We start from the raw sequence: 115,343 nt of genomic DNA, 5'->3' as shown, positions 1-115,343 counted from the left end.
GTTTTTTTATTTAATAACAACCCTCTATAAAAAAATAACGTAACTAAAAACTACTGGCTTATAAATTGCTTTAACTTAAGCAAGTCAATTTTTTGGAGAACGTTATGGCTATCAGTTTTGATAAAGCATTAGGTGTGCACCCGCATGCAATGTTGATCCGCTCACAGCGGGCAGAAGTACTTGCCACAAATATAGCGAATGCTGATACGCCTGGCTATAAAGCAAAAGATATCGACTTTGCCTCAGCATTAAAAGCGGCAAGGTCAACTCAGCAAAGCGGCAATAGCATGGTTACTACCAATGAAAAACACATTGCTGGTGGTACTCGAAGTGTAGGTGGTTCTGAATTATTTCGCAATCCAAATCAAGGAGATACAGGCGATGGTAACTCAGTTGATATACAGGTGGAACGAAACTTGTATACACAGAATGCGATGGAGTATCAGGCAAGCCTGCAATTTTTAAGTAGTAAATTTAAGGGCCTGAATAAAGCGCTCGGTAGTCAAGGATAATAATTATGAGTTTATATAACGTTTTTGATATTTCAGGCAGTGGTATGAGTGCGCAAAATGTTCGCTTAAATACCACCGCGAGTAATATTTCGAATGCTAATACAATTAGTTCATCCCAAGACAAAACTTACCGAGCACGCCAACCTGTATTTGCTGCCGAGTTGACGAAAGCGTCTGCTTCAGCCAGCAACCCTCAGGGCTCCGCTGTTGGTGTTAAAGTGCTGGGAATTGTTGAGAGTAACAAACCACTACAAATTGAATATAACCCTAATCACCCAAGTGCGGATGAAAATGGCTATATCTATAAACCCAACGTTAATGTTGTTGAGGAGATGGCAAATATGATCTCTGCTTCTCGCTCTTATCAAACAAACGTGCAAGTTGCCGATGCAGCTAAGCAAATGTTAAGCAAAACGCTGTTACTTGGGCAGCGATAACCGAGGGTAGGTTATGAGTAACGATATTAGTACTAGTTCATCTTTTTTGGACTCTATAACTTGGCAAGAGACCCAAGTAGCGACAACCACTGAAGAGAGCGATGCATTAACGCAGGAAGATTTTTTCTCGTTGCTAACTCAGCAGCTATCGTATCAAGATCCGAGTAATCCGGCTGATAACGATCAGATGATTGCGCAAATGACTAATTTTACCATGGCGCAAGGCATCACAGATTTAAACACAAATTTTGAGTCACTTGCCTCGTCAATGACCTCAAACTCTGCCTTACAAGCATCAACGCTGGTTGGTAAGCAAGCGCTTTTAGAATCTAATACGCTTGAGCTTGGCGAAAGCGGAGAGGCAAAAGGGTCTGCGGTTGCTGAAGAAGCCGTTGATAATTTAACAATTAAAGTCACAGATGCTTCTGGGCAACTGGTTAGAACTATCGATATGGGTTCGCAAGCAGCGGGTGCAGTGCGCTTTAGCTGGGATGGTAATAATGAATCCGGTGAGCGCCTACCAGAGGGCGAATACACTATTACTGCAGAGGGCAGTACCAACGGCGAGTTTTCAAGCTTACCGGTGGCAACATTCAAAAACATTGAAAGCGTTAATATCAATGGCTCTAGTGGCATTATTATTAACACTAAAGAGGGTGCGGTTAGGTTGACTGATGTCGCAGAGATCGCATAACCAATTAAAAAGTATTTCGCCTGCTAGCAGGCTATTAGATTAAAAGTTAGAGGTGAATTATGAGCTTTAATATCGCACTTACAGGCCTAGCTGCCGCTCAAAAAGACTTAGACGTAACAGCAAATAATATTGCTAACGTAAATACCACTGGTTTTAAAGAATCGCGGGCTGAATTTGCTGATGTATATGCTGCATCTGTGTTTAGTGCAGGTAAAACCAAAAATGGTGATGGTGTGCAAACAACCATGGTTGCACAGCAATTTCATCAAGGCTCACTGCAATTTACTAACAACTCGTTAGATTTAGCGATTACCGGCGAAGGGTATTTTGCAATGACTGATGATATTTCGTCGCAAGATTTAACCTATACTCGTGCAGGTGCATTTAAGCTTAACCAAGATAACTTTATGGTTGACGCCAAAGGTAATTACTTACAAGCTTTTCCGGTTGATGCATCAAGTGGGGACACCACATCGGTAAGTCTAAGTACAACTAACCCAATTCAAATTCCTGATTCATCTGGTTCGCCTCGCGCAACCGAAAACGTATTTTTATCGTTCAACTTAGATGCAACAGCTGATGCAACAGGCCTCGATTTTGATCCGACATCGAACGGTACCTATAATTCGTCGACGTCTACTACTGTTTACGACTCATTAGGTGAACCACATATTCTGCAATACTTTTTTGTAAAAGAAGAAGATGCAGCTGCAGGTGGTACAGACAATAGCTGGGAAGTATACGCTACGCTTGATGGTAAAGTGGTAAACGGTACATCTGGTGCAGAGCAAACAACTACACCATATACACCTATTACCACACTTGGTTTTGATTCTAGCGGTTTACCCGCCACAACAGATGGTGTAGCAAATACTAACGCCACCACGTTTGATGAAATTAATTTACCGGCAGGTGCAGGTACTGGTTTATCGTCAATGCTTGATAACGGCGCAACATTCCCAAGTACAGGTATTGAGCTAAACTGGCGTGATGAAAACAACACAGCTGGCCGTATTCCAACTCAGTACTCAAGTGGCTTTGAAGTAAAAGCACTTGACCAAGATGGTTCTACAGTGGGTCGTTTAGCGGGCATTGATATTGGCACAGACGGTAAAATTGTTGCCTCATACAGCAATGGCGATTCAACCTACTTAGGCCAAGTTGCTATGGTTCGCTTTCCAAACTCTCAAGGCCTTTCGCAAGTAGGCGATACCAGCTGGAAGCAAAGCATTGACTCTGGTGAGCCAGTGGCCGGTGAAGCAGGCTCGGGCACTTTTGGTAGTATTAATTCATCCGCGCTTGAGCAATCTAATACCAACTTAACAAACGAATTAGTTGATTTGATTACCGCTCAACGTAACTACCAAGCGAACTCAAGAGCGCTTGAAGTTAACTCAACAATTCAGCAAAGTATTTTGCAGATTAGATAAGTTAATCTTATTTTTGGTTAAGATTTTAAGGCTGCATTTTTGCAGCCTTTTTTGTAGCTATGTCGCTAAAATTAGCCTAGCTGAACCGTTCAATACCTTCCTTATACTGCGTCAAATTTAACCTGGCATCTATTTTGCATTTATCAGCTCAGAGATTTTTTATGTGAGTCGATGTTATGGACAAAATGGTCTACATTGCAGCCTCTGGCGCTAAGCAAAGCCTACAAGGGCTTGCACTTAAAGCCAATAATTTGGCAAACGCAAACACCACGGGTTTTAAAGCTGACTTTGCGCAAGCGCGCTCTATGCAAGCATTTGGCGAGGGCTTACCAACGCGTGTGTTTTCTATGCAAGAGCGACCAGGTTCTAACATGACCTCTGGCGGCATAATCGAAACAGGGCGAGATTTAGATATTGCCATGAGCGATAACGCCTGGCTTGCCGTTCAAGATGACTCAGGAAACGAAGCCTATACAAAAGTAGGCACGCTAAACATTACTGCGCAAGGTATGTTGGTAACAAGTCATGGTCGTCAAGTTATTGGCGAAGGTGGCCCCGTAATTTTACCGGTTCCTATTGAAAAAATAAGTTTTAGTGAAGATGGTGCCATACAGGTTCGCCCCCAAGGCGCACCAGCCAATTTTTTAGAAGAAGTAGACACGCTGCGCGTTGTTGAAGGAAACAGCAGAGAGCTTGAAAAAGGCAACGATGGTTTATTTAGACCTGTACCAGGGCAAACTGTCGACACCTCTGCAAATGTAAAAGTGTTAAGTGGTGCACTGGAAATGTCTAACGTTAATCCAGTTCACGAAATGGTCGATATGATCAACCACCAACGTCAATTTGAGTTACAAGTAAAACTAATGAAAACAGCTGAAGAGATTGACGAACGTCAAGATCAGTTGATGCGCATAGTTTAACTTTAAAATGAGGGCATACTTATGAATCCTGCATTGTGGATAAGTAAAACAGGGCTAGACGCTCAACAAACTGATATTTCAGTTATTTCAAATAATTTGGCGAATGCCAGTACCGTAGGTTACAAAAAAAGCCGCGCTATTTTTGAAGATTTATTGTATCAAAACATCAACCAACCTGGCGGGCGCTCATCACAAGATACCGAGCTGCCATCTGGCCTAATGCTAGGTGCGGGTGCAAAAGTGGTTGCTAACCAAAAAGAGTTTACGCAAGGTAATATGCTCACCACCGAAAACTCACTCGATTGGATGATCTCAGGCGAAGGCTTTTTTGAAGTGCTGCAACCCGATGGCAATATTGCGTATTCGCGAAATGGGCAATTTACTACCGATGAAGACGGCCGCATTGTTACCTCAGGTGCAGGTTTTGTTGTTCAGCCGGAAATGAATGTACCCGATGATGCGCAATCAATTACAGTCTCTCAAGATGGTGAAGTATCTGTACGCGTTGCAGGGCAAGCCGATAACGTGGTAATTGGCCAGCTAACAATTAGTGACTTTATTAATCCATCGGGTCTTGAGCCAATTGGTCAAAACCTTTACACCGAAACCGCTGTTAGTGGTGCGCCTGTTCAAGGTAATCCAGGCGTAGAAGGCTTAGGTACTATTATTCAAGGCTCGCTTGAAACATCAAACGTTAATGTAACGGAAGAATTGGTTAACCTTATCGAAACTCAACGTGTTTACGAAATGAACTCAAAAGTAATTTCGGCCGTTGACGAAATGATGAGCTACATCAATCAACAGTTATAACCGTGCACAAGGGGATAGTTATGCGTAATGTTATTTTATTTGCAGCAGGCACCTTATTTTTAAGTGGCTGTGTTTCTACGCAAAATAGTGAAGTGGTTCAAGATGACCCCTACTACGCACCCATGTACCCAGAGCCTGTAGCAGAGCCTGTTGTTGCAACGGGTTCGTTGTTTAACACCAATACATTTAATGATTTGTATTCAGACAAAAAAGCACTTAGAACCGGCGATATAATTACCGTTAAGCTTGAAGAGTCAACACAAGCTACAAAAGCCGCTAAAACCGAAACCGATAAAGAAACCGAAGCCAGCCTAGACCCCGTTATTGGGTTAGGTGGTTTACCTGTAAATATAGGTGGCGACAGTATTCAGTTTGGCATTGGTAGTGATTCATCATTTACCGGTGACTCTAAATCAAATCAGTCAAACAGCTTAGTGGGCGACATCTCGGTGAATGTTATGCGTGTTTTACCCAATGGTAATTTAGTTATTCGTGGTGAAAAATGGCTAACACTTAACACCGGCGAAGAGTTTATTAGGCTCGAAGGGCTTGTACGTCCGCAAGATGTAAGCGCCGATAACACGGTTGAGTCGAATAGAATAGCTAATGCCCGAATTCAATATTCAGGTAAAGGACAAACACAAGAAGCGCAAAGCCCAGGGTGGTTAACACGTTTCTTTAGTAGCTCGTTATTTCCGTTTTAGAGGATAGTAGTATGAATAGCATTAAAGCGTTTATTTTGATCATACTGCTAGGCTGGCAATTTTCTGCCAGCGCCGAGCGTATAAAAGATGTCTCTATGGTTGAAGGCGTACGTGCTAACCAATTGGTTGGCTATGGTTTAGTGGTGGGGCTACCTGGTACTGGGGAGCAAAACTCTTATACGCAACAAAGCTTTAGAGGCATGCTAAACAGTTTTGGAATTACGCTGCCTTCAACACAAAGTCCTAAAATTAAAAACGTAGCAGCAGTGGCTGTCCATGCTGAGCTTCCGCCGTTTAGAAAGCCGGGTCAAACAATTGATATTACGGTATCTTCTATTGGCAGTGCAGGCAGTTTACGTGGCGGCACCTTGTTACAAACTTTCTTAAAAGGGGTGGATGGAAACGTATATGCTATAGCACAAGGTAGCCTAATTGTGGGTGGTTTAGGAGCACAAGGGCTAGATGGCAGTAAAGTGGTCATTAACACCCCGACAGTTGGCCGCGTACCTAACGGAGCGACTGTTGAACGCGAAGTTAAAAGCCCTTTTATGCAAGGCGACTACATTACTTTTAACCTAAACCGCCCAGACTTTACAACGGCAAAACGTTTAGAAGCAACAATTAACAACTTGGTAGGCCCTAATAGTGCACAAGCTATTGACGCTGCCTCAGTACGCGTTATTGCGCCACGTGATGCATCGCAACGAGTGTCTTATTTATCAACGCTTGAAAACCTAGAGTTTAAGCCTGCTGACACTTCAGCCAAAATTATTGTTAATTCACGTACGGGAACGATTGTCATTGGCAAAAATGTGAAGCTACAGCCTGCGGCAATAACCCATGGCGGCCTAACAGTCACAATTGCTGAACAGCAAAATGTAACGCAGCCTAATCCATTAGCAGAAGGCGAAACCGTTGTTACACAGCAAAGTATTATTGACGTTAATCAAGATGATTCTCGTGCGTTTGTATTTAACCCCGGCGTTAGCTTAGATGACTTAGTGCGTGCTATAAATGAAGTAGGCGCAGCACCTGGAGACCTAATGGCTATTTTAGAAGCGCTTAAAGAAGCGGGTGCAATTAACGGACAGCTTGTTGTTATTTAATTATTTTTAAGAATGTTTACCCTTCCAAATAAAGCTTAAGTACTCAAAAGGTACTTAAGCTTTTTACTGTTTACCTTTCTTTGGCTCAATTTTTGCATTTCTTAAAGCATTATTCATTTTTGTGTCAAAAAGCTGATGGAAACAAATCACCTCGATAAGCAAAACTTTTTTGATTTAAGTAATCTTAATACTTTACGTCAAGACGCTTTAAACAGCGGTGATGCATCTACTGATGCCTCTAAAGCGGCGCTAAAAAAAGCAGCGGCACAATTTGAAGCTATTTTTACCCAAATGCTTCTAAAAGGGATGCGTAAAGCCAACGAAGCATTTGAAGATGAAGACAGTCCGTTTAACTCTAGCGGCGTAAAGTTTTTTGAAGAAATGCACGATCAGCAGCTCTCTTCTGAGCTTTCATCAAATGGGTCTTTAGGTTTGGCTGATTTAATTGTTCAGCAGCTCTCACCAGAGGCTGAGAACTTTATGCCTGGCTCCGTATTAAGAACTACTAACAACTTTATGAGTGATAAACGCGCAGGCTCTGAACTACCGCACGAAAAGGTACACAGTGAAAAGCAAGCAAATAAAGATGACTCAGTGGTTAGCAGTGCGGCAACACAAACTAAAACCACAACACAGCCTACACAACAGTCGTCATTTAATAATGCTGAAGAGTTTGTTAGTGCAGTGTGGGAGCATGCTAAAACAGCGGCCGAAAAAATTGGTTTAAACCCTGCAGTAATGGTGGCCCAAGCGGCACTTGAGACGGGTTGGGGTAAGCATATTATTAATAAAAGCGACGGGAATAGCTCAAATAACCTGTTCAATATTAAATCAGATAAAAGCTGGGAAGGCGATAAAGCAAGTAAAGTAACGCTTGAATTTGAGCAAGGTACCCCTGTTAAAAAGCAAGCAAGTTTTAGAGCTTACGAATCTATAAAAGAAAGCGTGAACGACTTTGTCGATTTTTTAACGCAAAACCCACGCTACGAAGAAGCATTACAAAAAACAGCACAGCCAAACGAATTTTTAGATTCGCTACAAAAAGCAGGCTATGCAACCGATCCTAATTACGCGAGTAAAATAAAAAAAGTGCTAAATAGCAGTGAGCTTAAAAATATTGCAACAAGCGCGTTTACCCAAGGAGTGAAGTAATATGTCGTTTAGTTTATTAAATATTGCCAGTGCTGGGGTGCGTTCAAGCTCTGAGCTGTTGCAAACGACCAGTAAAAACATCACCAATGTAAATACAGAAGGCTACGTACGTGAGCGCACTGAATTTACTACGATGGTAGATAACCAAGTAGGTCGCGGCGAAACATATAGGTTATTGAACGAGTTTGCCCAGTCGCAGTTAAACCGCGACACGTCAAATAAATCGTTTTTTGATCAATTTGTAACAGAGGCCAACCGTGTTGACACTATTTTTTCAGAAGAGTCTAATAACTTATCAACGGGCATAAATTCATTATTTAATAACGTGCAAGAGGCGCTAAATCAGCCATCTTCAACAGTTGCTCGCTCATTAGTAATGACCGATGCGCAAAGTTTAGTTGAGCAAATGGATAGGCTTTCGGGTATCGTGCTTGAGCAACAAGGTATAGTAAATGAGCAGCTTGAGATTTTTTCTGAAGAAGCCAACTCACTTATCCAAAATATAAATACGTTAAACCAAGAAATTGCAGTCGTAAATGGCACAAATAACGCATCAAGCGCAAGCTCTATTTATAACCAGCGCGACTTAGCGATTCGTGAATTATCAGAGCTTGTTGATATAGAAACACTTGATGGCCCTAATGGCGAAAAACTCGTCTTTATGGGCAGCGGTGAATCTTTAGTTATGGAAAACGGTACATTTAACTTGTTTTCACTGTCGGGTGACCCCGATCCTAATTTTAAAGAATTGACGCTTGACGTTAATGGCGGCAAAGCTGTGCCGCTAGAAATAGATGCAACTAAATTAAAAGGCAAAATTGGCGGCTTGTTGGCTTTTAGAGACGACATACTCGTGCCTGCACAAAACCAAATTGGCCAAATGGGATTGGCCATTGCAGATGCGTTCAACGAGCAAAATAAATTGGGTATGGATGCTAACGGCGAGCTAGGCGGTGATATTTTTACCATACCTACCGTGGGTGCTTATGCATACCAAGCTAATACCGGCGGCGCCAGTTTAACTGCCACGCTTGAGGCCGGTAAAGGCAGTGAACTGCCTGCCAGCGACTTTATTGTTACTTATACCGCTAATGCAAATGAAGTGAGCATCCAGCCTATAGATAATAAAGGGGAGCCGATAGGCAGCGCCTCTTTAGCGACGATACCGCCATCAGGTGTTATCGACTCAGATAATATTACGAGTGGGGAGTCGTTTGGTTTACAAATTGATGTAGCCGGTACTGGTAATACAGGTGATCAGTTTCAAATTAAACTTAACTCTGAGGCGGCAACCAGTATTTCCCTTGCGACAAGCCGCGGTGAAGACTTAGCACTTGCATCGCCAATTCGTACAGCTAACAGCATAGATAATGTAGGTACAGCGTCTATTTCAGCCGGAGAAGTAACAAGCGTTACCTCGGGTGGCTTTAACACTACCCCCGGTTTAGCCAATGGCGATATAACGTTAGTTAAAACAGGCACTGCAAACGAATATCAAATTACAGATGCAAATGGCACCACGACGTTTACAGTAACGCCTCCAGCAGAAGGCGTACTGGCTCAGGCTGGCGCACCTTATAGCAATTATGGCTTTGATTTTGACATTGAAGGCACGCCAGCCACTGGAGATACCTTTACCCTTGAATTTAACGAAGGCGGCTTTGACGATAACCGTAATGGTTTAAAACTCGCTGATTTACAAAATGGTGAGTTAGTACGTAAAAATGTAGTGACAACAGCCACTGCCGACAATCACGAAACGTTTAATCAAGCCTATTCAGGGTTAGTGAGTGATATTGGCGTAGTCACTGGCCAAGCCATTACCAGTGCCAGCGCATTTGATGCGTTAGCAGAGCAATCAGAAGCGTGGTATGAGTCGCTCTCAGGTGTAAACCTAGATGAAGAGGCTGCCAATTTACTGCGTTTTCAGCAATCATATTCAGCATCAGCTCAAGTGTTGGCTGCAGCTCAAGAAATTTTCGACACCTTATTAAGTGCAGCGAGGTAATTATGCGTTTATCAAATAACTTAATGTACCAAAACAACATTAATAAAATACTCGATAGCCAACAAAGTGTTGCTAATGCACAAGAGCAAGTAACGACAGGGCAGAAGTACTTAACTACCTCAGAAGCACCTGCTGCTATTTCGCAAGGGATGCTTTACTCAAATAAAATACAAACAAATGAGCAGCATGCTAAAAATATTGACCAGTTAACTGGCCGTCTTGAAACTGAAGAAACCATCTTACAAAGTATAAATACCAATATCCAACAAGCACAAGAGCTAGCGATTCAAGCAGGTAATGGTGTTTATACTCAAGATGATTTAGAGTCAATCGCGGCTGAGCTGAGTGAAATACAAAAAACACTCGTCAATTTAATGAATACCCGCTCAGAAGACGGTAAGTTTATTTTTTCAGGCTACCAAGACAGCACCCAACCATACCAGTTTGACTCTACTACGGGTGAATATACTTATAATGGAGATCAAGGCCAGCATGTTATAACCATTGCTGAAGGGGTAAGTATTAAATCAAGCGATAACGGTTTTGATACGTTTGAGAAAAGCGACGCACGACTTGATGTTACTGATAATCAAGCTGCGATCCCGGTAACTACGCCTGCAAATAATATTACAGCAGGCACGGTTTATGTAGATGGCCAAACAGAGTTCGACCGTTTCCACCAAGATAACTACAATGCTGATCCAACCGCAGCGGCAACAGCGAACACGTATAATGTGGTAATAACACCAGGCGCTTCCGCCAACGACCCTGATACTTATGAAATTTTGCGCGACGGTGTGTCGCTGAGCCCCGCACAAGTAGGTGAGGTAACGGATGAGCCAATCGATTTTGCAGGGATGAAAATCGAATTTGAAGGCGCAGCACCAGGCCAGCTTGATTTTACCCTCGAAAAGCCGCACAAAGAAAACGTGCTTAATACATTACAATCACTCATTACGGGGTTAAATGATGGCACACTTGAAGGCGATGATTTTCAGCAAGTATTAGCCGATGGTGTAGTACAGCTTCAAAATGCCAGCGAGCAAGTTGTGTATACGCAAGCGAGCTTAGGCGGGCGGATGAATGCGGTTGAAAGCGTGAGTGACTCAAATCTTGCGCAAGACATTCAAAACAAAAGCAACCTTTCTGATTTAGTAGAAGTAGATATGGCAGAAGCCATTAGTGAACTCACTAAACAAGAAACCGCACTGCAAGCGTCACAAGCCACGTTTGGCCGTTTAACAAACCTTTCTTTATTTGATTACTTATAAACAGATTATAAGCAGAAATACCTTGCCGCTTTAGTTAATACAAAGCGGCAAAAACCTCCCTCAAAATAGCGGCAATAAATTGTCGTCACTCCAGCTAACCAGATAACTTATTATTAACGTTTAATATTTCAATAGAAAATGCTTTAAAAACATGTTGTTATGTTTATTTTAAAGTTGGCACAGTAAATGCTTTTCTAATAATTAGAAATTATCGAATAGTGGTTCCTGTTAAAACGTGTTGAACCACACTCTGTTTAAACCTAGGAGATGGTCAAATGGCATTAACAGTAAATACTAATGTGTCGTCATTGAACGCACAACGAAACTTAACAAAATCTGGCGAAGGCCTAGCAACGTCAATGGAGCGTTTGTCATCAGGTATGCGTATTAATAGCGCAAAAGATGATGCGGCGGGCTTACAAATTTCAAACCGTTTAACCTCACAAATAAATGGTTTGTCAGTAGCTCAACGTAATGCCAATGACGGCATTTCAATGGCGCAAACCGCTGAAGGTGCAATGAGTGAGTCGACCAACATACTTCAGCGAATGCGTGAACTTGCGCTGCAAGCGGCTAATGGTTCAAACTCAGCAGAAGATAGAGAAGCACTGCAAAAAGAAGTATCAGCACTTCAGGTTGAGTTAACCCGTATTGCAGAAACCACCTCATTCGGTGGTCAGCAGTTACTAGACGGTAGTTACGGTAGTAAAGCTTTCCAAGTAGGCGCTAATGCTAACGAAACAATTAATGTATCACTCTCAAGCGTTGCTGCTGAAAAAATTGGCTCAAACCAAGTGAATTTACAAGCAGCTTCCGGTAGTGATGGCTTTGGTCAGGTTTCTGAAATTGGAACTGGTGCTCTTGCTGATAGTGCGACTGTTTACGGTAGTTTTACAATTTCAGGTAGGGTAGATTCGACGGTCAATATAGTCGATGGCTCAACAGCAGAAGAAGCTGCTGCAACTATAAATCAGGTAAGTGGTGCTACAGGTGTAACAGCACAGGCTAGAACCGAAGCTGTTATCGAAATGGGTGCAACATTAAGTGCAGAAGGTAGTTCAGTAAGTTTTGAATTAAATGGTGAAAAAGTGTCATTTGTTGCAACGGGTACTGTTGCAGGTGATGAACAAGCAATGGCTGAGGCTGTTAATAAGGCAACTGATGAACATGGAGTTACCGCTACAATAGAGAATGGAGAGCTTTCATTCTCAAACAATAATGGTAAGAGTATAGAGATTGTAGGGTTTGTGGGTGACACAGGTTCAGATATTACTATTACGCCGCAAGGCTATAACGAAGGTGCGGCCGGTGACGCCCAAACACTAGTTACAGGAGGCCCGGACTCTGCTAGGATTGCTGGCTCGATCCAGTTAAATTCATCAGAAACTTTTGCTACAACTGGTACGGTTTTTGTTGATGAAGTAAATACCAAGGTCACGAGCACATTAGAAAATGTAGCTGATATTGATGTTATTACTCAAAAAGCATCACAAGATGCGCTTTCAATCATTGATAATGCAATAGCCAATATTGATGAACAGCGTGCTCGGTTAGGTGCTGTTCAAAACCGCTTTAGCTTTACAATTAACAACCTTGCAAACATTGAAGAAAATGTAACCGCATCGCGTAGCCGTATTCAAGACACCGATTTTGCAACGGAAACAGCAGAGATGACTAAAAACCAAATACTACAGCAGGCAGGTACATCAATCCTCTCGCAAGCGAACCAGGTTCCACAGGCTGCTATTAGCTTGTTAGGTGGTTAGAAATAAACGCTATTAATAAAACTTATAAAAAAGCACATCTTGATAGGTGTGCTTTTTTGTTTTTGTCCATGTCTTGTCCTGAAATGTGTTTACACATTTAGGACTTATTTTATGAAAACCACTAAAACTAAAGACGTTAAGCGTACTCAGCGAGATTATACATTAGGCTTTAAATTATCTATTGTTGAGCAAGTAGAAAAAGGCGACTTCACCTATAAACAAGCGCAAAGTCATTACGGCATTCAAGGCCGCAGTACCGTTCTGGTATGGCTGCGAAAACATGGTAAATTAGATTGGTCTAAACCAACTTATATAGCCAACATGCCTAAATCGAAAGAAACCCCAGCACAAAAAATTAAACGCTTAGAGCGCGAGATAGAAGAGTTACGCCTAAAGGATTTAATCAAAGATGAAATGATTAATATTATGGATGAAGAATATGGAGCGGGCTTGCGAAAAAAGTACATATCCGAGCTATCACGCGCGCAAAAGAAAACCATCAAATAAAGCTTACTCCGTTATGCCGTGCATATGGCATAACGCGACAAGGTTACTATCAAGCTATGCGCAGAATAGATGCTCGGAATGAAGAATTGGAGCCAGTCAAAGAATTAGTGATGTACTGGCGGCAATTCATGCCTCGTATTGGTGGGAAGAAACTTTATCTGATGATAAAGCCAGACCTGCAAGAGCGTGGCATTAAACTAGGTCGTGATTGTTTTTTTGATTATTTGAGAGAGCATGACTTTCTTGTAAAACCAAAGAAAAATTACACTAAAACAACAAACAGTAACCATTGGATGCGCAAGCATCCCAATTTACTAAAGGAATACATGCCTACTGCGGCCGAGGAAGTCTTCGTTAGTGACATTACATACGTAAAGTCAGCGCAAGGCGTGCATTACCTATCGTTAGTCACTGATGCTTACAGTCGAAAAATAATGGGTTATGAGCTGAGTGATGAAATGAAAGCAACCGATGTAGTCAGAGCATTAGAAATGACAATTAAGCAACGCGTATATAAACGTGATGCCATTCATCATTCAGATAGAGGTTTACAATATTGCTCTGAAGTATATCAAAATGCGCTATTAAAAGAGGGCATTAGACCATCGATGACCGATGGGTATGACTGTTATCAAAACGCATTAGCAGAGCGTATTAACGGGATATTAAAGCAAGAGTTTTTACTGTATAAATGTCGCAATATGGCAGAGTTAAAACAGCTCGTTGAAGAATCGATATTTATATACAATGAAATGCGACCGCACTTAAGTTTGGATATGAAAACACCAAATCAAGTGCATAAAAAAGACCTGGCGCTTTCGCACCAAGTCTTTCATTAAAACCGTCAACCTATTTCAGGACGGGACACCATAAATAGCACGCAGTACGTGAATTAAAAACTTTTTAGGGAGAAGTGAATTTATTATTTCCTTTAAAATTAGTTGTTTATATTTATTTTATTAATAACTTTAAAAATAAATCAAAATAACGCTAAAGATAAATTTTCTCCTGCCGTTAACTTAACCAGTACAGAGCTTGAACATACAATTGTGACAGCTCTTGGTTAAATCTACACAGTCACATTACGAAAGTAATCAGGAGTTTTATTATGATTTCAGTAAATACAAATGTATCTTCACTAAACGCTCAGCGAAACCTTTCTACTTCAGGCTCTGACCTTGCAACGTCAATGGAGCGTTTATCATCAGGTATGCGCATTAACAGCGCAAAAGATGATGCGGCAGGCCTACAAATTTCAAACCGTTTAACATCACAAGTAAATGGTTTAGCAGTAGCACAACGTAACGCTAACGACGGTATCTCAATGGCACAAACCGCTGAAGGTGCAATGAGCGAGTCTACAAGCATTTTACAACGTATGCGTGAACTAGCACTACAATCTGCCAACGGTTCAAACTCAACAGAAGACCGTGAGTCACTACAAAAAGAAGTAAGTGCGCTCCAAACAGAGCTTACACGTATTGCAGAAACAACATCATTCGGTGGTCAGCAATTACTAGATGGCAGCTTTGGTTCTAAGTCTTTTCAAATTGGTGCTAACGCTAACGAGAATATTAATGTTTCATTATCGAGTGTTGCAGCGAATAAAATAGGCACTAACCAAATTAACTTACAAGGTGATACAGCAGGTTTTGCAGAAGCATTTGCAGGTACAGCGAGCCAAGTTACAGGTGGTAATTTAGTTATTGATGGCCGAGAATCTGCCACGGTTGCGATTGCGGCAGGTGCTAGTGCGGCGGATGCAGCAAGTGCTGTAAATAGCTACACAAGCTCTACCGGGGTTACTGCTCAGGCTCGTTCAGAAGCAAAGGTTGATATTACAACAGCTGGCGATGCAGATGAGATTATAAGTTTTGAACTAAACGGTAAAGACTTAGCTTCAGGGGATGAAATAAAAGTTTCATTTGTATCAACAGGCACAGTTGCTGGTGATAAGCAAGCTATGGCTGAAGCTATCAACGCGAAAACTGATGAACACGGTGTAACTGCAAAAATTGAAAACGGAGAACTAACAATTGGCAACGACACTGGTGAAGATATTGTTCTTTCTAAATTAGCAGAAAGTGATGGAACCACTAGCACTGTTGGGATGACGGTTACAGGTAAGTCTTATGACGGAGTCGATGCAACTACACCTGTGGCTATTGCAGCAGGTGATGATGTTCATGTTTCAGGTTCATTACAGTTAAACTCGTCTGAGGTTTTTACAGCTCAAACGACTGATACTACAATTGCTGCTACTGCTAATACAGAAGTAAGTTCTCTTAAAAGTGTAGATTCTATAGATATTACTGATCAACAGGGGTCACAAGACGCAATAGCTATTATCGATAATGCGATTGCGAATATTGACTCACAGCGTGCAAGTTTAGGTGCGGTTCAAAACCGTTTTGACCACACTATTAGTAACCTTGCGAACATAGAAGAAAACGTATCGGCATCACGTAGCCGTATTCAAGATACAGACTTTGCAACTGAAACAGCAGAGATGACTAAAAACCAAATCTTGCAACAAGCAGGTACGTCAATTTTATCGCAAGCGAATCAGTTACCACAAACAGCACTTAGCTTATTAGGTTAATAAGTTAAACGTTATAGCTTAATGGGTAGCTAGCTAGTACATAAAGTCAGTATTAGTTTTAAAACAAGGAGGTGGCTTTAGCTACCTCCTTTTGTGGTTTAAGGGTATAAATTAAGCTATTGTTAGTCTAATAATTATACAAGCTCGGCAGCTCTAGGAGGCGTTATGAACACTATTACTTCAAACGCAGAAGTTACGATAGCATCAACATCTTTATCTGGTGAAGATAAACAAGTAGGGCAGTCTGGAGCGACATTGACTCAGCGCGCTGTTGATGACGTAAATAAAACGGATGAACAAAGCCCACAAAACCAGTTAAATAATCAATATGCACAACAAGGAACTGAGACTAATAGTTCGCAAAACCAACAGCTTGCACGTGAGCAGCTTGAAAAAGTGGCGCAGCAATTGCAGGAGTTTATGGGTGAGATGAACCGTACTCTGCAATTTCAAGTTGATGAAGACTCTGGGCGCGATGTAATTAAGATACTTGATAAAACAAGTGGTGATGTAATTAAGCAATACCCTTCGGAAGAAGTATTAAGTTTAGTGTCTAAACTATCTGAATCTGCAGGTATTTTAATCGACCAAACGGTGTAGCCGCCGTACTGTTGATGTATTATTAGTTAAGTTTTTTGGGTTTAAAGAGGTGAAGTATGTCTATTTCGTTTAATGGTTTAGGCTCTGGTTTAGCGGTATCAGATATAGTTGATGCATTAGTTAATGCTGAGCAGGCTCCAGCTGAGGCTCGTTTAAACACTCAAGAAAGTACACTAACTACTGATATTTCTGCTGTAGGTGCTTTAAAGTCTGCGCTACAGCAAGTGCAAACAGCAATGGAAGCGCTAGGTGACGCTGATAACTATCAAAAACGTAGTACATCAGGAAGTGATACTTTCGTGCAGTTAAGTGCTGATGAAGACGCACAGCCAGGTGGTTACTTTGTAGAGGTTAATAACCTTGCTACAGAGCATAAAATACTATCAGAAGCATTTGACGCTGACGCTGCCGTGGGTGAAGGTACTATGACATTCAGCTCCGGCGAGAATAGTTTTAATATTGAAGTATCAGATACCGCTACCTTAAGTGAAATAAGAGATGCAATTAACGACAGCAGCGATAACGACAGCATAAACGCAACAATAATAACGGATGATACCGGTCAGCATTTAGTACTGGCAGCTAAAAATAGCGGACTTGAGAACGAGATTAAAGTCGAGGTAACCGATACTGATGGTAATAACACCGACACTAATGGATTGTCTCGTTTAGCATTTGATTCTGCTGGTGTTCAAAACGCCTCTGAAATTATTGCTGCAACCGATGCATCCATTACTATCGATGGCTCGCTCACAGTTAGTAGTTCTTCAAATACCTTTACCGATGTAATAGATGGCATAACAATTACGGCAAAAAAAGCACACGCTGAAGATGATGATGTAAGCAATATTACAATTACAGAGAATAATAGTAACATTGAAGCTGGTTTAGCTAGTTTTATTGAAAGCTATAATGAACTTCTGGAGCTGAGCAACAGTTTAGGCGCCTCAAGTGAAGACGGCGCTGGTGTAATGGCCGGTGACTCGTTACTTCGTGGAGTAATGGCTAAATTACGAGAGCAGATTACCGACTCTGTGGATTTAGGAAATGGCAATTCATTGTCACTTTCGCAATTAGGGGTAGAGTCGGATCGTTATGGAGTATTGACGCTTAATACCGAGACTTTAAATGAAAAAATTGATGAAGATGTCGACTTAGTGCAGCAATTTTTTGTAGGCGCTGATGAAGACGAAGGCGGCTTTGCCCAATCGTTTGATGAGTTAATGAACTTTTACACTGATACCGACGGTATTATCCAAAATCGTATAGACAGTAAAACAAATCAACTAGAAGATATCGATGATCAGCGTGAAAGCTTAACAAGTAAAATGGAGTCGTTATCTGACAGGTTATACGCTCAGTACAACGCCATGGATTTACTAGTCGCGAGCCTTAACTCTACAAGTAGTTATGTGCAAGCGCAGCTTGAAAATATGCCTGGTGTGGTGAGTAACAATTCATAACCAGTAAAATTTGTTAATGCCTATATAAAAAAACCGTTTTATAAACGGTTTTTTTATGCTCAATTAAGTTTAAATAGCGCCGTGCGATACTAGTTAAACTGATTTGTAGGCAGAGATAGCTTTACCTGTTTTTTTTTGCTTAATTATGGCTTTAGATGATTCATTTTTTACAGCATTTGCTTGTTTGCTAATGTTGTTTATGTTGGTTTGAACTGCCATAAGCTGTTTGGCGTTAGGCGGGTTATCGCTTTCGCACCAGCGCTTAAGCTCACTATTTAAAGTATCCATAATTGGCGTGGCGTCATCAGCTTTGTTGCTTTGCACTAATACTTCAATTTGGCTGAGTAATTGGTTAATGTACTCAGCTTTGCCTATTTGCTCTAAAGCCATTAGTTTATACCGCAGGAATACGCTGATCGACAGGAATACTATCCCAGCCTTCTTTTATTTCTTTAATGATGCTTGAAACTTCAACAACTGCTTCAATATCATTATTTATATTAGCTTGAGTTAACCTGCGCTGGCAGTATGCGTATAGCGCCAATAAATTATCAGAAATGCTAGGATCTTGCTCTACTTCTAAGTTAAGCGCATCTTGAAGTGCACCTAGTAGTAAAATACATGCTGAAAGGTTTTCGCCTTTTTTTTCTATTTCTTTGCGCTCAATAAAACCTTTAGTAGCGGCCAAACGACCAATTATGTTACTAAAAATAAGGTTAATTTGCTCATAGGGCGCCATTTCAGCGATGTTGCTGGCACGCACTTGAGAATATTTTTTTAATGAAACATGAGCCATGGGGAAATCCTAAATAAATATGTGAAATCGTCTATACGAAACAAAAGCAATATTAATGCCAAGCATCTTGCGTTTATTTAGTTATCGGCATCGTTGCTTTCAACTTAAGCTAATTATAGTTTATATTTTTGACCAAAGTAATTTTATGCACTAAGTAAAAGTAGTACAGAATATTAGCTTTAAGTATTAATTGATAAACCAGTACTTAAGTTTTAATTATTAAGTATTATTGTTTTATAACGATGTCTATTTTTTGGCGTTTATGTCAAAAAACCGCCGCTATTACTTGCATCCATTCAGATCTCGCTTACAATTTAGCTAATAAAATAAATTAGTGAAATTATGGCTCGCTAACTATGATCTTGATTTTAGATAATAATAATAACCGTGCAATAGGATTAAATGCATCGCTTACCTTTATTGGGGAAGCTGTGCAGTTACTTGACGAAAGTGATTTTGAGCAAGTATCTAGTAAGTATCAACAACAAGAATGCATTGTTATTTTAGGTGCATTGCAAGGCTTAGATCATGAAAGCTTAATTAAGCGTTTTCCAACCCTACCTTTTTTACTGGTTGGTGAAACACTCAAGCCCTTATTAAGTATTGCTAATGTGGTGGGCTTAATTTGTGAGCCGTTTAATCACGAAGTAACCACACAGTTATTACACGACTGCCAACAGTACCAACGTATGTTGCCTGGTAGCCACAAGCAGCATAAACCACACAAAACATTTGATGGTTTAGTTGGCGAAACCGATGCTGTTAAAAACGTACGCTTTTTAATTGAGCAAGTGGCTAAAACCGATGCAAATGTGCTTATTTTAGGCGAGTCGGGTACAGGTAAAGAGGTGGTTGCGCGTAACGTCCATTTATTATCTAAACGCAATACTGGGCCGTTTGTACCAGTAAACTGTGGCGCTATTCCTGGAGAGTTGCTAGAAAGCGAGTTATTCGGTCACGAAAAAGGGGCGTTTACCGGCGCTATTTCTGCACGTAAAGGGCGCTTTGAATTGGCTCAAGGCGGTACGCTATTTTTAGATGAAATTGGCGATATGCCGCTGCAAATGCAAGTAAAGTTATTGCGTGTATTACAAGAGCGCAGCTACGAGCGTGTAGGTGGCACAAAAGCTATTCAAGCAGATGTACGGGTGATTGCCGCTACTCATCGCAACCTTGAGGAAATGATTGAAAAGGGCAGCTTTAGGGAAGATTTATATTACCGTTTAAACGTGTTTCCTATTGAAAACCCGTCACTTAATGAACGTGCAGACGACATACCTTTATTACTTAAAGAGTTAATGCGTCGTGTGAATGAGCAAAGTGGTACGTCGGCTAAATTTACAGAGCGCGCGGTTGAGAGCCTCAAAGAACATGCTTGGCCTGGTAATATTCGAGAGCTTGCTAATTTAGTGGAGCGCATGGTGATTATGTTCCCTGAAAAAGTAGTGGATGTACCCGATTTACCCAATAAATATCGCTACATCGAGGTAGACGCATACGAGCCAGAATACCCTGAAGAGCTACTTGAAAAAGATGCCTTTAACGATATTTTTAGCTCAGGCTTTAGCGATGATGATAATGAACCAGAGCCTGAATTTAGCCAACCGGGATCTGGCGTATTACCCGAAGAGGGCATAGAGCTTAAAGATTATTTAGCAGAGCTTGAAATAAGCTTAATTACCCAAGCGTTAGAGCGTTTTGATTACGTTGTTGCGCGCGCCGCAGAAATATTAGGTGTAAGGCGTACAACGCTTGTTGAAAAAATGAAAAAGTACAATCTATCGCGAGATTAGCCAAACTTAGCAAGTGCCGAACCACTACAAATTACCGAGTTTGGCTCTTTTAATTTTCTTGCTTACAGCTTACAGCTAATAATTTTTAATAATCTCGGCTCTTCTAAAACAATCATTACTATGATCGTTAACCATGCCACAGGCCTGCATATGTGCGTATACCGTTGTAGGGCCCAAAAATTTAAAACCTCGTTTTTTTAAATCCTTTGCAAACGCTTTTGACTCCTCGGTAATTGCAGGGGTGTCTTCAACACTATTTAAATCACTAATAATTGGTTTATTGCCCACAAATCGCCATTGGTAATTACTAAAGCTGCCAAATTCTTTTTGAATCTCAATAAACCGTTGAGCATTATTAACGGTGGCGGCAATTTTTAAGCGGTTACGCACTATGCTCTCATCTTGCATTAGCCGTTCTATATCATCAGCTGTAAAGTTAGCCACTTTTTGCACATTAAAATTAGCAAATGCTTTTTTATAGCCTGCGCGCTTTTTTAAAATGGTGTACCAACTTAAGCCCGCTTGCGCCGACTCGAGGGTAATAAATTCAAATAATTTCGTATCGTCATAAAGGGGGACTCCCCATTCTTCATCATGGTATTTCACATAATCAGGCTTTGTGGCGTCGAGCCACTCACAACGGCATTTATTTTGCTCACTCATTATTATTCCTTTTAGTGTGCGTCATTTTTTTGTTACGCGTTATTGTAAGGTAACTAAATGAAAAATATATAAAATAATATTGGTATAAATTGTGCATTTAGCCCTGTATCTACATCATTAAGAGATTTGATTATGGCCCTTGCGAGTGTACTTAAACCACAGTTTATTACTGCAAAACAGTATAACCCATGTTTACTTCAAGAAGAGTACATTGGTGAATTAAGTGATTTAAGACAGCAAGCAAGTTGGCTGTCGCACTTAGTTGATACTATGCCTGCGGGTGTTGTTGTGCTTGATGGCAAAGGGCTTATTGCAAAAGCCAATCAAATAGCGATTGATATGTTAGGCGAGCCGCTCGAAGGAGAGAAGTGGTTTAACATTATTCAGCGCTCTTTTCGTCCCCACCAAGATGATGGACATGAAGTGTCACTCAAAGACGGCCGGCTTATAAAGCTTGATATTACTGCGCTAGCGCCAGAGCCTGGGCAATTAATATTAATGACAGATTTAACAGAAACGCGCCGCTTGCAAAAGCGCGTAGCCCATATGCAGCGCCTAAGCGCGTTAGGTAAAATGGTGGCATCGCTTGCGCACCAAGTGCGTACACCGCTTTCGGCGGCTATGTTGTACGCGGCCAATTTGGGCTCTAAAAAGCTACCAGAGTCATCACGGGATAACTTTCAAACTAAGTTAATGTCGCGTTTAAAAGATTTAGAAACCCAAGTTAACGATATGCTACTTTTTGCCAAAAGCGGCGAGCAACAAGTGGTTGAACAGGTTTCTATGCAGCAGCTTTTAAACGAGGTAAAACTAGGTGCCGATGCAATGGTGGCCTTAAATAACAGCTCACTTGTTGTTGAGCTACCAGAGCCAGACATAGAAATTACCGGTAATAAAACTGCGCTGGCCAGTGCTATTCAAAACCTTATTCACAATAGTATTCAAATTATTGGCAGCCAAGCCCAGGTGACATTGAAAGCGCAGCGCGATAGCAGCGAACCCGATACCGTGCGTATTAGCGTATGCGATAACGGCCCTGGTGTAGAGTTGAGCCAAATAGAGAAAATTTTTGAACCGTTTTATACCACAAAAAGCCAAGGTACAGGGCTTGGGCTTGCTGTTGTAAGCTCTGTGGCTAATGCGCATCAAGGACGTGTTGAAGTGGTTAATAATGCCAATGGTGGTGCATGTTTTAGTTTATTGTTGCCCATATGCACGGCCTCAACGCAGGAGAAAACAGCATGAGTAATACAATACTAGTGGTTGAAGATGATGCAGGTTTAAGAGAAGCACTCATAGACACGTTAGAAATGTCGGGTATTGCCTGTGTTGCAGCCGATAGTGCTGAGCAAGCCATGATCCAATTAAAAAAATCTGAGTTTTCATTAGTGGTCAGCGACGTGCAAATGGGCGCGATGAGCGGCCTAGATTTACTCAGAAGCATAAAGCTTAACTACCCAGATCTCCCCGTATTAATGATGACTGCCTATGCAACGATTGATGATGCAGTAGAGGCAATGCGCTTAGGCGCAATTGATTATATGGCTAAACCATTTGCCCCTGAGGTGCTTTTAAATATGGTTAGTCGGTATTTACCCGAAAAGCCAAAAGACACTGACGGCCCAATTGTTGCCGACCCTAGCAGTATTGCGCTTTTAGAACTGGCGAGCAAAGTGGCGCGCTCAGATGCAAGTGTGATGGTGCTTGGGCCAAGTGGCTCTGGTAAAGAAGTACTGGCGCGTTATATTCATGACAAATCAAAACGCTGTAATGAACCGTTTGTTGCGATTAACTGTGCTGCTATTCCTGAAAATATGCTCGAAGCCACTTTATTTGGTTATGAGAAAGGCGCGTTTACCGGTGCTATTCAAGCTTGCCCTGGTAAGTTTGAACAAGCACAGGGCGGCACCATATTACTTGATGAAATAACCGAAATGGACTTGGGGCTGCAAGCTAAGCTATTACGGGTATTGCAAGAGCGTGAAGTTGAGCGTTTAGGTGCCCGAAAAACAATTTCACTCGATGTAAGAGTACTCGCCACCAGTAACCGCGACCTAAAAGAAGCCGTTGCAGATAACCAATTTAGAGAAGACTTATATTATCGCTTAAATGTATTTCCCCTAATGTGGCGACCGCTCTGTGAGCGCCCAGGCGATATAATAGTATTGGCTAAGCATTTAATAGAGCGCCATTTAGTTAAAAGTAAAGAGCCGCTAGCAACACTTGATAGTGCCGCTGAGCAAAAATTACTAAGCCATGCATGGCCTGGTAATGTACGCGAGCTTGATAACGTAATTCAACGTGCGCTTATTTTGCGAACGGGCAATGTAATTGGCGAACAGGCTATTTTTATTGAAAACTTAATGCAAGCGCCAATTAACAGTACGCCTAAACAGGAGATAGCGCCTGAACAAGCGAACACTCCCAGTGGCGCGTATTATGATGACAAAATAACGCCTGCAGAGGCGAGTAGCTCTCTGCCTAGTGTTGATACTGGCAGCTATAAAGATGAGCTAAAAGATAAAGAGCATAAAATAATATTAGAGACCCTAGCGCGCTGCCAAGGCAAACGTAAAGATGTTGCCCAAACACTTGGGATCAGCCCGCGTACTTTACGTTATAAACTAGCGCAAATGCGCGATTTAGGTATTTCGCTGCCCGCATAACTTTATTCCTTTCTTCTATATAACCCTAAACTAACCACGCTTAGTTTAGGGTTGTCAAATCTCTGACTCTCAAAAATAATGGTTAACCTTATGTAATTAAAGGTTTATTTTTATGGCACACTTTGTGCTTTATTCCCTTTATGAACGTTAACTGCATTTGCCAGAGAAAATTATGAAAATTCAAAACAGCGCGCTATTTCAAGAAATGCAATCAATGGCTTTAGAAGCAGGCCATACAAATCAAATCAATAAGCTACCTACTCAAGCTCAGCCGACATCGTCTGCTCAATTTGGTGACTTACTAAGTGATGCATTAAACACGGTTAATGGCTTACAACAAGATGCCAAACAAAAAGTAGTGGCTGTTGAAATGGGTGATAGAAGTGTATCGCTTGCTGAGGCAATGATTGCCTCACAAAAATCGTCAGTGGCATTTGAGGCTACAGTACAAGTAAGAAATAAACTTGTTGAGTCATACCAAGAAATTATGAACATGCCTGTTTAAGTAGGTAGTGGAGAATTATTGTGGCGCAATCTAATCAATCAACAGATCTTGCTCTTGCTGGCGGCGGTATTGACCAAAGCGAAGATAACGAGCAACAAGAACAAAAGTCGGGCTACTTAAGCGCCTTAAATGGTGTTGATGTGCTTCGCCAAGTCACCCTTATTATTGCGCTGGCTATTTGTTTAGCTATTGCCATATTTGTGATTATTTGGGCACGTCAGCCAGACATGCGTCCACTTGGTAAAATGCCAACAGAAGAGCTGATCCAAACCCTTGATTTTTTAGATGCACAAAAAATTGACTACGAGCTAGACGGCAACGTAATTTCGGTTGATGAAAGCGAGTATCAAAACATTAAATTGCTTATGGCCCGTGAAGGCCTAGAGCAAGGTCCTACCTCAGGCACCGACATCATAATGCAAGATATGGGCTTTGGTGTTAGTCAACGGTTAGAGCGTGAACGTTTAAAACATGGCCGCGAGCAACAACTTGCCCGCACCATAGAAGAATTAAACAACGTAACACGCGCTAAAGTTTTATTAGCCATTCCAAAAGAAAACGTATTTGCACGCAGAGAGAAAAAGCCATCAGCCACAGTGGTATTGACTCTTAAGCGCGGCAGAATGCTTGATGGCGAAGAAATTGACTCAGTGGTTGATATGATTGCCTCTGCAGTACAAGGGCTTGAGCCTTCACGTGTTACGGTAACAGATCAAAACGGCCGCTTACTTAATTCAGGCTCGCAAGACTCATTAGCAGCACGCTCTCGTAAAGAGTACGACATTGAAAGAAAGCGTGAGCAAGAGTATTTAGAGAAAATAGACAGTATTCTTATTCCTGTAGTCGGCTTGGGTAACTACACGGCGCAAGTTGATTTAAATATGGACTTTAGCTCAGTAGAAGAAACACAAAAGCGCTACAACCCAGACTTACCAGCAGTAAGAAGCGAAACCACATTTGAAGAGAACAACATTGGTGGCTTAGCGGTAGGTATTCCTGGGGCACTCACTAATCAGCCACCTATGAATTCAACTATTCCAGAAGTGGCAGGCCAGGGCAATGCTGGTACGGCAACGAACCCAAGCCGAGTGCATAAAGAGGCTACACGTAACTTTGAGCTAGACACCACCATTTCGCATAAGCGCCAACAAACAGGGGTTATTCGCAGAATTAGCGTCTCGGTTGCCGTTGATTATGTGCCAAAAGTAGGTGAAAACGGCGAAACAACCATGGCGCCGCGCTCGGTAGAGGCTTTGTCAAATATACGTCGCCTATTACAAGGTGGGGTAGGTTTTGATATGCAACGTGGCGATGCATTAGAGGTGGTAACCGTGCCATTTGTACGCGAAGCAGTTGATTTAGATTTAGAAGTACCGCTGTGGGAGCAGGACTGGTTTATGAAAATCGTCCGCTTAGTACTGGGTGCGCTGGTTATTATTGTGCTTATTATGGCAGTTGTTAAGCCTATGCTTAAACGCTTAATATACCCAGATGATACGCTCGAAGAGTACGATGAAGATGCATTAAGCTCTGGGGTGGATATTGGCGATAGCACGCTAGATATGCTAAATAAAGACTTTGATTCTGCTTCTGTAGGCTTCTCAAGCGATGGTACACTACAGCTGCCAGATTTACATGGCGACGAAGATTTGCTTAAAGCGGTAAGAGCACTTGTAGCGAACGAACCTGAACTCTCATCACAAGTAGTGAAAGCGTGGTTAACAGAAGATGACTGATCAAGAACAAAAACAACTCCCGCCAGCGTTTGATGTTGATAAGTTAGATGGCGTAGATAAAGCCGCAATTCTTTTATTGAGCTTATCTGAAGAAGATGCAGCGCAAATACTTAAACACTTAGAGCCTAAGCAAGTGCAAAAAGTGGGTATGGCAATGGCTGCGCTAGATGACTTGTCACAATCTAAAATAAGCGCAGTTCACAATTTATTTATAGAACAAATACAAAGCTTTAGTACAATTGGCTTCCAGTCAGAAGACTTTATTAAAAAGGCGCTTACCGCCGCATTAGGTGAAGATAAAGCAGCAAGTTTGATAGACCAAATTGTAATGGGCTCGGGCGCTAAAGGCTTAGATTCACTTAAATGGATGGACTCAAAGCAAGTTGCCAATATTATTCGTAATGAGCACCCGCAAATTCAAACTATTGTTTTATCGTATTTAGAGCCTGAGCAATCGGCAGAAATCCTAGCGCAATTTCCTGAAAAAGTGCGCCTAGATTTAACTATGCGTATTGCGAACCTTGAAGAAGTGCAACCTGCAGCATTGCAAGAACTTAACGAGATTATGGAAAAACAATTTGCCGGCCAAGCAGGCGCACAAGCCGCTAAAATGGGTGGCTTAAAAGCCGCGGCAGATATAATGAACTACCTAGATACAAATGTAGAAGGGCAGTTGATGGATTCTATTCGTGAACACGATGAAGAAATGTCTCAGCAAATTCAGGACCTTATGTTTGTGTTTGAAAACCTTATGGATGTGGATGACCGCGGTATTCAAGCCATATTGCGTGAAGTACAGCAAGACGTATTAATGAAAGCAATTAAAGGGACTGACGAAGCGCTTAAAGATAAAATTTTGGGTAATATGTCTAAACGTGCTGCCGAAATGCTTGCCGATGACTTAGAAGCAATGGCACCGGTTAGAATAAGTGAAGTAGAAGCTGCCCAAAAAGAAGTGCTTTCAACAGCAAGGCGCCTATCTGACTCGGGTGAGATTCAGTTAGGCGGCGGTGGTGGCGAGGAGTTCCTATAAGCTATGTCTAAATTAAAAGGTCGCCCTTTACATGCAGATGAAGCTGATGAGCTTTTAAAAAACTGGCCAATACCTGATGTTGCTCCTGATGAGCGCAGTTTTGGCAATCGTTCAACGGCTTTTGGCACACCACTTTCTGATTTGTATAAAAAAGAAGTTGAAGAAGAAGCTGTAGAAGACACTCAGCCGCAAGAGCCTGAACTGCCTTCGTTAACTATGGCTGAGCTTGAGCGCATTAGGCAAGATGCTTATGAGGAAGGCTTAAAGCAAGGGCACGAACAAGGCTACATAGATGGCTTTGAAAAAGGGGTTGGTGAGGGCAAAGAAGCAGGCTATAAAGAAGGCGTAGAGCTTGGTAAAACACAAGGCCAAGAAGACGTTAAGCCGTTAATAGAAGAGCAGTTAACCAGCTTGCGTAGCATAATCGACAACCTCAGCGCTCCGCTTGATAAAGTGGACGAACTGGCAGAAAAGCACTTAGTGCAATTAGCGGTTATGCTGGCAGAAGCTATAACCTATCAAGAAATTAAAACATCGCCCGATGTTATTTTACATACGCTTAAAAAAAGCATAGATGCATTAAATACTGAGCAAGAAAAAGTTCGTGTGCATTTAAACCCAGATGACTTAGAACTGGTAAAGCAAAACTATGGTGAGCAAACTATTGCAGATAATAATTGGCAGCTAATTGCAGAACCCACACTCGAGCGCGGCGGTTGCGAAGTTAAAACGCCACAATCGTCTTTAGATATGACCCTAAAAACCCGTGTCAAAGAAACGTTGGATAGCTTTTTGCATAATAGCGGTATCTAATCTTTTTTGTGGCGTGTTATGGCAGCTCAACGTGCACCTCTAAGCGAACGCTTAAATCAATACCAACACCATATCGCAGCGTTTAAACCTGCTGTAGCGGGTATTTTAACCCGAGTAGTCGGTTTAACCCTTGAGGCGAAAGGGCTACGTGCGCCTGTAGGCAGCCAATGCAAAATAGAAACTATGTCAGGGTTTGTAGATGCTGAGGTAGTGGGCTTTAGTGAGCAAACCCTTTACTTAATGCCTAATGACCACATTTCCGGTGTGTTACCCGGTGCGCGTGTTATTCCACAAGTAAATGATACCGGCTTGCCCGTTGGTATGAGCCTACTGGGCCGCGTTGTGGATGGCTTAGGCCGCCCGCTTGACGGCCTGGGGAAAATTAACGCCGAACACTATTTAAAGTTTGCACAAAACCCCATAAACCCCCTCGCTAGAAGACCAATCAGCCAACCTATGGACGTAGGTGTACGGGCTATAAACTCAGTTATTACTGTAGGGCAAGGCCAGCGTATGGGTTTGTTTGCAGGCTCTGGTGTTGGTAAATCGGTCCTCTTAGGTATGATGACCCGCGGCAGTGAAGCCGATGTTATTGTGGTTGGCCTAGTGGGTGAGCGTGGCCGTGAGGTAAAAGAATTTATTGAAGAGATACTCGGTGTAGAAGGGCGCAAACGCTCTGTTGTGGTAGCTGCTCCTGCTGATGCATCGCCCCTTATGCGCTTAAAAGGCTGTGAAAGTGCGGTGACCATTGCTGAGTACTTTCGTGATCAAGGTTTAAACGTATTGTTATTGCTTGATTCAGTAACCCGTTACGCCATGGCGCAACGCGAAATAGCGCTAGCGGTTGGCGAACCTCCTGCAACAAAAGGGTATCCGCCTTCTGTATTTGCTAAATTACCGGCGCTGGTGGAGCGAGCGGGTAATGGCGGCGAAGGGCAAGGGTCTATCACTGCGTTTTTTACAGTGCTTAGTGAGGGCGATGATATGCAAGACCCAATAGCCGATGCTGCACGTGCTATTTTAGATGGGCATATTGTACTTTCGCGTGACTTAGCCGATAGCGGTCATTACCCCGCGATAGATATCGAAAAATCAATTTCTCGTGTTATGCCGCAAGTGGTGTCTGAGCCTCATATGCAGCAGGCCCGCGTATTAAAACAAGTGTATTCAATGTATCAGCAAAATAAAGATATGATCACCTTAGGTGCGTATCAAAAAGGGGCTGACCAAATGCTTGATCAAGCTATAAATATGATGCCGCGCGTCAATGCGTTTTTACAGCAAGGTATGCGCGATGTAATAAGTTACGATGATGGTTTACACGGCCTAGCCCAATTACTAGGACAAGCATAATGGCAAAAAATAAGCTCGATTTACTGCTTAAGCTCGAAAACGACAAAGAAGAAAATCTGCGCATGAGCTACTTACAAGCCAATCAAAATTTACAAGCTAACCAACAAAAGCTGCAAGGGTTAAATAACTTTAGATTAGAATACTCTCAGCAATTACATGTGAAAGGAAAGTCCGGTTTATCAAGCGCGGGCTTTGGTCAGTACCATGCCTTTATAGCAAAAATTGAAGAAGCGATTCGCCAGCAAGCCAGTACGGTAAATACCGCTAAGCAAGTTGTAACACAGCGTAAAGCTTTGTGGTTAAAGCAGCAGGTAAAAGCAAAAGCCGTAGCAAAATTAATTGAAAAACAAAATCTAAAAGCAGCGGCGTTAATGGCAAAGAGTGAGCAAAAAATGTTGGACGAGTTTTCTGCTAATCAATTTTTTCAGCGCCGTAAAAGTTTATAACTTTGGCGCGTTTATTGCTTTGTTGGTAGGTGGTAATTAATTTTGGCAAAGTGCGGTGGCAACTTGCCGCAGTGCTGTGTAGGTGAATTATGGCAATAAACGATATTTCAATGTTGGCAACAGGTGAAAAAGACTCTTTTTTAGCATTTAAAGAGAATAACTTACCTGCAGGTAACGAATCTGGTGATGCTTTTTTAAGCCAGCTACAAGATGCAGACAAACCCTTTGTATTGCCTGCTAATTCTGAGGCTCCTAGCCAAGCAGGCTCTTTATTGCCAACAGATGATAAGCAGCTAGCCAATAGCAAAAAACCGACAGCTTCATTAAGTGATGACACGCAAGATACGTTATTATCTGGCGATAGCGTTTTAGCACAAATAAACTCCTCGCAAGTGATTGATGTAAGTGTAAAAAAACATGGCAGTAGCGATAATGATTTTAGCGATTTGAGTGCAAAAAAGAGTGATAAAAGTGTCAACTTTTTAGCTTCGCAATTAGGTGAAACTGATGAAGCCGATGATACTCTTTTAGCTGATGATAATAGCAATGGCAAAAAAAGCGCGTTTACAAACGCCGAGCTCGAAACTAAAGCAGCTAAGCAAAGCGCTGGAGAAAACTTAGCCCCTTCTTTAAAAAATGAGAGCCTAGCAAGTAGTGCAGCTAAAAACCCAATAGCAGAAGCGGTGCAAACACAAATTAATAAAACTAATAGCAGTGCAGCCTCTGTAGGTAATGAAGGTAAAGGTGCTGAGAACACAAAAGCGACTGGCACTGTATTAAATGCTGAAAGTGCGCTGCCTATAAGCGATGCAGACATAGAGCAATTAGCCAAAGAACTGACTCGTTCATCTACGCAGACAGAGCTATCAACTACATCTAAAGTACTCAACTCATTAAGCGAAGCGCAACGTGCACAATTAAACGAGCACGTTAAAAGCTCATTTACTGAAACCACGCCAAGTGAAAGTGATGATCGTGCAAGCTCCGTTAAACAATTACTGACAGAATTTGTCGTACAAAACGAAAAAGAGACAAGCACGCGCGGTGAGTTAGTTCAATCTCAGTTAAAAAACTTAAATAGCGATGAAAAACAGGCGCTACTTAGCCAATTGAAAAGCTATGTGAGTAACGAGCAACCAACAGGTGATACGCTCAAAAAAGTAAATGAAACAATAAGCAACTTACAAACTATGCTTGATGCGCAGCTTAGTGAGAGCAAAGCGCAAAGTGTGTCGAGCTCTGCAAATGCGGCTTTAAATGCGCAGCAAGCCAGTAATGCTGCAATGAATCCGAATACACCGCAAAATAAAGCCATGATTAATACTGAAGCACCCTCTAGTATTGAGCAAGATGGTGTAAATCCAGAAGAATTAAACGCCCTAGAGGCCGAGCAGGAAAGCTTACTTAAAGAGCCTAAAACAAATACTGGTTTATCGCGTGTAGCTCAGGTGTTTACGTTGATAACCGATGGCATTAATAATACGCAGGCACAAATAAATACTCAGTATGACAACGCTCGTTATGAGCAGTCTATTTTAGAGAGCCAAGCTATACAGTCGCAGCAATTACAAAGCAGCACCGCGCAGGTTAAGCAGGTAAATATAGATGCAAGTATGATGCAGGCTATTAATATTGTTAAAAGTGATGCAGCTAAAATGCTTCAAGAGCGTGTATCTTCAATGCTAAGCATTAGCAATAAAGAAGCTGAAATTCGCTTAGATCCGCCAGAAATGGGCAGTATGCAAATTCGTATCAGAAGTGATGCTGAACAAGCACAAATAAATTTTGTAGTGCAAAACCAGCAAGCTAAAGAAGCACTTGAACAATCAATGCCGCGCTTACGTGAAATGTTAGCCGAGCAGGGAATTGATTTAGGTGAAAGTACGATTTCTTACGGGCAATCTGGTAGTGAGCAAAGCGATGAAGGCGAAGGGCAATCACAAGATCAAACGGCTAATAAAAATACACAGCAGGATAAAAATGATGAACAAGATGGGGCTAACCCACAAAGTTCTCGACAACAAACTTCATCATCAATAGATTACTATGCCTAAGTACTGCTATTATAATAACTAAAACAAGCAAGTACCTTTGCTAAAAAAGGAATCACAATGGCCGAAGAAACAAGTTTAGAAATAGAAGAAACCGGTAAAAGCAAAAAAAAGCTGATCATAATCATAGTGGCAGTACTGCTTGTTGTTGGCGGTGGTGCAGGCTATTTTTTTATGGCGGGCGATGATGCACCCGTTGAAACATTAGATGAAGAAACAACAACTGCAGCGCAAAGCGACTCGGCTACACCTTCAGGCTCTTCAGCCGAAATGGGCAGTGCCTTGTATGTTGCTATGCCAAGACCCTTTGTGTTTAATGTACCTGGGTCAAGCAGAGATAGAATTGTACAAATAAAAGTGCAATTACTTGTGCGTGGCGATGTAAATGAAGAAACCGCTAAAAAGCACATCCCACTGATTGAAGGCACCTTATTAAGCGTGTTTTCAACCACCACAGCTGATGAGCTCAGCACCAGTGCAGGCAAAGAAACATTACGCTTTACTGCGCTTGAAAAAGTGCAAGCTGCGCTAAATGATGTTGAAGGCACTAAAGTAATTGAGCGGGTATTGTTTACCGGCTTTGTGATGCAATAAGGGGCTAGCGTGAGCGATTTATTATCCCAAGACGAAATTGATGCACTCTTACACGGCGTTGATGAAGTCGAAGAGGAAGATATACACGAAGGTGAAGACGGCGAAGGCAGTACATTACAGTATGACTTTTCTTCGCAAGATCGGATCGTGCGTGGTCGCATGCCGACCCTGGAAATTGTTAACGAGCGGTTTGCTCGTCATATGCGAATAAGCTTATTTAACATGATGCGCCGCACCGCAGAGGTGTCGATTAATGGCGTACAAATGATTAAATTTGGCGAATACATTCATACCTTATTTGTACCAACAAGTTTAAATATGGTGCGTTTTAGACCGCTAAAAGGCACTGGCCTTATCACCATGGAAGCACGTTTAGTGTTTATTTTGGTAGATAACTTTTTTGGTGGTGACGGGCGTTACCATGCCAAAATTGAAGGCCGCGAATTTACCCCTACCGAACGTCGAATCGTGCAAATGCTACTAAAAATTATCTTTGAAGATTACAAAGAAGCATGGGCACCGGTTATGGACGTGTCGTTTGAATACCTCGATTCAGAAGTAAACCCAGCAATGGCTAACATTGTGAGCCCTACTGAGGTTGTGGTTATTAGCTCTTTTCATATTGAATTAGATGGCGGTGGTGGCGATTTTCACATCGCTTTGCCGTATTCAATGCTTGAACCCATTAGAGAGCTATTAGATGCGGGTGTACAATCGGATACAGAAGACACCGATTTGCGCTGGAGCAAAGCTTTACGCGATGAAATTATGGACGTTGAGGTGGATATGTCGACTCAACTTCTTGAGGTGGATTTGTCTCTTAAACAAATAATGGAACTTAAAGCGGGCGATATTATACCGGTAGAAATGCCAGAGCATATTACGGTATTTGTTGAGGAGTTACCTACATTTAGAGCTAAAATGGGTCGTTCTCGCGATAACGTTGCGCTACAAATTAGTGAAAAAATTAAACGCCCTGATTCAGTTAAATCTGAGCTGCATGTATTTACCAAAGGCGGCAAGAAAATTGATTCAGATGCAGAATTAGCAGAACTAGAAGATGATTTACACCTTTCTGACGGTGTAGACTTAGACTGGTAATTGATTAAAAGGTTAAAAGTATGAGCGATGATCAAGACACAATGGACGAATGGGCAGCAGCCCTAGCTGAAGCCGAAGGCGGTGATGAGAGCGCCGAAGCGCATGTAGCAGAGCTTGATGAACTAAGTGATGCTAAACATGAGCTTAGCGGTGACGAAAAGCGTAAACTCGATACAATTTTAGATATTCCTGTGACTATTTCTATGGAAGTAGGGCGCTCTAAAATAAATATTCGTAACTTACTGCAGCTAAACCAAGGCTCTGTTGTTGAACTAGACCGCGTAGCCGGAGAACCACTGGATGTATTAGTAAATGGTACGCTCATTGCCCATGGCGAAGTGGTTGTAGTGAATGATAAATTTGGTATTCGTTTAACGGATGTTATTAGCCAGGTAGAGCGGATCAAAAAATTACGATGAGCTCCCTTGCTGTTTTAACAAACTCAGTATTTACAAAGGCAGAAACGTTAACACCTACGGCCGACATTTTGTCTATGGTGTTGTCGTTGGTTGCGGTGCTAGTACTGATTGTAGTGCTGGCATTTTTTGTTAAAAAACTTAATCCAAATTTAGCTAATAGCGAAGAATTTAAAGTGGTACGAAGCTTACCGCTTGGCTCACGAGAGCGCTTAATGGTGGTTGAAATAGATAATGCACAGCATTTATTAGGGGTCACCCCGCACAGTATTAACTACTTACATAAATTAGACACGCCGTTAAGTGAAAAAGAACTGCCAGAACTTGCTAAGCGATTTAGCAAACTACTAAACCCGCAAACGAATCAAAATAAAAAGAATTAACCCTATGATAAAGTGGCTGCTGATTATTTTAGCTGTGTTATTTGTACCTGTTGCAAGCAGTGCAGAGGGCATAGACGCTCTAACCATTACAACCAATGCCGACGGGACGCAAGATTACTCTGTAACCTTGCAAGTACTGGCAATTATGACGGCGCTGAGCTTTATTCCTGCCGCCATAATTATGATGACTTCGTTTACCCGTATTATTGTTGTACTGGCTATTTTGCGCCAAGCCATTGGTTTACAATCAACACCTTCAAACCAAGTTTTATTAGGGATGTCGCTTTTTTTAAGTATTTTTATTATGGCGCCTATTTATCAGCAAGTTAACGAGCGTGCGATAGAACCTTATTTAAATGAACAAGTTACTTCGGTACAAGCATTAGAGCTTGCAAAGGAGCCCATGAAGGCCTTTATGCTCTCGCAGGTACGATTAAAAGACTTAGAAACGTTTGCCAAAATAGCAGGTTATGAGCAGCTTGATTCGCCAGAGGCCACACCGCTTATTGTGTTAATACCTGCATTTGTGACCAGTGAACTACAAACCGCCTTTATTATTGGTTTTATGTTTTTTATACCGTTTTTAATTGTGGATTTAGTGGTTGCCTCGGTATTAATGGCCATGGGTATGATGATGCTCTCGCCCATGATAGTGTCCTTGCCTTTTAAAATAATGTTATTTGTACTGGTCGATGGCTGGAGCCTAGTAATGGGCACGTTAGCTAAAAGCTTTGGACTAGGTACATAAACCATGTTTTACATTCGCACTTTTAAACATTAGGAGTACAACATGGAACCAGAAATTTTTGTTGATATTCTTAGCGATGCACTGTTTTTAGTTATTAAGCTGGTATCAGCTATTGTGGTACCTGGTTTACTTGTTGGTTTAGTGGTGGCGGTGTTCCAAGCGGCAACCTCAATTAATGAACAAACCCTAAGTTTTTTACCGCGCTTATTAATTACCATTGGAGCACTTATTGTAGGTGGGCATTGGCTTACTCAAGAGCTAATGGACTTTTTTACCCGCCTAGTGTTACTCATTCCTGAAATTGCAGGCTAATTGTGGAATTTCCTTTTTCTTTTGTTATTCAATGGTTAAGTGATTTTTTACTGCCTTTAGTTCGCATAAGCTCTATGATCATGATTATGGCGGGCTTAGGCGCACAAAACGTACCTACCCGCATTAAAATGGGATTGGCGGTAGTGGTAACGTTTTTAGTGGTGCCAGCGCTGCCTCCTGCAACATTTACTAATTTATTTTCTTTTGAAATGGTGCTGGTGGTTATTCAGCAAATGTTGATAGGTGTTGCGATAGGGTTTGCCTCTACGCTAATGCTAAATACCTTTGTGCTTGCTGGGCAAATACTGGCAATGCAAACCGGTTTGGGCTTTGCCTCTGTTATAGACCCTTCAAATGGTGCGAGTGTGCCTGCAGTTGGCCAGTTTTACTTAATTTTAGCGACCTTGTTATTTTTTGTTTTTAATGGCCATTTAATGATGATTCAAATGGTGGTGCATAGTTTTTCGGTGTTGCCTATAAACGGCCAGTGGTGGGCTGTTGATCATTACTGGGACATAGTAACGTGGGGCAGCTGGATGTTTACCACTGCACTGGTATTGGCTTTAGCCCCCCTTACGGCCATGCTCATTATTAATATTTCATTTGGTATTATGACCCGCGCAGCACCGCAATTAAACATTTTCTCAATAGGTTTTCCGTTTACATTAGTTGCCGGTTTAATTATTATTTGGGCTACCTTAGGTAATTTTGTAACCCAATTTGAATTTCAGTGGTTAAAAATGATTGAGCTAATGTGTAGCCTTGTTGGCTGTACGGTGTAGGAGGGGCAATGGCTGAAGATTCAGGACAAGAAAAAACAGAAGAACCCACCTCCAAAAAGCTCGAAGATGCTAAAAAGAAAGGTCAAATAGCACGCTCAAAAGAGCTAGGGACTATGTTTGTACTTATTTTTTCTGCAATTTCGTTGCTGTTATATGGGCCCGAAATAGGCAAAGGCTTATACAATATTATGGGCAGGATGCTGTCTTTAAATCGCAGTGAAACCTACGACACCACTAAAATGTTTGCGGTGTGGAGTGAGGTGGCCAGTGCGCTGCTGTTTCCAGTGGCGATGTTTGTTTTAATTATTGTTATTGCAGCATTTATAGGAAATACCTTACTCGGCGGCTTTAATTTTAGTTGGGAAGCTGCAGCACCTAAGCCCAGTAAAATGTCGCCAATAAAGGGTTTTAAACGCATGTTTGGCCCACAAGCAGCGATAGAGCTTGTAAAGTCTATATTAAAGTTTGCGCTGGTGGCTATTTTTGCGGTGTTTTTGATTCAAACTTTTTTTGATGAAATTTTGCATTTAAGTATTGAAAGCGCACCTAGTAATATAATTCATGCCCTTGAAATGCTCTCGTGGATGTTTTTAGGGTTGTCGTGCACTTTGGTGATTATTGCCGCAATAGATGCGCCTTATCAAAGTTATAACCACAACAAACAACTTAAAATGACCATGCAGGAGATCAAAGACGAGTACAAAAACTCAGAGGGTGATCCGCAAATTAAAGCGCGCATTAGGCAAACACAAAGGCAAATGTCGCAGCGAAGGATGATGCAAGATGTCCCCGATGCCGACGTAATTGTAACCAATCCTACTCACTATTCTGTGGCGCTAAAATACGATACTGAGCGAGCAGGTGCACCGATTGTACTTGCCAAAGGGATAGATGAAATGGCTATGCAAATTCGTAAAATAGCCAAAGGTAACGAAGTACCGATTGTAGAATCTCCTATGCTTACGCGGGCGCTTTATCATACTGCTGAAATAGGCCAACAGATCCCAGATCAGCTATTTACCGCTGTAGCGCAAGTTTTAGCCTATGTATTTCAGCTTAAACGCTTTAAAAAAGGTCGCGGAAAGCGCCCCATCCCTCTTAAGTCTAAACTGCCTATTCCGGATGATTTTAAATACGATTAGGGTAAGCTGAGCTAACCACACTTTACAGGGGCGCCTTGCCTAAATATCAACACGGGGCTGAAAATTCAAACCATAAAGCCCATACGCTCTTGTCTCTCACTTGCTTTAAATTTTGCATCAATACTCAATGAATCTATTGCTGACTCTATACTTGGAATAGTTATTGCTATTTCAGGCTAGTGTCAATTTATTGAATTGTAGAGTTATGGATTTTAAAGCGGTATTACAACAACTTAACAAAGATAAAAAAGAGTATGCCAAAGGTGTTGGCACACCGCTATTAGTACTTGCAGCGCTGGGTATGGTTATTTTACCGCTGCCACCATTTCTTCTTGATATATTATTTTCATTTAATATTGCTCTTGCCTTGGTTGTTTTACTGGTGACTGTTTACACCATGAAACCTCTCGAATTTGGCATGTTTCCGGCGGTACTGTTAATCGCTACAATTATGCGTTTAGCCCTAAATGTTGCCAGCACACGCGTGGTGCTCCTTGAGGGTCACAACGGGGGCGATGCGGCTGGTAAGGTAATTGAAGCGTTTGGCTCAGTGGTTATTGGCGGAAACTACGCGGTAGGTTTAGTGGTGTTTTTAATTCTGATCATCATAAACTTTGTTGTAATAACCAAAGGTGCAGGGCGTATTTCTGAAGTATCGGCTCGTTTCACGCTAGACGCTATGCCGGGTAAACAAATGGCGATAGATGCCGACTTAAACGCTGGCTTTATTAGTGCAGAGCAAGCACGTGAGCGCCGCAGTGAAGTAACCCGCGAAGCTGACTTTTACGGCTCTATGGATGGGGCGAGTAAGTTTGTAAAAGGCGATGCCATTGCCGGTATCGTGATATTAATTATTAATATTGTTGGCGGCTTATTTGTGGGCATGATCCAACACGACTTGAGCTTTAGCCGCGCAATGGAAGTATATACTTTACTTACCATTGGTGACGGCCTTGTGGCGCAGCTTCCTTCATTATTACTCTCTATTGGTACTGCTATTGTTGTTACTCGCCAAAACGAATCACATAACATGGGTGAGCAATTTAAAGCCCAATTAGGTAACGAAAAATCATTATTTATCGCCTCAGGTATTTTAATCATTATGGGGTTGGTTCCGGGTATGCCTCATATTGCTTTTTTAAGTTTAGGCGCACTACTTGGCTACTTAGCTTATTTTACTCAGCAGCAAAAATTAAAAGCCGCTGCTCTAGCAGCCCAAGAGGCTGAAAGTGGTGCCGTTGCCGGTACTGGCGTTGCAAACAAGCAAGAGCAAAAAGAGCTTGGATGGGACGATGTACAACAAATTGACGTTATTGGCTTAGAAGTTGGCTACAGGCTTATTCCGCTTGTTGACCAATCTCAAGGTGGTGAGCTGCTCAACCGAATTAAAGGGGTGCGTAAAAAGTTATCTCAGGAGCTTGGCTTTTTAGTACCGCCTGTACATATTCGCGATAACTTAGAGTTAGACCCTAATGCGTACCGTATTACCATGATGGGTGTTTCAAGTGGTGAAGGCGAGCTCAAACATGGCGATGAACTGGCCATCAACCCAGGGCAAGTATTTGGCCCTATTAAAGGGGTTGAAACCAAAGACCCTGCATTTGGCTTAGATGCGGTGTGGATAAAGCCTGATCAAAAAGACGAAGCACAGTCACTAGGTTACACCGTGGTTGATTCAGCCACTGTGGTCGCCACCCACATTAGCCAGTTATTAACTAACAGTGCCGCATTATTGCTAGGGCATGAGGAGGTTCAAAACCTGCTTGATATGTTAGCAAAAAGCCATCCACGTTTAGTAGAAGGGTTAGTGCCAGAAGTACTACCACTGACAACCGTTGTAAAAGTACTGCAAAATTTATTAAACGAAGGTGTGGCTATTCGTGATATGCGCTCTATTGTTCAAACCCTTGTAGAGTACGGCCCACGTAGCCAAGATGCCGATGTTTTAACAGCTGCAGTGCGTATTTCGCTGCGCCGTTTAATAGTTCAAGACGCTGTGGGAATGTCATCAGAAATCCCTGTCATAACCTTGGCGCCTGAGTTGGAACAGATGTTGCATCAGTCATTACAAAATGCAGGCGACGAAGGTGCCGGAATAGAACCAAGCCTTGCTGAGCGACTTCAAACATCATTAAACGAAGCGCATCAGAATCAAGAAATGGCCGGAGAACCTTCAATATTGCTAACGTCAGGAATGTTACGCACTGTGTTATCTCGCTTTGTTAAGTACACCATACCGGGTTTAAGGGTGATGTCTTATCAAGAGGTACCAGATGAAAGACAGATCAAGATTGTCAGCTCAGTAGGCCAACAATAAAGATTTTAACAGGGGTTGAACCATGAAGATTAAACGTTTTTTTGCCAAAGATATGCGCACCGCACTGAAAGAAGTTAAAGATGAGCTAGGTGTTGATGCCGTTATTATGTCGAACAAAAAACTCGCTAATGGTGTAGAAATTGTTGCCGCAGTAGATTACGACAAAGCAGCCCCTAAAGCCGCAGCGCAACAACAGGCAGCGCCTGCTCCGCAAAGAGCCGTGCAACAGCCTACTCATAACTTTGTAAAGCCAGAGCCTAAGCGTGCGCAACCTGAGCCACAAGCAAAAGTAGCTGATAGCTTACAAGCTTTATTAGAGCGTCAGTCGCCACGCCCTCGCTCTCCTGAGCTAGCCTCTATGTTTTCGCAATCAGGTATTGATACGTCTGAGCATTACCAAGAGCCAGCACAGCCACGTACGACAAATATGTTTGCACGCGAAAATGAAGCGCCAAAACGCATGCAAACCCAAGCAGACAGCCTAGGCTTTGATGACTTAGATCAAGACTTTGACGATTTAGATGCGCCTGTGGCTCCGCGTCCTCAAGCTAATAACAACGAAAGCGCCCAAATGAGCGCGATGCGTGATGAAATGAACGCAATTCGCCAGTTACTAGAACACCAAGTATCGGGTTTAATGCAGCAAGATATGGCTCGTCGCGACCCTACACGTGCATGCATGATTGACCGTTTAGTTGGCATGGGAATAGATAAAGACGTTGCAGAGCAAATGGCGTGTTTTATCCCAGATGACGTATCGCGTCAGCAAGGTTGGAAAGCATTATTGCAAATGGTTGAAGATCAAATGCAAACCACCAACAACGAAATTCTTCGCCAAGGGGGTGTGTACGCCCTTGTTGGGCCTACAGGTGTAGGTAAAACAACCACAGTAGCTAAACTTGCCGCATTAGGCGCACAAAAGTATGGCGCCGACAAAGTTGCCCTAATCACCACTGATACATACAGAATTGGTGCTTATGAGCAGCTTGCAACATATGGTCGTATTATTGGTTGTGGTGTTAAACAAGTAAAAGATGCCAATGAATTAGCTGAAGTTTTATATCATTTACGCAATAAGCGTCTAGTATTAATTGATACAGCGGGTATGAGCCAACGTGATTTACGCCTTACAGAGCAATTAAATACGTTAATGCGCAACCAGCGAGTAGATATACGTAGTTATTTAGTATTAAGTGCCACAGCACAAATAAATGTACTGCAAGAAACCGTAAGACATTTTAAAAAGGTTCAGCTAAGCGGTTGTATTTTCACTAAGTTAGATGAATCATTAAGTTTAGGTGAGATTATTAGTATAGCGATTCAAAATCGCCTTCCAATAGGGTATCTTACTAATGGTCAGCGTGTACCAGAAGATATTCGCGTTGCAAATGCTGAAAAACTAGTAAAAAAAGCTGAGCAATTGTATTTAAAAAGAGCAAAAGCACAACATTCAAGGCACCAAGCAGTGGCGCCAAGCACAGTAGGGATGTATGATTAACACAGTATTAGATCAAGCAAGCGGCCTGCGCAAAATGAGTCAAAACAACAACAACGGCGTAAAAGTTATCGCTGTCACTGGCGGTAAAGGTGGGGTGGGTAAAACCAACGTCTCTTTAAATACTGCTATTGCTTTAGGGCAGCAGGGTAATCGTGTATTAGTATTAGATGCCGATTTAGGCCTAGCTAATTGTGATGTAATGCTAGGACTACGTGTTGAAAAAAACTTATCTCATGTCCTTTCAGGTGAGTGCGAACTTGACGAGATTTTAGTTGAAGGCCCAGGCGGTATTAAAATCGTGCCTGCTACATCAGGCTCGCAAAGTATGGTGGAGCTAACCCCATCTGAGCATGCTGGGTTAATTCGTGCCTTTAGTGAGCTTAATACCGAATTTGATATTTTAATTGTAGATACCGCCGCTGGTATTTCTGACATGGTGCTGAGTTTTTCTCGTGCAGCGCAAGATGTCATGGTGGTGGTGTGTGATGAGCCGACCTCTATTACTGATGCCTACGCACTTATTAAAGTACTTAGCCGCGAGCATGGCGTTTATAAATTTAAAATTGTTGCAAACATGGTGCGCAGTATGCGCGAGGGCCAAGAGCTTTTTGCAAAGCTCTCTAAAGTAACAGACCGCTTTTTAGATGTGTCTATGGAGCTTGTTGCGACTATTCCATATGATGAAAATATGCGTAAATCTACGCGTAAACAAAAAGTAATTGTCGATCTTTTCCCTAATTCACCAGCAGCAGTCGCGTTTAAAACATTAGCGACAAAAGCAGTAAAATGGCCTATACCTAATCAACCTTCAGGACATTTAGAGTTTTTCATTGAGAAGCTAGTAAACGGCTGATTATGACAACATCGGTGAAAAGAGCTATGGGATATCAATCAACACAAAATTTAAATGTGATTGTTGAAAAACACGCGTCGCTTGTCAAAAAAGTGGCGTGCCATTTAATAGCTCGTCTTCCTCCTAGCGTTCAGCTTGATGACTTAATCCAATCGGGAATGATTGGCCTTATCGAGGCCTCAAAAAACTTTGACGCCAGTAAAGGGGCAAGCTTTGAAACGTTTGCTGGTATTCGTATCCGCGGCGCTATGCTTGATGAAATGCGCAGAGGGGATTGGGCACCACGTTCGGTGCACCGTAAAAGCCGATTAGTAGCCGAAACTATCACAGAATTAGAAAATAACTTAAATAGAGAACCAAAAGATACTGAAGTAGCTGAAAAACTTGATATTTCGCTAGAAGAATACCATCATATTTTAAATGATGTTAATTCCAGTAAAGTGCTTGGTATAGAAGACCTAGGGGTAGATGAAGATGTTATTAGCCCAGCAGGCCAAGATTTAGCGCTAGACAAACCATTTAATAATGTTAAAAATGAACGGTTTAATAATTCATTGTTAGAGGCAATAAAGTCTTTACCAGAGCGAGATGCAATGGTGCTTTCTTTGTATTACAACGATGAAATGAATTTAAAAGAAATTGGGCATATACTCGATGTAAGTGAATCGCGTGTAAGTCAGATACATGGTCAGGCGATGATTAAGCTCAAAGCAAAAATCAATGACTGGATAAACTAGTAGTAAGTAAATTATAGGTTAAGACCTCACCGGAGGATGTTTTGGATAAAAACATGAAAATTCTTGTTGTTGATGATTTCTCTACAATGAGACGTATTATAAAAAATCTGTTGCGTGACCTAGGGTTCACGAATGTTCAAGAAGCTGACGATGGTTCTACAGCATTACCTATGTTGCAAAATCAGGTTTTTGACTTTGTTGTAACCGATTGGAACATGCCAGGCATGCAGGGTATTGACTTGCTAAGAGCCATTAGAGCTGACGAAAAATTAAAACATATTCCGGTTTTAATGGTGACGGCAGAAGCTAAAAAAGAACAAATAATAGCGGCAGCGCAAGCAGGTGTTAATGGCTATATTGTTAAGCCATTTACTGCTGGTACTTTGAAAACTAAATTAGAAAAAGTGTTTGAACGCTTAGGTTAATGAGAGGAGAGGCTTATGTCAGCACCAGCTGCGCCTCAAATTACTTTAGAACAAGCTCGTCAGCTCGTCGTTTTTTTAGAAAACGGTGAGCAAGATAAAGCAGATCAATTAATTTTAGATACTGCCTCTCAAGAGCAATCGCAGCTTTTTGCTGAAGTAGGTAAGTTAACACGCCAATTACACGAAGCCCTTAAAAGCTTTGAACTTGATACGCGTTTAACCGATTTAACCACTGATGCAATACCGGATGCGAAAAAGCGCTTAAACTATGTCATGGAAATGACAGAAAATGCAGCTAATAAGACAATGGATGCGGTCGAAGCAAGCCTCCCTATTGCGCAGCAGCTAGCAGATGAAATTGCACATATTAAGCCTACTTGGGATAGGCTTATGAACCGCGAAATAGAGCTGGGCGAGTTTAAAACCTTATGCCACAGCATCGACAAGTTTATGAACAGCTCTCATCATAAAACCGATGAGTTGCAAACTTTAATGACTAATGTACTAATGGCGCAGGATTTTCAAGATTTAACCGGCCAGGTTATCCGCCGTGTAATTGAATTAGTCAGAGAAGTAGAAGAAAGTTTAATCCACCTTTTAACAGCATTTGCTGCACAAGATGACAGCATTGCTGAAAGTAAAGAACAACAAGAAACAGAAGAACTGGTTGCCGCACAAACATTAGCAGGTCCTGAAGGCCCTATTATTGATAAAGAGTCGCGAAATGATGTTGTATCTGACCAAGACGAGGTCGATGACCTATTATCAAGTTTGGGCTTCTAAGAGGAGAGTAACTGCATGAGCTTTGAAGTCGATGAAGATATTTTACAAGACTTTCTTGTAGAGGCTGGAGAAATCCTAGAGCTTTTATCTGAACAGTTAGTTGAGCTAGAAAATAACCCAGAAGATACTGAGTTACTAAATGCTATTTTTAGGGGCTTTCATACCGTAAAAGGAGGGGCAGGCTTTTTAGCTATGACTGAGCTTGTTGATGCCTGTCATGGTGCTGAAAACGTATTTGATCTCTTACGCCAAGGGGTTAGAACTGTTAATTCAGAATTAATGGATGTGATTTTACAAGCACTAGATACCATTAATGAAATGTTTGCCACTATTCAAAACCGCGAACAGCCAGACCCAGCAGACCCTCAATTATTAGAAACCCTTCACAAACTTGGTCAACCGCCTACGGATGACGAGCTTACTGAAACAGCCCCCGAAGTTGTTGAACAAGAACCCGCAGCTCCCGTTAGCGCAACAGATGATGAAGACCCATTTGCATTTGATGAACTATTTGATGTGGCAGGTCCAAGCCCTTCAGCAGATAGCACGCAAATTGATGAAATTACAGAAGATGAATTTGAAAGCTTACTCGATGAGCTACACGGCAAAGGCCAAAGCCCGGTGTCGCAACCAAGTGCAAGTGCAGAGCCAGATTCAAGTTCAGATATTACCGATGATGAATTTGACAGTTTATTAGATGAATTACACGGTGTAGGTAGTTTTGGTCCGGTTGCAGGAGATACTTCAAGCAGTGAGCCAGAAGTAAAACACACAGCACCACCAGCGGCTGTTACAAATGATAGCGGTGATGATGAAATCAGCGATGATGAATTTGAGGCACTGCTTGATGAACTGCATGGTAAAGGTGCCGCACCAGAATCAAAAGAAGCTGACACACCTGCACCGCAGCCACCTAAGGCTGCACCTGTAGCACAAACGCCAGCAAAACCTACGCCAGAAAAGCCTACGCCAGCACCTGGAGCAAAACAAGCTCCGGCGGCAAAAGCCGCTGCGCCTACACCTAAAGTGGCTGAAAAACCAGCGAGTAGCGCTGCACCTAAAAAAGCTACGCCTCCACCTGCTGAAACAACAGTACGTGTTGATACAAAGCGTTTAGACCAAATAATGAATATGGTTGGCGAGTTGGTATTAGTACGAAATAGGTTGGTCAGTTTAGCGACCAATACAGACAGTGAAGCGATGGGTAAGGCGATATCAAATCTTGATGTGGTCACTGCTGATATTCAAGGTGCAGTAATGCAAACGCGAATGCAGCCTATCAAAAAAGTGTTTGGCCGATTCCCTCGCGTAGTACGTGACTTAGCCCGTAGCTTAAATAAAGAAATTGATTTACAGCTTGTAGGTGAAGAAACCGATTTAGATAAAAACTTAGTTGAGGCACTGGCCGATCCGTTGGTGCATTTAGTACGAAACTCAGTTGACCACGGAATTGAAATGCCAGCAGCGCGTGAAGCTGCGGGTAAGCCTAGAACTGGTAACGTTACATTATCGGCTTCGCAAGAAGGCGACCATATTTTGTTAACCATTAAAGATGATGGTGCAGGTATGGATGCGGAAAAACTGAAAAAAATAGCGATCAGTAAAGGCGTTATTGACCATGATCAGGCAAGTCGCTTATCAGATACAGAAGCGTATAACTTAATATTTGCACCAGGTTTTTCGACCAAAGAAGAGATATCTGATATTTCTGGCCGTGGCGTAGGCATGGATGTAGTAAAAACTAAAATTACGCAGCTTAATGGCTCTGTGAGTATACAGTCTGAGTTGGGCGTAGGTACCATTTTAGAGATAAAAGTACCATTAACACTGGCTATTTTACCTACGCTGATGGTTATTGTTGGTGAGCAAACGTTTGCGTTACCACTTGCTGGTGTGAGTGAAATATTCCACTTAGATTTAACCAAAACCAATGTGGTAGATGGTCAGCTTACAATTATTGTTCGTAAAAAAGCGATACCGCTATTTTACTTAGAGCATTGGTTAGTTAAAGGTGCTGATTGTTCTCAGCGAAAAGCGCAAGGTCATGTGGTAATTGTACAAATAGGTACTCAGCAAGTTGGCTTTGTGGTTGATTCATTAATTGGCCAAGAAGAAGTTGTTATTAAGCCTCTTGATGCGTTATTACAAGGTACGCCAGGAATGGCTGGTGCAACAATTACATCTGACGGTGGTATTGCGCTGATTCTGGATGTACCTAATATGCTTAAGCATTACGCAGGATAAAATGTAGGCATACCTGTGTATGCCTACACATAAATTTAATAAGAGAGCGCAATGGCCGTAAAAGTTTTAGTTGTTGACGATTCCAGTTTTTTTCGCCGTCGAGTAAGCGAAATCCTTGAACAAGACAGCGGTATCGAAGTAATAGGTTTTGCTGTTAACGGTAGAGAAGCCGTAGAAAAAACAGCGCAGTTACGTCCAGATATGATCACCATGGATGTAGAAATGCCTGTGCTTGATGGTATTAGCGCAGTAAAAGAAATTATGGCGAGTAACCCAACGCCAATACTTATGTTTTCTTCATTAACCCGCGACGGTGCAACCGCAACTTTAGATGCACTTGATGCCGGAGCTATGGACTTTTTACCGAAAAAGTTTGAAGACATTGCACGAAATAACGAAGATGCAATTAAGTTATTGCAAGCCAAAGTGAAGGAAATTGGTCGCAGGCGTGCACCACGCCCTGTTAGGCCATTAACATCAAGTAAGACTACTGCTCCACCTGCAAGCAAACTAGCCACAACAAGCTCATCGCTTAAACAACCTGATAGAAGCTTTCAACGTGCTGCCCCAGTGCAGACAACAACTACACCCAGTATGCCCACGCGTGCCAGCGGTAAACACTATCAAATAGTGGCTATTGGCACTTCAACTGGCGGGCCAGTTGCTTTACAAACTATATTAACCCAATTACCTGCTAACTTTGCACATCCTATTTTGTTAATTCAGCACATGCCGGCAGCATTTACCCCTGCGTTTGCGGCACGTTTAAATAGCCTTTGCAAAATACGCGTTAAAGAAGCGCAACAAGGTGACAGGCTAGAAGCCGGCACAGCCTACTTAGCCCCTGGTGGACAGCAAATGATGGTAGAGGGGCGAAGTGGTAATAAAACGCTGCGTGTATTTGAAGATAATAGTGAACGAATAAGCTACAAACCAAGCGTTGATGTGACTTTTGCAAGTGTTGCTAAAAGCTACCAAGGAGACGTACTTGCTATTGTTTTAACCGGCATGGGCGCTGATGGACGTGATGGCGCGCGAATGCTTAAGCAATCTGGCGCAACAATTTGGGCGCAAGATGAAAAAAGCTGTGTGGTATACGGTATGCCTCAAGCTATTGCCAACGCTGGGCTTGCCTCTGAGCATTTAGCGTTAAACGACGTAGCAGCAAGAATAAAAAGAGAGACTGGTTGTGGATAAGCTCTCTGTTTTAGGGTTAATCATTGCGCTGGGCGCTATAGCGATTGGTTACTCTTTAGAGGGTGGCGTTGTCACGGCGTTATTTAATGGCCCTGCACTTATTATTGTACTTGGCGGCACCTTAGGGGCTGTTATGTTGCAAACGGCGACAAGCACCTTTAAAAAAACGCTAAGCATGAGCCATTGGGTATTTTTTTCACCCCAGTACAATATTGAGCAAGCCATAGAGCAAATTAAAACGTGGTCGCATAAAGCTCGCCAGGAAGGGTACTTAGCGCTTGAAAAAGAGGCACTTAGTCACCCAGATCCTTATGCAGCAAAAGGGCTTAGCTTACTAGTAGATGGGTGTTCGGAGCAAAAGCTACGCGACACCTTAGAAATAGATTTAATGCTTGAACGAGACCGCTTACTTGAAGCAAGTAGAGTGTACGAAGCCATGGGCGGATATAGTCCAACTATAGGTATTTTAGGGGCTGTACTTGGCCTTATTCAAGCAATGTCATTTATTACCGACCCTCAAAAGCTAGGTGCAGGGGTCGCCACCGCATTTATTGCAACAATATATGGGGTGGGTTTAGCTAACTTATTATTTTTACCTATGGCCAATAAGCTTAAGCAGCGAGTAGAGCAAAAAATGCTTTACCATGAAATGATGGCCGAAGGGGTGATTGCTATAAGCCTTGGCGAAAGTCCTATAAACATAGAATTAAAGCTTGAAGCTTATCGCACAGAGCGCCCTAATGTCGTGGTAGAGTAACTTTTATGTTACGCCGGCGCTTACGTCAATCAGCTGAAAAAAATCAACATACAGAACGTTGGTTAGTCTCTTATGCTGATTACATGACCATTATGTTTGCCTTTTTTGTGGTTATGTATGCCATTGCCATAAATAAAGAAGAAAGTTTTCAAATCCTCTCCGACTCCCTAGAACAGGTTTTTGACAAATCAGCAAGACAACAATCGCAACAAGGTGAGGGCGTGACAGGCGAAGGGCTACTTACTGACCGTGTTACCCCAGAGCAAGAGATATTGTACGGTGAGAGCATTCAAAAACAGGAGTCTGGCCCAGAGCTGCTAGATGGACATAGTGATACAAGCAATATAAAACAAAAACATTTAGGTAAACCACTCGATAGTTTGTTAACTAAACTACATTCAGCACTTATTGATGAAATTCGTGATGGAGAAGCCAGTTTAGAGCTCAACCAAGATTGGCTTATTATTGAGCTGAGTTCAGGAATGCTGTTCTCAAGTGGTAGCTCTGTGGCCCATGCGCGAGCTAAGCAAGTCGTAAAAATTGTAAAAGATATTATTGCCCCAGTAGATAACTACATAAGGGTAAGAGGTTACACAGATAACGAAAGTATTCGCAATGAAATGTTTCGCTCTAACTGGGAGTTGTCAGTTGCACGGGCGACCTCTATTTTAGTTGAATTAGAAACGTTAGGAATTAACCCAGCGCGAATGGCAATCGAGGGGTATGGGCAATACTCACCTTTTGCCGATAACGACACCGCAGCGGGTAGAGCAGAGAATCGTAAAGTTGTTATTGCGCTTTCTAAGTATGGCTTAGTACAACAAACCACCGAAAATGAAGCTGAGCCTGATGAGCAAGTGCAACAAGCTGCGCCTGAGCCAGAGGTCGAACTTCCCTCTGATGATAACTCTATTAAAATAATTCGTTTACCTCATGGTGGCATCAGAATCACCACGCGCAATGAACAGTAATTAGGACTTAATGTGAAGATTTGGACAGTAGCAAATCAAAAGGGCGGTGTAGGTAAAACCACAACGGCTGTCAGTCTTGCTGGTATTTTGGCCTTGCAAGGTAAACGCGTATTACTCATTGATACCGACCCTCACGCCTCACTAACGTACTATTTTGGTATTGATTCTGAAGATTTAGAAGTCAGTGTGTACGATATTTTTGCTCGCGGCACCTCAATGCAAAGTGAAGAAATACTTCAAGCATTGTGCCCCTCTACCATGGAAAACCTAGATATATTGCCCGCGACGATGGCTATAGCAACCCTCGATAGAAGTATGGGTAATAAAACGGGGATGGGCTTAATTTTAAAAAAAACACTTGCAAAAATTAGTGAACATTACGATTATGCGCTGCTTGATTGCCCGCCAGTTTTAGGTGTTTTAATGGTGAACGCATTAGCCGCCAGCGAACGTATTTTAGTGCCTGTGCAAACTGAGTTTTTGGCGCTCAAAGGGCTTGATAGAATGATGCGCACTATGGAGTTAATGCAAAGCTCTCAAGCGAAACAGTACCAATATACTATAATCCCTACTATGTATGATAAGCGCACTAAAGCGTCGCTTGAAGCCTACAAAACGTTGCAAAATACATATAAAGATAAAGTATGGCCAGGGGTGATCCCCGTTGATACAAAGTTTAGAGATGCAAGCCTTGCACAAAAGGTGCCCATAGAGTTTTGCCCGCGTTCGCGTGGGGTTTACGCTTATAAAGCGTTATTAGATTATTTAATTGGACAAGGTTAATGAATGAGTAAGCAATTATTTGCTAATGAAAAAGTAATGACTCAATACTTAGGGGCGCTATTATGCGAAGACGAACCTGAGGAAAACCTTGAGCCTGTAGCAAAGCTACTTGAGCAAGTACCTAGTGCCTTACAAAACGACGAAGTACTTTTAAAGCCCAAAGCGCAATTAAAAGTAACCGAGCAGCTTTATTCTGAGCAAGTAAAAGAGAGTAATAGCGAGGCTGATGCCACTATTTCGCCACCGGCACCTATTGAGCCTGAGCCAGTAGAGACACCTGAGGTGCAAACCCAGTTAAGTACAGAACCTGCTCCTTTATTACATAGCCAAGAAGATTACTTTGAAGGTGAATTTCAGGCTCTGTTTTTTGAAGTGGCTGGTTTAACATTGGCTGTTCCTTTGAAAGCGCTTGGAGGAATTCATCAATTAGGTGAAGTAAATCATTTATTTGGTAAGCCAAAGTGGTTTAAAGGCGTTATGCTTAATAGAGATGAAAAGCTAAACGTAGTTGATACTGCCCGTTGGGTAATGCCTGAAAAGTACGATGAAAAGTTAGAGGCCTCTCTTAATTATCAGTATTTAATAACCTTAGGCGATAGCAACTGGGGTTTATTGGCCGAAAAGTTAATAAATAACATTACATTGAGTAAAGAAGATGTAAAATGGCGAAAAAACAGTGGCAAACGCCCTTGGCTTGCCGGTGTTATTAAAGAAAAAATGTGTGCTTTAATAGATGTAGATAATTTAAATGCACTATTAGAAAAAGGCTTAGATAGCCGTCAGTAGTAACGACCATTACGGGGTAACAGCATGAGCGAAGATAGACTATTATCAGCGAATAAAAACGCAGATAACAACGATGAAATTTTACAATGGGTAACGTTTAAGCTTGAAGAAGAAACGTATGGCGTAAACGTAATGCAGGTGCAAGAAATTTTACGTTATACCGAAATTGCCCCAGTACCTGGCGCACCTTCATACGTTATTGGCATTATAAATTTACGTGGTAACGTAGTCACTGTTATTGATACTCGTGCACGCTTTGGTTTGCCTGCTGCAGATGCAACTGATAACTCTCGCATTTTAATTATTGAAGCAGAAGAGCAAGTAATTGGTATTTTAGCTGATAGTGTTTCTGAAGTTGTGTATTTACGCAGCTCTGAAATAGACAGCGCCCCAAATGTTGGTACCGAAGAAAGCGCTAAGTTTATCCAAGGTGTATGTAACCGCGATAACGAATTACTTATTTTAGTCGATTTAAATAAATTACTTAGCGATGACGAATGGGATGAGTTAAGCGATATTTAAGCTTTACCACTAAAATTATGTTGTTACTCAGTATCGCAATAGCAGCGCTAGGGATAGGTTTAATATCGCTGGCGCTAATTGTTGCATTAAAAAATAAACAGTCGGCGGAGCTTAATGCGGTATCACAGCAATTAAAAGATACCTCAGAGCAAACACATATATTACGCAGTGAAGTGTCTGAGCTCAGAACAGGGCTTTTAAGTATTGGTAAGCGCGTACTTGAAGTTGAGCAACAAAATCAAGAGTTGATGCAACAACAAGCTGCCCAAAAATATGATGACCCAGACGCAAAAATATATTCTCGTGCTGTTAAAATGGTTGAGCTTGGCGCAGATTTAGATGAGGTGATACGCGAGTGTGAGCTTCCTAGGGCTGAAGCTGAACTATTATTTTCGTTACATAAACAAAAAGACGCCTAGCGTCTTTTTTGCTTTTAACTACACAATACCAATGTGCAGTAATACTTAATAAATGGGGAGATATAATTTATCCACCTAGTTATGCCTTTACATTTAGCTTACCTTGAAAGTCTTGCCAGCCAGGTGGGAACTGCCCACGAAGCACGTACGAAAAAGCAATCAATTCAGCAATAACATAATAAAGCTCTTTAGGTATTTCCTCTCCCAATTCTAAGTGTGAGAGTGTTTTAGCAAGTGCTTCATCTTGGTGGATCATAATGCCTTTTTGTTTCGCTGCTGCGATTATTTCATCGGCCAACTCGCCAAACCCTTTTACACTTACCGCGGGGGTGCTTCCTGCTTCATACAACAGGCCAATCGCGGATTTATTATTTGCTGCTAAATTAGAGGTGTCAGTCATGTTAAACCTTAATATTTATAATGGCATGCGATTGATAAAACGCTTGATGACTAGCATCTCCGCGTTTTAAGTTTAGCTCGCCTACTTGCAAGCCATGCTGAGCTAATTTAGCCCTGAGGCTATCTAAGTGAGTGTGTGCAATTGCACTTACTTCTTGGCTAGAGGCAAGCAGCTGGCAATCGAGCGCTTTGTCCATAAGCTCAGCCACTATTTGTAATTGCCCTTGCTGTGCATAATCAAAATTTAATCTAACAAACCACACGTTTTTTTCGGTTTTATCTACACTGGCTTTTTTATATTGCCCTAAGGTTATCTCTGTTTGTCCCGCTTCAGGCGGAAGTTTCATCGGAAATAAAAACTGTGCTAGCGGGTTTGTGTCGCTTTGTTGGTTTGGCGTAGTTACTTGTACTTGGCTAAGGGTATTTTTAACTTGTAGCAGCTCTGGGGCAAGCTCTTGTATTTGTGTTTGTTGAAGTTGCTCTAATAGTTTATCCGCGCCATTACCTACTTTAAAAGTAGGTAAAAGCACATTAAGTAGGGCATCCACGCCTGTGTGGTTATTAAACGTTAGCGAAGTACTTGATTGGCTTATTATTGGCGCCGCTAAAATAGTAACCGCAAGTTGCTCAAGCCCTTTTGTAAAGCTACTTTGTAGTGTGTCGTTTGGCGTAGTAAGCGGTTGTAAGGTACTTAAAAGCTCTCGCTGTATGGTGGCTGGGTGCACATTAGTACTGGAGACCATTCTATTAAAAGCTTGATTCACTAAACGCGTAAGATCAGGTGTATTTTGAGTAGCTTTACTTGCTATGTCAGTAATTTGGCTACTCAACAATGTTTTAGGGTTGGAAGCGCTATTTGGGCGCTCACTCTCTGTTGGCAAATTTAAAAGCGAGGTTAAAAGTTTAGCCTCTGTTGGTTGTAACTGCTGACTTACAGCTGTGTTAAAAAGTGAGTGAGACAAACTGGGTTGGTTAGGAGTATTTACCTGTGAAGTTGTGGCATGTAGTGTTTTTAAACTCAGCGGCACAGAAGCGTTGCCTTGCGTACGTACATTTGTTGGTTGGGTGCTCACTGCTTGGGGCTGAGCTTTATTGTTTGCTGATTGCCATAACGTCACACTCGCCTTTAATTGCTGGGTTATTTGCACTAAAGGAGGTAGCTGCGCAAAGTGTTTAGCTAAAAGGCTGTTAGGGGTAAAAGAATGATTAGCCACTTCTGCGGTTATATTTAGCTTGCTTAAATTAGGGTTTGTTAGTGTGTTTATTGGTGTAGGCGTTTTATTTACATCAAGCTTAGCTTGTTGAGCCTGCAAAGGTGGCGTTTTACTCGCAAAGGGTTTGTTTTCAAAGTATTTAACGGCATCGTTAATTCGCGTTTTTATATCACTAAAGCTACTTTGTAGCCATGACTTTATAGGGCTTTGTGCACTTAACTGCGGGCTTGTTTTATCAGCGAGGGGACTGGCTGCATTTTGCTGCTGTGATAAAACCAAGTCGGTAAAGGGTTTACTAAATGAGTTATTAAGTGCGACCTGCATTTTAGGTAAGTTAGTTTTAATGAGCAGCTTATCTGCTTGATTAGTAATATTGACTGCCACGGGCTTGCTAGGCAATTCACTAAGCTGTTTATTGGTTATCGGGGTTGTGAACGAGCCGCTATGCTGAGGGTGCGAAATAATAGCTAATTTAGGCGTTGCTTGTAGTTGCGCGCTGGGCAGTAAGTTAGTTAATAGCTGCGAAATTTTATGTTGGCTGAGAGTTTGAGTATGGACGGTGTCAGCAAAGCGGTTAATAACATTTATTTGTGCGCCCTTATTGGTTGTATTAATAAGTACCTGTAATGGCTGCTCGGTATTTAACAGCTGTGCGGTTTCTTTGTTAATTGCAATACTGGCATTAAGGCTAGGTATCATAAGCTGCGGTGACGGCGAAAGCTGTACATTGACTGGCAAGGGTTTACTTTGTATTTCACTACCGGTACTAACATAATTTAAAAAACGCTGCAGTTGTGATGCGTTGCTAAGTGTAATATTAGTATTGTTGGGAGTAATATTTAGCTGCTTTCCATCAGCGCTGAGCTGTATGTTAGCACTTGCTATTTTGTCTGTATTTTGAGGGGCATGCGCTATGCCTAAGCGTAGTGTTTGCCAGTGTTTATCTATTAAAACATCGAGTGTAATTGAGCCTTTTGAAAACTGAATATTTTTAGCCGCAAGTACCTGCTCTGGTAATTGTACTAATTCGTGCGAAGTGCTCGGGGCGCTTTGGTTATTAACCAATGAATTAGATAATGTGATTTGCGTTGGATTATTCATTATTTTAAATCAAGTTTTCGCTAATTTTCGTGAATCGATTTTAAAGCAATATTCGTATTGCCCTATCATTATGGTAGACTAACGCCTAATTTTTGGCATAGAGAAACGTCATCTTGTTACACATTAAGTCCGTCACCTGCATCAAGCAAGAACGTTGTTTGTTTGCGGATCTTAATTTTAGCCTAAATAGCGGTCAAATCATGCAATTAGCGGGTCCTAACGGGGCTGGCAAAACATCATTATTGCGTATTGTCGCAGGCTTTAGTGTGCCTGATGAAGGCGCTATTTTTTATAACCAGCAAGCTATTACCAAGCATTATGAAGAGTACGCCACAGACCTGCTATTTATAGGCCATAAAACCGGTGTCAATGTGCAGCTCAGCGCACTGGAAAACGTACGCCATTGGTTGCACATTAACGGCTATACAAATGAGCCCGACTTATATCCAATTTTAGCTAAGCTTGGCTTAGTGGGCCTTGAAGATGTGCCGGTAAGAATGCTCTCTGCAGGGCAGCAGCGTCGTGTCGCTTTAGTGCGATTATGGTTAAGCGATGCAAAACTATGGGTGCTTGATGAACCCTTTACTGCACTTGATAAAAATGGCGTTGCATTTTTACAACAACGTTTTTCTGAGCATTTAAAAAGTGGTGGCGCTATTTTACTAACAACCCATCAAGATTTAACAACACAGTTTGAAAACCTACAAACGGTGACCTTGGAGTATCGTTACTGATGACTCGTCAACATTCATATTGGCTGCTGTTTAGTGCGGTATTTAGTAAAGATGTAAAGCTTGCGTTTCGCCAGCGTGCTGAAATTATCAATCCTATCTTGTTTTTTCTCATTGTTATTTCTTTATTTCCGTTAGCAATTGGCCCAGAGCCCGGTCTATTAAACAGAATGGCGCCAGGTATTATTTGGGTAGCAGCTTTGCTCTCTACCATGCTTGGACTCGATAAATTATTCAGAGACGACTATAACGATGGCTCGTTAGAGCAGTTAATTGCATCATCGTACCCGCTATCACTCACCGTGTTGGCTAAAGTCGCGGCGCATTGGGTTGTTACCGGTTTACCATTAGTATTAATGACACCGTTATTTGCTTTATTGCTTAATTTAGAGAGCTCTGCGCTGTTAGCGACCGTATTAACATTATTATTAGGCACGCCATTATTAAGCTTTATTGGTGCAATTGGGGCTGGCCTTACTGTGGGATTACAAAAAGGCGGCATTTTAATGAGCCTATTAGTGTTGCCTTTGTATATTCCTGTTTTAATTTTTGCAACGTCAGCCATTGATACCAGTACTATGTCGCTGGATTATAGCGGGCAGCTTGCCATTCTTGGGGCCATGTTAGTAGTTGCTATTATGTGTGCACCCATCGCCATATCGTCAGCATTAAAAGTGAGTGTAAGTTAATATGTGGAAGTGGTTACATCCCTACGCAAAAGCAGAGCGCGCATATCAATTATGTAATACGTTACTGCCTTATTTTGCCGTTGTTACGGTTATAAGTATGCTTGTTGGTTGGATTTGGGGCTTAGGTTTTGCACCAGCTGATTATCAACAAAAAGACAGCTACCGTATTATTTTCATTCATGTTCCATCGGCTATTTTGTCTATGGGCGCATACTCTTCTATGGCTATAGCAGCTATTGTCGCTTTAGTGTGGCAATTACGTAACGCTGAACTTGCTGTAATTGCTATTGCCCCGGTGGGAGCATGTGTTACAGCTATTGCCTTAATTACCGGCGCTGCATGGGGTAAACCTATGTGGGGTGCTTGGTGGGTATGGGATGCACGTTTAACCTCTGAACTTATTTTATTGTTTTTATACTTAGGCGTGCTGTCGCTTTACCATGCCTTTGAAGATAAAAAATCAGCAGGGCGCGCAGCGTCTATTTTAGCCATTGTAGGGGTAATTAATTTACCTGTTATTCACTACTCCGTAGAGTGGTGGAACACCCTGCACCAAGGCGCAACAATCACAAAGCTTGATACAAAAGCCATTGACCCAAGTATGTTTTGGCCGCTTATGGTAAATATTTTAGCATTTGCAGCGTTTGTGGGCACTGTAACGTTAATTCGCCTTAAAAATGAAATATTACAACGTGAAAAGCATCGACCTTGGGTTCGAGCCTTGTTAAGTAAGGGGTAAATTATGCAGTTTGACTCTTTTTCTGATTTTATTGCAATGGGAGGCTACGGGTTTTATGTGTGGCTTTCATTTGGTACATGCGCCTTAATTTTGTTGGGCATTTTATTTAGCTCTTTACGTGATACAAAACGTATTATGGCCTCAGTAGAGCAGCAAGTTGCGCGCGAAGCGCGAATTAAAAAAGCGAAGCAGGAACAAATCTCATGAACCCAAGACGTAAAAAACGCCTATTGGTAATTATTGCAGTACTGTTTGGTATTGGTGCCTCTGTAGGCCTAGTGCTTTATGCACTACAAGAAAACATAAACTTATTTTATACACCAAGCGAGCTAATAGACGGCAAAGGCCCAGATAAAGAAAAACCGCAAATAGGGCAAAAGTTGCGTATTGGCGGTATGGTTGTGCCGGGTTCTGTCATTCGTAATGAACAAAGTTTACAAGTCAGCTTTAAATTGATTGATACCGGGCCATTGGTAACAATTAAATACCAAGGCATTTTGCCTGACTTATTTCGCGAAGGCCAAGGTATTGTAGCGCAAGGTGTGCTTGTAGAACCAAACGTGATTGAAGCTTTTGAAGTACTGGCTAAGCATGATGAAGAATACATGCCAGCAGAAGTAGCAGAAGCCGTAAAAGGAATTAAACACGAAAAACCAAAATACAACCTAGATAGCGGTAGCTAATATGATCCCAGAACTTGGTTATTTTTCTTTAACGCTTGCCATGGTGCTAAGCGTTTTACTGTGTATTTTTCCGCTGTGGGGCGCGCATACCGGTAATCTTCGTTTAATGCGTGCGGCCCCGTCTTTAGCCGTTGGCCAATTTGCTTTTGTACTTCTCTCGTTTGCTGCGCTTATCTATGCCAGCTTAACAGATGACTTTACGGTATCTTATGTGGCGTACCATTCAAGTAGTACTTTGCCTTGGTATTATAAAATTACCTCTACGTGGGGTGGGCACGAAGGCGCTATTTTACTGTGGCTTGTAATGCAAGCAGGGTGGACTGCCGTAGTTGCTATGCGTTCTAAATCGCTACCTTGGGTGTTGCGTGCACGTGTTTTAGGTGTGCTTGGCTTTTTAGGTGTCGGTTTTATGATGTACACACTACTGCTTTCAAGCCCATTTGAACGCTTACTGCCGTATTTTCCTGTTGAAGGGCGTGATTTAAATCCGCTACTACAAGACCCTGGTATGATCATTCATCCGCCATTACTGTATATGGGATATGTAGGGTTATCGGTTGCGTTTTCATTTGCTATTGCAGCACTTTTAACAGGTAAACTTGATAACACCTGGGCTAAATGGTCTCGCCCATGGACGATGACTGCTTGGGGCTTTTTAAGTTTAGGAATAACCATAGGCAGCTGGTGGGCTTACTCTGAGCTTGGCTGGGGTGGCTGGTGGTTTTGGGATCCGGTAGAAAACGCATCGCTTATGCCCTGGCTAGTCGCTACGGCTTTATTGCACTCTTTGAGCGTGACAGAAAAGCGCGGTGTATTTAAATCGTGGACTGTGCTGCTTGCCATCGCTGCATTCTCCCTAAGCTTATTAGGCACCTTTATTGTTCGATCAGGCATTATTGTATCGGTGCATGCATTTGCCACTGACCCCGATAGAGGTTTATTTATTCTAGCCTTTTTAGGCATTGTTGTTGGCGGCGGTTTATCGTTGTATGCGCTGCGCGTATCACAAGTTAAAAGCGAAGGCCGTTACAAGTTTGTATCACGCGAAGTGGCCTTATGGCTTAACAACATCTTTTTAGTGGTAGCCACATTAATTGTTCTTTTAGGTACTTTGTTACCTATGGTGCATAAAGAAATGGGCCTAGGCAGTATTTCTATTGGCGAACCGTTCTTTAATAAAATGTTTGCCATTTTATTAGTACCATTTGCCATATTAATGGGAATAGGGCCTTTTCTTCGTTGGAAACAAAACAAGTGGGCTGTACTACAAAATAAAGTATTAATAGGTGTGTTAATAAGTGTTGTTATTACCTGTGCGTGGTTGTTCTCAAGCTACGATGTCGTAAAACCACTTACATTATTAGCCACCACATTAGGTGTATGGGTTGCTGTATCTACTGCCATAGATTTATACGCCAAGGCGTCGGTTCACGGGACGCTAAAAGAAGGCATTAAACGTTTAGGCATTAGCTACTGGGCTATGGTGCTAGGTCACGTTGGTTTAGCATTTGTTATTGCTGGCGTAACACTTACTTCGGCGTACTCGGTAGAGCGTGATGTTTCTATGAAGCAAGGCGATATTGTTACGCTTAATCAATACGAATACCGATTTGATGGCGTTAAAGCAATACGCGGCCCTAACTACAGTGGACATGCTGGTGTAGTGTCGGTATTTAATAACGATAAGCTAGTGACTGAGCTGCACGCAGAAAAACGCAAATACGATATTGGTATGCAATTTATGACCGAAGCGGCAATTGATGCCGGCTTTACTCGCGACCTATATTTAGCGCTCGGAGAGCAATTAAGTAAAGGGGCATGGTCACTGCGTATTTATCACAAACCTTTCGTGCGTTGGATGTGGATAGGCGGTGTACTTATATCGCTTGCAGGGTTTATGATTTTATTCGATAAACGCTACCGTACATCAGCAAGTACACGCAAAAAAGCGTTGGAGAATGCGTAATGAACCGTAAAATTTTAGCTTTAGCACCGTTATTAATATTCATATTTTTATGTGTATTTTTGTATCAAGGTTTGTTTGCCAACCCGCGTGAAATTCAAACCGGACGACTAGGCCAAACGATGCCTGCGTTTAACCTGCCTGATTTAATGCAAGATGATAAGCGCTGGACAGATGAAAGCCTAAAAGGCGAAGTTTATTTACTTAATGTATGGGGGACTTGGTGCCCTACATGTTTAGTTGAACTTGGGTATTTAACTAAGCTACGTGAGCAAGGCGTAAAAATTATTGGTTTGTACTATGTACAAGGGTACGATGCCGATTTTGATGGCCCATTCGATATGCAGGCTTTGCGCACCGATGTGAGCGATATGCTCAGCCGTGCTGGCGACCCATACCAGTTTAATATTTTAGACTTGCACCGTACCTTGTCACTTGATTTAGGTGTATCAGGTGCCCCTGAAACATTTTTAGTGGATAAAACGGGTAAAATTTTATTACACCATACAGGGGATCTAAACCCGCGCGTATGGCGTGCTAAATTTGCCCCTGTTATGCAGGAGCTAAATTAATGCGAGTGTTTTTATTAACCCTGAGCTTTTTTATAAGTATGGCAGTGTATGCCGAGCAAGATCGCTACCAGTTTGACAATAACCAACAAGCTGTGCGCTTTGAAGAGTTAACCAAAGAGCTCAGGTGCCCTAAATGTCAAAACCAAAATATTGCAGACTCTGATGCCATTGTTGCAAAAGATTTACGCGACAAGGTGCTAGCGCTGGTAAAAGAAGGTAAAACAAAAGACGAAGTAATCGATTACATGATAGACAGATACGGTTATTTTGTTCATTACGATCCGCCTGTAACACCGGCCACATTAGTACTTTGGGTTTTACCTGTGCTTATTGTTATTTTGGGTTTTGGTTTTATTGTAATTCGCCAGCGTAAGGCGTCAGTTAAGCAAACCTGGAACAGCGATGATGAAGCAAAACTTGCTAAGTTAATTGCAGAAAATAAACGTCAGGAGCAAAATTAATGATTTTAATGTGGGCGTGTTTTGCTTTACTCACACTAATTGCACTGGCTTTTATTATGTTGCCTTTTTTAAAAAAAGAGCGCGTGCAAACCATTACTCACAATGCTAATGCAGAATTGATCAGCATTTACGAGCAGCGTTTAGTTGAGCTGCAAAACGACTTAGACAATCAACGTATTGATGCACAAAGCCACAGTGAATCGGTTATTGAGCTAAAACGTCGTTTATTGAACGAGCTTTCGCCAGAAAAATCGCTTAATAGCAAAGGTAATAACCGTATTTTTGCTTTAACAGGCGCAGCATTTTTATTAGCCCTCACCGGTGTTTTTTACACCTTTACAGGGAGCCAGCAGCAAATAGCAGCGTGGTATGATGCAATGGATAACCTTGCAGATTATGGCGAGCGTGCGGTAATGCAAAAAGGTGAGCCACTAACTCAAAACGAGTTGCAAGCGTTTGCTTTAGCGCTGCGCACTAAGCTTAGTGAATCAGGCGATGACGAAGTTGCGTGGATGTTGCTTGGACGTGTAGCCATGTCGTTAAACGAATTTGATATGGCGCAGCAATCGTTTGATAAAGCCCTTCGAATGAATCCAGACAACATGCAAGTACTCATTAGCTACAGCCAAGTTTTACTGCTTGAAGGCAGTGAAGAGAACATGACGCATGCAGCGGGTATGCTATCTAAAGTACTAAAGGTTGAACCAACAAACCTTGATGCTATTTCTTTATTAGCGCTTATTGCCTATGAGCGCAAGGACTGGCCGCAAGCCAAAGCGGCGTTTGAAGTATTACTTGCAAGCATGGATAAAAGCGATACGCGTTACTCAATGATAGCGCAGCGTATTTCCGATATAGAGCAACAAATGCAAAATGAGGGCTCTGTAATACCGGTCTCTGCTAATAGTGCTATTAGTGTTACTGTGAGCTTAGCAGATGAGCTTTTCGATAAGCAGCCACAGCAGGGGACTTTATTTATTTTTGCCAAGGCTGCTCAAGGCTCTCCTATGCCATTAGCGGTTGTTAAACTAAATGAATACAGCTTTCCGCTAACGGTGCAACTCACTGATGCTAATGCAATGGTTGATGGGTTAAACTTATCAAGTGCTAAAGATATTGTGATCACAGCGCGGATCTCAATCGATGAGTCAGTTATGCCAAGTAGTGGTGAGTTAGAGGGTCACTCTGAGACACTACAACGTGAAAACGTAAGTGACTACCAACTTCAAATTGATACATTAATACCTTAAGGACATTAGATGTTAAAGCATAGTTTTACTTTTTTATGTTTATTGGTGCTAGCCGGATGTGCACAAGTACCAGAAAACAAAGTTGATGAGCGCGACCCGCTACAAAGCATTAACCGTCCATTGTACGACTTTAATATGGATATTCTTGATGCTTATATTTTACGCCCTGTGGCTGTAGGGTATGTAGAAGTGACCCCTGTACCTGTACGCAATGGGATTGTTAACTTTACCGATAATATTAGTGCGCCTGTTGATATGATAAACGCAGGGCTACAAGGTAAAGCGGGCAACGCAGGCGTGAGTTTAGCGCGTTTTTTAGTTAACTCTACGGTAGGTGTGTTTGGTATTTTTGATGTTGCAAGTTCGCTTGGACTTGAGCTGGTAGATGAAAACTTTGGCCAAACATTGGGCGTGTGGGGCGTTGGCGATGGCGCATATATTATGCTGCCAGCAATGGGACCGACTACAGCACGTAACTTAACAGGCGATGTAGTTGATAACTTTGTGTTACCAGAAATCGCTCTGACTACGCCTCAAACTATTTTAGTTTTTGCGCTTAAAGCGGTCGAAGCTCGTGCTTCACTTATCCCGCAAGAAGGCCTACTTAATGACTCTCTTGACCCGTATTTATTTGTTAAAGACATATACTTTCAGCGTCAGCTTTATGAGCTATACGACGGCAACCCACCAATCAAAGAAGAGCCTGAAGACTTTGATGAAGACTTCTTAGAAAGCCTATAAATAACAGCTATAAAAAATGCCAGCAATTGCTGGCATTTTTTATGTGTATTTTGAGCTTAAATAAGCTCTAATGTTTATTATTCTTTAACCATCAGCTGCATTTGCTCATTAACCCAGGTTAAGGCGTCATGGTATGCGTTGGCAACTTCTTCGCCTAAATTTAATTGTTTAGCAATTTCGTTGGCGGCTTCCCAATCTGCGTGCTCATAAAACTTAACCAAGTTTAGATACTGAGCAAGCAGGCCTTCGTCATTCAATAGCGCAGCTTTTATCTCTGCAGACAGCGGGAGCTTTTGCATAACGCTTTCCATGGTTTCATCTAAAATGGCGTCCATAAGCGACATCATGCCAGTTAAAAAGGCCATACCGGTATCTTTAAACTGCCCGTGTGAAATAGCAAGTAGTTCACCAAATCGTGCACGTGTTAGCGAAAGCCTAATTAGCTCGACAGGTTTATCGGCAGAAACTTGCGCTGCGAATAATAAAGATAACAGCTTTTTAATTTCGTTAGCGCCAAGGACGATGAGTGCTTGTTTGATTGTGTTTATTTCGGCTCTGCGCGCAAACGCAGCTGAGTTTGAATAACGCAATAACTTGTAAGATAGATTTACGTCACGTTCAAACACATCGGTTATCTTTTTAAGATCCATTTCAACAGATGAGGTTTCGTAAAGCAGCTCTGCTAATGCCATTTCTGATGGCGGCAGTGCTTTACTTTGTACCATTTCAGGCTTTGAAAAAAAGAACCCCTGAAAATATTCAAACCCAAGCTCAAGAGCTAAATTATAGGCTTCATAGGTTTCTACTTTTTCAGCCAAAAGCTTGATGTGTGGATAGGCTTTAATATCGTTAATTATGGTTTTTATTGCATCTTCATCAGTGGTTAAAAAGTCTATTTTTAAAATATCGATAAACGGGTAAAAATGGCGCCATACTGGTTGGTGAATGTAATCATCAAGCGCTAGGGTGTAGCCTTTTTCTTTTAAATCTTTAACAATAGCCAGTAAGCGCTTACCTGGTTGCACGGTTTCAAGGATTTCTACAACGACCGTCTCTTTCCCTAACATAGTAGGGTAACCTTTAAGTAAGGTTTCTAGGGTAAAGTTAATATAGGCGGGTTTGTTGCCAGTTAAATCTTCTAAGCCAAAATTAAACTGACTCCCTTCGATTAGTTTCGTTGTTGCTTCGTCACCGTCTATGTCTGGAAATACATTATCAACGCCATCACGAAATAATAACTCGTATCCAACAAGCTCCTTTTCGCGGTCTAAAATAGGTTGGCGTGCAGCATAAAAATACATAAATAGTTCCGTACAAAATAATAATTATTAGCAATGGCTATAATATATGGCAAAACGTTCGAAATAGCATTAGGTAATTATTATTGATTTAATGAATTGTTATTAAATATTAGCTATATATGTAAATAAATTTACCGTATATCGGGTGTTTGAGGGTTAAATAGTCAATGCGGCTGTTTTTTGTTCACTTCAGTGTAACAAGTTGGAGTTATCACCTTTAAGCATGGTATAGTCAAGACGGATGGTTTTTACCCCAATAGTGTCTTTATTATAATATTTTAAGAGTCATTATTAGGATTAAAAGCCTGTTTTATACAACTTTGTGGAGGCGAATTTGGAAACAGGAATGATTATTTCACTGGTATTGTATTTTATAGTCATGCTTGGCATTGGACTTTATGCATACAAACAGTCTACAAGTGATGTTTCGGGTTATATGCTAGGTGGACGTAGCTTATCTCCAAGTGTTGCAGCATTATCTGCTGGCGCATCGGATATGAGTGGTTGGATTTTAATGGGCTTACCTGGCGCTATGTTCGTTACTGGCTTTAGTAGCACATGGATAGCAATAGGCTTGGTTATTGGTGCGTGGTTAAACTACTTTTTAGTTGCGCCTCGTTTGCGTGTTTACACTGAAAAAGCAAACGACTCAATCACAATCCCAGACTACTTCTCTAATCGTTTTAATGATAAATCAAACCTTTTACGTGTAGTTTCTGCGGTAGTAATTATTGTGTTCTTTACACTTTATACATCATCAGGTGTTGTAGCAGGCGGTAAATTGTTTGAAAGCTCGTTTGGCTTAAGTTACGAAATGGGTTTATACATCACCACTGGTGTTGTTGTTTTATATACCTTATTTGGTGGCTTCTTAGCCGTTAGCTTAACTGACTTTGTGCAAGGCTGTATTATGTTTATTGCCTTGATACTGGTACCGACCGTTGCTTACTCTTTATTAGATCAACCGCTAGAGTCAACGCTTCATAGCGTTAACCCCGATATGCTTAATTGGATAGGTGCAGGCTCTGCATTAGGGATTATTTCGGCAATGGCGTGGGGCTTGGGCTACTTTGGTCAACCTCATATTATTGTACGTTTTATGTCGGTGCGTAGCGTAAAAGATATGCCAACGGCTCGCCGTATTGGTATGACATGGATGATAGTTGCAGCAATTGGTGCTGTGGGTACTGGTTTATTTGGTGCCGCGTACACTTATGAAAACAACATTGTTGTTGAAGACCCAGAAACCATTTTCTTAATTCTTTCTGAGTTATTATTCCACCCATTAATTGCTGGTTTCTTATTGGCGGCTATTTTAGCTGCAATCATGAGTACAATTTCTTCGCAGTTACTTGTTAGCTCAAGTTCGTTAACTGAAGATTTTTACAAAACGTTTTTACGCAAAGAAGCAAGCGACACAGAGCTTGTTACTGTAGGGCGTATTAGTGTAGCAGCAGTCGCTTTGTGTGCTATTTACTTAGCGTACGATAGAGACAGCTCAATATTAAGCTTAGTAAGTAATGCATGGGCAGGTTTTGGTGCGGCATTTGGCCCACTGGTTTTATTTAGCCTGTACTGGAAACGCATGAACTTTGAAGGCGCACTAGCAGGTATGGTTGTTGGTGCTGGTACGGTTCTGTTTTGGATTTACTCACCATTTATGATTGATGGGCAAAGCTTAAGCAGTTACATGTACGAAATTGTACCAGGCTTTATTTTAGCAAGTATTGCAATTGTCGTTGTAAGCTTAGCGACGAAAGAGCCAGCGCCAAATATTACTGCGCTATTTGATGAGGTTGAAAAAGACCTTTAATAAACCCGTACTTTAGATACGAAAAAGCCACCTAGTTTAACTAGGTGGCTTTTTTATTTGCTATGTGTTGTCCTCAAATGTGTTTGCTTATTTAGGACATATCAATAACCAATAAGTTATTTAGCAGGTAATACTGTGCTTTCTACACTACCAAAGCCAATACGGGCATAGCCTGGCTTTTCGCACCAGCCGCGCATAATTACATTATCGCCATCTTCTAAAAAGCTGCGCTGCTCACCATTACTCAGGGTTATTTTTTCTTTACCACCACGAGAAAGCTCTAATAAAGAACCCGCTTCTTCATGTGTAGGGCCTGACTGCGTGCCAGAGCCGAGCATATCACCTGGCATAAAGTTACAGCCATTTACAGTGTGATGGGTCACCATTTGCGCCACAGTCCAATATGAATGTTTGAAGCTTGAGGCAGAGACCTGCGTAGGTTGGTGGTTGTCATCACGCATTTTTTGAGTCTGAATTTTAACATCCATTTGAATATCAAATGCACCTTGCTCGCGGTTAGCGGCAGATTCTAGGTACGGCATTGGCTGTGGATCGTTTTCATCACGTGTCCAGCTAGTTCTAAAAGGTGCAAGTGCTTCAGTGGTGACAATCCAAGGCGATACGGTTGATGCAAAGTTTTTAGCTAAAAACGGGCCTAATGGTTGGTATTCCCATGCTTGTAAATCTCGTGCTGACCAATCATTAAATACACAAAAACCAAATACATGGTTTTCAGCGTTTTCAATGGCGATAGCATCACCTAACGCATTGCCTTTGCCTAAGTAAATACCAAGCTCTAACTCATAATCTAGGCGTTTACATGGGCCAAATGATGGGGTATCTGCATCGGGCGCTTTAGTTTGCCCTTTAGGGCGGTGAAACGTTTGCCCCGATACATCAATAGATGAAGAGCGGCCATGATAGCCAATCGGCACCCATTTATAGTTTGGTAAAAGCGGGTTGTCTGGTCTAAACAAGCTACCAACGGCGGTTGCATGGTAAATTGAGGTATAAAAGTCGGTGTAATCACCAATACGACACGGCAGTGAAAACTCTATATCAGCTTGAGCAATAAGGGTACTTTGCATTTCTTTTTGTTGCTGTGCGCCTTCACGCAATGCTTTTGAAAGCGCTAAGCGCAGTGCTGACCAGTATTGCTCCCCTAAACCCATAAATGTATTTAGTGTTGATTCGCTTGCTGCATCCAGAGCTGTTTTAGCATCACCGGTAAAAATGTTTAAGTGGCTCAATTTTGCTAAATCAATAACCTGATCGCCAATAGCAACCCCGCCTCTAAATTCTTCATTTGTGTTTTTAGTACGAAATTCTGCAAAAGGTAAATTTTGAATCGGGAAGTCACAGCCTTTAATATTGGCCGACTCTACCCAGCTAGTTAAATTAATGTCGTGGGTTTCGTTAATTTGGCTCATTACTTATCCTTTAGGTTTGATGTTGGGTGCATGCATTTATTTAAGCATACTTGTATCTTGCACCCTACTTTTTAAATATTAAAACGACAAAAAGCAGCGAAGATCGCTGCTTTTAATTTACTCAAAAAAGTTATAAAACGCCGCGGCGCTCTTGGTCTCGCTCAATTGACTCAAACAATGCTTGGAAATTACCTTCACCAAAACCACCATCATCTACACGTTGGATCATTTCTATAAAAATAGGTCCAAATAGGTTTTTAGAGAAAATTTGTAATAGGTAGCAGTTTTCACTTTGGCTATCGACTAATATTTGATGCTCGCGAATTTTTTCTTTATCTTCTGCAACCCACGGCACACGGTCAAAAATAGTGTCGTAATACTCAGGAATAATGTCTAAAGTAGCAATGGTCGATTTATCAAGCTTATCAAGCGAGCTAACTAAATCGTCAGTTAAAAACGCGAGATGTTGTACACCAGGGCCATTATATTCGCCTAAATACTCGTCAATTTGGTTGTTGTCATTGCCTTTACCTTCATTAATAGGAATTGAGAAGGTGCCACACGGTGATTTTAATGCATACGATAGCAACGCTGTTTTTTGACCTTTAATATCGAAATAGCGTACTTCTGTAAAACCAAACACGTCTTTGTAAAAGTTTGCCCATGTTTCCATAGTGCCTTTGTAAACGTTATTAGTTAAGTGATCTATACGTATAAAGCCTTTATCTTCAACTACATTAGGTGATGATAAATCTTCAAAGTCAGACTCATAAATAGACCCTTTATCACCAAATTGCTCAATAAAGTAAATCAGGCTATCGCCAATACCGTAAATGGCGGGGTAAGGTAAGTCTTTATGGGTTGAGTCGGTTGCGGGTTTTGCACCACGTGCTACAGCTGTTTCAAATGCATGCTGTGCATCCTCAACGCGCCAACCCATAGAGCAAATTGCTGGGCCATGACTTTTTGCAAATTCAGCAGAAAAACCATCGCGTTCGTTATTTAGTAAAAAGTGAATGTCGTTTTGGTTGTAATAGACAATATCTTTGCCTTTAAAATTTTTTAATTTTGAAAAACCAAAATCAGTAAACACTTTATCCATGTAGTCTGCATCAGGTGTTGCGTATTCAGTAAACTCAATACCAACTAAACCTAGTGGATTATTTGCTTCACTCATTTTTATTACTCCTGCAATAAATATTGCTACTGCGTTTATGTGTTGTTGTCGTGTTGAGCTAGATAATCAACTAGATTTTAAGTTTGGGGAAGAGGGGGAGCAGATTTAGCATTTGAGCAAACTGTAAATTTAATAAGACGTTTACTTAGTCAATAGGTTTATACCTTACGCTTTAGGGTAAACGAGCATTTATTAGCTTGATGCTTTTAGTTTATTAAAGTTTAAGGTGTTGATATAAATAAATAAAAAAGAGGTTTTATAAAAATAAAACCTCTTTTAAAAATGTAGTTACGTAATGTTTTTTGTATTTAATTGTTTACACTTTGTGTGCGATTGTTAAAAAACGTGTTGCGCTGCTCGAGCCAAAGATTAGGTGTTACGGTTGGAGCTGCTTGGTAATGGCGCTCAATAGCTTGGTTTAATACCCGTGTTGTAGGGGTAAATGTCAGCTTTGATTGTGCGCTGCCTATGCTTTTAATTTCGTCTCGAGTCAGGGCGCGCCCAGCATATAAAAGGGCGTTTAAATAACCGGGCACTGTTTCAAAGTTGTTATCTGTAAAGAGTAAAACAGATGACGTTAATGCCCAGGTGTTATTTATTTCACCGTCTTCTTTAACACCAGCAAGCTCGCCGTCTATGTACACTTCAAATACCCCATTACTGGGGGCGGTATAAAATACAAATGCAACTCGGTGCCAGTTTTCAGGCTCTGTTTGTCCAAAGTAACCACTATCACTGGTTGATTTACCATAACCGCCGGTTGGGTCGATAAACATATCGGCATCATCAGTGAGGTAATCTTGTGTGTTTGCTTGCATGATAGCGCGATAAATATCTTTGCCTTCTTCTGGCCAATATAAATCCATTACTAAGGTGTAATCAGAAACCATTCCTTCACTTGCATAATCACCATTGGCAGGTGTATTTAAGGTTATTAATAACCCCTCGGTAGGGGCGTGGCGTGAAAACGCCATTACACCTGAGCTGCCATCAGCAAAATCAGCAATACCAAGTGCTTGAGTTGTATTATATTGCGTTTCTTCAGGGCCCCAGTTTGTTTGTTCTGGGTCAAAATAGCTCAATACTGAAGGGCCATAATCTGCTGCCAAAGGGCTATTTGCATCATCAAAATTCCACACTGTGACAGTGCTTTGCTCATTACATGAAAAGAGTTGATTATCGGTATCTAGGTATAAGCACTGGCTTGTTCTAAAACGCGCATATTGATCGAGTAACCACCATGCTTCGTCAATGGCTTCAACGTTTGAAAACGTTACACCGCTAAAAAATAGCTCGGGATTAAGTGCTGCGCCTTTAAACAACGCAACCTGATAAGTGCTCGCAGCTTGTATATCATCTGGTTTGAGTAAAAACCAATCTGGCTGACTGGCAAACATGGTGTTTAAATCGCTACCTGTAACCGTTACGCTATATAACGAATTAAAGCCAGGAGTGTTAGAGGGCTGGCGCTCAACATAGTAGGCTTTATGAAAGTCTTCTTGTGTTAAGGTCCCTGGTGTCCACCTTGTTTGTACTAATCCTGGGTTAAGCAGGGCCGCCGTTATATCACTTGCATGGGCTGCAGCTAAAGCCGTTATTTCTGCAAGTTCTAAACTACTTGGGTAGTTTTCAGAAATAGCAATTTCTGTGTTTGCATCAGGCGCATAGCGGCCCATAATTTCATCAATTGCCAGCTTAGTTGGTTCATCACGTTCGCTAATGCTGTCAGTTTCAATGGTGCTGTAATCTATTGTTGGCGATGTTTTATCTTGCAAGTTAAACGTAAGAGTAATATCGGTGATGCCTTTGGCGTAAAAATCTGGCTGAATAACCACAGCGCCGTTCTCGAGCGTATTATAACTTTCACCGCCGTGGGTATGTCCGCCTAACACTAAATCAATACCGCTTACATCGGTTGCCATATCAATGTCTAAGCCTTCACCTAAGTGGCTTAGCATTACCATGTAGTCAACATCGTCTTGGTATTGGTTTACTATACTTTGTGCTATTTGTTGCCACTGCCAGCTCATTTTAAATTGTTTGATAAAATCAGGTATAGGCTCATCATCTATCGGTTCGTCTAGCTCGTTCCAAGGTACTGAGGTCATGCCAAATACACCTAAGGTCACACAGCCTACTTGTACTTTAGCAAAGCCTACAGCAGCAAAATCTTGTAATTGTTCGCCTTCATAGCGTGTATTACTGGCAAGTACTATGGCGTTATCATCTTGCGAGTAGCTTAATAACTTTTCTGGCCCCCATGCATAGTCGTGATTTCCTACCACACGTAAATCAAACTGCATGGCTTTAATGGCTTCTTCTGTAGCGCTACCTTGTGATAGTTGCTCAGCAACAGTGCCTTTTTCGTAGTCATCACCCCCGTTGGTAAAAAGGGTATGCGGCGTTTGTGCAAGTACTTGGTTGTAGTAGGCTTTTATGCGGCTAAAGTATTGCTCCTCATAACCGAATCGCGCATGTAGGTCTGCAACATGAACAACTCTAACCGATTGCTCTGTGGCTGTGGCATCACACGTTGGGCCTATAGCAGCAAAGGCCTCATTGCGCTGCATCATAATAGCGAAGGTTCCTAGTGTTGTTACTTGCGCACTTACAAACCCATCTGCAACAAAAGAGTTATCAATAACTTCCCAGCCATCGCCAGATTGTCTAGCAATAAATAGCTGGCCTCCTAATTGGTAATCATCAGGTATTTTTATGCTGATAGTAATTGGATCACTAAAAGAAAGCGTACTTGGGGTGAGTAGGTGTATATCTGAGATAATATTTAGTAGTGCATTTGCATCATCTAATACTGTTTTTTCGTGTGTAAGTTCAGTGTTTTGAGAGACGGCATTGGCAGGTACAGTCAGTAAAAAGCTTCCTTCATCAAGGCTGACATCTAAACCTGTAGTTGTAGATACGGTTAACTCGCTAGGCTCAGGCTCAACGGGATCATTAGGGTTAGTTGTAACTTGATCGTCTGAACCACCACAGGCTGATAAAAAAACAATGCTTAAGGTTAAAAATAGGGTGTGAGATAAAGTTAACAAGCGCATGTACTGCGTCCCTGAGACTAGTTAAAAATTAATCAGCAGATGATAGCAGTTTACAGCGAGGTGATATAGAAATTTGAGAAAATTTCCCCCATAGCGGCTATGGGGGAAATTATAAATAGTATTACGCGTAATTAAACGTGCAATATTATGCAGCTTTTTCTTCTAGGCCTTGTTTTTCCCATACTTTCGCTTTAAAGCTCATAAGCACTAAAACAATACCTACGCCAATGCTAAATAAGGCAATTTGTAAGTATAAGTTAGGGATTTCTTCAACGTTATTTGGATCAAAGTTACCAGCCAGTAAGCCAGCAATAATGTTACCAATTGAATAAGTTAATACAAATACACCCATCATTTGGCCTGTGTAACGACGTGGCGAAAGTTTACTTACCGCACTTAATGCTACAGGGCTTAAACAAAGCTCACCTACTGTATGTAAAAAGTAAGTTGTTACTAGCCAGTATGGCGCTACTTTTAAGCCTTCAGCTGCGTAGTGAGCGGCCATAAACATAACTAAAAAGCCAGAAGCCATAATAATTAAGCCCATTGCACATTTTACGCTGTAAGTCGGCGATACCATCTTTTTAGATAAGTTAATCCAAAGCGCGGCAAAAAATGGCGATAAAGCAATAATAAATAGTGAGTTTAAAGATTGGAACCACGTAGTCGGAATTTCAAAAGTGCCAATAAGGCGATCTGTGTAATCACGGGCAAATAGGTTAAGTGATGAACCCGCTTGCTCAAAGCCAGACCAAAAACACGCAGAGGCAACACACACTAAAAATAGTGCCCACATTCTTTGTTTTTCGCCCGCTGTTAATTTACCTGTAAAGTAAATAACCCCGAAATAAATAAAGAATATAATAGTAAACACAACAGCTGTGTAGCCTGCTACAACAGTTGGGTTAATAATAATTGCGCCCGTCATTGCTGCAGCGGTCACACCAGCGGCAATAACAACAAAAGCAGCAATACCAAACCATGCACGAGATGTACCTTTAGCGCTTAATGGGTTAGCCGGTAATGCACTGTGCTCTGGTAGGTTGTTAAGCGTACGCTTATATTGGATTAAGCCAATAGCCATACCCACAGCAGCTGCACCAAATGCCCAGTGCCAACCTACGTTTTCCATAAAGTAACCACATACGTAGTAACCAATTAAAGAACCTAAGTTAATACCCATGTAGTATATAGCGTAACCGCCATCACGGCGCTCATCAGCATCGCTGTATAACTGGCCTACCATTGCGCTGATATTTGGTTTTAGCAAACCAGTACCTGTAGCAACAAAGATCAAACCAATAAAAAATGAATACTCATGAGGCACGGCCAAAATAATATGGCCACACATGATGATGATACCGCCGTACCATACAGCCTTTTGACCACCGAATAATCTATCCGCTAGCCAACCACCCGGTAAGCCTAAGAAATAAACGGCACCTGTGTATAAACCGTAAATTGCAGCAGCTGATGCAACAGTAAAGGCAAGGCCTTCTTCTTGTAGGCTTGCTGTCATGAACAATACGAGCATCGCTCGCATGCCGTAGTAACTCATTCGTTCCCACATCTCAGTGAAGAACAATGTCGAAAGTCCTTTAGGGTGGCCAAACCAACCACTATCTGGAGCTGAACTCATATTTACTTCCTAACTTTAAGAATTGTTGTAATGGCCTTATAATTTTTTGCTTTAGCTGTTTTGTGCCATGGGGCACTAAAACGCTCGACCATCTGTATATTATTTGTAGCTAAGATAATGATTTGCTAAATGGTAGTAACACCACAAGGTAAGAGACACACCCTTATCCTAGTTACAATTGCGCTCAAGTATACATATACCTTAGTGCGAGGGGAAGCATTCGCGATATATCACCTTGCACTGCGTTAAAAGTCTGCATAGGGAATAATTGGGGTGCCAGGAAACTCTAACGTCCCGTACACAGGGTTGAAGTAATAGCGAATATAGAGCTGGCCAAAGTTTGGTTCGTAAAAGTCAGCACGATCGATGGCTAAATAACCACCAAAAAACCAATGCGGCGTTATACGGTACTCAAAGCTTCCTTCAAGATTGTATGACACGCCAGAGCTGTCATCACTCTCAAATACAGGGTCCACCCCGGTAATCGATTCTCTATCGTAGGCTTGTAGCTGCAAGTCAGTGTCGTTAGGATAAAAATCAATGGCTTGGGTTTTTGTTTGCGAATACGAAACCCCCGTTTTTAAGCGATAAACAAAATCATCGCCCCAGCGCGCATCGTAGCTTAAAGGCACCGACAACCCAACGTAGTTTTGTGGGCTATAGTAACCGCCGTGACCCCATGTTTCTTCACTTAAATTATACTGATATGCCCAATGCAATAGACTTGCGCCGACGGTAAACTCGCGTTCTTGATTACTAATAACGCGATAATAAGACCCGCCCATTACTCTATAGCGTTGGTTATCTTTAACATTTTGCCCTTTATAGAGCGTAAAGTCGGCGCTTGACCAAAAGCCCCAATCGCCACCTAAGTCATGAGATAGGTTGGCGGTAAGGCCTGTTGAGCGCACGCCGCCCCAAATTTCACCGGTATTTACATCTTCAAGCCCAGCATAAGAGAGCACGGAGCTTGTTACTGGGCGTTTTTCGAGCTCTAGGCTATAACCAAAGTCGCCAATACTGTTGGCGTAATTTACACCCCATACTATGTCTTCAATTAAAAAGCCAAGTGGGGTCGTGCCTACATCAACACGCCAATTTTCATTTTGCCACCCAATACCTATATCGACCCCATCTTGCTCAGGGCTTACTTCATCAATAGCACAGGTAAATATACAAAGTGCACCTTGGCCGTAGCGGCTACCAGCAAATTGCTCATCAAAGCGAGTTGTTTGTGCGCTAATAGTGGTTGGGTCTATTTTAATAAACCCTTGGCCTTGCCAAAGTGGAAAGTAGGCCTCAATAGGTACTAAGCCTGCGCCAAGAGTTGCCTCGCTTTCGGTGCTTGTTTGGCCACTAAAGTTTACCCCAATAGCAATGTATGCTTGGTTTTTGCTTTGCTCATTTATAAGCTCGCGTTTAGCGCCATTAATATACCACGCATCATTTTCATCTATGCGAGCAATTTGTTTATAAAACGATTCATCGTTTAGTCGTTGCTCGCTTGATAGCGTTTTTAAATACCATTGCTTAGCTTGGTCTTGTTCATTAAAATTTCGGGCAACTTCAGCGCCCAAATAACTAAGCTCTTTATCATTGGGTGATTTAGCAATTAATTGATTGGCTAAAGCTAAAGCATCACCTGCGTAATTAAAGTCATTTAACGAGGCCATTATTTGGCGTTGTAAGTAGGCTTGCTGATCATCTGTTTGCGTTATTGCGCGCTCAGTAACTTCTTTTGCCTGAAAGTCGTTACCTAATTCTCTGTAAGCTTTTGCTATTGCAAGCATTGCTTGAGGTTCAATTGGCTGATTGTTTTTCAGTTTTTGCTGATAAACAATAATTGCTGACTCTTGTTGCCCCAGAGCTAAATTAGCATTTATTAATGCCGTGGTGATGGCGGGTGTACTTTGGTACTTTTGATCAAGCTGGTTCAGCTTTGCTAATAATTCGCCACCTTCGTAATACTGATTAATATACGTGGTGTATAAATTGACGTACTGTTCTACTTCGCCAGCACTTGCATTATTAGGCAAGCTGTAATGAGAAAACCATTGTTCTACAGCAGGGCGCTCGTTTTGTTCTAATAGCCACTGCGCGTAAAGCATATGCCAATAAGGTGATAAAGTAGGCTCAGTATTTAATGCAGTATTAATTAACTTTAGAGCGTGTTTTTTCTCATCTATTTGATACCAGCTACGCGATAGCTCGGCTTTCATTACAGGAGTTAAATTTTGCGCTTCTAAATTACTTAAATGAAAAATAGCCGTGGTTCTATTTTTAGTATTTAAGTGTCGCTCGCTTTGTCGAAGAGACTCGTTGAGCCTAAGTTGTTGCTCAAGAGAAATTATGTCGTCATTTCGATCATTAACCGGCACATACTCTAAGGTGTTTAAAGCGCCTTGATAATCATCAATTGAGCGTAAAAATAAAGCATGGCTATAACGTAACTGTGGATTGAGCGGAAACTGCCAAAGCACATTATTAAATAACGTTTTTGCCTTTTGAGTTAACCCGTTTTGTTGATAAATAAACGCTAAATCGTAATAAAGCCAAGGCTGCTCAGGGGCCAGTTCAATAGCCTCTTTTAAGGTTTTCTCAGCAAGCTCTGTATCGCCTGCATCACTATGTTGGCGTGCTTTTTCGCGAAGCTGGCTACTTAACGTTGCCACATACACAGGTTTAAGTTGTGCTTTTTGAGACTGAGATAAAGCATTATAAAACTTGATTAACGACTGCTCATTGTTATCCAATTCAACAATTTCTAATAACCCTGTTAGAGCGCCATTATTAAGCGGGTCATTTTTTAACACGGTTTGATAAATAGCGGCCGCTTGTGAATAATTACCTTGAGCAAATTGTAACAATCCGCGGTTATACAAAACGCTAGCAGGGTCTTGCTCAAGTGTGTCGGCTAAATTTAATTTAAGCAACGCCGTTTTAAACTGGCTATTATTTATGGCTTCTTTAGCTTGGCGTATGTAAAGCCAAAACTTTGCTGTGGTTGCTAAGTCTTTTAGCGTTTCTCGCTCGGCAAAGTCGGCGGTATGCGAATACGCCTTAGTAAAATAATTATAAGATGTTTGATTTTTACCCATACGCAAATAAAGGGTGCCAAGGCTGCGCATAATTGCGCCATCGTTAGGGCGTCCTTTGAGTGCTTTTAGTAAAAGCGGCTCTGCGGCAACGAGCTTGTTTTTTTCAAGTAACGCCTCACCTTTAAGCCATAGTTGGTAGGCCGGGTTAGCTAATAATTTTTGTCGCGCTTTTAAATCTTTTTTGAAATCTTGATACTGTAATTCGCCTTTGCTGCTAAACGGATACACGCTAAAGTAGCGCTGAAATTGTTTTTCTGTAGCGCTATTTAATTGCATGTTAGATAAAGCACCTAACCAGATTGCTTCTACTTCATTACTGTAGCGAGAGGTGGCACCATATTTACTTAAAATCGTTAGCGCGGTGCTATCAGTGGGGTTATTTCTGAGTAAGTGGCGCGCGTATGCAATATCTACCGCGCCGATGTTTTCGTAACTGCGTAGTAGCCTTTCGTAGCCTTTTTTTACATTTTTCCATTGGCTTTGCTCTTGTGCATACCAACTTAAGTGCTCGAGCTCAAACGCTAAGCTTGGATAGGTGTTTTTAAAAAGCCTGTTGTAAATTAATCGCGCTTGTTCGTAACGTCCCGCACGGGCAAGTAATTTAGCTTGCTGTATATCTGCTTTGTCTTCGTTTTCTAATCTAGCAATTAATCGTAACTGTTCTACACAAGGCTGGGTACGTGTGTTGTTACCGTCAATTTTTCTTAAAATTTGATTTGCTTGTATAGCCTTACCATTGGCAAACTCAAAACGAGCAAGCGCACACTGGCTTTCTATTCGATTAGGGGCAATGGCCAATAGCTTTTGTAAGCTATCGGCAATTAAATCTTTATTTTCTTGCACTTCACCAATATTGATTTGGCTTAAAAGCCACTCAACAGAGTGTGTATCAATGTCATTATTTGTTTTAGCATGCACACTTGCGCTGACTGCTAACGTACAAACAACAGCCCATTTTAACGACATTCAGTGCTCCACCTTGGCTTGAGCGTCCCGTCTGCTGTTATTAAAAAGCGCTTATTAAGCGCGCTACTACCAAACAGGTTTAATACACTGTCGTAATAGCGTGTTTGTGTGAATGACTTATCGACCATTAACTTTTGTTGAATGGCCATAACCAAAGAATCATCGCCATTTTCTTTTAGCATGGGCAGTAGAGCAGCATTAAAGCCTAATGGGCCACGCTTTTGGGTTTTGCCAGAGCGCGCATAGGTATTTAAAGGAACGTAGCCACGGCTGTTTATAGCCTCTACAAAAGGGGTAAACTGCTCGCTTAGTTGTGCTTTGTAAGGCGCATCGTTCGCCATCATACTGGCCCATAAGTAAACCCTAATGGCGTTAAAGCTGCCTAAATCGGTTGCTTTTTTATCATAATAAAAACCTTTTGCTGGGCTATACATCACCCAGTCAGGGCTAACCCCGTTTTTAGCGGTATCCAAAATAAGCTTTGCAGACGCTTCATGTAATTGCTGCCAAGGTGAGTGCGGGTATAGTTTGCTAAATTGCTGATAAATAAATAACGGTGAATAACTAGGGTTGAGTTTATAGGTGTTATTTTCAAATTCAAACCCAGCAGGGGCGGGTAATAAAGTAAGCCCTAACCCTGAAATATAGGCGGTTTCTTCTCGCATAATACGCTGCGCTAATACAGCAGCTAAAATACTATAGCGGCGGTCGTCCCATAAAATAGCTGCTTGCGATAAACTATATGCTATCCACAAATCAGAATCTGATGCTGGGTTTGAGTCTATAATCCCATAGGTATCATTACCTGTTTCACCCCATTGCCAAGCAGGCAAACGTGTACTTAAATCGCCTTCAGAGAGATGGTCCTGCGTCCAATCTAAAATGGTATCAAACGCGGCTTTATCGTTTGCTACTAGCGCAAAAAATAGTGCGTATGATTGCCCCTCTGAGGTGGTAATATTTTGCTTTGAGCCTAGGTCTATTACGCGACCGTCATCACTAATAAAGTGATTTTTAAATACTTGCCACCCCTGCCAAGGCTCGCACTGCTGCGTTTGCGCTGACACAGAAAAACTTAAAAAAGCGGCTACTAATAATGCTCGGTTAAGTAATGTCATTATTCATCTCCTTCAGCTAAACGCTTATGGGTGAGTGCTTGTAGTAATCGCCATAAAATAAATGAAATTAGTAACAGCGTTAATATAGAAAGCAGGGCTAAAATAAATGGATGGTCAGATAAATGGAACCACACCAGCGTATGTACAGGAATATGACCAACAAAGTATTGCTCTTCAGTTTTTATTGTTTTAACGCCTTGTGAGTTTATAACCGCAGCACTGCCTTTTAATTGGCTTAATGTTTGCGAATCCATAAGGGTTTTATCAATTAAGCCAAATGCTTTTTCAGTGGTGGCATTAAGTGACACAACAGAGCGTTCAGAATCAAAAGGAGATTGATAAGCTGTAATTACCGCCATATCTCCGCTACTTTTTACACTCACTTGTATTTTATCTATGGCTTGCTCATCGTATGCACCGTTGTAAATTGCTTGCTTTATTTCACGTTGGTTATTGGTTAAAAGTACGTTTGTATGCGCATCTTCATCTAGTTGCTGAGCTTTGCTGCCAGGCTTTGCAACAACTAAAATATCTTTGTCGTCTAAATCAACATTTTCATTTAAATGGGCCACTGTCATTCTGTGGGTTGGATACCCCGTTATTGCGCCAAAATGACCGGTAAGATTAAACAGCAAAGTTAACGCTTTTGCAGAAGGCTGCGGGTCAATTAGTACAAGTGTTTGCTGTAAATCGGCATATTTGGTGTACGGGAAGCCACTGTTCGCAAAAACATTCAAATCTGGCAGGGCAATGTAATGATCAAAGCCACTTACATCAATATTAGAATTACCATCAATAACACCAAACTCACCACCAGGTGGTGCTATTGCACACTCACCTTTTTTCAGCACACCAAATCTAAAATCAAAGTTTAGCTCGTTCCGAGTGGCTAAGTTTATGCCATTAAGTGAAAAGTTTTCTGCGTTTTGTGTAGTATCGGTATTGGCAATAAGCGGCAATAATGTTTTTGTAGTATTGAGTGCAGAGTCGTCGTTATCTAACAAATATCCACTAATAAACTTTTGATTAATCAACATATTTAACCGAGAGTCCAAAGACTCGCTTTCGGGTGTGCTGCGATATTGCAATGTAATGGGGATGCCTTTTTCGCGCCAAGTAAATAAATCTGGAGCAAAACGCACGTTTAATTTTACGGGTCCGTTATTTAGCCCTTGTGCTTGTAGCTGATTGTCAAAATCAATTAATTCGTCAAAGTGTACAGCTCTATCAGCGCGTAACCAGCGCGGGGCATCGTACGCCTTGCGAAGCGGTAGTTGGTTAATTGCTTCTATGCTAGCTGTTCTGCCGGTCATGACTTTATGGCCAAAGGCCAATCCCGTGACGGCGGTTTTTAAATCGTCTTCATCACGCCCTAAAATAAGCAACATTTTGCTGTATCTATGTAGTGGGTTTGAAATAATCTCAACGGTTGGCTTTTCCACATCGGGATAGTCTTTTAAAAAGTCAGGCTTTGAATCGTTGGTAATAAAAACCACGCTGTGCGTATCTAATGATTTGTTAATCACCACCGGAAAATCAGCACCACGCCAGTCAGCTTGCGCGCCAAACCAGCTTGAAAGAGTCGCAGCCGCTTCAATTGTTTTGGTGTTAGGTGTTTTTGCAAACACAAACGGTAAGCTTAACTTATTGTAATCTTTGGCATCAAAAAAGGGCTCTGGTAAATACTCTAAACGGCTATCTATTGCCAGTTGCTTTTGATTGAGCGTGATATTGCTCGATTTATTAATTTCGGTCCAAATAGAGCGACTAAAGTAATCTTGGCAACGTAAATCATAATAACCAACAAGCTCAAACCGTACTTGGTTGTAGTCTTGTACATACTTAGCATTGAGTTTTAGGCTATGGTTAACGGTATTTTTAACCACACTTAGTTGCTCATTTATGGGCAGTACAGTGACCAAGTTTTCATTAAAATACACTTTTAAATGCGACACGTTAGCAATCAATGATGGCGAGTTTGTGTACGAAAAATTAAGCTGTAAATCGGTGCTTAATTTATCAATACGGTTGGTAAAATCCACTCTTGAGTTGTTGTTTATGCCATCAAGCTTGTAGCCATTAAAGCCCAAAGCAGCAAAGTCTAATCTTAAACTAGACACGTTGGCGCTTTCTGGGTAGCCATTTATAAACACAGATTTATCGTGCATTGGCTCAATAGCACATGCTTTGTAAGCACTGCATGTTAAAAACAGTATTAGAAATGTATTAAGCAAATTTTTAATCATAATTATTATGCACTATTGGTTTTTTAGGGGTGAAAGAGTTTATATATACAACAATTTTTGTCATTAGTTTTACAAAGGGTTGTAATGGCTTAGGAGCATGAAACAATAAATTGCTAAATCCTCTTAAACTTGTTTTTTGTACTTCTTTAAAGCTATATGAAGGGCGGTCATGACGAAAATTATTTTGCCAGTCAAGCCACGCATCCGCTCTTGAAAAGGTGCACTGTATAAATGCTTTTTGCTTTTCGAGCGAGAGATCTTTTAACGTTAAGCCTATTTGTTTGTTTCGGGTGTTACATACATACGTTGTAAACGAAAACTGTTTATTACCGCGGCTCATTAATAGCTCTATTTTGTCGTTTACTCGGCATAAATGAGCGTGCTCTGTTTCAATGCCTACCCCATTATCAGAGTAATCGGTTATTTTAACTTTTAACGTATGCCCATTTGCTAAGCGCACGCCCGCCGGAAAGTTTGCCTTAATACGGTGTGACTGCCTTACTTGCCTAGCTTCTGCAGCAACGGCTACCGCAGCGCCTAAAATAATAATATTATAAATTGCCCAGCCCATGCTGATTAACAAAACGCCCACTTGGCTCGGATCGCCAAAGCCTAAGCGTAAAACACCTACAAGCATGCCAACTAAGTTTATGAGTAAAAGTACCAAGTAGGGTTTAGATATACCCCAATCGTAATGTTCTTTATCATTTAAGCCGCCTTTCTCTGTTACGTTAAACTTACCCTTATTAGGGTTTATTAGCGCAACGGTTGTCGGCTTTAATATGTACCAGGCAAGAACAGACTCATACACTTCACCCCAAAAAGAGTAGCGATATTTACCCTGAATTCGTGAGTTGGTCGCTTTTATTTGTATGAGTGTAGGCACTACATAAATAAAAATAGCTAAAAACGGCGCATAGATAATGTAAGCATTAAAGTATATGAGCGCCAGTGGCGCGGTTAAAAATACAATACGCGGAATGCCCGATAAAAAGTGCAGCATGGCGTTTAAGTAGCACAGGCGCTGTGGTATATCGAGCCCTTTACCTAAAATTGGGTTATCGAGCCTAAATATTTGTGCCATACCCCGAGCCCAACGAATACGCTGGCCAATATGTGCAGAGAGGCTGTCGGTGGCAAGGCCTGCAGCTTGTGGGATATTTATATAAGCGGTTTTATAACCGGCACGTTGCATACGCAGAGCAGTGTGGGCATCTTCGGTTACCGTTTCAAATGCAAAGCCACCAATATTGTCGAGTGCTTCGCGTTTTAAAACAGCGCATGAGCCACAAAAGAAGGTGGCATCCCACATGTCATTACCATCTTGGATCAACCCATAAAAAAGCATGTTTTCATTAGGGATTTGGCTGTGGTTATTTAAATTACGCTCAAACGGATCTGCTGAGAAAAAGTGATGCGGTGTTTGAACTAAACATACTTTGCTGTCTTTTAAAAATTGCCCCATGGTCATTTGTAAAAATGAGCGGGCAGGTACGTGGTCACAGTCAAAAATAGCAATGTAGTCGCCGTTAGTGTAGCGCATGGCGCTATTCATATTACCGGCTTTAGCGTGGTTATTATCGGGTCGTGTTAAATAACCCACCCCCACTTTTTGAGCAAATTCTTTAAACTCAGGGCGTTTGCCATCATCAAGAATATACACGTTGAGCTTATCTGCAGGCCAATCAATGCTCATCGCCGCAAGCGTGGTAGGTTGTACAACACTTAATGGTTCATTATAAGTAGGAATGTATACATCAACTGTTGGCCATAAGTCAGTGTTTTCTGGCAACGGAACAGGTTTACGCTCAAGGGGGTTTATAGTTTGAAAAAAGCCTAAAATGAGCACTAGCCACGCATAGGTTTCTGCCAGCAGCAAGCCTGCGCCTAACGTAAGTGCAACAGGGTCATCCCAATTGAGGGTTTCTGTGTAGCGCCACCATAAATAACGCGATGAAGTGGTTACCGATAGGGTGATCATTACAATCGTGGCCATTTGCCCTTTAACGCGCTTAAGCCCGTATGCCACTATCAAAATAAAACTAATAAACACGGCTTGCGCTTCTAGGCTAAACGGAATGGTTATAAAAATAGCCAGTAAAAACAATATAAAGGCTACAACCACATATTTTATTAGTTTATTTTGCCAAATCTTAGCGTCAGCCATGGTTTTAAAAGCACTTTTTTTAGGACCCTTAACGTTTTTTGATAACAAACGCTTTAGTAATCTACCTAGTTTTAAGTCAAACCAACGCAACTGTTTAAGTGAATAACTTACCCCATTATAAAACTGATTTGATAGCCGCTCCCTTACAGAGTTATTTTTAGGTTTGTATTTAAAAAATAACAAATAAACGCTTTGAATGATAAAGCGCAAAATATTTGAATAAATAAACGTGCGGTACGGCAAGCGAAGATGCGGGTAGTAATCATACGAAACAAGTTCAAAGTTAATTTTGTGGTCTTTTATATTGATAAACAATGAACTAATCAGCGTAATAAAAGGCATTAAAAAGGCTTCTATTACGTTTACTTTGTGCTGGTTAAAATAACTATGAAACTTAAATAAAATATAACGTACAAGTTTTTCAGTAAAAATAATGCTTAACAGTAAATACAAAGTACTGTGTATTGGGCGCTTATAAAATAAAGAAAAGCTCATAACTACAGGGCCGATTTACTTACAAGCCAGCCGGCAAGTGTTTCAAAGTCATCGTTAGCAACACTGTAAGGCGCACAATTAAGCGCTACATTTCTATAGGCTGTAGACTCTTTAATTACTTCATCACTATTTATAAAAAAGGGTGCCATAAGCGGCAAGGTAGATTGCCATAAAGAAAACAGGTCAAACTCAAGTGTTGATGCAGAGTTATAACGATTGACTAAAAAGAAGTGTTTCCACTGGTTGTCAGTGTGTTTTAACGTTTGTAGTTTTTTATAAATTAAGCTGTGGCAAATAGCATCACAATTAACTATTTCAATCACTATGTCGTTTTTATCGAGCGGATAGTGGGTGATATCAATATGTGCAGGGCAATCAAAAAGAAGCCAAGCATTATTGTTATAATCCAGTTTATTGCAATTGTTTATAAAATCGAATAACGCTGCGGTACTAACACTTTTATCGCCAAAAGGTAAAAACACTATGCCATCACTATCTTGATGAAAGTGCTCAAGGGCTTGTTCAAAGTCCTGCTCGTTACTCCAGCCTTGGTTGTACTGCCAAGGCAGGCCAAAGTGCAGGCCCAAATCGCTTTTAGAGTCTAAATCTATAGTGATAACGTCAGAGCCCGACTTTTTTAATACGCAGGCTAAGTTGGCAACCATAGAAGTAGCGCCAGTGCCGCCTTTAATGCCTTTTAGAAAAATTCTTTGCAAAGGATTGTTTACCTGTCGTTTCAATTACTACTTACGCATTTACTGCACGGTGTATTTCGTTCAGTAATGCATATTTTTTTATTGTTTGTTTATTTTTTTGTTTATTAACAATTTCAACGTAATCTTCACTTTTGCCGCCAAAACGTCGTGCAAGGTTCTCAATGTCATTTGATGTTAAGGTTTCAGAGCTTTTTGTCGTTAAATTACGCATTGTTGCCTTTGTGCTAAAGTTTATTATTTTTATTTAAAGTGGACAATATTTGTCTATTATATATAGAATAGCGGGTAAAACTAGTAAAAAAGTATTTTTTATAGGCTAAATTCAGTGCAAAACTTTAACATTTCAGGCTTGCAGCCCTCTGCTGCAGAGCTAAAACCTGCATCGTTATATGCAATTTTAGCCCCTTTAGACAATTTTGCTACTGAACTGGCATTACATGCAATTAATAACCCCTCAGTCTCTGATATTTATATTGTTTCTTCTCAAATAGAAACATTTTTTGAAGGTCCTTTTAGCGATGCATTAAATCATGCATTTGACCAACACAAAGTGCATCCGTTTAGGTTTTCGGCAGATACGCGCGACTGGCCAAAGCAACAAATAATTAACAATACCCTAAAAGAGCTAAATGCTTATAAACAGCTAAATAACGCATTAGTCATTGTTCACTTTAGTACGACTGATTTAGCTTCATTGGATCAAAAGCAACTGATGCAAAGTGTTCAGGCCTATAAAAAATTTAGTACACAATCAGGAGCAACTGTCTTATTTTTAGTTTCAGGCCCTGAGGTGACTAACTATCGCTTTTTATTAAGGCGGTTAAATTCGGACCTCGACGGGTTAGTATATGTTGAGAATGATTCCACAGTGCGCGTACTAGAGTACGATTATTGGCATCACAGTACAGGTATCATCGCCTCTGTACAGTATCCATTAATGATTGAAAATGGCTGCTTTAAAGTGCAGCAAAATAGTATTACGGAACAACAAACCTCAACATCGGGTGTATTTGCAGATGAAGACGACGTGTGGATTGTACAAGGAGCTATTCCTGAAGGGACCAAGCTTCCTGCAAAATATAAAATAATAAAAGACAACAATGCGCTTTTTTCAAAAGGCCCTAAATTAGAGGCGGCAACATTGGTATTTGCAGTTTCGCGTTATACCGATTTAGCCCTGCTTGCCAAGCAATGTTTTGAGCTGAGAAAAAACTGTGGTCGCTGGCTTAAATTAGTGATTCAGAACGTTGACGGGGTGATCCGCCATCAAGATGAATGCTTATTTTTGACCTTAGGTGTTAATCTTATTTTGTATAGTTTTTCAGAGCCTTCAAGGTTGCTCTCACAAGTTCAGTCAATTCAAGGGTTTCAATTTTCAAGACCGTTACCGCCTTCTATTGAACATGTACTTCAATTTACCGAAAATACCTTTTCTAAAGGTTACCTGCCTTTTATAGAATTTACCAAACAGGTAGAAGTTCACAGCGACTCAGCTGTAAATTTAGGGGTAAGCGGGGTGTTAGTTAAATTAGAGCTTTTGCCTCGGATTGACCCAATCCACCCTTTGCATTTATTTCATATAAAGCGAGAGGGTGACGTATTCAGTTTGGTAGAAAACACCGTGTATTTGTATTTACATGCGTGTCGCGAAAATGATGTAAACAATGCGATAAAGCACTTGTTTAAATTAGAAACAAACGATTTTTTTGCGCAGCAAAATATTATTTCCGATCATTTTTATATTCAGCAAGAATGTAAACAGCTTAGGCGTTATTATGCGGGCCAAGATATAACCGATTACTCTGCCCAATTAAAAGAGAATGAAAGCTATAAATTTTCGCAAAAAATAGATGCAAGTGTTGCAGCTGATTTAGAAACACCAGAGTTTACTAAAAACGAGCGCGCAGATGCTGTGCCGTTTAAAATGGCCATAAAGAGTAACGTATGAGTATCAATCAATTATTGATTACAGCAATTTTAGCGATGCTAGTTGGCGTATTTTTATGTATGTCGGGGTCGTTGATACTGAAAAAAATAAAAAAATACTATGCTCAGCTTACGTTTAAACATGAAGTACTCGAACCTTACAAACCAAATAGAATAAAGAAGGGTAAATAGTGAAATTATCAGGCTTAGGGGTGTGGAACCTCTATTTTTTAGTTAAGTTTGCACTTTTTTATTATGGTGCAATCGACTTTGGCTTATTAGCAAATGCTGCGCTGGCTGCTTTTTTTGCTATTTCTTACACGCACCCTTTACTAAATAAAGCCAAACATTGGTTAGGCGCAGTAATGGCCATTGTTTTACTTTATAAAGATTCGTGGTTGCCCCCTATAGACCGTTTAACACGCCAAGCTGGTAACGTGCAAGACTTTAGCTTTGGCTACTTTTTAGAGCTCATGGCGCGTGTCATTAATGTTGATATGTTATTGGCACTGTTTGTTATTACTGTGTGCTTTTGGTATTGCTCACAGTGGATACGCTTTACCACCGTAACAATAGTTGGGCTTATGTTTGTAGCCTGGCAGGGGACAAACAACGAGGATAATTTAATTACACAGCCAGTGGCGGCTAATAATGTTCAAACAGCAGCGCCTCGTGCACAAGCACAGGTGGTAACACAAGAAGCAAAATCGCCTGATCAGCAATTAAAAGAGTTTTATCAGCAACAAAGTTTGCTAGCAAGCCAGTTCCCTCAGCAATATAATGGCGAGTTATTTGATGTCATAGTACTAAATATTTGCTCGATGGCCGTGGCTGATCTAGAGGCTATTGGCGTAAGCCTTGATGATTTATATAGCGATTTTGATGTGGTGTTTTCTGATTTTAATTCGGCTACTTCTTACTCTGGGCCTGCTGCAATTCGCCTTCTACGAGCAAGTTGTGGTCAAACAAGCCAAACTGCCTTATTTGAAAATGCACCAGAGCAGTGTCATTTGTTTAAAAATTTAGAAAACTTAGGTTACAAAAGCAATGTGGTTATGAACCACGACGGCCACTTTGATGAGTTTAAAGGTTTGGTGAAAAAGTTTGGTAAAATAGATGAGCAGCCTTACGATATAACTAACTTACCTGTAGCTCAATACGGGTTTGACAACAAACCTATTTACTCAGACGGGGCAGTACTAAACTCATGGTTAAATGATAAAGGTGAAGACTGCGCGCCATGTGCTATGTATTACAACACCACCAGTTTGCATGATGGCAATCAACTAGCGAATCAAGCCCGCATGAGTAGCCTTGAAAGTTACCCAATTAGACATAAAAACTTATTTAACGATATTAACGGGTTTATTAAAAACCTAGAAAAACGTGGTCGTAATGTCATGCTGATGATAGTACCTGAACACGGCGCAGCATTAAAAGGCGATAAAGTGCAGTTTGCTGGGCTTCGTGAGATACCAAGCCCAAGTATTGTATCTGTTCCGGTGGCGATTAAGTTTATTGGTAAAAATGTACAAAGCTATTCACAAGCGCTTGTAAGCGAATCAACAAGTTACTTTGGTTTATCGGAGCTAATTAGTGGCGTGCTTAGCACAAACTTTTTTGCAGGTAATGGCAATATTGCCGACTTAGTTGATACGCTGCCTCGTGCACCTAAAGTAGCCGAAAACGCTGACACAATAATGATGTATGTTAATAAGCGCCCTTATATTCAATTAGATGGCGGAGACTGGACCCCATACCCGCAAAATTAATAGCATATTTGCACGACCCCTTTTAAAACGCAGCTTACACGCTGCGTTTTTTAGTTTTAAGCTGCACGTTATTACAGTTTGATGTTTATAGGCGTGAGTTTACAGTGATAAAGACGATGGCTTGTCCAAATTTGTTTACAATTTACTGTATTGAATAACGGAGTTAGCGTATTATTCGGCTAATATAGTTTTTCCTTATTCGAGGATGTATGCGTCTAGATATTCATTGTGCCGACCGTGTAGGTATTGCCCAAGAGATCCTAAATATTTTAGTAAACTACGATGTTGACTTAAAAGGGATTGAGGTTGATTCGGTAAATTGCCGTATGTATGTAAGCTTTCCTGAAATTGAATTTGAGCAATTTCAAAAAATTATGCCTTCTATTCGTTTGATTGATGGCGTACATGATGTTCGCACAACCGCCTTTTTACCCTCTGAGCGAGAGCATAACGAATTAAATACACTGCTGCGTGCACTTCCCGATGGCGTTATCTCGATTGACGCAAAAGGGTGGGTACGTTTGTGTAACGACGCTGCCTGTAAAGACCTACAGTTGAGCGAAAAAGAAGTGGTAGGGGCCAATATTAATAACCTACTAAAAGGGTTTAACTTTACGCGTTGGTTAGAAGGCAAAGAAGTACTTGGACAAACAACCCGGGTAGATGTTGCCGGTGAAGACTTTATTGCCGATATTTTACCGATTGCCGTCCCGCAAGGTGGTGAAGGTGACGTGTTAGCTGGTGCGGTTATAAATATAAAATCGCAAAGCCGCCTTGGTCAGCAGGTCAGTGCCTTTAGACGTTACGGGCAAGAAAGCTTTGCAACTATTCACAACTTTAGTACTGCTATGCGCCGTGTAGTGCGCGAAGCACGAAAAATGTCGCAGCTAGAAGCCCCCATTTTAATAACCGGAGAAACTGGCACAGGTAAAGAGCTCCTTGCTCGTGCGTGCCACTATGCCTCTAATCGTTCGGTTAAGCCGTTTATTGCACTTTCGTGCGCATCTTTGCCCGATGATGTGGCTGAATCTGAATTATTTGGTTACGCCGGATATGAAGAAAACACCGCACCTAAACGCGGGGTCCTAGAGCAAGCAGATGGCGGTACTGTGTTTTTAGATGAAGTTGGCGAAATGTCTACACAGCTACAAACAAAGCTGCTGCGCTTTTTGCAAGACGGCACATTTAGAAAAGTGGGCGACGAAAACGAAGTAAAAGTAAACGTGCGTATAATTGCAGCCACACAAAAAGATTTACCCGCGATGGTGCAAGAGGGCGTATTTAGAGAAGACTTATACTATCGAATTAATGTACTCACATTAGAGATTGCACCACTGAGAGACCGTAAAGCTGATGTGGGCCCATTAGCCGAGCACTTTATTCAAAAGTACGCACAGCAAAACGGCCACGCAATTCCGCTTTTATCACAAGAGTGCTTACGCTTTTTACAAGAGTACCCGTGGCCAGGTAATGTGCGCCAGCTAGAAAATGCAATTTATCGGGCGGTGTCGTTACTTGATGATAGCGAGCTACGTGTAGAGCATTTGCAATTGCCCACATTTACCCACGATTTAGGCTACTTAGAGTCAGATTTTGAAGGGTCGTTAGATCAAGCTGTAAAACGTTTTGAAGCAACCTTGCTACGCAAATTGTATCCGGCTTACCCAAGCTCAAGACAATTAGCTAAGCGTTTAGGGCTTAGCCACACTGCAGTGGCAAATAAACTACGAGATTACGGTATTAATCGCAAAACTGTTAAAGTTTAATAGCCGGCTTACTGGGCACTAGCTCTTAGTGCCCATGTTTTTAGTAACCCCATCAATGGCGATAGTTTCTATGCCATTTTCATCAAAATTAATCACTATGCTTGCGTTATTACGAGTAAAAAAGTAACTGCGGCCATTCAGCTCAATCACGTAATTGCCTTTTACGGGGTCTTTAAATTGCTGCTTTTTTAAACTGACAGTATGTTTACCTATTTGCCAATCAAACGCTTCAATAAAGCCATTATTAAACTCTTGTACCCACACTTGGCTATCGTCTTTAGCTAAAGTGATTGCTACCGAGTATGAGTTAGGTAATTGCGACATATCGTAGCTTTTGCTACCTATCGAAAATTTGCCAAGCTGCTGCTGCCATGCAAAGCCAAAATTAAAGGTTTTTTCTATACCTGTTGGGTAAGTTACCGTACCTGGGCCTTTAATTGTAAAATCGGCTAGTGCGCAGGTGCTAATGCATAATAAACTGGTTGTGAAAAGTGTCGCTAATTTATATTTCATACTATGACTTTTTTATATTTATAATTTGAGATTAAAACAGAACATTCGCCTTAACAAGTGGCTATGTTACACTGAGTTAACTTTATACTGGTAAGACCTTCTCGTGAACTTATATATTAGACTTCTTTTATTATTTTTTAAAATTAAGCGCAACCGCGACTACCAACAGTTACTTGACACTGTCGATATTGATTACAAAGCACTGCCAACAGACTGCGATATAAACCTGCATCTAACAAACTCGCGTTATTTGGCTATGATGGACTTGTCGCGCACTTGGATGATTGAGCGAATTGGTCTATTAAAACAAGTAATGAAGCGCCGTTGGTTTCCTATTGTTAATGCTACAGCCATAACTTATATTCGCGATATTAAACCTATGCAGCGTTATACCATTAGTACCAAGCTGGTGGGGTGGGATCATAAATATTTTTACATTGAACAAAAGTTTCATTCTGCGCGTGGCCTGCACGCTATAGCGTATGTGCGCGGTGTGTTTAAAAACAAAAAAGGCATTGTCAGTATTGAAGAAATGCTTGAAGTAGCCGAGTTTGATGGTGTAGCGCCTATTTTACCAAGCGAAATTATGCACTGGAAAGAAATGCTTGAGCAAAAAAAGGTGAATAACCTTCCTAAATAATTTTCATAAAATAAGGCCTTTCGGCCTTAAACACATAGAACATAGGCGCTGCAAACTTAATTAAAAGCTATACCTTACACCAAACATGGCAACGACAGGGTCAAGCTCAACGGTTGATGTAAGGGCTTTTGCACCGTTTGCATACACTGTGGCATCGGTATCTATATCAATGATTGATACCATGGCATGTAGCCCCCAATGTTGATCGATTTTATAGTTAGCGCCTACTTGTGCAATAAAGCCAAACGAATCATCGAGTTTTACTTCAACATCGTCAGTGCCTAGGGTTGCTTTTAGCGCTTGAGAAGGCTGCTCGTCAAAAAAGGTGGTGTAATTTAACCCTACACCAATAAACGGGCGTAGCGCGTAACTTGTATCTAAAAAGTGGTATTGCGCAACCAATGATGGCGGAAGCTGTTTGATGTCGGCAATTTTATTGCCAGCTAACCCACCCGCGCCATTTACATCGTGCGAAAACGGCGTAGCGGCAATAAGCTCTACCACCCACTTATCGTTAAATGCATAATCGATTGTAATACCTAGCTGCGTGTCAGAGTCGCCTTTTAGACCCAGGGTTGGCGCTTCGTTAATTGCCGAGCTGCTGTTATCTGGATTTACATTAATAGCGCCAACATTAACGCTAAGGTTAGCGTGCGCTGCAGGGGTAATAGCAAGTAAAGAGGTAAGTAATGCAATGCTGATTTGGGTTTTCATGTTGTGCTCCAATAACTACTTTTTGATTGACGCTATTATTACAATCTCCGAGCGTTGAAAACCTGTTCTAGATCAAAGTTTCAAAAATGTTTGAAGTATGTGAACCCTTTTCTTGATTTAGATTAAAGTCAGTGCAAAAAGTATTTTAATTAATTGACACAGCTATGTATTTAACGGTCATCGCACTGTATTAACTTTGCCATTATTTGGTCATATTCTCGCGCTTTAATAATCTTTCTTATGGTTATTGAGTGTGTTGTTATGTCTGTTGCAAAAGTATCGCAAAACAGTGTAAGTAAGCCTTTAAGCGCGGTGGTAAAAAATACGCAAACGCTTATTAGGTTTGAGTCTGTAACGCCTAATCAAGGCGGTGCCATAGATTGGCTTAGCAATGAGTTAACTGCGCTTGGCTTTAACTGTGAGCAGTTTATTTGTGAAGGCGTTACCAATTTAATTGCCTACGTTAGTTTTGAACAAGAAGGACCATGTGTTGCGTTTTCTGGGCATATTGATGTTGTGCCTGCCGAGTCGGGCAACTGGCTAAGCCCGCCTTTTGCTGGCAATATATTAATAATGCCGTGTATGGTCGCGGCGCTGCCGATATGAAAGGCGGTGTGGCGGCTATGCTTGGTGCTACTAAGGCACTATTAAAAGAGACTAAAAGTAAAAAAGGGCGCTTTTACTGGCTTATTACCTCCGATGAGGAAGGAGAGGCCGAATTTGGCTCAGAAGTAATAGCCGCGCGTTTAGCAAAAAATAATATACAACTTGATGGCTGTATTGTTGGTGAGCCGACAAGCTCTACATACGTAGGCGATACAATTAAAAATGGCCGCCGAGGCGCTATTTCTTCTCGTATAAAAGTACACGGCAAGGCCGGACATGTTGCCTACCCACAGAACACTATAAATGCTGCGCATATTGCGGGTAATATTGTAAATTGTTTAAGTAATTTAACATGGCCTGACGATGAGCCAAGCTCTAAAACCACCTTGCAAGTGACCGGCATTAATATAAATAATGTTGTTGATAATTTAGTGCCTAGTGAATGCGAAATTACCTTTAATGTGCGATATAGCCATGGTTATACAAGCAATGCAATAAAGCACTGTATATCAGCGGCGCTGAGTGAATACGCCCAGCACCTTGAGGTTGAATGGGAGCGAGCGTGTGAGCCCTATTATACGGCACCAACAAACGGGTGGAGTTTATTGCAGCAGTTAGAGCACACCATTTATGCGCAAACAGGGAGTTACCCCATGTTAAGTACCAGTGGCGGTACTTCTGATGGGCGATTTTTTGCAAACCAGCATACCCAAGTTATTGAGTGCGGCGTTAAAAATAGTACTATTCATCAGGTAAACGAGCATGTTCCGGTTGATGATTTACTTAAAATTGAGGCCATTTACACAGACTTATTAGCGCGAATTTTTAGCCATAAATAGTAATCGCACAATAAAAATAAACAGCGAGAATCACCTCGCTGTTTGTTTGAGTAGGGCGTGTTGATCTTTAATGATTGAGTTTGCAGCAGTATGTTTGGTTTTTAGGCAAGGCAGAGCCTATGAAGTGTGGTTATTCCCCATAAATAGGCGATAACGCAGCATAAATGCCAAACATGCGCTGCCCTTCGGGTTCTGCCTAGGGGCGATAAACTCTTTGTTGCTCGGTTTTTACTTATTCTTACAGGGATGTAAGTCATTAGAATAACGCAGGAGCAGTTATCGAGCCCACTAGGTTACAAACCTCGCGCCGCGATTAAATCGCCCCTAGATTGAACAAATTTCAATCCGTAAAGTTCAACACGCCCTAACCTAAATAGCGCTTGGCTTTATTTTCTTTTACGTTTTGTAAATCTACCAGCACTAACCCATCAATACAGTTGTTAAAGTCGGGGTCGATACTAAAGCTTAAAAACTTTACGCCGCCAGGCTTGCACAGCTCAGTATATTGCTTAAATAGCGTAGGAACTTGTGCCCCCATATTGGCCAGTACATGTTTTAATTCTACAAAGTCTTCTTTTACATCGTTGCCACTAAAAACAGTTTCACACTGAGTGAGTTGTTGCTCGCTTAATTTAAACTCGTTATTGGGGGTGGCGAGGTGTTGCTCTGATTTATAATAATGTTGATAGTAATGCACGAGCATGGCTTTTGCCTGTTCAGGCAAGGCGTTAGAAACGCTCACCGCGCCAAATAAGTAACGATATTGCGGGTAGTTTTTAATAAATGCGCCAATACCGTACCATAAGTAGTCTAAGCTTTTACGCCCCCAATATTTAGGTTGCACAAAGCTGCGGCCAAGTTCTATACCTTGCTCTAAATACGGTTTCATTGCTTGTGTGTAACTAAATAAACTATCGGTGTATAAGCCTTCTCGGCCATGTTTCTCTATTATTTCCTTTGCACAAGCAAGGCGATATGCACCCACTAATTCTAGCTGCGTAGGATCCCATAGCACTAAGTGTTGATAATCCATATCATATTTGTCGATGTCGCGGCGTTTTCCGCTGCCTTCACCTACCGCTCTAAAGGCAATTTCTCTCAGTCGTCCAAGCTCTCTAAACACTGGAGAGCTACCAGTGTACTGGTATAAATGAATATGCATGCCATCTTGTGTTTTACCTAATAACTGACAACTCTCTATGGCTTTTTTAAGCTCTTTGCGGCACTCAGGTATTGCAATAGGGGTTTGGGTTTTAAGAGGAAGGGGCTTTTTAGTGGTAAGGCGATAAAGTTGTTTGCGAATGAGATTAACGATTTCTTTATCTTTTAAGTTTTCGATTAAATATGACTCAGGCGGAATGGAAGCACCAATTTCAAACTCTAATGACTTTTGTCGCTGCTTAAACATTTCTTTTACTAATAATAAGCTCGCAAGTGGTTTGTAAATCATTGAGGTGCCATAAAAAAGCGGGCTGTTTTTGGCCTTTATATAAATAGGTAAAACAGGGCTGTTTGCTTTTTTAGCCATGCGTAAAAAGCCACTGTTCCACTTGCAATCTTTAATACCGGTAGGGCTTAAACGCGAGACCTCTCCCGCAGGAAAAATAAGTAACGCACCTTCATCTTTTAAGTGTCTTTGTATATTACTTAATTCTTGTTTTTTACTGGTTCCCGATAAATTATCTACTGGCAACAGCAATGAATGCATAGGGGTGACCGACATTAGCATGCGATTGGCAACCACTTTTAAATCTTGCCTAACGCTGGAAAGTACTTTTATCAGCGCAAGTGCGTCGAGCGAGCCAATGGGATGGTTAGCCACAATAACCAACTTACCTTCGCTGGGTATGTTTTCAATTTGTTTTGGTTTGTAGCGGGTATCAAAGTCAAGCTCATCAAGCACTTGTTCAACAAACTCTAGCCCTTGTAAATGGGGGTAAGCATCGCCAAAGGCGACAAATTCTTGTTCATGTAATAAGTAGCCTAGCCCCTTTTTAACTAAACCTTTTACTTTAGGGGAGTTCTCTAATTGTGGTAAGTTTGCTGCTATTACTTTATCAACGCTTATCATATTAACCTCATTTACAATTTGGCCTATTCACCATCCTGTTTAGAGTAAAAAAAGGGTGTGACATTTACTTTGCAGTTGTGTGACTTTTTAAAGAGCACATAACGAGCTGCTCAGTTGTTTATTAGTGTAGATAAAATTTATTTAATAAAATTAGGAGCTTCTATGTCGGTATTAGTAGCCATTACCGGGCGAGATAATACAAAGCTAATTGCAAAGCTAAAAGAGCTATTACCCAATGAAGAGATAATGCAATGGCCAGAGTGTAAAAAGCTCAACAATGTAGAGTTTGTATTAGCCTGGAATGCACCAGATGATTTGTGGCAGCAATTACCTAACTTAAAAGCGGTGTCATCGTTTGGGGCGGGTGTAGATAGTATTAATATGTCTTTATTGCCTAAAGAGGTAGACGTGGTTCGCATTGTTGATACTGAGCTTGCTCAAGATATGGCAGAGTACGTGCTAGGCCATGTACTTGCGCACAAGCTGCGTTTAAAAGAGTATTTTGTTAAGCAATCACAATGCAATTATAAACCTAAGCGCGCATATAAATTTAATCACGTGGGTATTTTAGGGTTTGGTGAGCTAGGTAAAGCGTGCGCCAAAAAACTAACCCTGAATGGCTTTACGGTAAGCGCTTGGTCAAAAACTGAAAAAAGCGATGAGCAGGTGCGTCTATATTCTCAGCAGCAAGGCCTTAATGAAATGCTGCCTACAATTGACTACTTGGTATGCCTACTGCCGCTAACAAAAGATACTAAGGGTATTATTAATGCCGATTTATTAGCTAAGTTACCGGCCCATGCCTGTGTAATTAACGTTGCCAGAGGAGAGCACCTAGTAGAGCAAGATTTAATAAACGCACTTAACAGTGAAATGTTAAGGGCTGCCACGCTCGATGTATTTACCCAAGAGCCGCTACCGCACGACCACCCATTTTGGCATAACGCTAAAATAACGATTACACCACACTGCGCCGCGTTATCTGATTTAAATAGCGTAACAGCGCAAATTGCAGAAAATATTAATCGCCTAAAAAGCGGCCTTACATTAAATAATCGGGTTAATAGAACAAAAGGTTATTAATAGATAGCAAAACAGTTTAACAAACAGCTTGTTAACATTTGTAATTTTAATTATTGTGAAGTTTAGTCACTAAAATAAAAATAATAAGAGTAACGTATGAAATCAAGTCAAGGCGGAGTAAAACTAAGTTTAGTAGTGGTTTCTATTATAGTGCTAGGCGTGTCTGCTTGGTTTAACCAAGCAAGTGCCGATCAAGTGCCACAAAGCAAAAGTTCACAAACTTCACAAAGTGAATAAGTGCACTTGTAGACACATTATAAAAAGTGGGCTCTATTAATTTGTTTTTGGCTTAATAAAGCCAGATCATTAAAGAGTACCCACTTTTCATTAGGCCATTTAATTACTAAAGTGCGCTTCGTTACTGGTATTTAGTAAAATAAGTTAATTAGTACCGTTTAGCATGGATCTCTCGGTTTTCATGCTTTTTCTCATCACTTTTTTTAAGTAACACATATGTTGCGCCACTGCCACCATGGTGCTTTAAAGCGGTATGATACGCTAATACCGCGGGTAGAGCCTGTAGCCACTTATTAACATAGCTCTTTAGTATACCGGGCTTAGCTTTATTTTTTATACCAATGCCATGGCGAACTAATACAACGCGAATGTTTCGCTGGTGGCAATCAGTAATAAAGTTAAATAATGTTGTGCGTGCGTTTTTAAGTAATTGGCCATGCAAATCTAATGTGGCATCAACTTGGTATTTAGCTAAGCGTAAGTTTTTAAATACTGCGCTTTGTACGCCATCTTTTTTAAAACTGAGTAATGCATGCGGGTCTAAAAGCTCTACATGCTCAGATTGTAAGTAATTTTCGTCATTTGCAAGGCTAAGCTCGGCAGCTTTGCGTTTTTCTTGTTGGGCAAGAGTGGCACTGGGATTACTTGCAAGGGGAGTTACAGTATCGTGGTTTATAGGTTTTACATCTTCCATAGAAGATAAAAATAAATCGAAATCAGATAAAGACATAGTAAGACCTAAATGAGGATTAATACGAGATAAATCTTATCTTAGTTCAATCTGTTCCCCAAGCCTTTTAATTTTTTCAAATAAAAAAGCCCAGCAAGGCTGGGCTATAAAATATTCTAAGGAGAAATGTTAACTCTGCGTTACATTAAATTGTCCAAACGTATATACTTTGAACAAGTAAAATGTATTGATCAACACTAAACTCATATTCGAAATAACACTCGACGACATTAAATCCAAGCTAAAAGACAAAAATAACAGACCACATGCACTAATCGCTGCAACACGCAGTATTGTTATGTGGTTAATAAAGAATGCACCTAAACCTAGTGCAAGTAATACAGTGTTTAAAAGCCAATCTAGCTCGTTTAGCATGGTCGTTTCAATAGTTCAGTTGTTGAAAAAAGGAGCGCCATTATGTTGATCTTTTGCACACCTTTCAACCAAGTAATTTTAAATTTTCAGATTAGTTTTTTTAATGCTAAATGTAGCTAGCTAGTGCTGCAAAAAAGCCATTATTTTTTATTAGTTGGTACTTTTGACAGCTTTGCGGCGCCTTCATATCTGCGCATAAATAAAGGGCATTGCGCTTCTCGTCTAGCTGCGGGTGTAAGTTTGAATCAAGTAATGTACGGCCATACCCAAAGACCCCAGGCCAATAAATACTTTCGCTCACTAACCCTAATTTTTTATAGGTGAGCAAAGTAGGTTTTGGAAAAATAATGGCTACGGCAAAAATGATAGCCAGCGTAATAAGTAACCCTTTTTTAGATTTTACAGGCTGCTCTGCTGGGGTTGATGTTGGGTTAGCTGAAGATTGCGGTGCTGTTTGCGGCCTATTGCGGGGCTTTTTTACAGTTTTTTTTCTTTTTTGTGGTGTTTTACCAAGCAATGATTGTTTTTTTGTGTTGTTTGACATAAAGCAAATCTGGCCTTTTGAGCGTAGGTCTCTATAATAAAATGATTAAATATCTAGTTATATAATAACTTATACAATGCTTTTAGCCTACGAGGAAGATACATGGATACGCAGCTATCAATTTTAATAGTAGATGATGTTAGCACAGTGCGTAGTTTTTTGAGCCAAACGCTCATGCACTTAGGAATAGAAAACGTTAAAGAGGCTTCAACGGCTAAACAATGCATTAGCGAGTGCCAAGCAGCTAATTACAATATGATTTTTTTAGATATTGAACTGCCTGACGGCGATGGTAAAGAGTTAATCGCGCAAATTAATGATATTAACCCTGAAACTAATGTGGTGATGGTGTCGGCCCATTCAGCAGTAGAAAATGTTAAAGAAGCCATTGATAAAGGTGCTAAAGGATTTGTGGTTAAGCCATTTACGCCTAAAAAAATTGCGGCCATGTTGAAAAAGTTTTATCCCGATTTGGAAAACGTTTAACCAGCTTTAATAGTAATGCGTTAAATTAGCTTAAAGTTTAGCGGATTGCTAAATACCAAATTTTAGATATAAAAAAACCGGCCTAGGCCGGTTTTTTAATCATAAAACAAATTATAGCGCTTTAATTTTAGCTGCTAAACGGCTCTTATGACGAGCTGCTTTGTTTTTATGAATTAGACCCTTAGTTGCGTAACGGTCTAGGATAGGTGTAGCAACAGAGAAAGCTTGCTGTGCAGCTTCTTTATCGCCAGCTTCAATAGCAGCGGTTACTTTTTTGAAGTAAGTACGCATCATTGAACGACGGCTTGCGTTGTGCTGACGGTTTTTTTCGCTAGTGATAGCGCGTTTTTTTGCAGACTTGATGTTAGCCAAGGTTTGCTCCTAACAATCTTAAATAAAGCTTAAATTAAAGGCCGTGGAATATGCCTGTTTTTATCATGAATGTCAATTTAAATTTAACAACTCAAGAAAAACTGCTCCTTATAACGAACATCAATTTGCCGCTTTAGCAGTTAATATCGCTATTGTAACAAAGCACAGACGCCCAGCCTAGTGCTTTAAAGCGATTTATAAAAAAGACTGTGGCATAATTGCGCTAACTAAAGGTTTTTAAGTAGGTTTAAGGTGTCAAAAGGATTATTTCGCTCCGGTATGATTGTAAGTTGTATGACAATGATATCGCGTATTTTAGGGTTAGTACGAGACGCTGTCGTTGCAAACTTATTAGGTGCTAGTGCAGCTGCTGATGTTTTTTTGTTTGCTAACCGTATTCCCAATTTTTTACGCCGACTATTTGCTGAGGGGGCCTTTGCTCAGGCATTTGTGCCTGTACTTAGCGAAATTAAAGAACACCATGGCGATGATAAAGTTAAGTTATTTGTAGCACAGGCTGCCGGTACGCTGGGCACTATTTTGCTTTGCGTGACTATTTTTGGCGTTATTGCCTCGCCTGTTATTGCCGCGTTATTTGGTACTGGCTGGTTTATAGATTGGTGGCAAGGTGGCCCCAATGCAGAAAAGTTTGTGCTGGCAAGCTCCTTATTAAAGTTAACTTTTCCGTATTTGTTATTTGTTAGTTTGGTAGCACTTAGCGGTGCGGTAATGAATGTGTATAACCGCTTTGCAGTGGCTGCTTTTACGCCCGTATTACTTAATGTTTCAATTATTACCTGCGCCATTTTATTGCACGACAAATTTAGCGTGGGGGCGTATGCGTTAGCCATTGGTGTATTTGTGGGCGGGGTGGTGCAATTGTTGTTTCAGTTACCATTTTTATACCGAGCAAAAATGCTGGCTCGTCCTCGCTGGGCGTGGCAAGACGAGAACGTTAAAAAAGTGCGTAAGCTTATGCTACCGGCATTATTTGGTGTTTCAATAAGCCAAATTAACCTACTGCTCGACACCATGATTGCCTCGCTATTAATGACGGGCTCTATCGCATGGCTTTATTACTCCGATAGGTTAATTGAGTTTCCACTTGGTTTATTTGGTATTGGTATTGCCACTGTTATTTTACCCGCACTTTCTAAATTGCATAGCAGTAAAAAGCTCAGTGATTTTCAGCATACGTTAGATTGGGGTGTGCGTTTTGTGATTTTTTTAGGCATACCCGCCATGGTTGGTTTAATGGTTATAAGCCCGCTTATCATTACTGTGTTATTTGATCACGGTGCATTTAAAGACGCTGATGTTGATCATGTTAAAGCGGTAAGCTTAGGGGTGGTTGCCTACTCGGTAGGGTTAGTTAGCTTTATGCTTATTAAAGTATTAGCGCCGGGTTTTTACTCGCGCCAAGATACCAAAACACCTGTGCGCATTGGTATTATTACGCTGGTGCTTAATATGGTATTTAATATTATGTTAGCCCCGTTTATAGGATATTTAGGGCTTGCTTTAGCAACGTCTATGTCGGCCAGCTGCAATGCTTTTTTACTTTACAGGCAACTTAAAAAAGAAAACGTGTATCAGTTTTCTGCAATGAGCCTGCGCTTTAGCGTAAAGTGCATAGTAGCAAGCTTGGTAATGGGCGCTTTAACGTGGTACGTCAGCAGCCTTTATTATTGGGCTACATGGCATTTTTATGAGCAAGTAATGTTGTTAATTGTATTGCTAGTGATTGCTGCAATAAGTTACTTTGCGGTGCTGTTTTTACTTGGTGTAAGACTAAATACGATAAAAAGTGTAGCAACTACTGAATCAAACTAAAAAAAAGATTATAATCGGCAGCCCTGTGGTTTTGAACGATTTTAAAGTCGTTAATAATACTCGCTGAAAAAGGCATTAGGTGGCATGGAGTTAATTAGAGGTATACACAATATTCGAGCGCAACATTATGGTTGTGTGTTGACTATTGGTAATTTTGACGGTGTGCATTTAGGCCATGGCGAAGTATTAAAAGGGCTGTTAACAGATGCCAAAGCACATAACTTACCCAGTACTGTGATGTTATTTGAGCCGCAGCCGCAAGAGTTTTTTGCTAAAAACAATGCGCCAGCTCGACTTACTCGGTTACGCGACAAACTCAGATTACTAAGTAACTTAGGTATTGAGCGGGTTATTTGTATTAGCTTTAACCAACAATTTGCCAATATGCACGCTGAGCAATTTGTTAGTGATATTTTAATTAAAAAGCTAGGCGTTAAAGCACTCACAGTAGGTGATGATTTTAAATTTGGTAAACAGCGCCAAGGGAATTTTAATTTACTGCTCAGTATGGGCAAACAAGCGGGCATGGATGTAAAAAGCACCGCGAGTTTTCGCCAATTAAATGCTAGAGTAAGCAGCACACTAATACGTGAAGCATTAGCCGCAGGCGACTTAGAAAATGCTAAGTTAATGCTAGGGCATAATTATGCTATTTCAGGGCGTGTAATACATGGTTGGAAAAGAGGGCGAGAGCTTGGTTTTCGAACTGCAAATATAGCGCTTAAACGCCAAGTTTGCCCTGTAAATGGGGTGTTTGCCGTAAAAGCAAACATTGCCGGAAAACACGTTTATGGGGTAGCCAATATTGGTAACAAGCCCACTTTTAATGGAACTCGTGCTTTGTTAGAAGTTCATCTTTTTGACTTTGCACAAGATATATATGGACAGTTTATGCACGTGGAGTTAATAAAAAAACTTCGCGATGAGAAAAAATTCGAGACATTAACACAGTTAACGGCACAAATTGCAACCGATGTTGCCGCCGCAAAACAGTGTTTTGGTTTAAATTAGGTAGCCGATAGATACGGAAAGTAGGATTAATGAGCGACTACAAACATACTTTGAATTTACCGGAAACACAGTTTCCAATGCGTGGCAATTTGGCACAACGTGAACCAAAAATGCTTAAAGCATGGTATGAAGACGACCTGTACGGTCAAATTCGCAGCGCTAAAAAAGGTAAAAAGACCTTTATTTTGCATGACGGCCCTCCGTATGCAAACGGCGATATCCATTTAGGCCACTCAGTAAATAAAATTTTAAAAGACATAATTGTTAAGTCTAAAACTTTATCTGACTTTGATGCACCTTATGTGCCTGGTTGGGACTGTCATGGTTTGCCAATTGAGTTAATGGTTGAGAAAAAAGTAGGCAAGCCAGGCGTTAAAGTAACCGCGAGCGAGTTTCGTGAAAAATGCCGTGCTTACGCTAAAAAGCAAGTTGAAGGTCAAAAAGTAGACTTTAAACGTTTAGGTGTGTTTGGCGATTGGGACAAACCTTACTTAACAATGAACTATGACTTTGAAGCAAACGCTATTCGCGTGCTTAGTCGTATTATTAAAAATGGCCACCTTCATAAAGGTGCAAAGCCTGTGCATTGGTGTACAGACTGTGGCTCTGCATTAGCAGAGGCCGAAGTAGAGTACCAAGATAAGCAATCTCCAGCGATTGACGTACGTTTTACATTTGCAGATCAAGACGCAGTTGTTAACGCCTTTGATTTAGCCGATGGCCATAAAGGCCAAGGCAGTGTAGGTACTGTTATTTGGACTACAACACCGTGGACCTTACCCGCTAACCGTGCGGTAGCAGTGCATGCAGATTTAGAGTACGCCTTAGTACAAGTAGATGATGAAGGCTCACAGCAACGTTTAATTTTAGGCTCAGAGCTTGTTAAAGATGCAATGGACCGTTATGGCTTTAATCATTTCCACGTACTAGGTTATGTTAAAGGTGCAGCACTTGAAAACTTACACGTTGCTCACCCATTTTACGATTTTGATGTACCGGTAATTGTAGCTGACCATGTTACTACTGACTCAGGTACGGGTGTGGTACATACCGCGCCAGGCCATGGTCAAGAAGATTTCGCGGCAGGCTTAAATTACAATCTTGAAGTAGCAAACCCTGTGGGCGCGAATGGCGTTTACCTGCCTGATACAGAATTATTTGCTGGTCAGCATGTATTTAAAGCAAATGCCAGTGTAATTGACGTACTAACAGAGCGCGGTGCTTTAATGCATCATCATGCGCTTACGCATAGCTACCCGCATTGTTGGCGCCACAAAACGCCTATTATTTTCCGTGCTACACCGCAGTGGTTTGTAAGCATGGATCAGGCTAACTTACGTCAAGACTCGTTAAGCGAAATTAAAAACACCCAATGGTTGCCAGAGTGGGGCGAAAGCCGCATTGCGAACATGGTTGAAGGTCGCCCAGATTGGTGTATTTCACGCCAACGTACTTGGGGTGTGCCAATTGCTTTATTTGTTGATAAAGACACTGGTGCTTTACACCCAAATACGCAAGCGCTTATTGAGCAAGCTGCAGAGCTGGTAGAAAAATCAGGCATTCAAGCATGGTATGACCTAGAGCCAGCCACCTTGTTAGGCGAAGAAGATGCCAAGCAATACATGAAAGTACAAGATACGTTAGATGTATGGTTTGATTCGGGCGTAACACATGCGTGTGTTGTTGATGCACGTGAAGAGTTAGTTGGCCCAGCCGATTTATACCTAGAAGGTTCTGATCAGCACCGTGGTTGGTTTATGTCATCAATGATGACCTCAGTTGCTATTAACGGTCACGCACCTTACAAGCAAGTACTAACGCACGGCTTTACCGTAGATGAAAACGGCCGCAAAATGTCAAAATCGTTAGGCAACGTTATTTCACCACAAAACGTGATGAATAAACTTGGCGCTGACATTTTACGTTTATGGGTAGCTTCTACCGATTACACCGCCGAAATGACGGTATCGGATGAAATATTTAAACGCTCTGCAGATCGTTACCGCCGTATTCGTAACACTAGCCGTTACTTGTTAGCTAACTTAAGTGGTTTTGATCCAAAAACAGACCAAGTTGCTGTTGATGATATGGTTGAGCTTGATAAGTGGATTGTTGGCCGTGCAGCCCAATTACAAGAAGAAATTTTAGCAGCTTACGATAGCTACCAAATGCTATTAGTAACGCAAAAGCTAATGAACTTCTGTACAGGTGAGCTTGGTTCGTTCTACTTAGATGTAATTAAAGACCGCCAGTACACAGCAAAAAGCGACAGTCATGCACGTCGTTCTTGTCAAACTGCGCTTTATCATATTGCTGAAGCAATGACTCGTTGGATGGCGCCAATTATGAGTTTTACAGCTCAAGAAATTTGGGAAGCACTACCGGGCGAGCGTAGCGATTACGTATTTACATCGGTATGGTACGACGGTTTACATGCACCGACAAACAGCCAATTTAGCAACGATGACTGGCAAGCGATTCTAAATGTACGTGACGAAGTAAACCGCGTACTAGAAGCAGCCCGAAAAGAAGAAGTGATTGGTGCAACATTACAAGCAAGCGTTAACTTATACGCCGAAAAAGCACTGGCTGATAAGTTAGCAGCATTAGGTGATGAACTGCGTTTTGTATTACTAACGTCTGCGGTCACTGTATCTGCAGTAGATAGCCAGCCAAGTGATACACAAACAACCGAAATTGAAGGTTTGTACATTAGCGTAGCAGCCACAGATGCAACTAAATGTGAGCGTTGTTGGCATTACAGCGATGATGTAGGTTCAGAGCCTGCACACCCTGAAATTTGTGGTCGTTGTGTAAGCAATGTTGACGGCGAAGGTGAAAAGCGTCAATTCGCTTAGGAGCTTTACTCAGTGAGCAAACTAGCCCAAAAAAGTGGTTTAGTGTGGCTTTGGTTAAGTCTATTACTGCTTGTAATAGACTTTGCCACTAAAACACTTGTTGTAAATACCATGGCTTATCAAGAGTCGATTAATTTACTGCCTGTTTTTAGTATTACCTACGTACATAACTATGGAGCGGCCTACAGCTTTTTAAGTGAAGCGGGTGGCTGGCAACGTTGGTTTTTAAGTTTTATTGCCATTGCTATTAGTGCGCTATTAGTGTGGTGGTTAAAGCGTTTACCAGCGACAAATAAAATATTATGTAGTGCTTATGCGTTAGTGCTTGCTGGCGCTATTGGTAATTTACATGACCGTGTTGCTTATGGTTATGTAATTGACTTTATACATGTGTTTTATAAAAACTCGCATTTTCCAGTATTTAATATTGCCGACTGTGCAATTTGTATTGGTGCCGCATTATTATTATTTGATGCCTTTACAGGCGAAAGTCCGAAGGAGCATAAAGCATGAGCCAAGCTGTAATTGGTGAAAACTCAGAGGTTATTTTTCACTTTTCTATTAAACTAGAAGATGGCTCTGCCGCAGACTCAACCAAGGTGCATAATAAACCAGCCAAGTTAACGATGGGTGATGGCAGCTTAACGGCTAATTTTGAAAAGTGCTTACTAGGTTTAAGTGCAGGCGAAAGCAAAACGTTTGAGTTAGAACCAGAAGACGCCTTTGGCCAACCTAATCCAGATAATATTTACTATGTAGAACGCAGTAAATTTGGTGCAGAAACGCCAGCTAAAGTCGGCGCAATTATTGCCTTTACTCAGCCTGATGGTACTGAGCTGCCAGGACTGGTACGCGAAGTACAAGGTGAGTCGGTTACTATAGATTTTAATCATCCGTTAGCAGGTCAACGTTTAACGTTTGAAGTAGATATTATTGAGGTGCAAGGCTAATGGATATTTTATTAGCGAACCCGCGAGGCTTTTGTGCAGGGGTAGACCGTGCAATTAGCATAGTAGAGCGCGCTTTAGATATTTTTGAAAAGCCAATTTACGTACGCCACGAGGTCGTTCATAACCGCTACGTAGTAGATGGTTTAAAAAACCGTGGTGCTGTATTTGTTGAAGAGCTAGACCAAGTACCTGATGACAGCATTGTTATTTTTAGCGCCCACGGTGTATCGCAAGCGGTACGCTCAGAAGCTAAGCGCCGCGATTTAAAAGTATTTGATGCAACATGTCCATTAGTTACTAAAGTGCATATGGAAGTAACGCGTGCGAGCCGTAAAGGTATTGAGTGTATTTTAATTGGTCACCATGGACACCCAGAAGTTGAGGGTACTATGGGGCAGTATGACAATAACGACGGTGGTATTTACCTTGTAGAAACCGCAGAAGATGTTGCCAAACTTAACGTTAAAAATGCTGATAACCTATTTTATTGTAGCCAAACAACGCTTTCGGTAGATGACACTGCAGATGTAATTGATGCGCTGCGCGAAAAATTCCCAGCAATTGATGGCCCGCGCAAAGATGACATTTGCTATGCGACACAAAATCGTCAAGATGCTGTGCGTGATTTAGCAGACAAGGTAGATGTGCTATTAGTTGTGGGGGCAAAAAACAGCTCTAACTCTAACCGTTTACGTGAACTTGCAGATAAAATGGGCACAACCGCTTATTTAATCGATGATGCAACAAATGTTGAAGCACAGTGGTTTGGTGAAACTAACGCTGTGGGAGTAACTGCGGGGGCTTCTGCGCCAGAAGTGCTGGTACAACAAGTTATTGCACGCTTAAAAGAGCTAGGCGGCAAGCAGGTAGTTGAAAACCCAGGTGAAGAAGAGAATATCGTATTTGCCGTTCCTGTTGAGCTGCGTTAATCTATATAAATTAATTATTTAGATTACAAGGAGAGCCGTTATGAGCAAGTTGCCGCAAGGTGAAACATTGCTTTTTTCGGCTCTTTTTAATGAGCGCGGGGTACTTGCCACGCTTATTGTTACCCAAGTTGTAGCTACCATCTTAGCGTTTGCTCCTTTTGTTGAAGGGGATAGCTGGCAAAGCCTTGGCGTAATTAGTTTATTTTCTCATATGACCGTTTTGGTCAGTATTTCTGCTTTATACTCTTTTCGGGGGGGTTTACAAAAAAAGCCGCAAACCACCCAACTTTTTGCTTTTTTTATTTCCTTTTTAGTCAGTACCGCTTTATTTAGTGTGCTGTGTGCCCGCTATTTTTTAGATATTACAAATAATGAAACGAGTTTTTATTTTGTATTACGAAACTGCTTAATTGTTTTTTTGATCACGGCTTTATTTGTACAGTTTTTACTGATTTATTTTGAAAAAGAGCAGCAAACAAAAGCGCTCGCGCGCGCGGAGCTTGATGCTTTGCAAGCCAGAATTCGTCCTCATTTTTTGTACAATAGCCTTAATACCGCCGCCGAGCTAACACATCATGATGCCGATGCTGCAGAGCAAGCAATACTTGCGCTTGCGGCGCTGTCGCAAGCGGCTATGCGCTCGGGGCAGCGCGTTTCTCTCGAAGATGAGCTGACCTTGTCAAAACAGTATGTTGCGCTGGAAACATGGCGCTTTGGCAGTCGTTTAAAGCTTAATTGGCAAGTGCCTGCTGATTTACCAGATATTAGTATTCCGTGCTTAACCCTTCAGCCGTTAATAGAAAATGCGGTGTGTCATGGGGTAGAGCCCAGTGAAACAGGGGCCGTTATTAGTGTAGAGCTACACGTCACAACAGGGTATTTAACATTGATTGTTTCTAACCCTATCACTCATAATGAGGCGTTAAAAAGACCAAATAACGGCATGGCACTTGAAAATATTCGCCAGCGATTGTTTATATATTACAAAGAAAAAGCACAACTAACGATCACACAAAAAGAGGATGTATTTAGAGTGAAAGTGGTGATCCCTAAGCAGTTTGAGAACCCCCAATGAATGTTGTAATTATTGATGATGAACCGCTAGCTCGCGCTAGAATAAAGCGGCTACTGCAGCACAACGAGCATATTTTAGTTAAAGGCGAAGGTGATAACGGCGCGCAGGGGCTTGCCATTATCAAGCAGGTTCATCCCGATTTGGTTTTTTTAGACATAGATATGCCGGGTATTAATGGCCTAGAAGTAGCACAGCAACTAAATACGCTGAGCGTGCCACCGGCAATAGTATTCGTAACGGCTTACCCCGAGCATGCACTTGATGCGCTACAGCTCAGTGCCGCAGGATACTTAGTAAAACCCGTTACTGAACAGGCATTAAATAAAGTGTTAGCGCAAGTAGGGCGTTTAAATAAAGCGCATATGCAAAAGCAGCAATCTACAAAAATTAGTTATCAGCTTGGTGGCACAATAAAAAGTATTGAACTTGATCAAGTGTATTACTTTATTGCCCAAGAAAAATACACCAATATGGTATTTAAAGAGGGCGAGGCCCTAATTGAACAAAGCTTAAAACAACTTGAGCAACGCTTCCCAACGCAATTATTACGTATTCACAGAAACACGCTCATAAACAAACAAAAGCTTGTTGCCTTGCATACTCAAAGCCCTGGTGTACATAGCGTAGAACTAGCCGGATGTAAGGAGCAATTAAGCGTAAGTAGGCGAGAGCTAAAAACAGTAAAAAATGCGCTAAGTTAGAGCCTGTTATGTTTTAGGTTGAATTTTTAGTAGGTTGCTTGGCTTTTTAAGTAAGGCAGAGGCCGCTATTGAGCCCACTAAATTAGCAGCATTGCGCTGGAGTTTAATCACTTCTAGATAGAGTAATTTTAATCATCAATTAGCTCAATTGGCTTGATGCTGTTAACCGTTTATCAACAAATTTAACCGCTTGTCCTAGTATATATTGCATCTACATTTTCAATGCATAAACTTATAATCAGATAAAATTTATTTGGTTTTTACTATGCATTCACCTCACAAAAAACCTCAAAAAGGCTTTACCTTAATTGAAGTGCTGATTGCGTTTATTATTTTAAGCTTTGGCTTATTAGGCGCTGTTGCACTGCAAGCAAAAGCTAAGCAGGCAAGCTTTGACTCTATGCAGCGCGCAGCCGCGGTGGCGTTAGGAAATGATATTATTCAGCGCATTAGAGCAAATGATACCGCACAGCTAGTTGCTTTATATACGCAAACTTTTACCAGTAAAACATCAACGTCTACCTCTACGGCTTGTTTTAGTGGGTCATGCACTGCAGCGCAAGTTGCAGCCCTTGATTTACAGCAATGGAAACGCGCCATTCGTGCACGCGAAAACACCGGCTCTCTCGATGATGCCACTGTATGTATAAACCCTACGGCTGCAGCAGGTACGGGTGGGCGTGGGTTCAATATTGAAGTAATAGTGTCTTGGCAAGGCCGCCAAGAGTTTAATGCCAATGATGAAACCAAAGCGCTTAAATGCGGTACTGACGATAAAAAACGCCGTTTGGTTGCATTAAATAGCTATATATACCTAAGGAGCTAACATGAGAGATAAAGGTTTTACACTAATAGAAATGATGATTTCATTATTTATTGGTGGGCTTATTTTAGGTGGGGTGATGTTTACCTATATTGGCATGAAAGTAACCACAAAAGACACAATGACAATAGGCGAGTTACAAGAGTCAGGCCGCTTAGCCATTAATATTATGCAGCGTGATATAGAGCAGGTGGGCTTTTGGGGAACTTATTATGATGATTCGTTTACTGCAGCAAACACACAAACGTTAGCTAACCCTGGTGGTGATTGCTTCGAAGGGCTTAATAACGGCAGCTTTCCAGATTTAGCATCTTCTAGCAATTTCAGAACTATTTATGCAAAAGAAGCCAGTTCAACAAGTGAGCTTAACTGTATAAGTAAGCCAATTGCAGGGACTGACATTTTACAAATCAAGTTTTTACAAGGTGAGCAGCTCACGGTAGATGGCGCCACTAACGAAACACAAGCGGATGAAAACTATTTTATAGCTGAGCAAGAAAGCGCAGAATTTACCCGAGGCGTTGTAGCTGCGGGTAGTTTAAACGTTAATGCCACGGTGTGGCCTTATAGCCATCATGTTTATTACCTCGCAGAGCAAACTTATACGGTAAATAATAAAAGCCTTACAGTACCAGCATTAATGCGTAAACGCTTAAATGGCGCCAACATGAAGGCCGAAACCATAATGGAGGGCGTTGAAAACATGCGCTTTGTATTTGGTTTAGATACAGACAGTGATAGCCGTGTTGATTCGTACCGAAGCATTGAGGACATGCAGCACTCTGACTGGGAAAACCGCAAAAGTATTCTAACAGTGCAGGTTTTTTTATTAGTTAGAGCATTGCAACCAGATCCGGGCCTTAAAATAAAAAATCAAACATATATTTTAGGTGAAGATGAAGACTCCCGAGAGCTTACTTTTACCGATACTTACAGAAGAACAGTATTTACCACCACCATTCGTTTAAATAACGTGGGAGCAAATTTATGGCGTATCTAAGTAAACACGCAAATAAACAACAAGGTGTTGTGCTTATTACAGCCCTTATTATGGTTATTGCTGTAACGGGAATTGCCGTTACACTAATGAGCAGCAGTAGTGTAGATATAAAAATTACCAATGCAGCTCAAGAGCGAGAAGTCGCTGAAAATGAGCTTATTGGAGAAGTACAGCGAATGATTTCTGATGAGGCAAGCAAAGGTGCTGCTAATCAGTTTTTTTTAACGCCAGATGAAGTATCAACTCATGCAGGCGCAGATGATGAAGGGATGGTAATAGCCACGCACGACGATATGCAAAGCAAAATGGTAAACCTAAATCAGGGGGCGCTTGATTTAGAATGCCCACGCCGATTTAATTTTACTGCCGGTATATCGTGTAACATGTTGCAAGTTTCTACCACTATTCAATATGGCTCTAAAGCAAAGCACGAACTTACAATTGTAACAGGTGTAGCTCAAGAAATGGCCAGTATAAGTAAGGGGATTTAGAATGAAATTTAATCTTAATAAGCCATTGGTCTCTTTACTTGGTTTAGCACTGAGCGCCTCAGTAGTTGCTGAAGATATAGAGCTTTATGTAAATCATGATTTAGATTTAGATGAGAAACCAAGGGTTTTACTCATATTTGATACATCAGGCAGTATGGCGTTTTCATCCTCTAATGGTAATAGTTGTGGCTTTAGCAACCAAACTGGTTACTACTTATGTGCAGATAGTCGCCTTGCGGCAGCACAATTTGCAATGACAAAAGTGGTATCAGATAACGAAGACTCTATTGATTTTGGTTTGATGCGATTTAAAAGTGATTCTGAGGGCGGCTATGTTGTGAATGGTGTAGGCAGTGATGCTGCAGTAGTGCGCAGCTCCATCGCAGCTCTCCCAGCCAATGGTGGCACACCACTGACAGAGACACTTTGGGAAGCATATTTATATATTACTGGGCAGAAGCTTGAATATGGTGAAGACGCTTCAACTGTAGAGCGTGATACAAATGTAGAGTTACGTACAGGTAGCCAATGGACAGATGTTGAGTGTGATTGGGTTTGGAATCGCCGTCGAGGTTGGGTGTATGAATGTGAAAATATAGTGAGAGATAATTACGAGTATACTTATATATCGCCCTTTGCAGACAGTGAAGCTGAAGCGGCTCGTTGCGATAATTCAATCAACATTATTTATATGACTGATGGCGATCCGTCAAACGATAACGGCAGCGATAGTGATATTAGTGATGAACACGAAAAGTACTTTGGAGAGCCATTAAACTGGAATACCGATAGTTATTACAGTAACTACTTACACCAAATGGCTAAAATTATTCATGGTACAAGTGATGTTACCGTTGATTTATATCCTGCCACTGCCGATATCCACGAAACAGGGCGCTTATACACTATAGGCTTTGGTTCAGGCATGAGTGCAAGCGGGCAAGAACTGTTAAGACGTGCTGCCTTATTGGGTGGCGGTGAAAACTTACCAGCAAGCACCCCAGATGAGCTTTCTAACTCGCTCAATAGTGCTATTTCTCGTATTCGTGAAGTAAACGATAGCTTCTCTTCGCCTTCGGTAGCAAGTAACAACGTAGACCAAACACGTAGTCGTGATGCCATTTACTTTGCCATGTTTTACCCAGAAACAAACACCCGGTGGGGTGGGAATTTAAAAAAATTAAAAGTATCAGGCAGTGAAATAGTTGACTCTGCAGATAATACAGCGCTTGATTCTGATGGTTTAATCGACACCGATGCTAAAACATTTTGGTTGCCAGATGGCCAGTCTGCCGATGGTAACTTAGTTGCACAAGGGGGTGTAAACTATCATTTAGCTACACTCACGGGGACTCCAGCTGAAGACAGGCGCAACCTCTATACAGATAAGCAAGGCGATATAGTTGAGTTTACTACTAATATTGTGAGCGATATTTTAGATTTAGTCACCAATAACCCGATTAGCCTAGCTAGTTCAGATATAAAATGGGCAATGGGGATAGATGTTGACGATGAAGACAACGATGGCTCAAACACCGATCAACGCAGCGATATTTTTGGCGACCCTTTACATTCTAAGCCAGTGGCAATCGACTATGGCAATGACGACATACGTATATTGATTGGTACTAATGCCGGCTTTTTACATATGTTTAAAGACGATGATACCAATAACCAAGTGAGCGAAAGCTGGGCGTTCATTCCCTCTGATCTTTACGATATAATTCAGCCTTTACGCAATGAAGACACCGGTAAACTCTACGGGATGGACGGCCCAATCAGTGTTTACTTTAGTGATAAAAGCTTAAATGACGAAGGCATTAACGATGGTATTGTTGATGCAAGCGATGGTGATGACGTGTGGGCATTTGCAGGTATGCGCCGTGGTGGAAAAAACTATTACGCCTTTGATATTACTAACCCCGATCAGCCTAAAAAACTATGGGATAACCCTATAGAAGGCGGTACTGGCGATTTTAAAGAGCTAGCTCAAACGTGGTCAAAACCCCAAATAGCGTATATAAAAGCATTTGGCGATAAGCCATTACTCGTTTTTGGTGCAGGGTACGATACAAATAAAGATGCCGTGGTTAGAAGTGAAGACTCTGTTGGTCGCGGTATTTATATAGTAGAAGCTGAAACAGGTAAAAAAGTGTGGGCTTTAACGCCAAACGAAAATGGATTTAAAGGTAAGCACTCGATTGCAGCAAATGTTTCTACGCTTGATTCAGATTACGATGGTTACATTGACAGAATTTATGCTGCCGATACCGGGGGCGATATTTGGCGTATAGACATGCCAGGCACAAGCACCAGTAATTTTACGCACTTTAAACTTGCAGAGCTAGGTAGCAGTTTAGCAAGCCAAGACCGTCGCTTTTTTTACCAGCCGTTAGTGGCACGTACACTTTATAGCAAAGTAAGTGAAACAACGATTAATGGTGAAACAGTGATTACACGTTTAGATACGCCGTATGACGCTATTGTAATAGGCAGCGGAAATCGCTCAAAACCAACAGGTACAAATGAAGACGATCAGCTGTTTATGATAAGAGATGAAAATACAGTAACTCAGTCATTCACTAGCGCCCCTACAGCGATTAAACCAGCAGATTTAATGCTAATGAACAGCGACCCGTTTGGTAATGCACTTGATGATGTAGATGAGTTTGTTGATTTAGAAGTCGATTTAGCTAAATTTAAAGGCTGGCGCTATGAATTAGGCACCGGTGAAAAATCTTTAGCAGCAGCCACAGTGGTGGGCGGTGTCGCTTACTATACAAGCTTTACTCCATCATCAGAAACCTCTACAGAGAACCAATGTTCGTTAAGTGGCGGTGGCGGCTCGTTGTATGCGTTCCATTTACATTATGGCACCAAGGTATATGACGACTTAAAGTTTACCACTAGCTATGATGTACCTGATACACCACAATTGTACTTTGGTGAAGGCCCTTCTTGTGCCGATGGAAATGGCGACGGCTTTTGTGATGATAACCCAACCATTGAAGTGACCGAAGAAAGCCAGTTTTACCTAATTGGGCCGGGAATAAAAGGCGAAGATGCACAAAACCCAATGAAACCAGTAGAAATAATGGGCCCAGGCTTAACGGTTGTAGATGGTACCGTACAATTAGTGAATGACGATGATAGTGTAGGGTTTGGCTTTAAAACCCAACAAACCTATATTTATAAACGTGAAGAAAATGATGAAATTGATGATTAAGGAATATTAATGAATAAACAAGCACGCGGATTCACGTTGATAGAGTTAATGATAGCCGTAGCTATTGTAGGTATTCTAGCCTCAATAGCACTGCCTAATTATACTGAGTATGTAAAACGCTCTTCTCGAGCCGAGGCCGCAGCGGCGCTTTTAGACGCTGCAAACAAACAAGAGCAGTACTTCGTAGATAATCGTGAGTACACAGAGACATTCTCAGACTTAGGTATACAAGAGACCACAGAAAATGGCCATTTTGAGCTGTCGATTGATGTGGATGATGACGATAATACGTTTACAATTACTGCAAAACCTATTGCGGGTGCTGTAAAAGGCGACGGTGACTGCACGCAAATTACAATTACTGACACAGGCTATAAAGGCGCAAAAGGCAGTAAAGGTAATTCAGATGTTGAGTATTGCTGGGGACGTTAACTTAATCGGGTTAACTAGTCGCTCTGACATTTGTCGGTTGATTTAATTCGTATACGGCCTGTTTGACTGACAGATAAAGCCAGCCCCTCAAGGTTGGCTTTATCTTTATTTGGGCAATATATAAATGTTCCATTTTGAAAACCATTTAAAGAGCCATCGGGCCGAAAGGTAATTGCACTTCGGGGGTATTGCATAGAATCTGCATCATGGATTTTTTCAAATGTGCTTATTAATAAGTCGTCGGTGTCTAATGACGTAGACTTGTCGTTATCAATAAACAGCGACATTTGCCCATCCCACTCATCTTTAGTGCATTGATTATCTTTTAAAGCACACAAAGTAACATAAGTGCCATTTTCAATGGCGTAAAGGCGGCCATAATTAATGTTTCTGTGCAGCAAACTTACATGATTATCGGCTCGGTTTTTCGCTAAAAAGTCAGGAAAAACCGATAGAGAAATTTGGCTAACAATACTCACAATAGCAATAGATGCCATTAATTCTAAAAGCGTATAGCCAGCCTGAGTTTGGGTAGATAACCTCATCCCTGAAGCCCTGAGTCAAAAAATGTATTAGCTCAGTGTAGTAAATGATAAAAATATGACAACTTAAATTGTATGTTTTTTAACCGCATTTAAGTGCGCTGTCACCGGCATAAAAAGCAGTACCTGATTGAGATAAAGTAAGCGCTTTATTATTTTCAGTGCCACCATTGGGGCAAAAAACAAAGTCACCTGGGTTTGTGGTAATTCGTCCACTGGTATTAAAACGCAAGCGACGCTCATTTCCTGTAAAGGTTAACTTGTCGTTATCTGATATTTCTTCCATGACTCTAAGCAGTGTATCGGAAGCGCCATTATAGTGCCCATCGTTATCTACATCGATAAATACAACTATAATTTTATTCTCATCCCACTTTTTGTTGCAGTTGAAAGTGTCTCTGCTGTTTTTAATCTTACCTTGGCCAGTAGGGCACAAAACAACAATTTCATCTGTACTGGCAGCTTGTGAGCGAGCAAAGCTAATATTGCGCTTTAGTTCAAGCAAGAAGTTCTCAGCGCGGTTTTCTTCAAGCATATCGCTACTGTCCCAAAGAGCTATAGAGGCGATAATACCGACTATGGCTACTGCCACCATGAGCTCTAATAAAGTTAAACCGGTTTGGAATTTTTTCATATTATTTATACCTACTACATTTGTTATTATTATAGCTAGTTGAGAAAGATTTATAATTCAGACTTATAAGTAATTATACCACGCTTGGTTGTTTTATCATCGAATTCAATTGCTTTGTTTGCTATGAACTCCATGATTGTCTAAAATCGAGGCAACTAAAGCTTTAATAAGTAGTGAGCATGAAAAAAATAGAAGCAATCATCAAACCGTTTAAGTTAGACGACGTACGCGAAGCCCTATCAGATGTAGGTATTACGGGTATGACTGTAAGTGAAGTAAAAGGTTTTGGTCGTCAAAAAGGTCACACAGAACTTTACCGTGGCGCTGAGTACATGGTGGATTTTTTACCTAAGGTAAAACTTGATATTGTGCTAACCGATGAAGATGTTGAACGCGCTATAGAAGTAATAGTAAAAACAGCGCAAACAGGAAAAATTGGTGATGGTAAAATATTTGTCACAGATGTTGAGCGTGTAGTACGTATACGCACCGCAGAAGAAGACGAAGAAGCGATTTAATTATAGTAATAAGCGCATAAATAAAAAGGCTGCAAATAATGTTATTTGCAGCCTTTTTTTGTAAATACTATTTAATACCAATCAGCAATAATAATTAAGTATTTTAAGGGGCTAAGCCTCACACTAAGTGCGTTAAAACCGCTTGTTAAGAGAGCGTTCAGAATTCTGTGTCAGCCTAAGTTGCTAAATATCTAGCACACCATCTAACCTACCTTCGAAGTGGATGGCCAATTGCGACAATGTCAGATTCCAATTATGGATTGGCATTGTCCAT

At 41.3% G+C, this 115,343-nt stretch carries 105 protein-coding genes and 1 pseudogene; 81 read left to right on the top strand and 25 right to left on the bottom strand.

Features of this window, described 5'->3' with window-relative positions; translation table 11 throughout:
• Positions 1 to 104: 104 nt before the first annotated feature.
• From flgB to fliD, 16 genes are all read left to right on the top strand, one after another.
• Positions 105 to 512: a flagellar basal body rod protein FlgB gene (gene flgB / locus PSH48_RS14940; RefSeq protein WP_004588015.1), complete on the top strand. Its 408-nt coding sequence runs from the start codon at positions 105 to 107 to the stop codon at positions 510 to 512.
• A gap of 5 nt (positions 513 to 517) precedes the next feature.
• On the top strand, positions 518 to 949 hold the full coding sequence (gene flgC / locus PSH48_RS14935; RefSeq protein ID WP_004588016.1) for a flagellar basal body rod protein FlgC: 432 nt from the start codon (positions 518 to 520) through the stop codon (positions 947 to 949).
• 13 nt (positions 950 to 962) lie between these two features.
• Positions 963 to 1,643 carry a flagellar hook assembly protein FlgD gene (locus tag PSH48_RS14930; RefSeq protein WP_004588017.1) on the top strand — a complete coding sequence of 227 codons (681 nt, stop codon included), beginning with the start codon at positions 963 to 965 and terminating at the stop codon, positions 1,641 to 1,643.
• Positions 1,644 to 1,702: 59 nt separating this feature from the next.
• Positions 1,703 to 3,073 carry a flagellar hook protein FlgE gene (flgE, locus tag PSH48_RS14925; protein ID WP_154945920.1) on the top strand — a complete coding sequence of 457 codons (1,371 nt, stop codon included), beginning with the start codon at positions 1,703 to 1,705 and terminating at the stop codon, positions 3,071 to 3,073.
• A 176-nt stretch (positions 3,074 to 3,249) separates the two neighbouring features.
• Positions 3,250 to 3,993 (top strand): flagellar basal body rod protein FlgF, encoded by a 744-nt coding sequence (locus PSH48_RS14920; protein WP_004588019.1) that lies wholly within the window; start codon positions 3,250 to 3,252, stop codon positions 3,991 to 3,993.
• Between the two features lie 21 nt (positions 3,994 to 4,014).
• Entirely contained in the window at positions 4,015 to 4,803 is a 789-nt protein-coding gene (gene flgG / locus PSH48_RS14915) for a flagellar basal-body rod protein FlgG (protein ID WP_004588020.1), read from the top strand.
• A 20-nt stretch (positions 4,804 to 4,823) separates the two neighbouring features.
• Positions 4,824 to 5,507: a flagellar basal body L-ring protein FlgH gene (gene flgH, locus PSH48_RS14910; RefSeq protein WP_004588021.1), complete on the top strand. Its 684-nt coding sequence runs from the start codon at positions 4,824 to 4,826 to the stop codon at positions 5,505 to 5,507.
• An 11-nt stretch (positions 5,508 to 5,518) separates the two neighbouring features.
• Complete coding sequence (locus PSH48_RS14905) at positions 5,519 to 6,613, top strand: flagellar basal body P-ring protein FlgI (protein WP_004588022.1); 1,095 nt, start codon at positions 5,519 to 5,521, stop codon at positions 6,611 to 6,613.
• Positions 6,614 to 6,748: 135 nt separating this feature from the next.
• Positions 6,749 to 7,765: a flagellar assembly peptidoglycan hydrolase FlgJ gene (flgJ, locus tag PSH48_RS14900; protein WP_273608814.1), complete on the top strand. Its 1,017-nt coding sequence runs from the start codon at positions 6,749 to 6,751 to the stop codon at positions 7,763 to 7,765.
• A gap of 1 nt (position 7,766) precedes the next feature.
• Positions 7,767 to 9,773 (top strand): flagellar hook-associated protein FlgK, encoded by a 2,007-nt coding sequence (gene flgK / locus PSH48_RS14895; protein WP_273608815.1) that lies wholly within the window; start codon positions 7,767 to 7,769, stop codon positions 9,771 to 9,773.
• Between the two features lie 2 nt (positions 9,774 to 9,775).
• On the top strand, positions 9,776 to 11,044 hold the full coding sequence (gene flgL, locus PSH48_RS14890) for a flagellar hook-associated protein FlgL (RefSeq protein WP_273608816.1): 1,269 nt from the start codon (positions 9,776 to 9,778) through the stop codon (positions 11,042 to 11,044).
• 275 nt (positions 11,045 to 11,319) lie between these two features.
• Complete coding sequence (locus PSH48_RS14885; protein WP_273608817.1) at positions 11,320 to 12,810, top strand: flagellin; 1,491 nt, start codon at positions 11,320 to 11,322, stop codon at positions 12,808 to 12,810.
• 111 nt (positions 12,811 to 12,921) lie between these two features.
• Positions 12,922 to 14,156 (top strand): IS3 family transposase gene (locus tag PSH48_RS14880; protein ID WP_273608851.1). Its coding sequence is split into 2 segments (ribosomal slippage): positions 12,922 to 13,273 and positions 13,273 to 14,156, totalling 1,236 coding nucleotides; the frame shifts between segments, so codons are not numbered across the junction.
• Between the two features lie 266 nt (positions 14,157 to 14,422).
• The gene (locus tag PSH48_RS14875) at positions 14,423 to 15,919 is read left to right on the top strand and encodes a flagellin (protein ID WP_273607673.1); all 1,497 of its coding nucleotides are present in this window, start codon (positions 14,423 to 14,425) and stop codon (positions 15,917 to 15,919) included.
• A 165-nt stretch (positions 15,920 to 16,084) separates the two neighbouring features.
• Entirely contained in the window at positions 16,085 to 16,519 is a 435-nt protein-coding gene (locus tag PSH48_RS14870; protein WP_273607672.1) for a flagellar protein FlaG, read from the top strand.
• A 56-nt stretch (positions 16,520 to 16,575) separates the two neighbouring features.
• The gene (gene fliD, locus PSH48_RS14865) at positions 16,576 to 17,982 is read left to right on the top strand and encodes a flagellar filament capping protein FliD (protein ID WP_273607671.1); all 1,407 of its coding nucleotides are present in this window, start codon (positions 16,576 to 16,578) and stop codon (positions 17,980 to 17,982) included.
• 93 nt (positions 17,983 to 18,075) lie between these two features.
• Here the strand turns inward: fliD and PSH48_RS14860 are convergent, their stop codons facing one another.
• Complete coding sequence (locus tag PSH48_RS14860; protein ID WP_273607670.1) at positions 18,076 to 18,372, bottom strand: hypothetical protein; 297 nt, start codon at positions 18,370 to 18,372, stop codon at positions 18,076 to 18,078.
• A gap of 4 nt (positions 18,373 to 18,376) precedes the next feature.
• Positions 18,377 to 18,778 (bottom strand): flagellar export chaperone FliS, encoded by a 402-nt coding sequence (fliS, locus tag PSH48_RS14855; protein ID WP_004588284.1) that lies wholly within the window; start codon positions 18,776 to 18,778, stop codon positions 18,377 to 18,379.
• A gap of 356 nt (positions 18,779 to 19,134) precedes the next feature.
• On the opposite strand from fliS, the gene PSH48_RS14850 reads away from it, so the two are divergent.
• Positions 19,135 to 20,571: a sigma-54 dependent transcriptional regulator gene (locus tag PSH48_RS14850; protein WP_273607668.1), complete on the top strand. Its 1,437-nt coding sequence runs from the start codon at positions 19,135 to 19,137 to the stop codon at positions 20,569 to 20,571.
• Positions 20,572 to 20,646: 75 nt separating this feature from the next.
• Here PSH48_RS14850 and PSH48_RS14845 read toward each other — a convergent pair whose 3' ends face one another.
• Positions 20,647 to 21,234 carry a DNA-3-methyladenine glycosylase I gene (locus PSH48_RS14845; protein WP_273607667.1) on the bottom strand — a complete coding sequence of 196 codons (588 nt, stop codon included), beginning with the start codon at positions 21,232 to 21,234 and terminating at the stop codon, positions 20,647 to 20,649.
• Between the two features lie 132 nt (positions 21,235 to 21,366).
• Between PSH48_RS14845 and PSH48_RS14840 the strand changes: the two genes are divergently transcribed.
• The 31 genes from PSH48_RS14840 to PSH48_RS14690 all read left to right on the top strand — a co-directional run bounded on the left by PSH48_RS14840 (position 21,367) and on the right by PSH48_RS14690 (position 51,607).
• A complete protein-coding gene (locus PSH48_RS14840; protein ID WP_024032324.1) occupies positions 21,367 to 22,479 on the top strand; it encodes a sensor histidine kinase in 1,113 nt (370 codons plus the stop codon).
• A complete protein-coding gene (locus PSH48_RS14835; RefSeq protein ID WP_273611805.1) occupies positions 22,476 to 23,900 on the top strand; it encodes a sigma-54-dependent transcriptional regulator in 1,425 nt (474 codons plus the stop codon). Before PSH48_RS14840 ends, PSH48_RS14835 begins: the two co-directional genes overlap by 4 nt.
• Positions 23,901 to 24,072: 172 nt before the next feature.
• The gene (gene fliE, locus PSH48_RS14830; protein ID WP_004588289.1) at positions 24,073 to 24,405 is read left to right on the top strand and encodes a flagellar hook-basal body complex protein FliE; all 333 of its coding nucleotides are present in this window, start codon (positions 24,073 to 24,075) and stop codon (positions 24,403 to 24,405) included.
• A gap of 20 nt (positions 24,406 to 24,425) precedes the next feature.
• Complete coding sequence (gene fliF / locus PSH48_RS14825; protein WP_004588290.1) at positions 24,426 to 26,141, top strand: flagellar basal-body MS-ring/collar protein FliF; 1,716 nt, start codon at positions 24,426 to 24,428, stop codon at positions 26,139 to 26,141.
• Positions 26,134 to 27,174, top strand: coding sequence for a flagellar motor switch protein FliG (fliG, locus tag PSH48_RS14820; protein WP_004588291.1), 1,041 nt, complete (start codon positions 26,134 to 26,136; stop codon positions 27,172 to 27,174). Before fliF ends, fliG begins: the two co-directional genes overlap by 8 nt.
• Positions 27,175 to 27,177: 3 nt before the next feature.
• Complete coding sequence (gene fliH / locus PSH48_RS14815; RefSeq protein ID WP_273611804.1) at positions 27,178 to 27,987, top strand: flagellar assembly protein FliH; 810 nt, start codon at positions 27,178 to 27,180, stop codon at positions 27,985 to 27,987.
• A gap of 18 nt (positions 27,988 to 28,005) precedes the next feature.
• The gene (fliI, locus tag PSH48_RS14810) at positions 28,006 to 29,340 is read left to right on the top strand and encodes a flagellar protein export ATPase FliI (RefSeq protein WP_096041360.1); all 1,335 of its coding nucleotides are present in this window, start codon (positions 28,006 to 28,008) and stop codon (positions 29,338 to 29,340) included.
• Positions 29,340 to 29,786: a flagellar export protein FliJ gene (fliJ, locus tag PSH48_RS14805; RefSeq protein ID WP_004588294.1), complete on the top strand. Its 447-nt coding sequence runs from the start codon at positions 29,340 to 29,342 to the stop codon at positions 29,784 to 29,786. The genes fliI and fliJ overlap by 1 nt, the downstream gene beginning before the upstream one ends.
• 89 nt (positions 29,787 to 29,875) lie before the next feature.
• Positions 29,876 to 31,840 (top strand): flagellar hook-length control protein FliK, encoded by a 1,965-nt coding sequence (locus PSH48_RS14800; protein ID WP_273611803.1) that lies wholly within the window; start codon positions 29,876 to 29,878, stop codon positions 31,838 to 31,840.
• A gap of 57 nt (positions 31,841 to 31,897) precedes the next feature.
• The gene (gene fliL / locus PSH48_RS14795) at positions 31,898 to 32,431 is read left to right on the top strand and encodes a flagellar basal body-associated protein FliL (protein WP_004588296.1); all 534 of its coding nucleotides are present in this window, start codon (positions 31,898 to 31,900) and stop codon (positions 32,429 to 32,431) included.
• Positions 32,432 to 32,440: 9 nt separating this feature from the next.
• Complete coding sequence (gene fliM / locus PSH48_RS14790) at positions 32,441 to 33,532, top strand: flagellar motor switch protein FliM (protein ID WP_004588297.1); 1,092 nt, start codon at positions 32,441 to 32,443, stop codon at positions 33,530 to 33,532.
• Positions 33,533 to 33,552: 20 nt separating this feature from the next.
• Positions 33,553 to 33,951 (top strand): flagellar motor switch protein FliN, encoded by a 399-nt coding sequence (gene fliN / locus PSH48_RS14785; protein WP_004588298.1) that lies wholly within the window; start codon positions 33,553 to 33,555, stop codon positions 33,949 to 33,951.
• Entirely contained in the window at positions 33,948 to 34,331 is a 384-nt protein-coding gene (fliO, locus tag PSH48_RS14780) for a flagellar biosynthetic protein FliO (protein WP_029773805.1), read from the top strand. Before fliN ends, fliO begins: the two co-directional genes overlap by 4 nt.
• 4 nt (positions 34,332 to 34,335) lie before the next feature.
• Positions 34,336 to 35,079: a flagellar type III secretion system pore protein FliP gene (gene fliP / locus PSH48_RS14775; RefSeq protein ID WP_029773806.1), complete on the top strand. Its 744-nt coding sequence runs from the start codon at positions 34,336 to 34,338 to the stop codon at positions 35,077 to 35,079.
• A 42-nt stretch (positions 35,080 to 35,121) separates the two neighbouring features.
• On the top strand, positions 35,122 to 35,391 hold the full coding sequence (fliQ, locus tag PSH48_RS14770) for a flagellar biosynthesis protein FliQ (RefSeq protein ID WP_004588301.1): 270 nt from the start codon (positions 35,122 to 35,124) through the stop codon (positions 35,389 to 35,391).
• 2 nt (positions 35,392 to 35,393) lie between these two features.
• Complete coding sequence (gene fliR, locus PSH48_RS14765) at positions 35,394 to 36,173, top strand: flagellar biosynthetic protein FliR (RefSeq protein ID WP_029773807.1); 780 nt, start codon at positions 35,394 to 35,396, stop codon at positions 36,171 to 36,173.
• An 8-nt stretch (positions 36,174 to 36,181) separates the two neighbouring features.
• Positions 36,182 to 37,315, top strand: coding sequence for a flagellar biosynthesis protein FlhB (gene flhB, locus PSH48_RS14760; RefSeq protein ID WP_029773808.1), 1,134 nt, complete (start codon positions 36,182 to 36,184; stop codon positions 37,313 to 37,315).
• Positions 37,316 to 37,520: 205 nt separating this feature from the next.
• Complete coding sequence (gene flhA / locus PSH48_RS14755) at positions 37,521 to 39,632, top strand: flagellar biosynthesis protein FlhA (protein ID WP_024032312.1); 2,112 nt, start codon at positions 37,521 to 37,523, stop codon at positions 39,630 to 39,632.
• A gap of 22 nt (positions 39,633 to 39,654) precedes the next feature.
• A complete protein-coding gene (flhF, locus tag PSH48_RS14750; protein ID WP_273611802.1) occupies positions 39,655 to 41,130 on the top strand; it encodes a flagellar biosynthesis protein FlhF in 1,476 nt (491 codons plus the stop codon).
• Positions 41,123 to 41,983 (top strand): MinD/ParA family ATP-binding protein, encoded by an 861-nt coding sequence (locus PSH48_RS14745; RefSeq protein ID WP_054983003.1) that lies wholly within the window; start codon positions 41,123 to 41,125, stop codon positions 41,981 to 41,983. Before flhF ends, PSH48_RS14745 begins: the two co-directional genes overlap by 8 nt.
• Before the next feature lie 26 nt (positions 41,984 to 42,009).
• Positions 42,010 to 42,720, top strand: coding sequence for an RNA polymerase sigma factor FliA (locus PSH48_RS14740; protein WP_273606417.1), 711 nt, complete (start codon positions 42,010 to 42,012; stop codon positions 42,718 to 42,720).
• Positions 42,721 to 42,761: 41 nt separating this feature from the next.
• Positions 42,762 to 43,145, top strand: coding sequence for a chemotaxis response regulator CheY (gene cheY / locus PSH48_RS14735; RefSeq protein WP_004588308.1), 384 nt, complete (start codon positions 42,762 to 42,764; stop codon positions 43,143 to 43,145).
• Between the two features lie 15 nt (positions 43,146 to 43,160).
• On the top strand, positions 43,161 to 43,928 hold the full coding sequence (locus PSH48_RS14730) for a protein phosphatase CheZ (protein ID WP_004588309.1): 768 nt from the start codon (positions 43,161 to 43,163) through the stop codon (positions 43,926 to 43,928).
• Between the two features lie 15 nt (positions 43,929 to 43,943).
• On the top strand, positions 43,944 to 46,172 hold the full coding sequence (locus tag PSH48_RS14725) for a chemotaxis protein CheA (protein ID WP_273611801.1): 2,229 nt from the start codon (positions 43,944 to 43,946) through the stop codon (positions 46,170 to 46,172).
• A gap of 51 nt (positions 46,173 to 46,223) precedes the next feature.
• Entirely contained in the window at positions 46,224 to 47,369 is a 1,146-nt protein-coding gene (locus tag PSH48_RS14720; RefSeq protein ID WP_029773813.1) for a protein-glutamate methylesterase/protein-glutamine glutaminase, read from the top strand.
• The gene (locus PSH48_RS14715; protein WP_004588312.1) at positions 47,362 to 48,126 is read left to right on the top strand and encodes a flagellar motor protein; all 765 of its coding nucleotides are present in this window, start codon (positions 47,362 to 47,364) and stop codon (positions 48,124 to 48,126) included. The genes PSH48_RS14720 and PSH48_RS14715 overlap by 8 nt, the downstream gene beginning before the upstream one ends.
• Before the next feature lie 5 nt (positions 48,127 to 48,131).
• Entirely contained in the window at positions 48,132 to 49,097 is a 966-nt protein-coding gene (locus PSH48_RS14710; protein ID WP_248450561.1) for a flagellar motor protein MotB, read from the top strand.
• Positions 49,098 to 49,109: 12 nt separating this feature from the next.
• Positions 49,110 to 49,880, top strand: coding sequence for a ParA family protein (locus tag PSH48_RS14705; RefSeq protein WP_004588314.1), 771 nt, complete (start codon positions 49,110 to 49,112; stop codon positions 49,878 to 49,880).
• Positions 49,881 to 49,883: 3 nt separating this feature from the next.
• Positions 49,884 to 50,666, top strand: a complete 783-nt coding sequence (locus PSH48_RS14700) for a chemotaxis protein CheW (protein ID WP_029773816.1) — start codon at positions 49,884 to 49,886, stop codon at positions 50,664 to 50,666.
• 24 nt (positions 50,667 to 50,690) lie between these two features.
• Positions 50,691 to 51,188: a chemotaxis protein CheW gene (locus tag PSH48_RS14695; protein ID WP_004588316.1), complete on the top strand. Its 498-nt coding sequence runs from the start codon at positions 50,691 to 50,693 to the stop codon at positions 51,186 to 51,188.
• A gap of 17 nt (positions 51,189 to 51,205) precedes the next feature.
• Positions 51,206 to 51,607: a DUF2802 domain-containing protein gene (locus PSH48_RS14690; RefSeq protein WP_004588317.1), complete on the top strand. Its 402-nt coding sequence runs from the start codon at positions 51,206 to 51,208 to the stop codon at positions 51,605 to 51,607.
• A gap of 79 nt (positions 51,608 to 51,686) precedes the next feature.
• On the opposite strand, the gene PSH48_RS14685 is transcribed toward PSH48_RS14690, so the two are convergent.
• Together PSH48_RS14685 and fliK are read right to left on the bottom strand one after the other, a co-directional pair.
• Positions 51,687 to 52,007 (bottom strand): EscU/YscU/HrcU family type III secretion system export apparatus switch protein, encoded by a 321-nt coding sequence (locus PSH48_RS14685; RefSeq protein ID WP_004588318.1) that lies wholly within the window; start codon positions 52,005 to 52,007, stop codon positions 51,687 to 51,689.
• A 1-nt stretch (position 52,008) separates the two neighbouring features.
• Complete coding sequence (gene fliK / locus PSH48_RS14680) at positions 52,009 to 54,321, bottom strand: flagellar hook-length control protein FliK (RefSeq protein ID WP_138578899.1); 2,313 nt, start codon at positions 54,319 to 54,321, stop codon at positions 52,009 to 52,011.
• A gap of 113 nt (positions 54,322 to 54,434) precedes the next feature.
• Here fliK and ccmA point away from each other — a divergent pair, with 113 nt between their 5' ends.
• The 10 genes from ccmA to PSH48_RS14630 are packed head-to-tail and all read left to right on the top strand — an operon-like array spanning position 54,435 to position 62,150.
• Positions 54,435 to 55,055: a cytochrome c biogenesis heme-transporting ATPase CcmA gene (gene ccmA / locus PSH48_RS14675; RefSeq protein ID WP_086004334.1), complete on the top strand. Its 621-nt coding sequence runs from the start codon at positions 54,435 to 54,437 to the stop codon at positions 55,053 to 55,055.
• Positions 55,055 to 55,741, top strand: a complete 687-nt coding sequence (ccmB, locus tag PSH48_RS14670; RefSeq protein WP_004588321.1) for a heme exporter protein CcmB — start codon at positions 55,055 to 55,057, stop codon at positions 55,739 to 55,741. The genes ccmA and ccmB overlap by 1 nt, the downstream gene beginning before the upstream one ends.
• A 1-nt stretch (position 55,742) precedes the next feature.
• On the top strand, positions 55,743 to 56,480 hold the full coding sequence (locus PSH48_RS14665) for a heme ABC transporter permease (RefSeq protein WP_004588322.1): 738 nt from the start codon (positions 55,743 to 55,745) through the stop codon (positions 56,478 to 56,480).
• 3 nt (positions 56,481 to 56,483) lie between these two features.
• A complete protein-coding gene (ccmD, locus tag PSH48_RS14660; protein ID WP_004588323.1) occupies positions 56,484 to 56,687 on the top strand; it encodes a heme exporter protein CcmD in 204 nt (67 codons plus the stop codon).
• Complete coding sequence (gene ccmE, locus PSH48_RS14655; protein ID WP_004588324.1) at positions 56,684 to 57,163, top strand: cytochrome c maturation protein CcmE; 480 nt, start codon at positions 56,684 to 56,686, stop codon at positions 57,161 to 57,163. The genes ccmD and ccmE overlap by 4 nt, the downstream gene beginning before the upstream one ends.
• A gap of 1 nt (position 57,164) precedes the next feature.
• The gene (locus PSH48_RS14650; RefSeq protein ID WP_004588325.1) at positions 57,165 to 59,129 is read left to right on the top strand and encodes a heme lyase CcmF/NrfE family subunit; all 1,965 of its coding nucleotides are present in this window, start codon (positions 57,165 to 57,167) and stop codon (positions 59,127 to 59,129) included.
• Positions 59,129 to 59,698 carry a redoxin family protein gene (locus PSH48_RS14645; RefSeq protein ID WP_029773820.1) on the top strand — a complete coding sequence of 190 codons (570 nt, stop codon included), beginning with the start codon at positions 59,129 to 59,131 and terminating at the stop codon, positions 59,696 to 59,698. Before PSH48_RS14650 ends, PSH48_RS14645 begins: the two co-directional genes overlap by 1 nt.
• Positions 59,698 to 60,159, top strand: a complete 462-nt coding sequence (locus tag PSH48_RS14640) for a cytochrome c-type biogenesis protein (RefSeq protein ID WP_004588327.1) — start codon at positions 59,698 to 59,700, stop codon at positions 60,157 to 60,159. Before PSH48_RS14645 ends, PSH48_RS14640 begins: the two co-directional genes overlap by 1 nt.
• Positions 60,159 to 61,409: a c-type cytochrome biogenesis protein CcmI gene (gene ccmI / locus PSH48_RS14635; RefSeq protein ID WP_138578903.1), complete on the top strand. Its 1,251-nt coding sequence runs from the start codon at positions 60,159 to 60,161 to the stop codon at positions 61,407 to 61,409. The genes PSH48_RS14640 and ccmI overlap by 1 nt, the downstream gene beginning before the upstream one ends.
• A 9-nt stretch (positions 61,410 to 61,418) precedes the next feature.
• A complete protein-coding gene (locus PSH48_RS14630; protein ID WP_273611800.1) occupies positions 61,419 to 62,150 on the top strand; it encodes an MlaA family lipoprotein in 732 nt (243 codons plus the stop codon).
• A gap of 77 nt (positions 62,151 to 62,227) precedes the next feature.
• On the opposite strand, the gene PSH48_RS14625 is transcribed toward PSH48_RS14630, so the two are convergent.
• Positions 62,228 to 63,451: an EAL and HDOD domain-containing protein gene (locus PSH48_RS14625; protein ID WP_096041370.1), complete on the bottom strand. Its 1,224-nt coding sequence runs from the start codon at positions 63,449 to 63,451 to the stop codon at positions 62,228 to 62,230.
• A gap of 334 nt (positions 63,452 to 63,785) precedes the next feature.
• Here PSH48_RS14625 and putP point away from each other — a divergent pair, with 334 nt between their 5' ends.
• Complete coding sequence (putP, locus tag PSH48_RS14620; protein ID WP_121637789.1) at positions 63,786 to 65,264, top strand: sodium/proline symporter PutP; 1,479 nt, start codon at positions 63,786 to 63,788, stop codon at positions 65,262 to 65,264.
• 116 nt (positions 65,265 to 65,380) lie between these two features.
• On the opposite strand, the gene fahA is transcribed toward putP, so the two are convergent.
• From fahA to bcsR, 10 genes are all read right to left on the bottom strand, one after another.
• Complete coding sequence (gene fahA, locus PSH48_RS14615) at positions 65,381 to 66,694, bottom strand: fumarylacetoacetase (protein ID WP_138579267.1); 1,314 nt, start codon at positions 66,692 to 66,694, stop codon at positions 65,381 to 65,383.
• A 130-nt stretch (positions 66,695 to 66,824) separates the two neighbouring features.
• Positions 66,825 to 67,871 (bottom strand): 4-hydroxyphenylpyruvate dioxygenase, encoded by a 1,047-nt coding sequence (gene hppD, locus PSH48_RS14610; RefSeq protein WP_273611799.1) that lies wholly within the window; start codon positions 67,869 to 67,871, stop codon positions 66,825 to 66,827.
• 308 nt (positions 67,872 to 68,179) lie between these two features.
• Entirely contained in the window at positions 68,180 to 70,927 is a 2,748-nt protein-coding gene (locus tag PSH48_RS14605; protein WP_273611798.1) for a metallophosphoesterase, read from the bottom strand.
• A gap of 145 nt (positions 70,928 to 71,072) precedes the next feature.
• Entirely contained in the window at positions 71,073 to 72,566 is a 1,494-nt protein-coding gene (locus PSH48_RS14600; RefSeq protein ID WP_138579263.1) for a peptide MFS transporter, read from the bottom strand.
• A 245-nt stretch (positions 72,567 to 72,811) separates the two neighbouring features.
• On the bottom strand, positions 72,812 to 76,630 hold the full coding sequence (locus PSH48_RS14595) for a cellulose synthase subunit BcsC-related outer membrane protein (protein WP_138579261.1): 3,819 nt from the start codon (positions 76,628 to 76,630) through the stop codon (positions 72,812 to 72,814).
• Positions 76,621 to 77,748, bottom strand: coding sequence for a cellulose synthase complex periplasmic endoglucanase BcsZ (bcsZ, locus tag PSH48_RS14590; RefSeq protein ID WP_138579259.1), 1,128 nt, complete (start codon positions 77,746 to 77,748; stop codon positions 76,621 to 76,623). The genes PSH48_RS14595 and bcsZ overlap by 10 nt, the downstream gene beginning before the upstream one ends.
• Positions 77,748 to 79,994, bottom strand: a complete 2,247-nt coding sequence (bcsB, locus tag PSH48_RS14585) for a cellulose biosynthesis cyclic di-GMP-binding regulatory protein BcsB (RefSeq protein ID WP_138579257.1) — start codon at positions 79,992 to 79,994, stop codon at positions 77,748 to 77,750. Before bcsB ends, bcsZ begins: the two co-directional genes overlap by 1 nt.
• The gene (gene bcsA, locus PSH48_RS14580; RefSeq protein WP_138579255.1) at positions 79,987 to 82,656 is read right to left on the bottom strand and encodes a UDP-forming cellulose synthase catalytic subunit; all 2,670 of its coding nucleotides are present in this window, start codon (positions 82,654 to 82,656) and stop codon (positions 79,987 to 79,989) included. Before bcsA ends, bcsB begins: the two co-directional genes overlap by 8 nt.
• 2 nt (positions 82,657 to 82,658) lie before the next feature.
• Entirely contained in the window at positions 82,659 to 83,372 is a 714-nt protein-coding gene (gene bcsQ, locus PSH48_RS14575) for a cellulose biosynthesis protein BcsQ (RefSeq protein ID WP_024032290.1), read from the bottom strand.
• Positions 83,373 to 83,403: 31 nt separating this feature from the next.
• Complete coding sequence (bcsR, locus tag PSH48_RS14570) at positions 83,404 to 83,583, bottom strand: BcsR/BcsP family cellulose biosynthesis protein (RefSeq protein WP_055253153.1); 180 nt, start codon at positions 83,581 to 83,583, stop codon at positions 83,404 to 83,406.
• A 114-nt stretch (positions 83,584 to 83,697) separates the two neighbouring features.
• Here bcsR and bcsE point away from each other — a divergent pair, with 114 nt between their 5' ends.
• From bcsE to tyrR, 3 genes are all read left to right on the top strand, one after another.
• Positions 83,698 to 85,320: a cellulose biosynthesis protein BcsE gene (gene bcsE / locus PSH48_RS14565; RefSeq protein WP_138579253.1), complete on the top strand. Its 1,623-nt coding sequence runs from the start codon at positions 83,698 to 83,700 to the stop codon at positions 85,318 to 85,320.
• 169 nt (positions 85,321 to 85,489) lie between these two features.
• Positions 85,490 to 87,070 carry a cellulose biosynthesis protein BcsG gene (bcsG, locus tag PSH48_RS14560; RefSeq protein ID WP_138579251.1) on the top strand — a complete coding sequence of 527 codons (1,581 nt, stop codon included), beginning with the start codon at positions 85,490 to 85,492 and terminating at the stop codon, positions 87,068 to 87,070.
• 209 nt (positions 87,071 to 87,279) lie between these two features.
• Positions 87,280 to 88,836: a transcriptional regulator TyrR gene (gene tyrR / locus PSH48_RS14555; protein WP_004588344.1), complete on the top strand. Its 1,557-nt coding sequence runs from the start codon at positions 87,280 to 87,282 to the stop codon at positions 88,834 to 88,836.
• Positions 88,837 to 88,854: 18 nt separating this feature from the next.
• On the opposite strand, the gene PSH48_RS14550 is transcribed toward tyrR, so the two are convergent.
• Positions 88,855 to 89,349 (bottom strand): hypothetical protein, encoded by a 495-nt coding sequence (locus tag PSH48_RS14550; protein ID WP_054983023.1) that lies wholly within the window; start codon positions 89,347 to 89,349, stop codon positions 88,855 to 88,857.
• 103 nt (positions 89,350 to 89,452) lie between these two features.
• Here PSH48_RS14550 and PSH48_RS14545 point away from each other — a divergent pair, with 103 nt between their 5' ends.
• Positions 89,453 to 89,989, top strand: coding sequence for a thioesterase family protein (locus tag PSH48_RS14545; RefSeq protein ID WP_004588346.1), 537 nt, complete (start codon positions 89,453 to 89,455; stop codon positions 89,987 to 89,989).
• A gap of 60 nt (positions 89,990 to 90,049) precedes the next feature.
• Here the strand turns inward: PSH48_RS14545 and PSH48_RS14540 are convergent, their stop codons facing one another.
• Complete coding sequence (locus tag PSH48_RS14540; RefSeq protein WP_273611797.1) at positions 90,050 to 90,703, bottom strand: OmpW/AlkL family protein; 654 nt, start codon at positions 90,701 to 90,703, stop codon at positions 90,050 to 90,052.
• Between the two features lie 261 nt (positions 90,704 to 90,964).
• Between PSH48_RS14540 and dapE the strand changes: the two are divergent.
• A pseudogene (gene dapE, locus PSH48_RS14535) lies at positions 90,965 to 92,148 on the top strand (succinyl-diaminopimelate desuccinylase).
• Positions 92,149 to 92,512: 364 nt separating this feature from the next.
• On the opposite strand, the gene PSH48_RS14530 reads toward dapE, so the two are convergent.
• Entirely contained in the window at positions 92,513 to 94,219 is a 1,707-nt protein-coding gene (locus PSH48_RS14530; protein ID WP_138579983.1) for a GNAT family N-acyltransferase, read from the bottom strand.
• A gap of 162 nt (positions 94,220 to 94,381) precedes the next feature.
• Between PSH48_RS14530 and PSH48_RS14525 the strand changes: the two genes are divergently transcribed.
• Together PSH48_RS14525 and PSH48_RS14520 are read left to right on the top strand one after the other, a co-directional pair.
• Positions 94,382 to 95,302, top strand: coding sequence for a 2-hydroxyacid dehydrogenase (locus tag PSH48_RS14525; protein ID WP_138579984.1), 921 nt, complete (start codon positions 94,382 to 94,384; stop codon positions 95,300 to 95,302).
• Positions 95,303 to 95,398: 96 nt separating this feature from the next.
• Positions 95,399 to 95,539: a hypothetical protein gene (locus tag PSH48_RS14520; protein ID WP_024032281.1), complete on the top strand. Its 141-nt coding sequence runs from the start codon at positions 95,399 to 95,401 to the stop codon at positions 95,537 to 95,539.
• Positions 95,540 to 95,687: 148 nt separating this feature from the next.
• Here the strand turns inward: PSH48_RS14520 and smrA are convergent, their stop codons facing one another.
• The 3 genes from smrA to PSH48_RS14505 all read right to left on the bottom strand — a co-directional run bounded on the left by smrA (position 95,688) and on the right by PSH48_RS14505 (position 97,188).
• On the bottom strand, positions 95,688 to 96,269 hold the full coding sequence (gene smrA, locus PSH48_RS14515; protein ID WP_024032280.1) for a DNA endonuclease SmrA: 582 nt from the start codon (positions 96,267 to 96,269) through the stop codon (positions 95,688 to 95,690).
• A gap of 129 nt (positions 96,270 to 96,398) precedes the next feature.
• Positions 96,399 to 96,644, bottom strand: a complete 246-nt coding sequence (locus PSH48_RS14510) for a hypothetical protein (protein WP_083901815.1) — start codon at positions 96,642 to 96,644, stop codon at positions 96,399 to 96,401.
• Between the two features lie 106 nt (positions 96,645 to 96,750).
• A complete protein-coding gene (locus PSH48_RS14505) occupies positions 96,751 to 97,188 on the bottom strand; it encodes a hypothetical protein (protein WP_138579986.1) in 438 nt (145 codons plus the stop codon).
• Between the two features lie 102 nt (positions 97,189 to 97,290).
• Here PSH48_RS14505 and PSH48_RS14500 point away from each other — a divergent pair, with 102 nt between their 5' ends.
• On the top strand, positions 97,291 to 97,674 hold the full coding sequence (locus PSH48_RS14500; protein WP_004588354.1) for a response regulator: 384 nt from the start codon (positions 97,291 to 97,293) through the stop codon (positions 97,672 to 97,674).
• A gap of 111 nt (positions 97,675 to 97,785) precedes the next feature.
• Here PSH48_RS14500 and rpsT read toward each other — a convergent pair whose 3' ends face one another.
• Positions 97,786 to 98,046, bottom strand: coding sequence for a 30S ribosomal protein S20 (rpsT, locus tag PSH48_RS14495; RefSeq protein ID WP_004588355.1), 261 nt, complete (start codon positions 98,044 to 98,046; stop codon positions 97,786 to 97,788).
• Positions 98,047 to 98,340: 294 nt separating this feature from the next.
• Here rpsT and murJ point away from each other — a divergent pair, with 294 nt between their 5' ends.
• The 13 genes from murJ (at position 98,341) to PSH48_RS14430 (ending at position 113,375) form a co-directional block, all read left to right on the top strand.
• Positions 98,341 to 99,879, top strand: coding sequence for a murein biosynthesis integral membrane protein MurJ (murJ, locus tag PSH48_RS14490; RefSeq protein ID WP_443197872.1), 1,539 nt, complete (start codon positions 98,341 to 98,343; stop codon positions 99,877 to 99,879).
• A gap of 84 nt (positions 99,880 to 99,963) precedes the next feature.
• The gene (ribF, locus tag PSH48_RS14485; RefSeq protein WP_024032277.1) at positions 99,964 to 100,890 is read left to right on the top strand and encodes a bifunctional riboflavin kinase/FAD synthetase; all 927 of its coding nucleotides are present in this window, start codon (positions 99,964 to 99,966) and stop codon (positions 100,888 to 100,890) included.
• Between the two features lie 29 nt (positions 100,891 to 100,919).
• A complete protein-coding gene (ileS, locus tag PSH48_RS14480; RefSeq protein WP_138579987.1) occupies positions 100,920 to 103,748 on the top strand; it encodes an isoleucine--tRNA ligase in 2,829 nt (942 codons plus the stop codon).
• Between the two features lie 12 nt (positions 103,749 to 103,760).
• Positions 103,761 to 104,261 carry a signal peptidase II gene (gene lspA, locus PSH48_RS14475; RefSeq protein ID WP_138579988.1) on the top strand — a complete coding sequence of 167 codons (501 nt, stop codon included), beginning with the start codon at positions 103,761 to 103,763 and terminating at the stop codon, positions 104,259 to 104,261.
• Positions 104,258 to 104,698, top strand: a complete 441-nt coding sequence (gene fkpB / locus PSH48_RS14470; protein WP_004588360.1) for an FKBP-type peptidyl-prolyl cis-trans isomerase — start codon at positions 104,258 to 104,260, stop codon at positions 104,696 to 104,698. The genes lspA and fkpB overlap by 4 nt, the downstream gene beginning before the upstream one ends.
• The gene (gene ispH / locus PSH48_RS14465) at positions 104,698 to 105,627 is read left to right on the top strand and encodes a 4-hydroxy-3-methylbut-2-enyl diphosphate reductase (RefSeq protein ID WP_029774112.1); all 930 of its coding nucleotides are present in this window, start codon (positions 104,698 to 104,700) and stop codon (positions 105,625 to 105,627) included. The genes fkpB and ispH overlap by 1 nt, the downstream gene beginning before the upstream one ends.
• Before the next feature lie 40 nt (positions 105,628 to 105,667).
• A complete protein-coding gene (locus PSH48_RS14460; RefSeq protein WP_138579989.1) occupies positions 105,668 to 106,702 on the top strand; it encodes a sensor histidine kinase in 1,035 nt (344 codons plus the stop codon).
• Positions 106,699 to 107,403 (top strand): LytR/AlgR family response regulator transcription factor, encoded by a 705-nt coding sequence (locus PSH48_RS14455; RefSeq protein WP_138579990.1) that lies wholly within the window; start codon positions 106,699 to 106,701, stop codon positions 107,401 to 107,403. Before PSH48_RS14460 ends, PSH48_RS14455 begins: the two co-directional genes overlap by 4 nt.
• A 265-nt stretch (positions 107,404 to 107,668) precedes the next feature.
• Positions 107,669 to 108,229, top strand: coding sequence for a type IV pilus modification protein PilV (gene pilV / locus PSH48_RS14450; RefSeq protein ID WP_024032271.1), 561 nt, complete (start codon positions 107,669 to 107,671; stop codon positions 108,227 to 108,229).
• Position 108,230: 1 nt separating this feature from the next.
• Positions 108,231 to 109,226, top strand: a complete 996-nt coding sequence (locus PSH48_RS14445) for a PilW family protein (protein WP_138579991.1) — start codon at positions 108,231 to 108,233, stop codon at positions 109,224 to 109,226.
• Positions 109,214 to 109,717 carry a hypothetical protein gene (locus PSH48_RS14440; RefSeq protein WP_029774108.1) on the top strand — a complete coding sequence of 168 codons (504 nt, stop codon included), beginning with the start codon at positions 109,214 to 109,216 and terminating at the stop codon, positions 109,715 to 109,717. The genes PSH48_RS14445 and PSH48_RS14440 overlap by 13 nt, the downstream gene beginning before the upstream one ends.
• 1 nt (position 109,718) lies before the next feature.
• The gene (locus tag PSH48_RS14435) at positions 109,719 to 112,943 is read left to right on the top strand and encodes a PilC/PilY family type IV pilus protein (protein ID WP_138579992.1); all 3,225 of its coding nucleotides are present in this window, start codon (positions 109,719 to 109,721) and stop codon (positions 112,941 to 112,943) included.
• A 9-nt stretch (positions 112,944 to 112,952) separates the two neighbouring features.
• Positions 112,953 to 113,375, top strand: a complete 423-nt coding sequence (locus tag PSH48_RS14430) for a type IV pilin protein (RefSeq protein WP_024032268.1) — start codon at positions 112,953 to 112,955, stop codon at positions 113,373 to 113,375.
• A gap of 14 nt (positions 113,376 to 113,389) precedes the next feature.
• Here PSH48_RS14430 and PSH48_RS14425 read toward each other — a convergent pair whose 3' ends face one another.
• Both PSH48_RS14425 and PSH48_RS14420 read right to left on the bottom strand, forming a co-directional pair.
• Positions 113,390 to 113,920, bottom strand: coding sequence for a GspH/FimT family pseudopilin (locus PSH48_RS14425; protein ID WP_096041389.1), 531 nt, complete (start codon positions 113,918 to 113,920; stop codon positions 113,390 to 113,392).
• A 79-nt stretch (positions 113,921 to 113,999) separates the two neighbouring features.
• Entirely contained in the window at positions 114,000 to 114,551 is a 552-nt protein-coding gene (locus PSH48_RS14420; RefSeq protein ID WP_029774106.1) for a GspH/FimT family pseudopilin, read from the bottom strand.
• Positions 114,552 to 114,730: 179 nt separating this feature from the next.
• Between PSH48_RS14420 and PSH48_RS14415 the strand changes: the two genes are divergently transcribed.
• A complete protein-coding gene (locus tag PSH48_RS14415) occupies positions 114,731 to 115,069 on the top strand; it encodes a P-II family nitrogen regulator (protein WP_004588371.1) in 339 nt (112 codons plus the stop codon).
• Positions 115,070 to 115,343 lie beyond the last annotated feature (274 nt).

This window comes from Pseudoalteromonas sp. Angola-4 (assembly GCF_028599265.1).
Lineage (GTDB): Bacteria > Pseudomonadota > Gammaproteobacteria > Enterobacterales > Alteromonadaceae > Pseudoalteromonas > Pseudoalteromonas atlantica.
This window is presented reverse-complemented; position numbering and strand designations above follow the sequence as displayed.

Coding starts and splice junctions, on each gene's coding strand:
- flgB (WP_004588015.1), top strand. CDS start 105: ATGGCTATCAGTTTTGATAAAGCATTAGGTGTGCACCCGCATGCAATG.
- flgC (WP_004588016.1), top strand. CDS start 518: ATGAGTTTATATAACGTTTTTGATATTTCAGGCAGTGGTATGAGTGCG.
- PSH48_RS14930 (WP_004588017.1), top strand. CDS start 963: ATGAGTAACGATATTAGTACTAGTTCATCTTTTTTGGACTCTATAACT.
- flgE (WP_154945920.1), top strand. CDS start 1,703: ATGAGCTTTAATATCGCACTTACAGGCCTAGCTGCCGCTCAAAAAGAC.
- PSH48_RS14920 (WP_004588019.1), top strand. CDS start 3,250: ATGGACAAAATGGTCTACATTGCAGCCTCTGGCGCTAAGCAAAGCCTA.
- flgG (WP_004588020.1), top strand. CDS start 4,015: ATGAATCCTGCATTGTGGATAAGTAAAACAGGGCTAGACGCTCAACAA.
- flgH (WP_004588021.1), top strand. CDS start 4,824: ATGCGTAATGTTATTTTATTTGCAGCAGGCACCTTATTTTTAAGTGGC.
- PSH48_RS14905 (WP_004588022.1), top strand. CDS start 5,519: ATGAATAGCATTAAAGCGTTTATTTTGATCATACTGCTAGGCTGGCAA.
- flgJ (WP_273608814.1), top strand. CDS start 6,749: ATGGAAACAAATCACCTCGATAAGCAAAACTTTTTTGATTTAAGTAAT.
- flgK (WP_273608815.1), top strand. CDS start 7,767: ATGTCGTTTAGTTTATTAAATATTGCCAGTGCTGGGGTGCGTTCAAGC.
- flgL (WP_273608816.1), top strand. CDS start 9,776: ATGCGTTTATCAAATAACTTAATGTACCAAAACAACATTAATAAAATA.
- PSH48_RS14885 (WP_273608817.1), top strand. CDS start 11,320: ATGGCATTAACAGTAAATACTAATGTGTCGTCATTGAACGCACAACGA.
- PSH48_RS14870 (WP_273607672.1), top strand. CDS start 16,085: ATGAACACTATTACTTCAAACGCAGAAGTTACGATAGCATCAACATCT.
- fliD (WP_273607671.1), top strand. CDS start 16,576: ATGTCTATTTCGTTTAATGGTTTAGGCTCTGGTTTAGCGGTATCAGAT.
- PSH48_RS14860 (WP_273607670.1), bottom strand. CDS start 18,372: ATGGCTTTAGAGCAAATAGGCAAAGCTGAGTACATTAACCAATTACTC.
- fliS (WP_004588284.1), bottom strand. CDS start 18,778: ATGGCTCATGTTTCATTAAAAAAATATTCTCAAGTGCGTGCCAGCAAC.
- PSH48_RS14850 (WP_273607668.1), top strand. CDS start 19,135: ATGATCTTGATTTTAGATAATAATAATAACCGTGCAATAGGATTAAAT.
- PSH48_RS14845 (WP_273607667.1), bottom strand. CDS start 21,234: ATGAGTGAGCAAAATAAATGCCGTTGTGAGTGGCTCGACGCCACAAAG.
- PSH48_RS14840 (WP_024032324.1), top strand. CDS start 21,367: ATGGCCCTTGCGAGTGTACTTAAACCACAGTTTATTACTGCAAAACAG.
- PSH48_RS14835 (WP_273611805.1), top strand. CDS start 22,476: ATGAGTAATACAATACTAGTGGTTGAAGATGATGCAGGTTTAAGAGAA.
- fliE (WP_004588289.1), top strand. CDS start 24,073: ATGAAAATTCAAAACAGCGCGCTATTTCAAGAAATGCAATCAATGGCT.
- fliG (WP_004588291.1), top strand. CDS start 26,134: ATGACTGATCAAGAACAAAAACAACTCCCGCCAGCGTTTGATGTTGAT.
- fliH (WP_273611804.1), top strand. CDS start 27,178: ATGTCTAAATTAAAAGGTCGCCCTTTACATGCAGATGAAGCTGATGAG.
- fliI (WP_096041360.1), top strand. CDS start 28,006: ATGGCAGCTCAACGTGCACCTCTAAGCGAACGCTTAAATCAATACCAA.
- fliJ (WP_004588294.1), top strand. CDS start 29,340: ATGGCAAAAAATAAGCTCGATTTACTGCTTAAGCTCGAAAACGACAAA.
- PSH48_RS14800 (WP_273611803.1), top strand. CDS start 29,876: ATGGCAATAAACGATATTTCAATGTTGGCAACAGGTGAAAAAGACTCT.
- fliL (WP_004588296.1), top strand. CDS start 31,898: ATGGCCGAAGAAACAAGTTTAGAAATAGAAGAAACCGGTAAAAGCAAA.
- fliN (WP_004588298.1), top strand. CDS start 33,553: ATGAGCGATGATCAAGACACAATGGACGAATGGGCAGCAGCCCTAGCT.
- fliO (WP_029773805.1), top strand. CDS start 33,948: ATGAGCTCCCTTGCTGTTTTAACAAACTCAGTATTTACAAAGGCAGAA.
- fliP (WP_029773806.1), top strand. CDS start 34,336: ATGATAAAGTGGCTGCTGATTATTTTAGCTGTGTTATTTGTACCTGTT.
- fliQ (WP_004588301.1), top strand. CDS start 35,122: ATGGAACCAGAAATTTTTGTTGATATTCTTAGCGATGCACTGTTTTTA.
- flhB (WP_029773808.1), top strand. CDS start 36,182: ATGGCTGAAGATTCAGGACAAGAAAAAACAGAAGAACCCACCTCCAAA.
- flhA (WP_024032312.1), top strand. CDS start 37,521: ATGGATTTTAAAGCGGTATTACAACAACTTAACAAAGATAAAAAAGAG.
- flhF (WP_273611802.1), top strand. CDS start 39,655: ATGAAGATTAAACGTTTTTTTGCCAAAGATATGCGCACCGCACTGAAA.
- PSH48_RS14745 (WP_054983003.1), top strand. CDS start 41,123: ATGATTAACACAGTATTAGATCAAGCAAGCGGCCTGCGCAAAATGAGT.
- PSH48_RS14740 (WP_273606417.1), top strand. CDS start 42,010: ATGGGATATCAATCAACACAAAATTTAAATGTGATTGTTGAAAAACAC.
- PSH48_RS14730 (WP_004588309.1), top strand. CDS start 43,161: ATGTCAGCACCAGCTGCGCCTCAAATTACTTTAGAACAAGCTCGTCAG.
- PSH48_RS14725 (WP_273611801.1), top strand. CDS start 43,944: ATGAGCTTTGAAGTCGATGAAGATATTTTACAAGACTTTCTTGTAGAG.
- PSH48_RS14720 (WP_029773813.1), top strand. CDS start 46,224: ATGGCCGTAAAAGTTTTAGTTGTTGACGATTCCAGTTTTTTTCGCCGT.
- PSH48_RS14710 (WP_248450561.1), top strand. CDS start 48,132: ATGTTACGCCGGCGCTTACGTCAATCAGCTGAAAAAAATCAACATACA.
- PSH48_RS14700 (WP_029773816.1), top strand. CDS start 49,884: ATGAGTAAGCAATTATTTGCTAATGAAAAAGTAATGACTCAATACTTA.
- PSH48_RS14695 (WP_004588316.1), top strand. CDS start 50,691: ATGAGCGAAGATAGACTATTATCAGCGAATAAAAACGCAGATAACAAC.
- PSH48_RS14690 (WP_004588317.1), top strand. CDS start 51,206: ATGTTGTTACTCAGTATCGCAATAGCAGCGCTAGGGATAGGTTTAATA.
- PSH48_RS14685 (WP_004588318.1), bottom strand. CDS start 52,007: ATGACTGACACCTCTAATTTAGCAGCAAATAATAAATCCGCGATTGGC.
- fliK (WP_138578899.1), bottom strand. CDS start 54,321: ATGAATAATCCAACGCAAATCACATTATCTAATTCATTGGTTAATAAC.
- ccmB (WP_004588321.1), top strand. CDS start 55,055: ATGACTCGTCAACATTCATATTGGCTGCTGTTTAGTGCGGTATTTAGT.
- PSH48_RS14665 (WP_004588322.1), top strand. CDS start 55,743: ATGTGGAAGTGGTTACATCCCTACGCAAAAGCAGAGCGCGCATATCAA.
- ccmD (WP_004588323.1), top strand. CDS start 56,484: ATGCAGTTTGACTCTTTTTCTGATTTTATTGCAATGGGAGGCTACGGG.
- ccmE (WP_004588324.1), top strand. CDS start 56,684: ATGAACCCAAGACGTAAAAAACGCCTATTGGTAATTATTGCAGTACTG.
- PSH48_RS14650 (WP_004588325.1), top strand. CDS start 57,165: ATGATCCCAGAACTTGGTTATTTTTCTTTAACGCTTGCCATGGTGCTA.
- PSH48_RS14645 (WP_029773820.1), top strand. CDS start 59,129: ATGAACCGTAAAATTTTAGCTTTAGCACCGTTATTAATATTCATATTT.
- PSH48_RS14640 (WP_004588327.1), top strand. CDS start 59,698: ATGCGAGTGTTTTTATTAACCCTGAGCTTTTTTATAAGTATGGCAGTG.
- ccmI (WP_138578903.1), top strand. CDS start 60,159: ATGATTTTAATGTGGGCGTGTTTTGCTTTACTCACACTAATTGCACTG.
- PSH48_RS14630 (WP_273611800.1), top strand. CDS start 61,419: ATGTTAAAGCATAGTTTTACTTTTTTATGTTTATTGGTGCTAGCCGGA.
- PSH48_RS14625 (WP_096041370.1), bottom strand. CDS start 63,451: ATGTATTTTTATGCTGCACGCCAACCTATTTTAGACCGCGAAAAGGAG.
- fahA (WP_138579267.1), bottom strand. CDS start 66,694: ATGAGCCAAATTAACGAAACCCACGACATTAATTTAACTAGCTGGGTA.
- hppD (WP_273611799.1), bottom strand. CDS start 67,871: ATGAGTGAAGCAAATAATCCACTAGGTTTAGTTGGTATTGAGTTTACT.
- PSH48_RS14605 (WP_273611798.1), bottom strand. CDS start 70,927: ATGCGCTTGTTAACTTTATCTCACACCCTATTTTTAACCTTAAGCATT.
- PSH48_RS14600 (WP_138579263.1), bottom strand. CDS start 72,566: ATGAGTTCAGCTCCAGATAGTGGTTGGTTTGGCCACCCTAAAGGACTT.
- PSH48_RS14595 (WP_138579261.1), bottom strand. CDS start 76,630: ATGTCGTTAAAATGGGCTGTTGTTTGTACGTTAGCAGTCAGCGCAAGT.
- bcsZ (WP_138579259.1), bottom strand. CDS start 77,748: ATGACATTACTTAACCGAGCATTATTAGTAGCCGCTTTTTTAAGTTTT.
- bcsB (WP_138579257.1), bottom strand. CDS start 79,994: ATGATTAAAAATTTGCTTAATACATTTCTAATACTGTTTTTAACATGC.
- bcsA (WP_138579255.1), bottom strand. CDS start 82,656: ATGAGCTTTTCTTTATTTTATAAGCGCCCAATACACAGTACTTTGTAT.
- bcsR (WP_055253153.1), bottom strand. CDS start 83,583: ATGCGTAATTTAACGACAAAAAGCTCTGAAACCTTAACATCAAATGAC.
- tyrR (WP_004588344.1), top strand. CDS start 87,280: ATGCGTCTAGATATTCATTGTGCCGACCGTGTAGGTATTGCCCAAGAG.
- PSH48_RS14550 (WP_054983023.1), bottom strand. CDS start 89,349: ATGAAATATAAATTAGCGACACTTTTCACAACCAGTTTATTATGCATT.
- PSH48_RS14540 (WP_273611797.1), bottom strand. CDS start 90,703: ATGAAAACCCAAATCAGCATTGCATTACTTACCTCTTTACTTGCTATT.
- PSH48_RS14530 (WP_138579983.1), bottom strand. CDS start 94,219: ATGATAAGCGTTGATAAAGTAATAGCAGCAAACTTACCACAATTAGAG.
- PSH48_RS14525 (WP_138579984.1), top strand. CDS start 94,382: ATGTCGGTATTAGTAGCCATTACCGGGCGAGATAATACAAAGCTAATT.
- PSH48_RS14520 (WP_024032281.1), top strand. CDS start 95,399: ATGAAATCAAGTCAAGGCGGAGTAAAACTAAGTTTAGTAGTGGTTTCT.
- smrA (WP_024032280.1), bottom strand. CDS start 96,269: ATGTCTTTATCTGATTTCGATTTATTTTTATCTTCTATGGAAGATGTA.
- PSH48_RS14510 (WP_083901815.1), bottom strand. CDS start 96,644: ATGCTAAACGAGCTAGATTGGCTTTTAAACACTGTATTACTTGCACTA.
- PSH48_RS14505 (WP_138579986.1), bottom strand. CDS start 97,188: ATGTCAAACAACACAAAAAAACAATCATTGCTTGGTAAAACACCACAA.
- PSH48_RS14500 (WP_004588354.1), top strand. CDS start 97,291: ATGGATACGCAGCTATCAATTTTAATAGTAGATGATGTTAGCACAGTG.
- murJ (WP_443197872.1), top strand. CDS start 98,341: ATGACAATGATATCGCGTATTTTAGGGTTAGTACGAGACGCTGTCGTT.
- ribF (WP_024032277.1), top strand. CDS start 99,964: ATGGAGTTAATTAGAGGTATACACAATATTCGAGCGCAACATTATGGT.
- ileS (WP_138579987.1), top strand. CDS start 100,920: ATGAGCGACTACAAACATACTTTGAATTTACCGGAAACACAGTTTCCA.
- fkpB (WP_004588360.1), top strand. CDS start 104,258: ATGAGCCAAGCTGTAATTGGTGAAAACTCAGAGGTTATTTTTCACTTT.
- ispH (WP_029774112.1), top strand. CDS start 104,698: ATGGATATTTTATTAGCGAACCCGCGAGGCTTTTGTGCAGGGGTAGAC.
- PSH48_RS14460 (WP_138579989.1), top strand. CDS start 105,668: ATGAGCAAGTTGCCGCAAGGTGAAACATTGCTTTTTTCGGCTCTTTTT.
- PSH48_RS14455 (WP_138579990.1), top strand. CDS start 106,699: ATGAATGTTGTAATTATTGATGATGAACCGCTAGCTCGCGCTAGAATA.
- pilV (WP_024032271.1), top strand. CDS start 107,669: ATGCATTCACCTCACAAAAAACCTCAAAAAGGCTTTACCTTAATTGAA.
- PSH48_RS14445 (WP_138579991.1), top strand. CDS start 108,231: ATGAGAGATAAAGGTTTTACACTAATAGAAATGATGATTTCATTATTT.
- PSH48_RS14440 (WP_029774108.1), top strand. CDS start 109,214: ATGGCGTATCTAAGTAAACACGCAAATAAACAACAAGGTGTTGTGCTT.
- PSH48_RS14435 (WP_138579992.1), top strand. CDS start 109,719: ATGAAATTTAATCTTAATAAGCCATTGGTCTCTTTACTTGGTTTAGCA.
- PSH48_RS14430 (WP_024032268.1), top strand. CDS start 112,953: ATGAATAAACAAGCACGCGGATTCACGTTGATAGAGTTAATGATAGCC.
- PSH48_RS14425 (WP_096041389.1), bottom strand. CDS start 113,920: ATGAGGTTATCTACCCAAACTCAGGCTGGCTATACGCTTTTAGAATTA.
- PSH48_RS14420 (WP_029774106.1), bottom strand. CDS start 114,551: ATGAAAAAATTCCAAACCGGTTTAACTTTATTAGAGCTCATGGTGGCA.
- PSH48_RS14415 (WP_004588371.1), top strand. CDS start 114,731: ATGAAAAAAATAGAAGCAATCATCAAACCGTTTAAGTTAGACGACGTA.